Raw genomic sequence first — 115,343 nt, forward strand, 5'->3', positions numbered from 1 at the left:
GACGGGCAGGCGCCGGGTGACCCCGCCGTAACTCCCCCGCCCCCACCCGCTCCCCCGCTGCCCCCCGCTCCCTCACCACGGCCGAACGGCCCCACTTTCCCCTCTCTCCCCTGTAGAAGGCCACGCATGCCGAACTACCGCGAGTGCCGCGACGACCTGGACAACTACCTCACCGCACGCGTGCCGGTCATCGGCCTGCGCACCATCGAACAGCCGCGCGCGCTGCGCCTCGTGAAGGAGATCGCCGCCCAGCCGCGCCGCTCGGGCCTGCCGTTCTGGATCTATACGCGCGCCACGGGGCTGCGGGATCTGCGGTCCAACGCGACGGTGCAGGACGACCGTTCGCTGACGGGCGCGATGGAGTTCGCGGCGGCCCAGTTCAGCAGCCGGCCGAACGCGACCCTGGTGCTGGTGGACCCGGACGACCTGGACACCGACTCCCCCTTCACCCGGCATGTCGCCGAACTCGCCAGGCTCGCCGACGCCAACGCGGGCAGCCTGGTCCTGATCACCGACAAGCCGATCTGGAGCGGTCTCCAGCGTCTCGGGATGAGCCTTCAGCTCGAACTCCCCGACCCCGAGGAGATGTACACGACGATCCACGGCTTCCTCGCCGACCACCACGGGGTCGTACCGATCGCCTGGACCGAGGAGGACGCGCGCCGGGCCGCGGAGTTCCTCCAGGGCGTCACCGAGGGCGAAGCCGTCAACCTGATGGCCACGCTGGTCGCCAAGGGTTCCGTCGAGAAGGACGACGTCCTCGCCCTCGCCCGCTCCAAGGACCGGATCTTCAGCGATCTGGCCGGGCTCGAACGTATCCACCTCAAGAGCGAGGAGGACTACGGGATCGGCGGACTGACCAATCTCCGTGACTGGCTGCGGCGCAAGCACCAGCTGATGCACTCCGACCTCCGCGGCACCGGTCTCCGGCCGCCCCGCGGCGCCCTCCTGGTCGGCGTGCCCGGCTGCGGGAAGTCGCTGTCCGCCAAGGCCATCGCATCCCAGTGGCGGCTGCCCCTCTACCGGCTGGACATGGCCAGCATCCACGGCAAGTACCTCGGCGAGTCCGAAAGCCGGATGCGCGAGGCGCTGGAGACGGCCGATCGCGTGGCGCCGTGCATCCTGTGGATCGACGAGATCGAGAAGGGCCTCGCCGGCAGCCATGACATGTCGGGCGTGCCGCAGCGGATCATCGGTCAGTTCCTCTTCTGGCTCCAGGAGTCCGACTCGCGCGCCTTCGTCGTCGCCACCGCCAACGACGTCCGCAGCCTGCCGCCCGAGCTGCTGCGCAAGGGCCGCTTCGACGAACTCTTCTTCGTTGACCTGCCGGACGCGCAGGACCGCAGGGAGATCATCCAGCTCTACTACCGCCGTTACGTCAAGGCCGAGCCCGCCCCGGACCGGCTGGACCTGCTGGTCGACCTCTCCGACGGCTTCGCCGGTTCCGACATCGAAGCCGCCCTCCACGATGTGGGCGCCGAACTCCACCTCCAGGGCGACGACCCGCAGGGGCTCGACCCCTCCTTCGTCGAGGACACGTTCGCCAACGCCTCCCCCATGAGCCGCACCAACCCCGAACAGATCGAGGAGATCCGCTCCTGGGGCCGCGACCGCGCCGTCCCGGCGGGCCGCTCGCTCACCACCGCGTCACCGGGCACGGCGGGCCCCTCGCGCCGGGTCGTCTTCATGGGCGACTGACGGATGGGCGAGTGACACACAGCCGGCCGGCGGCGCCGCCCTGACGGAGTCGCTCAGGCGGAGTCGCTCAGGCGGAGTCGCTCAGGCGGTTACCAGGTGGGGGCGAGGACGTCCGCGAGCAGCGTCGCGGTCCTCTCCCACAGCTCCCGCTGGATCACCTCGCCGCGTCCCGGCTCCGGGCAGAGCAGCGGCTCGGCGTCCTTGACGGAGTAGTAGCCGCCGGTGGTCCCGGCGAGGGCCGGATCGGTGGCGAGCCGCACGATGATGCCGGCGCCGCGCCGGGGATCGCCCACGCCCAGCCGGGTCAGGGCCTTTTCGAGTACGCCGGCGAGGGGCAGCTCGCGGCCCAGGCCGCTGGTGTTGAAGCCCGGGTCGCAGCAGTTCGCCGTCACGCCCGTGCCCGCGAGCCGCCGGCCGAGTTCCTGGCTGAACATGATGTCCATCAGTTTCGTCCGGCCGTACAGCCGCGACGACTCCCGCCGGCCGTAGTCGTCGGTGAGGACGAGATCACGGGCCGGGACGATGCCGCCGGAGCGCCGCGACGCCTCGGAGGCGACGGTGACGATCCGCGCGGGGGCGGAGGCCACGAGCCTGTCTCGCAGGGTGGCGGTGAGGACCCAGGGGGCGAGGTAGTTCACGGCGGTCATCTCACTGAACCCTTCCGGCGTGATCCGCTGCGAGAAGGCGTGCAGGCCCGCGTTGTTGATCAGGACGTCGATCCGCGGATAGCGGGCGCTGATCTCCTTCCCGACGCGTCGCACCTCGCGCAGCAGCGACAGATCGGCCACGAACACCTCGACGGGGGTGCCGGGAGCCGCCGCCCCGATCTCCTCGCGCAGTGCGCCGGCCTTCTCCGCGCTGCGGGCGACGACGCCCAGGGCCGCGCCCCCACGGGCCAGGTCCAGGGCCGCCAGCCGGCCCAGGCCGTGCGTGGCGCCGGTGATGACCATGACGGGTCGCCTGTCCATGGGCCCTTCTCCTATGCTCGTCCAGTGGTTATCGCTGAGGTACCTCGGCAATGTAGCACCGATTACTGAGGTACCTCAGCAATCTCGGTTCGGGCCGGCGGGCGACCGGGCGAGTGACAAGAGAGGAACGGCATGGGCGGAGCGGGCGACACACCGGCGGCCGAGCGCGTAGGGCTGGAGTTCCTGTTCCTGGCCCACCGGGTGCGGCGGGTGGTCGACGACCGGATGGCCGCCGGGGGGCTCTCCCTGGCGCGTACGAAACTGCTGCGGCTGCTCGACGAGCAGGGCCCCACCCGGCTGTCCTCCCTGGCCGAACAACTCGGCTTCGCCGCGCGGTCGGTCACCGAGACGGTCGACGGACTCGCCCGCGACGGTCTGGTCGAGCGCGGCCCCGACCCCACCGACCGCCGGGCGAAGCTCGTCGTCATCACACGCGAGGGAAACGCGGTGCTGGCGACGGCGAGTACCGCGGGAGAGCGCGTACTCCAGGACATCTTCGGCGCCCTCGACGACGACCAGAGGACCGCTCTGGGCGGACTGCTCGGCGCGATCGACACCGCGGCACGAGCTGCGGCCGACGGCCCCTGACGCCCCGCAGCACCCGCCCCGGTCCGGCCGGCCCGGGTCCGGCCGCAGTCGGTCCGGGTCCGGTCAGTCCAGGTCCGGTCAGTCCCGGGGCGTGCTCCCCGTCGGCTCGTCCACGGGCGGCGCCGGGACGGGAACCGCACCCGTGCGCAGCAGTTCGAGCCCCCGCTCGATGGCCCGGTCCATGGCGGTGTGCTCCTCGGCGCGCACCCACTCCTGGACCGAGATCTCAATGATGTTCAAGATGTTCGCGGCGGCGAGGGCGGCCACCAGCTCGGCGAAATCGCCGCTCGTACGGCGGAGGATCTCCTCGGCGAGATTCTGCCGCCAGTTCCAGGTCCCGGCGCTCAACTGCGCCTGGATGGACGGGGTCCGGTTCGCGATCCGGTAGACGGCGATCAGCCGTTCCGGGTCGTCCGCGACGGTGCGCCGTACGCTCTCGATGACCTGGTAGAGAGCCTGCGGCAGCGGTGCGTGCTCGGGCAGGCCGCGCAGGTCTTCGAGCGCGACATCGAGGGTGTCCTCGATGAAGCGCACGACCAGCGCCTCTTTGGTCGGGTAGTAGCGGTAGACCGTGCGGGCCCCGACCTCGGCGGCGGCGGCGATCTGCTCGATGGTCGTGGCGGCGAACCCGTGCTCCCTGAAGAGCGAGATGGCCGTGTCCGCGATCAGCTGCCGCGTCCGCTCCATCTTCATCTCACGAAGCCCCACCCCGTACCTCCACCCCTCCGCGGCACCGGAACCTCCGGTCGCGTCGGCGCCCATCGTGCCACGCGGCGGCCACCGCCACGTGGCGCGATGCGGGGACGCGGCTCGGGCCGGAAATGATCGCAGCGACTATCGGCATCAGCTGCCGACTGGCATCGTTGGCCTTGTGGCAGCAACTGCCACAAAGGAGTGGGTGCCCGTCCGGCGCTCGTCCGGTGCGTGCTCGCGCTCGATACACGACGAGAGAGGAGAACACGCCATGACCGACGTGACCGATGCGACCGATGCGACCGATGCGGCCGATGCGGCCGAGAAGGCGAACGTTCCGACCGCGAAGCCCTTTGCCGCCACCCGCACCCCCGGCTGCCCGTTCGACCCGCCGCCGGAATACGGGGCGCTGCGCGCCGAGGAGCCGGTCTCCCGCGCGTCCTGCCCGGTCGGCACCGACGCCTGGGTCGTATCGCGGTACGAGGACGTACGGGCGGCGCTGTCCGACCCGCGGCTCAGTTCCCGCGCCGCCCCGTCCACGCACATCGTCCCGAACGCCGATCTGAACCGGCCGATCGCACCGGGCTCGCTGCTGCACATGGACGGCCCCGACCACGCCCGGCTCCGCCGCATGCTGACCTCCGAGTTCACGGTCAAGAAGATGCGGGCCCTGCGTCCCTTCATCCAGCGCCTGGTGGACGAGCACATCGACGCCATACTGGCCGGACCCCGGCCCGCCGACCTCTACCGGGACTTCGCCCTGCCCATCCCGTCTCTGGTCATCTGCGAACTCCTCGGCGTACCCACCGAGGACCGCGACCGCTTCCAGGAGCAGACCACCGTCCTCATCAGGGTGGGCAGCACCCCCGAGGAGGTGGAGAAGGCGGCGGCCGAGATCGAGGAGTTCATCGGCCGGCTGATCACCGCCAAGCAAGCCGCACCGCGGGACGACCTGCTGAGCCGGCTCATCCAGCGGGGACGGGACTCCGGCAGGCCGTTCAGCCAGGAGGAACTCGTCACCCTCGGGGTCACCCTCCTGATCGCCGGTCACGAGACCACCGCCAACATGATCGCCCTCAGCGCCCTCGCCCTGTTCCGGCACCCCGGGCAACTCGCCGCCCTGCGCGCCGACCCGGCCCTCGCCACCCCCGCCATCGAGGAACTGCTCCGCTACCTGACGATTCTCCAGTTCGGGCTGCTCCGCTACGCCACCGAGGACATCCGGATCGCGGACGCGACCGTACGCGCCGGGGACTGGCTGGTCGCCGCGCTGTCCTCGGGCAACCGCGACGACCGGGCCTTCCCCGGCGCCGACCGGCTCGACCTGACCAGGGAGGCGGGCGGGCATCTGGCGTTCGGCTACGGCGCGCACCAGTGCCTGGGCCAGCAACTCGCCCGCGTGGAACTGGAGGTGGTCTTCACCACGCTCTTCCAGCGCGTCCCCACGCTGCGGCCGGCCGTCCCGCTGGAGGAGATCCGCTTCAAGGACGACGCTCTCGTCTACGGAGTACGGGCCCTGCCGGTCACCTGGGAGCCGTGATGACCCACTCCGGACCGGACCGGCCCCCGAGGGGCTGAGCCCGTCAGATGACGAGGGCGCGGCGGGCATACCCCCGCCGCGCCCTTCGTCGTCAACTCGGCAGGCGTGCGAGAACCGTTGACAAACCGATGACATGATTGCACCCTGTGACTCGCAAAAACATAGATAACTAGCTCAATTTTTTTGCGCTCCTCGTGCAACTTCGCAGCAGGGACCCGCCCCCGTCTGCTGCGACCGCACCACTCTGTTTCAGGACGACAGCTGTTCCGAAACCCCGGCCCGGCGCACCGGCACCCGCGCCTCGCCTCCACGCACCCGCGCGACGCGTGACGCGGGTCCCGCGCGTCGTACGGCCGGCCCGGAACCGCGGGCTGTCCGGTACTCGTTCCGACAGGCTCTCTCGTTCCGACAGAACAGAGGACACCATGAAACGGAAACAGCCCCGCCGGCGGCTGATCATCGGCGCGATCATCGCCGCCCTGATCACCGTCGGACTCCTGCCCGTCTCCGCCTCCGGCTCAGGCACCGCCTACGCGGCGGAACGACCCAACCTGGCCCAGGGCAGAGCGGCCTCGGCCGGCGGTTCCGAGGGGAACCATCCCGCCGCCAACGCCACCGACGGCAACCAGCAGACGTACTGGGAAGGGCCGTCCAACGCGTTCCCGCAGTGGATCCGGGTCGACCTGGGCAGCGAGGTCAGGACAGACCGCGTGGTGGTCAAGCTGCCGACCTCGTGGGAAGCCCGTACGCAGGCTCTCGCCGTGCAGGGCAGCACCGACGGGTCCACCTTCAGCACTCTCTCCGCCGCGCAGGGGCAGGCGTTCGCCCCGGGTTCCGGCAACACCGTCACCATCGACTTCACCGTCGCGACCGTCCGGTACGTACGGCTGAACATCACCGGCAACACGGGCTGGCCCGCCGCGCAGGTCTCCGAGTTCGAGGTCTACGGCCCGGCGAACGACGGCGAAGGAGGTGACGGCGGTGACGGTGACGGAGGTGACGGCGGCGGCGCCGACGACACCGATCTGGCCCGCGGCAAGCCGATCGAGGCGTCGTCGACGGTCTTCACGTACGTCGCGCGCAACGCCACCGACGGCAACATCGGCACCTACTGGGAGTCGGCGGGCCACCCGTCGACGCTGACGGTGAAGCTCGGCGCCAACGCCGACATCTCCTCTGTCGTGATCAAGCTCAACCCCGACGCGGCGTGGGCGACCCGTACCCAGAGCATCCAGATACTCGGCCGCGACCAGGCCGGGACCTCCTTCACCTCACTCGTGGCCCGCGCGAACCACACCTTCAACCCGGCGTCGAACCAGAACACGGTCACGATCCCGGTCAACGGACGCGCCGCCGACCTCCAGCTCCAGATCTTCAGCAACACCGGCGCGACCGGCGGGCAGGTCGCCGAGCTCCAGGTCATCGGAACACCGGCGCCCAATCCGGACCTGACCGTCAGCGCGCTGTCGTGGACCCCCGCCTCTCCCGTGGAGAGCGACACGACGAGGGTGAACGCGACGGTACGGAACGTCGGACCGGCCGCCGCCGCCGCGACCACGGTGAACGTCAGCCTGGGCGGCGTGGTCGCGGGCAGCGCGCCGGTGTCCGCGCTCGCCGCGGGGGCCTCCGCCACCGTCCCGGTCGACATCGGGAAGCGCGCGGCGGGCAGTTACCGTGTCACGGCGTTGGTGGACCCGACGGACACGATCGTCGAGCAGGACAACGCCAACAACAGCTTCACCGCGGCCACGGACCTGGTCGTCGGGCAGAGCCCCGGCCCCGACCTCCAGGTGCTCGGCATCGAATCCAGCCCCGCGAACCCGGCCGTCGGAGCGCCGGTCAGCTTCACCGTGGCGGTGAAGAACCGCGGGACGACCGCATCCGGCGCCACCACGGTCACCCGTGTCGCGGTGGGGGGCACCACGCTCAACACCAACACCCCGTCGATCGCCGCGGGCGCGACGGCCAACGTGAGCGTCAACGGCACCTGGACCGCCACCAACGGCGGAGCCACCATCGTCGCCACCGCCGACGCCACGAACGTCGTCACGGAGACCAACGAGACCAACAACGCGTTCTCGCGCTCGATCGTCGTCGGACGCGGGGCCGCCGTCCCGTACGTCGAGTACGAGGCCGAAGCCGCCCGCTACCAGGGCACCCTGCTGGAGGCCGACCCGCTGCGCACCTTCGGGCACACCAACTTCGCCTCCGAGTCCTCGGGCCGCAAGTCGGTACGGCTCAACTCCACGGGTCAGTTCGTCGAGTTCACCTCGACCAACCCCTCGAACTCGATCGTCGTACGCAACTCGATCCCCGACGCCCCGAACGGCGGCGGCGCCGAGGCCACCATCAGCCTCTACGCCAACGACACCTTCGTCCGGAAGCTGACCCTCTCGTCGAAGCACAGCTGGCTGTACGGCAACACCGACGGCCCCGAGGCACTGACCAACACGCCCCAGGCCGACGCCCGCCGGCTCTTCGACGAGTCCCACGCCCTGCTGCCGACGACCTACCCGGTCGGCACCAAGTTCCGGCTACAGCGGGACGCCGCCGACTCGGCCTCCTTCTACATCATCGACCTGATCGACCTGGAGCAGGTGGCGCCCCCGGCGAGCAAGCCGGCCGAGTGCACCTCGATCACGGAGTACGGCGCGGTGCCCGACGACGGCATCGACGACACGGACGCCATCCAGCGGGCGGTGACCGCCGACCAGGAGGGGGACATCGCGTGCGTATGGATCCCGGCGGGGCAGTGGCGCCAGGAGAAGAAGATCCTCACCGATGACCCGCTGGACCGCGGACAGTACAACCAGGTGGGCATCAGCGATGTCACGATCCGCGGCGCGGGGATGTGGCACTCCCAGCTCTACACGCTGACCGAGCCGCACCAGGCGGTCGGCAGCATCAACCATCCGCACGAGGGCAACTTCGGCTTCGACATCGACGACAACACCCAGATCTCCGACATCGCCATCTTCGGCTCCGGCACCATCCGCGGCGGACCGGGCGGCGCCGAGGGCGGGGTGGGCCTCAACGGCCGCTTCGGCAAGGACACCAAGATCTCCAACGTCTGGATCGAGCACGCCAACGTGGGTGTCTGGGTCGGCCGTGACTACGACAACATCCCGGACCTCTGGGGCCCGGCCGACGGCCTCCAGTTCAGCGGTATGCGGATCCGCAACACGTACGCCGACGGCATCAACTTCACCAACGGCACCAGCAATTCGCGGGTGTACAACTCGTCGTTCCGCACCACGGGCGACGACTCCCTGGCCGTCTGGGCCAACCGCTACGTGAAGAACCCGTCGACGGACATCGCGCACGACAACCAGTTCCTCAACAACACGATCCAACTGCCCTGGCGCGCGACCGGCATCGCGGTCTACGGCGGCTACGGCAACAAGATCGAGAACAACCTGGTCTCGGACACCGCCAACTACCCGGGCATCATGCTGGCCACGGACCATGACCCGCTGCCCTTCTCCGGGCAGACCCTGATCGCCAACAACGCCCTCCACCGCACCGGCGGCGCCTTCTGGAACGAGGACCAGGAGTTCGGCGCCATCACGCTCTTCGCCCAGAGCAGAGACATCCCCGGGGTCACCATCCGTGACACCGACATATACGACTCCACCTACGACGGCATCCAGTTCAAAACGGGCGGCGGCAACGTCCCGGACGTCGCCATCACCAACGTCAAGATCGACAAATCCAACAACGGCGCCGGCGTCCTCGCCATGAGCGGCGCCCGCGGCTCCGCCAAGCTGACCAACGTGACCATCACGAACTCGGCCGACGGCAACATCGTCACCCAGCCGGGCTCACAATTCGTGATCACGGGCGGCTGAGCACTCGTCATCCCCACACAAAAGGTGCTGGACCGCGTTCGCGGTCCAGCACCTTTCTGGTTCCGTCAGATAGTCCCCGACTGCGACATGAACTCCACGACCCTGACGACGTATGGCATACAGACCATCGTTAGCAAGAGCAACCCAGACGTACGGCGAGCTACGGAGCGGATACGGGTACCGGAACCAGTCGTTCCGTTACGTGACACTAAAGCAACCCCTTAATTTTTCTTGAGCCTTGAAGCACATGGGGAGATGAGGCGAATTTCCGCAGAGTCGCGATGCCGTCGCCATCGACTGACGTAGATCATATACCGTTCCGGCAGCCGCTCACGTACGCCGGGGCTCCCTCAACGCACCTGCGGGACAGCCGGAAACCCACTACCGGAGTGCATATGCCAAAGGCATAAATTATCCCCCGGGCGCCGGCCCGCTAGTTCCCGTAGCCCCTCAGCCGCCGCAGCCCGGCCAGCGCCCGCGCGGCCCGCTCCTCGTCGCTCCGGGCGCCGAGCCTGCGACTGATGGCGAGGCTCTCCTCCAGATGCGCCGCGGCCTGGTCCAGCCGCCCCGTGTCCTGCTCGGCCTGCGCCAGGTCGTACAACACCCCGGCTTCCTCACCTGCGGCTTGGATGCGCCGCATGACCGCGAGGGCGGCGATGTGCTTCGCCAGGGCCTGTTCGCCGCGACCGGCCGCACGATGGGCCCTGCCGGTCCCGTTGAGCGCGATCCCCTCGCCCCGCGCGTCCTCGACGGCACGCAGGGCGACCAGCGCGCCCCCATAGAGAGTGAGGGCTTCGTCGATCTTCCCGAGCGCCGTCAGCACGCTCGCGAGATTCATCTGAAGGGTGGCTCGATCACCCTTTCCGCCCATATCGCTGGAGACATCGATCGCTTCTCGATAAGCGCGCTCAGCGGATTCCAGGTTACCGATCTTCTGGTACAGCTCCGCTATGTTGTTCAGCGTGCGATATCTTCCTCTGTCATCGCCGGCATCGGCGAATCCGGAAAGGGCGAGCAGGAAGCAATCAATCGCTTCCTGATGCCGCCCCAGCTGAAGATGGGTGATTCCGAGCAAGTTGTGGCTACGCGCTATCTGGAACCCGTCATTGAATTGCATACGCAAAGCGAGAGATCGCTCTTGAAGGGTCTGGGCCAGCACGTACTGGCCGGTGTGCCACAACGGAAGCGACAGCTGGTGAATCGACTCGCTCTCCAGCTCCGAATCATTCAGGGACCGTGCGATCCCCAGGGCTTCGTTCGCGGTCGAGTGCGCCTCCTCGTACTGACCGCTCTGCGAGCACAGCGCACTCAGGTCGAGCAGGGCTCGCCCCCGCGCCGCGTCATCACCGACGGCACGCCAGTGGGCGACCGCTCGGCGCAACAGCGGTTCGGCCGTGACCAGATGCCCCTCCACGTTCCAATAGCCCGCCAACACATGAACGAACAGCGCCAGTTGACTTTCCGACCCATGTCGGCGCGCCCAGTCGAGCGCGGCCATCAGATTGGCGCCTTCGGCGATCAGCCACCGCTCCGCCGCCCGCGCGTCGGCGATCTCGGGCCATGCGGTGGGGGGACGATCTCCGACGGGGATGCGTGAGCGGACGCGGTAGGCCAGCCGGTCGGCCCGGTCCGCGACACTCATGTAATGATCCACCAGACGGCGAAGTGCCTGATCGGAGTCGCTTTCGGTGTCCCGGTCGGCTTCTGTGCCCCGGTCGGCTTCTGTGCCCCGGTCGAATTCCGCCCCGCCCGAATCGGAACCTTCATCGATCAGCGTACGGGCGTACACGCGCAGAAGATCATGCATGGTGAATCGGTGCGGTGACGGCTCGAAAATGAGGTGGTGAGCCAGGAGCTCTTCCAAAGCGTTCTCGGTCGCCTCGAAGGACAGTCCTGCCAGTGCCGCCACCGCGTGGGGACCGAACTCCAATCCGAAATGGAGTCCGATACGGCGGAAGACGAGCCGCTGCAAAGGCGTCAGCCATCGATAGGAAGCCGCGAAGACATGTGAAACATTCCGCTCACCGTCGCGCAATTGGGAAAGCTTTCCGCCACCATCGGTCAGTTGCTTGAGCAGGTCGGACGGGGTCCACGAAGGCCGGGCCAGCAGACGGCTTGCCAGGACATCCACAGCGAGCGGGAGATATCCGCAGATGCGGACTATTTCCGCGGTGTCGGCTTCCCGGGCCGCGCGCCGCGCGCCGAGCCGCTGGTTGAAGAGCGCGATGGCGTCCTCGCGCGGCAGCACGTCGAGGGAGACGGGCCGCACACCGGGCAGACCGGGCAGCCGCTGCCGGCTCGTCACGATGACCGCGGTCGGGGACGCGCCCGGAAGCAAGGGGCGGACCTGCGCGGGGCCGGCGGCATCGTCCAGGATGACGAGCATGCGGCGGTCTCTCACCGTGGTGCGCCAGAGAGAGACCAACTCGGCCAGGCCCTGCGGGAGTTCCTTCGGAGGCGTACCGAGCAGGCGCAGCAGTTCGCCGAGCGCGTGGGCCGCGCTCAGCGGCGGGCGGTCGTCGGCGTGCCCGTGCAGATGCAGATAGATCCGGCCTGCCGGGAACAGGTCGCGCAGCTGATGCGCGAGGTGCACGGCCATCGACGTCTTGCCGACACCGCCCATGCCGTCGATCGCCTCGATGGTGACGACCGGCGCGGAGCCGCCGGAGGAGGGTCCACTCGTCTCGGAGAGCGCCGCTGTCAGCCGTCGCAGCTCGTCATCCCTACCGACCCACGGAATATCCCGGGGTACGTTGTCCGGAATCGTCCCTGCCGGCCGCGAAACGGTGCGCCTGACGATGCCTGCCTGCTCAAGCAGCGATGCCGCAGGGGCCTCCGAGAGAATCCCCTGATGGACCTGACGCAGCCGTCGGCCCGCGTCAAGGCCGACGTCACGGACCACGCGCTGGCGCGTCCTCTGCAACAGCTTGGTCGCCTCGGCCGCGCGCCTGCTGCCGTACAGGGCGAGAGCGAGTTGTTCGACGAGTGCTTCATCGACGGGGTGCTCCTCGGCCAGGGGCAGCAGCACGGGTACGGCGTCGGCGAACTTCCCCGCCGCCATGAGGATTTCGGCGCGCACCATGGCGGCGATGAGGCTTCTCTCGCCGATGGTGAGGCGGAGTTGACCGGCCCAGTAGGCCGTGATCCCGGCCAGCGGTTCCCCGCGCCAGAGGCTCTCCGCGTGGTCGAGCAGACGGAGGGCCTCTCCCTCGTCGTCGCTGTCCTTCAAGGAGCGGGCCTGGTCGACGCAGCTCGTATAGCGGCGCAGGTCCACTCGGTCCGGATCGACGTTCATCACATAGGAGTTCGTACGGCTGTCCACAGCCGGTGCGTCGCTCCCGGCGACGCTCTTCAAGGCCCCACGGATACGCGATATGTGCACGTACAGCGCGTCCCTGGCCTTACCCGGCGGATCGTCGTCCCAGATCCGGTGAATCAGCGTATCCACGCTCACGGTGCGACTGGCGTCCCAGGCGAGCGCGGCGAACGCCAGACGCGTTTTGACGGGACCGAGGTCTTTGCGTCGGCCGGCGGCCCGTACTTCGACCGATCCTGAAAGTCGAATCTCGAACTCCACCAGCGTCCTCCCGCCGGTCCGGCCCGCTACAGGCCGGGTATCCGAGCGTGCCACGGAGGCCCCCCACCTGGCTATATGGGCCTCTTTGAAGTCCGAAACTGACTTACGACTGAACGAATCTGTTCATCCCCGGCGTCAGATGGGGAAGGACTCCCTAGCTGGCTGATGACGAGGCATTCCCGCTGCATATGCTGCTGGCATGATCGTTACGGTGCCGAAGGGGGGCTATAGAGGTGCCATTACCGGAATCCGACCGAGCCGGAGCGCTGTTGTCGGCCATGGTCGCGTGCGCCACTGACCGGGAATCCGCCGCATGGCGGGAATTGGCCGCCGTCGCGGAAGCGGCGGCCGGGACAGATCTGACGGTGGCCCGTTTATGGCCCCGTGCCATACATGAATCAGATTTCCCCACGGTCCGCACAGAACCGGAAGAAGAGACAGGAAGTGCCGGAGCCGCTTCGCTGTTGAGACAACTCGCCCTGGCACTGCACGCGTTGGCCGCACGCGACCCCGGCACCGACGCCGCCGTGCGTGACTGGTTACGACGTCACTCCCCGCCCGCGGGCCGGCGGACGACGCACACGAACACGATCGCGGGCGCTGCCGTTCTCCATGGTCCGGTCGTACAGGCCCGCGACATCCAGGGCGGAATCCACTTTCACCAGCCGGCCCGCGAGGACGCGCCCCGGCCCCCCGTTCCCCGCCAACTTCCCCCGATGCGGCGGGCGTTGGTGGACCGCGAAGAGGATGTGCAAGCCCTCGACGCCCTGCGCGCCCAGCGTCCGGCGCAGGCATCCCAGCTCCTGGTCGTCAGCGGGTTCCCCGGCATCGGAAAGACCACACTCGCCTCACGCTGGCTGCACGAGAACGCGAGCAGCTTTCCCGACGGCCAGCTGTACGCCGACCTGGGCGGTCATGCCACCGAAGGGACCACTGGCGGTCCTGTCCCCGCCGCCACCGTGCTGGAAGGCTTCCTGTACGCGCTCGGAGCGCCCTCCGTACCCGCGGACACCGCGCAACGGATAGCGCTGTGGCGCTCGTTGACCTCGGGACTGCGACTGGCCGTTCTGCTGGACAACGCGTTCACCGCGGCGCAGGTGCGGCCCCTGCTGCTCGGCACGCCCACCGGGCTCACCGTGGTGACCAGCAGAAACCACCTCACCGGCCTGCTCGCCGACGGCGCGGCCATACACCGGCTCGGCGCCCTCACTCCGGAATCGGCCGTCGAGCTCCTGACCGTCGGCGGTGGCGGCGGGCGCGTCGCACAGGATCCGGCGGCGGCACGCGAAGTGGTCACCCTCTGCGCCTGTCTGCCCCTCGCGGTCTGTCTGGCCGCCGCCCAACTCGTGCTCCGCCCCCACCGTTCCGTATCCGCCCTCGCCGAGAGCCTGTCCCAGGATCAGGGACCGCTCGACGCCCTGCGTGTCGATGGAGAAGCCGTGGTGCGCTCCGCACTGGACATGTCGTACGGTCTGCTGCCCCGCGAGAGCGCGACGCTCTACCGGCGGATGGGGCTTCTGCCCACGGAGCGCTACGACCTCTTCATGCTCACCGCGATCGGCGGTGACGGAGCGATCGGCGGTGATGGAGCGGCCGACGGCACCACCCGTACGGCCGGGACGGACGCCGTGGACATGGCCGTCGGCGCCCTGCTGGAGGCCAACCTCCTGGAGGAGACAAGCCCGGGGATCTACCGCTTCCACGATCTCGTACGCCCCCACGCCCGCCGGCGCGGCGACGCGGAGGAGAGCGACTCCCGGCGTGAGCACGTACTGCGCCGCTTCGTCGACTGGTGTCTGATCACCGCGACGAAGGCGGAGGAGATCCTCACCCCCAGCCACCGCATGCCGACGCGCGAACTCCCCCCTTCGCCCGTCCTGCCCACTCCGCTCGCGACCCCGGCCGAGGCGCTGACCTGGCTGGATACGCACCGCAACGGGCTCATGGCCGCTGTACGGCACTGTGCCGACGCGGGATGGCACAGTGCCTGCTGGTGGCTGGTGGATGCCATGTGGCCACTTTTCCTGCGGTTGCGCCCCTCCGAGATGTGGGTTGAAGCGCACCACACGGGCCTCTTGGCGGCACGCGCGAGCGGCTCCAGGGACGGCGAGGGCCGCATGCTGGCCTCGGGCGCGATCGGCCTGCGCAACGCCGGGCGGTACGAGGAGGCCGCCGACTGGTACGTCCAGGCGCTGGAGCACGCCACCTCCGACGGTGACCTCCGGCAACAGGCGCAGGCCGTGAACGGACTGGGGCACATCGAACTGCTCACCTCGCGCTTCGACGAGGCTCGTGCGCACTTCGAACAGGCCCTGCGCCTCCGCGAGTCGATCGGCTACCGGCGCGGTGCCGCGCTCTCCAGAAGACGTCTCGGCGAGACCGCCTCGGCGACCGGTGATCACCGTACGGCGGCCCGGCATCTGACCCGGGCCCATGCCGAACTGGAGTCCCAGGGGGAAGCCTACGAAGCGGCGCGCGCCCTGGCTCTCCTCGGCCATGTCCTGGACTGCGACGGGGACCACGAAGCGGGTACCCAACGGCTGCGCGAGGCGCTGGAGATGTTCCGGGGACCCGACGCCCAGTCCGGGCACTGGCAGGGGCGTTCCCTGGAATGGCTCGGACAGGCCGCCGAGCGGCAGGGCGACGTGGCGGAGGCGCGCCGGTGCTACGAGGCCGCCCAGGACCTCTTCCAGCGGCTGGACCCGGCCGAAGCGCAGCGCCTCGACGACCGGCTGCGGCAGCTGTGAGCGCTGCCGCAGCCGGCTTCTCCGTCCCCCGCTGTCGTCGGTCAGAGACGACCGTCCCGCTCACGCAGACGGACGGACCGGAGCGATTCCAGCGGCTCTCCGGCCACCAGCCAGGCGTGCACCACCGAGGCCACGGCATACGGCGGAGCCGGACACCGCGCCCCGTCCGCTTCCGGCCACGCCGGGATGACGACTCCCCCGCCGCGCCGTGTTCCGAGGACGCATCCGTTCTCGGAGTCGGGCACGGCGGCGACGAGGCAGCCCGGATGACGCGCGATCAGTTCGTTCGCGCGATGGAGTGCCGCCCGCGGTGGCAACGGCGTCCGGGACACGAGCACATCGGCGTACTCCACCCGGTCCGCTTCCCCCGGAGCGTCCGGATTCACCCACAGATGCAGGTCGCATGGACCATGACCCGACGGGTACGGACGGCTCCCCGCCGCTTCGGGCACCGCGTCGAGCCGGACAGCGACCAGACCGTGCGCGGTCTCCGACCTCCAGCTGATGGAGGCGGAGACAGCGACCAGGCCGGCGCGGCGACGATCCGAACAGGCATCGGCGGACGTACGCCGGACACCGACGTCGGCGGACGTACGCCGGACACCGAACCGCACCGCGCACCACGCGGCGTCCGGTACCGTACGCCGGCTCATCGCCGCGCCGCCCACGGGTCGACGGCCTCCCACTGTTCCAGCGGCGGTGGCAGGGGCAAGGGCGGAACGAGCGGCGCCCAGGCCGGTTCACCCAGCTTCAGCAGACGGTAGATGACCGTGCGCATCCGCTGGTGGAACTGGCCGGGCGCCGACGACAGCAGGGCGGCCACCTGCTCGTACTGCCCCGGACGATGCCGCTCCGCGGCGTAGCGCACCTGCTCGTCCAGTGGATACGCGGGAGAGATCACCGGTGCCAGAGTGGCCAGGAGCGCCGCCGGCGAGGAGGCCGAGATCTCGCGCCTCGGTCCGGGTGTGAGCAGCATGGTGGCGTCCGTGAGGGTTCCGTACGCCGTGAGCGACCCGTGGTCGCCGATGATGCAGTCGGCGGCGATCAGCGGCGCCAGCCAGTCCGCTTCCGGGGGCACGACCGCGATCCCCCGGCCGCGGCAGCCGGCCAGCCAGCTCTGCACCTGCCAACCCCCGTGGCCTGCGAAGACATTCGGATGGAGCAGCAGGGCGACCCGGTAGTCACGCCCGGGAAGCTGGCTCAGCAGCTGCGGCAGCAGGGTGTCGAGCCGTCCGAAGGTGGAGGTGGGCCCCCACGTCGAGGGGACGATCACGAGCCGCTGCCCCGCTTCGAGCCCCAGCGCCCTGCGGTACTGCTCGCGCCGGGGCATCCCGGCCACGATGCGGTCGACACAGGGATCCCCCACCACATGGGCCACCGGAAGCGCCTCGGGGCAGGATCGCCCCAGTTCCTCCAGATCGCGCTCGTGCGCGTAGACGATCGCTGCCGGACCCACCCGTCCCTCGTGCAGAAGATGCTGACGGCTCAGCATCCCGGGCGACCGCGTCTCCCCCGGTTTCAGGGAGGAGGTGTCGGTGAGCAGTTTGATGTGGCCGGCTCCGTGCGAGATGCGTACGACCGGAGCCCGCAACTCGTGCACCCCCCGGGACCCGGCGGCCAGCGCCAGGTCGAACTCGGCCTGCCGGGCCTCCTCCCAGGGCACGGTGGCGATGCCCAGGCTCTCCAGATACCGCGAGACACCCTCCCCGAAGGCGTGCGGCGGGGCGGTGAAAACCACCTGGATACGGAAGTCGGCCTCCAGCAGGCAGAAGACCTCGCGCAGACGCTGTGCGAAGGTCACGGTGTGAGCGACGACCAGCAACCGCTTGCAGTCCTGTACGGTCAGCCACCGACCCTGTTCGATCAGCGCCGGTTTCGTGGTTTTGACAGACACAACACTCCCCCATGCTTGTCGCTGCGTTCAGCAGTCGACAGAGGGGGTGCCCGGGGCACACGGCGCTTTCCTTGCAGACCCCTTGCAGGCACCTTGTCCGGCCACGTCCCACCGCGATCGAGGACCTTTTCACCCGATTCATCCAGCGCCGGCGGCCGAGGGCAGGGGCATCGCGCCCGGGGCCGGGGGGGGCGGGGCATCGCGCCTGGGGGGGCGGGGGCGGGGGCCGTTCGGCCGATCCGGGGCCGAGTGGACCCCCGTAGTCTCCCCGCGTGGCAACCACCCCGCTTCCCCGGCCCGTACCACGACTCCTCGTCACCGCACTGTGCGTGGCACTCGTCGCCGTGTGGCTGCTCGACATGCAGTCCTGGCAGGGGCTGGGCCGGCGGTACGAGTGGCTGCCCCCTCTGGTGTCCGGGCCGGTGGCCGCCATGCTGTTGGTGCTGCCCGGCCGATGGCTGTCACTGGAGCGGCGCGCCTGGGCCGCGGCGTCCGGTTCGCTGGTGCTGACGGGTCTGATGTCGCTGGCCGGCTGGGCGGGCGTCGGCCGGGGCCTGCTGGAGACGGCGGCGCTGCTGGTCATGCTGGCGCGTGCCGGTGGGTCGGACGGCCGTACGTCGCCGTGCCGCTCGGGGCCGCGGTGGTCGTCGCCCCGGTGCGGATGGCGAACCCGGATTCGCTGCTGTTCGCCTTCCTGCTCACCTACGCCGTCGGCGCGGCGGTCGCCCTGGGCTGCTACCTGCGGGTGCAGGACACCCGCAGGGCCCGTCTGGTGCGGGCCATACGCCAGGGAGAGCGGATCGAGCTGGCGTGGGACCTGCACGACTTCGTCGCCCACCACGTCACCGGCATCGTCGTACAGGCCAACGCCGCACGGGCCGTCCACGAGACGGCGCCGGAGCAGATCGACCCGATCCTGGAGAACATCCAGAAGGCCGGCATGGAGACCCTGGACTCCATGCGACGCCTCGTACGGGTGCTGCGCGAGGTGGACGGCGGGCGGCGGCGTCCGGGGGAACTGTTCACCGAACTGGCCGCGCTGGTCTCCGACTTCTGCGGTGACGACGGCCAGGCGCCACCCTGTCCGCGGCCGGCCCCGCCAGCGCGGCGCGGCTCGCGCCCGAGGCGCAGACCTCCGTGCACCGCGTGGTGCAGGAGTCGCTGACCAACGCGCGCCGCCACGCCCCCGGCGCCCTCGTGGCCGTCCGCGTGGCCATGGAGGGCGGACGGCTCCAGGTCGACGTGCGCAACTCACGGCCCGCCACGCCACCGCCCGCCACGCCGGTCGGTGGCCGCGGCGGCTTCGGCATGGTCGGGCTGAAGGAGCGCGTGACGGCGGTGGACGGCACGATGGAGGCGGGCGGGACGCCGGCCGGCACGTGACCGCCGCCTACCCGCTGGGGCACCGCCATGATCTTGGCGGCGGTCATCCTCACCGCGCAAGACGCTCTTCAGCCGCTGGTGGCTGTCCCGGTTCCGGTACGGCCCTCTGGAATGGTGCTTGCGCTGAGTGACATGGTGGAGCGTGGTCCCCCTGCGCCGGTGAGGCGCCGCCGGACACCCGCGTCATTCCTGAGCGGCAGATGTCCCGAAACTGAGCGACCCCACATTGCCGGCCTGAACCACCGGACCGTGCTGCGTACCCCCGCTGACCACGTTATGGACCTCCGCGACCTGCTGACCGCCCCCGTCGGGCGCCAATTCATCGAGAATGGCCCGCAACTCGGAAGCGGCACCCGGATTGGCCACCAAAGCGCGCCACAATCGCGCCCGCCACTCCGCCTCGACATCCAAGGCGACCTGCTCGCCGACGGCCCCCGCCGCCACCGTCAATTCCCCGCGCGAGGTCTCCAGTTCCCCCTCGATCACGTCTTCCTCACCGCCGCGGCGCGAGAAGAACGAAACGATGCGATCCCGAGCCTGCGCCCACGAATCCGTCGCCATCTGCTGAACGACCGCCGTCGCGCCCGCGGCAGCGAGCGCCATCAACTCCGCTTCCACCGAACCCCCTTCGCCCCGGCCGGGCCAGTAACCCTACCCCCTGACACCGGACAACCACAGCGCGCCAACACCCCCGGCACACCGATCCGAAGCCCAACGGATCAGAAGGAGCAGCCGACCGCGCCGCTGGCCCGAACCTCGAACCGCCATTCCCATTCGCCCACGCAGAAGGCCCCCGCGATCTTCGCGGGGGCCTTCCTTCACACCATTTTCCCTGGTCAGGGACTGAGCCGCCTTCGGGATTCGAACCCGAGACCTACGCATTACGAGGGCCTGCAAGATCGTGGCGAGTGGTGCTAGCCGATGCCATCGAATCCCGTTTCCGCTGCTCAGAGATGCGGCCGCGATCGACGTGACACCCGGTCCATCGCGTGCCGCCCTGTCCGCTCACGCAGCGCTCACGCATGTCGTCAACCTGGCTTCGCCCAGCCCCATGTCGAGCAGAAGGTTTCGAGGTCAGCGGCGAGCCGCGACCAGGTCACTCGCTCAGGTCTGACGGATCGCTTTCCATATCTCCAGCCGGCTCGGCCTCCGGCACGGCGCCGATCGGCTGGCCCTTGCGGTAGTACTGCCATGCGCTCTTGTACTCAATCGGGCTGTCGTCGTACATGATCACGTAGCCCATGAGTGCGGCGACCTGCCACTTGGTCGGTATTTCAGCGGAGACCAGTTGGAAGACCTCGTCGGCGGTCATCCCAACCGCTGGCACGTGAACGCTTCGAGTCTTGAACTCCGCCGACTTTCCGTACCTGAAGTTGTACGGGAGGCCCACCTTGATCGTTTCCAGAAGTTCCTGCAGCGTCACCTTGCCGGCCTGCAGGCCCTCGATCGGTCGGTCCAGGTCGATCGGGAACAAGACGTCGAAGTGGTTCCGCTTCAGGACCGTGCTGTCCCGCTGGCGGCCGGGGTCCTTGTTGCCAAAGCCGTTGTTGTTCCAGGGGATTTCGCCGTTGTCCTTGTAGTAGGTGATCAGCAACTGTTCCGGGGCGAGGGCGGAGAAGTCCTCCGCTACATACAGGCACGAGAAGGCCATCTCGTCCAGGGAGATATTGCGGCGCCCCGAGATCTTGCGCAGGTGGTTGCGGAGGCGGGTCGGCAGCGACTTGTCGGCCTTGCCGACGTAGACGAACTCGCCGTTCAGGTGGAGCTGGTAGACCCCAGGCTTCTCCTTGAGCCGCGCGATGTTCTCCTCGGCGAGGGGAGCCCTGTCGAGTCCCCTGAGTGCGGCGGCCAGTTGGTCGCCGAGCGCCTTGGTGATGCTCAGAGTGAAGTCCTTGTGGTACTGCGTCCCGTCGTCGGAGCCCACCACCGGCGTCATCCGTCCCACTCCCTTGGTCGACATGATCCCGGAACCCTATCGGCGACCTGTGCCCGTGGCCGAACCTTCAGCTCGAATGGGCTTGAAGATCCGCAACTCCGCGGTATGCTTTTGAAATGGCTGAACTGCAAGAAGGATCACAGAAGGATCGCACGGGCGTCGAACTCTTCGCTGGCGCCGGCGGTCTGGCCATGGCCGTCCACTGCGCTGGATTCCGCCCCCTACTCTTCAACGAGTTCGCCAAGCGGGCATGCGAGACCCTGGAGGCCAACGGGGCTCAGCGACTGCCTGACGGCCAGAAGCCGACCCGAGCCCCCAGGCCCGACGAGAAGGTGCCCCTCGTCGCGGGCGATGTCCAGAAGCTCGACATGGGCTACCTGGCGGGCAAGGTGGACGTCCTCGCCGGCGGTCCTCCCTGTCAGCCGTTCAGCCTCGGCGGCGTCGCCAAGGGCGACGAGGACAAGCGGAACATGTTCCCGCAGATGTTCAAGGCCGTCCGGCAGATCCAGCCGAAGGCCGTGATCTGCGAGAACGTGCGCGGCCTGCTCAGGCCCTCGTTCCGCCGCTACTTCGACTACATCCAGCGCGAGCTAGAGCTCCCCTTCGAGGAGCGAGCCAAAGGCGCTGACTGGGAGCGGCATTACAAGTACCTGTTGGAGCAGCGCGAGAAGGAGCCGGACGACCCCAGGAAGCGGTACGACATCGTCATGATGCCGGTGAACGCTGCGGACTACGGGGTGCCCCAGATCCGCAACCGCGTGATTATCGTCGCCTTCCGTCGCGACCTGAACGTCGACATCGAGCTGTTCAAGGAGTTCGTGAAGCCGACGCACTCCGAGACCGCTCTCTTTCGGTCCATGGAAGACGGGAGCTACTGGGAGCGGCACTCGAACGTGCCCGACCACGTGCGCGAGTGGGTCATGGCCCGCCTCCCGAAGACCATGCCGATGGATGACGGCCTGCTCCCCTGGCACACCCTGCGCGACGCGATCGCCGGCATCGGTGACAACAAGCCATTGCCGGACGTACCGGACGAGTGGCTGGACCGCACCGAACACCTCCTCGGCGGGTTCACAGAACACATCGGCTGGCCCGGTGCCCGCATCTACGACGGGCACACCCCCAACGAACTCGACCGCCCGGCGAAGACCGTCAAGGCCGGCGTGCATGGTGTGCCCGGCGGTGAGTCGGTCATGCTCCTGGACGAGTTGGTGGCCGACAAGGCCGCTCAGGGCGGCGTCCGGTACAAGTACAGGTACATGACGGTCCGCGAAACCGCCCGCGTCATGACCTTTCCCGACACATGGGAGCTCAAGGGGCCGCGAGGGGAGAAGATGCGTCAGCTCGGCAACGCTGTACCCGTTGCCCTGGGCGAGGTCTTCGCCAAGGCCGTCGCCACCGTCCTGGACGAGGCGGAGGAGCGACAGAAGTGACCGGGCCCACCAGCAGGACGCAGAGCGGCTGGAAGCACGACTCACCGCCGGACCGGGCATGGAAAGGGCGGCCCGGTAGAACCCGGGCCACCATCGCGGCCGAACAGGACCGGGCCGCTGGCGGTCGTCACAGGCGCTCTGTAGATCTCGGTGAGGGACGGTTCGCCCGGGCGTCGGTGGAGCTGAAGGTACTTCCCGACACGCGACGCATCCGCGCGTACCTGCGCTGGTCCGACGGCGGCAAATCTCCCGCTCGCTACCTCGGGCAGGTTGAGCACGGGACCCGTGCCGCGAATCTTGCCGAGGGCTGGAAGATGGCCTGGGATAAGGGCCTTCTCACCGAGGAACCGCCGGCAGAGGGATCCTGGGCTTCCTCGCCGTCGGTACGCACGGTGATGCGGGCCAACCGGAGCAAGGACACCCGACCCGAGCTGAGACTCCGATCCTTGCTGCATAAGCAGGGACTCCGATATCGCGTGGCGGCACGACCCCTTCCCGAACTGCGACGTACCGCCGACCTGATCTTTTCTAAGCCCAAGGTCGCGGTGTTCGTCGACGGTTGCTTCTGGCACGGCTGTCCGGAACACCTTCGGGAGTCACACAAGAATGCCGAGTTCTGGCGGAGCAAGATCGAGGGCAACCAGGCCAGGGACGCGGAGACGGATCGCCTCCTGCAAGAGGCCGGCTGGAAAGTCGTTCGCGTCTGGGAGCACGAGGCCCCCGACGCGGCCGCCGCGCGGGTGATATCGGCCCTGCGAGCCTCGTCAGCAGACCGGCATGAATACGAACAATAGGTGTCGAACATGAAGAGGTAGTCCAGATCGCCGACCCTCGGCGCGCGCACCCGAATCTGACAGTACGTCGGGGCTGAGGGTCGACGTCTGTGGCGGTAGGTAGGATTCCCTCCATGGCTCCCAGTCCTGCTGACGCGACATCTCCACAGTTCGACCCGTTGGGCCTTGAGTTGCTCGGCCGCAATCTCCGAGAGGAGATGGACGGGCGTCCACGTGTGCCCCTGGACGAGGTAAAGCCGTTTCCGGGCGCAGGGCTATATGCACTCTACTACAAAGGCGACCTTGAGGTCTATAAGGACCTGAAAGGTCTCGATGTCCCCATTTACGTGGGTAAGGCGTCGGCCAGCGATAGCAGCTACGGAGACCCGCCGGACATGACCGAACGAAAGCTGTTCGGCCGAATAAGAGACCACCGCAATAGCATTAAGCAAGCCGATAATCTCGACCCTTCGCATTTCGATGTCAGGTTCCTGACCCTCGACGACATCTGGATCGTCCTGGGCGAACGAGCCCTTCTGCGTGCCTATAGCCCAGTTCTCTGGAATACGGTGATGCCTGGTTTCGGGGGAAACTCGCCAGGTAGAGGGCGAAGGAACGCACGCTCGGTCTGGGATTCAATCCACCCGGGACGAAAGCGGGCTGCGAGGCTGCTCTGCAATCGCAATTATAGTGATGCAGAAATGAACCAGCTCATCTCGGATGGCATCGACATCTCACTGATGGAGGCGGGGGAGCAGCGCGACAAGGAATTGAAGGCATTTCGCAATCGCCCTGCGCAAACCATTTGGGAGGAGGCGCAGGGCTCCGGGCAAGGGCCTAAACCTGTCCTCGTCTTCCGGGAGAGTGTGTTCATGGAGGAGAACAGTCGATTCGGATTCGACCTGAGCACTCTTGAATGGGAGTTGGCTGACGCTCCAAAGCAGACAACGGCAGAAGCCGCCGCGCTCGACGCTCTCGAAGGATGAGCGGCGCATGACAGACAGCCCCGCACTCGCACCGTCCGTCTTGCGTGCTTCGACACACGCGGTTACCCACGTGGGCTTGGTGCAAGGGAACCGCCAGCATCGGGCTCGTTGGAAGGAGACGTACGAGTAGCAGCGGAGGACGGCCGGAAAGCTGTCGGCGCTGGGGTGGGTGGAGTGGCCGGGGCGGGCGTCCGGCGTCGGTACCCTGGAGCGCATGTCTACTGCCCCGGTTCGCGTTCGTTTCGCCCCGTCCCCGACCGGCATGTTCCATGTCGGTGGTGCACGGTCCGCTCTCTACAACTGGGCCGTGGCGCGACAGTCCGGCGGCACGTTCGTCCTGCGGATCGAAGACACCGACGCGGCCCGGAACAAGCCGGAGTGGATCGACGGGATCATCAACGCGCTCGCGGCGATCGGCATCCACGGCGAGGACCCGGCCTTCGAGGGGCCGTACTTCCAGTCGCACAACGCCGACCGGCACCGGGAAGCGGCCCAGCAGCTCTTCGCTGCCGGTCGGGCGTACTACTGCGACTGCACCCGGGAGCAGTTGAAGGAGCGCACGGGGTCGGAGCACCTCGGGTACGACGGGTTCTGTCGGGACCGAGGGCTGGCCTTCGAGGAGGGCCGGGCGCTGCGGTTCCGGACGCCGGACGAGGGCGAGACCGTTGTGGTCGACCTGGTCCGCGGCGAGCCAGCGTTCCCCAACAGCGCGATCGAGGACTTCGTCATCGCCCGCGGTAACGGATCCCCTGTCTTTCTGATCGCGAACGTGGTCGACGACCTGGACGAGGGAATCACGCAGGTCATTCGCGGTGAGGAGCACCTGTCGAACACGCCGAAGCAGCAGTTGCTGTGGGAGGCGCTCGGTGCCAAGCCGCCGGTGTGGGCACACCTGCCGGTGATTGTGAACGAGAAGCGGCAGAAGCTGTCCAAGCGGCGCGACAAGGTCGCGCTGGAGGACTATCTCGCCGAGGGCTTTCTGCCCGAGGCGATGGTGAATTACCTGATGCTTCTTGGGTGGGGGCCTGGCGGCGACCGGGAGATCATGCCGTACGAGGAGCTGGAGCAGCTCTTCCGGATCGAGGACGTCAACACCGCGCCGGCGTTCTTCGACGTGAAGAAGCTGACGGCGTTCAACGGCGACTACATCCGCGCGCTGTCGCCGGAGCAGTTCGCCAACGCCTGCGTGCCGTGGCTCGTCGCCCCGTACGCGCCGTGGGCCCCCGAGGCGTTCGACAAGCACGTCTTCGAGGTGGCGGCCTCGCTGGCCCAGACCCGGCTGGCGCTGCTGTCGGAGATCACCAGCTACGTGGACTTCCTGTTCCTCGACGAGCCGGTCGAGGACGAGGCGTCGTGGAACAAGGCGATGAAGGCAGGCGCCGGCGACATTCTGTCCGACACCCGTGCCGAGTTGGCCACCGCCGCGGAGTGGAAGGCGGACGGCCTGAAAGCCGTCCTGCTCGCCGTCGGCGAGAAGCACGGGCTCAAGCTGGGCAAGGCGCAGGCACCCATCCGGGTCGCGGTCACCGGCCGGACGATCGGACTCCCACTGTTCGAGTCCATGGAACTGCTCGGCCGGGACCGCGTGCTAGCCCGCCTGGACGCCGCGGCCAAGAAGCTGGCTGCCGCGCAGGCGTAGCCGTACGTCAGGCGACCTTCGCGAGGAGGTCGCCCCAGGCGTTGCCGAAGTAGTTCAGATCGAACCGGGCCAAGGCCTCGTACGCGGCCTTGGTCTCGGTCTGGCGTGCCGCCGCGCGTTCCCGGACCTGCGCCGACAGGCGACCGAGCTCCGGGGCCGGCTGGCCGGTCAGCGTGGAGAGGTTGCCCAGGCCGGCCACCGGGCGTATCAGGCAGGGCAGGCCAAGGAGCAGGGCCTCGGCCGCGCAGCGGCTCCAGCCTTCCCGCATCCGAGGGAGGAAGACGCCGACATCGCATGCGCGCAGCAGCCGCAGGTACCGCTCGCGCTCCACGTCGTAGTGGGCGCCGTCGAAGCCGATGGTGTTGCTGCCGCTGGTGATCACCCACAGCCCTGGATCGTCGGTCAGGGCCGCGGAGACTTCCTCGGTGCCCTTCCAGTGCACGGCCTTGCCCGCGTACACGCCGATCACGTCCGGGGGCAGGCCGAACTCGGCGCGGCATTCGGTTCGGTCGAAGCCCCGTGCCCGCTCGACCTCGGTCATGTCGAAGGCGTTGTAGATGACCCGTACGTTGAGGATGCCTCGGGCCCGGAGAAAGTCCGCCCAGTACGGGGCGACGCAGACCACGGCGGCGCATTGCGGCAGCACTCGGAACAGGCGTTCCCAGAGCATGGCCTCGATGGGGGCGGAGTCATGCTGCAAGGGCTCGTAGTGGTGCAGGAGGAACACCGTGCGGGCCCGCATCTCGGGTGTGAAGAGCAGCAGGCTGAGGTCGTCCCAGACGAATGTGCCGGTGGCGTCGTTCAGCGCTCTGACGGTCGGGGCCACGCGGGCGAGGTGGCGGAGCTTGCGCCAACGGCGGACGCTGTAGGTGCGCTTGTGGTCCGGGACCGTGCGCCACTCCACGTCGTCGGCCGTCGCCTCGTGGAGCATTCGCAGGTAGACCCGGCCACCGGTCCGGCCGACCGGCTCCATCGAGTAGACGACCCTTTTCACGGACGTATCTCCTGTCGGTGTCGGACGTACTCGGTGTGGAGCAGTGAGTGCATGGCCTCCAGTTGGGGGCTGAGGCCACGGGCGGCGTCGGCGAGCGGGAGGTGGAAGTCGCCCAGGCTCCGGAGGAACCGCCGACGCCGGTCGTGGTTCGGCGAGACGGCGAGATCGCGCAGGTTGTGGAGGCGATCGGCGAGCCGGACGAGGAGGTCCTCGGCAGCCAGTGCGGCCTGCTTGAAACGCCAGCGGGTCTCGTCGCCGACGGCCTTGGGGCGCTGTTCGAGGCGGTGGTCCGCCGTCATCGCACACAGACGCGCGGTGAAGGCGCCACCGAGGTGCTGCACGAGCAGCGCCTCCGATTCGGGGGCCACCTCCAGGGCGTCGTGGAGGAGGGCGAGGAGGAGGGACTCGGGTTTGCTGACGCCGATCTCCGTCCTCAGGATCATGACGACGGCCAGCGGGTGCTTCAGGTACGGGGTGCCCTGGTCGCGGGTGCGGCCGTCGTAGACGGCAAGGGCGAGGCCACCGGCCACGCGGGCACGGGATTGCTCCTCCGTGCTCCACGCGGCGGCGCCGAGCACGGTCAGGACGTGGTCCAGGTCGATGGGATTCATCCGCCTCACCTCGTACAGACGGTCGTGGCACGGGGGTCGGGCACGTGGTCGGCGAGGAGCAGGGTGTCCGTGACCGCGAGGGCGTCGAGGCCCAGTTCTGCCGCCGCTACGACGGCCTGCTCGGAGGTCCGCAGGATCGGGGTGCCCTTGCGGTTGAAGGAGGTGTTCAGCAGGAGTGGCAGTCCGGTGCGGTCGTGGAATCGCTCCAGGAGTTCGCGCAGGCCCTGATGGTCGGCGGCGACGGACTGCACGCGAGCCGTGCCGTCGTGGTGGGTGACTGCGGCGATGCGGTCCGCTCGGCATCGGCGGACGCGGGCGACACGGTTCATGAAGGGGTCGCCCGCCGACATGAACCACTCCGCCGCGTGCTCGGCGAGAACGGCCGGGGCGAAGGGCCGGTACGTGGCTCGCTTCTTGATCGCGTTGAGCCGGTCTCGCGTGGCGGCGTGGCCGGGGTGGGCGAGGATCGAGCGATGCCCGAGGGCTCGCGGCCCGAATTCGAGCTGTCCCTGCACCCAGCCGACGACGCGGTGTTCCGCGAGCAGAGCGGCCACCGTGGGCGCCAGTGCCGGCCGGAGGCCGGTCAGGGCGCGGTAGCCGGTCGGCACCGTCGTCGCCGGCAGCGCGCCCGGATGCGGGCCCCAGGCCGCGTCGGTCGGCACCGGAAGGCGCTCCTGTCCGAGCTGGTAGTGCCAGCCGTACAGCGCGGCACCCACGGCTGTGCCCGCGTCGTGCGGCGCCGGTGCCACGAACAGGGTGTCGAAGCCACTGTCGGCGGCCAGTTGGCCGTTCAGGTGGGAGTTCAGGGCGCAGCCGCCCGAGAACACCAACGTCGAGGCTCTGGTGAGCCGTTGCAGGTGGCGGGCGATGTGGACGACGGACTCGGCGAAGACCTCCTGGACGGCGGCGGCCAGGTCGGCTCGCTTGTGTTCAGGCTGCTCCGCGACGTTGTCGGCGGTCCAGGCCCGGCCACTGAGCAGCAGCGGTGTGCTGCTGTCAGTCGAACCCCAGGGGTGATCGATGCGTATCTCGCCGTCGTCGCCGAGCCGGACCAGCTCGCGGACCTGGGCTCCGTAGCGCTGGGGATCGCCGAAGGCCGCGAGCGCCATCATGCTGCCCTCGGGCTCGTCGCCGGGCGGGATCACCCGACGGGCGAGGTTCCGGTAAAAGTGCCCGAGAGAGGAGTGGACGCGCCTGGGCCGGGCCGGGCTAGGGATGACCGTCGGCATCCCCTGGTGGAGGCGGTCGATGCGATCGGGCCGCAGGTCGTACCCCGTGATGCGCTCACGGCCTGGGCCGAAGTCGGAGCCGAGGGAGGATCCGCCGGCGTCGATGACGAGGCCCGCCGCGTGCTCGTGGCCGGAGAGCAGATAGCCGGAGAGCACGTGGGCCGTGTGGTGGGAGAGGAGACGGAGGTGTTCGCCGAGCGGGGTCGGCAGGAGGGTGGCGAGTTCGTCGCGCTCCTCGGCCAGCCACCAGCCGGCGGCGGGGTTGGGGCGCATGGAGGCGGCCCAGACGGCATCGATGTCCTGTGGTTCGAGGCTGGCAGCCTCCAGGCACCACTGGAGCGCGCGAGTCGGGAAGGTGAGCGTGCCCTTGCGGGTGGGGTGGTTGTGTTTGACGCCGCTCCAACGTTCTTCCTCGGCCGCGTAGAGGCGGCCATCGACGACTAACGCGGCGCTGGTGTCGTGGTGGAAGTTCAATCCGAGGACTGCCGGCATGGTCGTGTACCTCCGGTCCGGGTCAGACGGTGAGCGCGGGGACGGGGACGAGAGCGGCGCCGGAGTCGGTGTACTCGTGGCAGCGCAGGCAGAACCGGAAGTGGTGGGCCCGGGGCGCGAACACCTTGGCGGCGAAGTCCTCGTCCCAGATGCTGAATTCGCTGTCGTCCTTCGCCATGGCGTTGAAGCAGCGGTAGCAGGACCCGTCCATCTCGATCATCAGGTGCTGGTCGAGGTAGCGGTCGCAGATGCCGCGCAGCTCGTTCGCCGGCTGGCCGACGTCGACGTGGTGGACGTGGTTGGTGACGTGGATGGCGCCGTACGTGTCGCACAGTCTCGCGAGCTGCACGAGGCGGGTGGAACTGATGCCTTCCAGGACGCTGTTGATGACCACGGTCTTGCCGGCCTCGCGAAGGCGGGGCACGACGTCGTGGACCTCGTCGTAGTTCTCGTGCTCGTCGTCGCAGCCGATGAGGACTTGGTCGTACGAGCGGAGGGTGGCCTCCATGATCCGCTTGTTGCGGGCCAGGGTGATGCCGTTCGTGCCCAGGACCATGACCTTGTCCGGCAGGCGAGTGCGGGCCGCGTCGCTGAGTGCGGGGAAGTCCCGGTGCACGGTGGGTTCGCCGCCGTTGATGTGCAGTTGCTGGAACGGGATGGTCTCCAGCCTGGCCAGGATGGTGGAGAACAGCTCCAGGGAGATGTTCTCGCCCTGCGCGCCGTCGGCGAAGATACAGAAATCGCAGGACCGGTTGCACTTTGTCGTGATCTTGATCTTCGCCGTCTTCAGGACGCGGGGCACGGGCGCACGCGCGGGCATGTCGAGACTCCTTGTGTCAGGGGTGGACATCACCGGGGGTGTGGCTGAGGAAGTCCTGCACGGTGGACTTCTGCCGGTGCCAGCGCGCGAGGGTCGCGCGCAGGGTGCCGACGGTGGTCGGTCCGGTGGGAACCAGCGCCGCCATCTGGGCGGCCAGCCGCTGGGCGGAAGTGCCTTCGTCCGCCGCGAGCGCGGTCAGCGTTCGCGTGGCGGCCCGGAGTTCCTTCGCCTCCCGCCGGATCAGGTAGTCGGTCGCCACGCCGGGCGGCGGATCGAGGTAGTACAGCCAGCGGGCGACGCGTACGCGGAGCATCCCGGCGGTCATCGACCAGTCGGTACGAGCGTGATCCTCGCCCCGGCCGGCAGGGTCGTCCGAGTCGGGGACGCGGCGCATGGCCGCCTCCAGGGCGACGTGGGCCGCGCGGAGCAGCTGTTGCGGACTTTGAGGACGGGCTTCGAGCCGGTCTTCGGCGTGCCGGAGGAACAGCTCGGCGTACCCGTCCAGGCCGTCCGGCCGCCATTGGGTTAGGGCGGCCGTCTTGCCGGGGCAGCGGGTCCGTGTCGCGAGCGCGGCGGCGGCGAACCAGCACGGGGCGAGGTAGTGCCAGGCCACGCAGTGGCGCTGGTACGCGGCGATGTCCTCCACCACGTTGTCCGTACTGTCCGCCGCCAGCCGGTACCGGCCGCCCAGCCGGGCCTGGAGGATTCCTCGGTAGAACCGCTCGTCGACCTCGCACCACGGCGCCATCTGAGCCCGGGACTTCCAGCGCTGGAAGTCCCGGGCGCTGCCGCTGATCAGCGACCAGGTTGCGAGCTCGGGCGCGGTGACGAGCCGTCCGTCCGCCTCGGCCACGGTGAACGCGAAGCCGGGCGGATGCTCCAGGAGACGCCGATGGGCGAGCTCCCGTCCGACTGCGGCGGTGTGCGCGGCGGCCAGGCGGTGGTTCCACTCCTCCCAGTCCGCTGGGGCCTGGGGGATGAGGACCCGTACGTCGATGTCGGAGTGGGGAGCCAGCAGGTCAGTCGGCTGCCACTTGTGGGTGAGCATCACCGCCCCGACGCCGTGGGCGTCCAGCTCGTGCTCGTACAGCGCTCCGAGCCCCAAGTAGAGGGGCGTCGCTTCAACCACCGCCATCACCGCTCCGCCGTGGAGGCGCGGGCGCAAGCGGGCCGGTTCGCGTCCGTGGTGAGGAGGGGGAGCAGGGGCAGGACCCGAGCGCCTTCGGGGCGCTCCATCCGGTCCCAGCGCAGGTCGTAGTCGACGTAGTGGAAGCCCTGCCAGGCGTCGTTGGTGTTGCGGTCGAGCATGGCCTGGAAGAGGTACGCGAAGGCGTCGCCGACGGTGTCGTCGGCGAGGTGGGGCTTCAGCGGGATGTCGCGGTTGTGGAGGATGCAGGGTCGGGCCACGCCTGTGGGCGTGATCTTGATGCGGTTGGCGTCGGAGCAGGTGGCGCAGCTTGAGTTGGAGATGAATCCGATCGAGCCTGCCCAGCCATCGGGACGGAGGTACTGCCCGGGGCTGCGGACACCGAGCTCGTCCCTGCGTACCTCACCGGCGTTCGCGAACCACTCGTGGAGCCGGTCTCGAACCTCCGCCTCGCTGATGAACTCGGTTTCGAAGAGCGCCTGAGCGGGGCCGATGTTCTGAAGTTCGATCAACCGGACGGCGATGGGCAGGTCGCGGGCGAGCTCGGCCACGGCGAAGGCGTCGTCCAGGTAGGTGCGCTGGAGAACGCAGTTGATCTTCACACGCAGGCCGAGGGAGAGGGCGGTATCGAGGGTGCGCCGGGTGATGCGTGGGTCGCCGCCGCCCATGATCTCGGCGGACCGGGCCGGGTCGAGGCTGTGCAGGCTGAGGTTGAGGTACGTCAGACCGGCGCGGTGGAGCTTCTCGACGCTCAGTCCGCGGCGCAGGTTGCCGTGGCTGGTCATGCCGATCGCGGCGTCGGGCCCGAGGCCGTCGGCGAGGCCGGCGATCACGTCGAGGATGTCCGCCCGGAGGGTCGGCTCCCCTCCGGAGCAGTGCGCCTTCCTGATTTCCCAGGCTCCGGCCTCGGCGGCGATGACCGCGTAGTCGGAGGCGGTCAGGGGACGGTCCTTGTGCCCGTAGTCCGGCATGCAGCGCGGCTTGCAGAACACGCAGTCCAGGTTGCAGAGCGAGTTCAGAGTGAAGGCCAGGTAGGGGTGGTTGCGGCCGGTCGCGGCGAAAGCGGCGGCCAGGTCGCGATGGGGTGCGGTGGGCATCGGTCAGCCTCCTACGTAGGGAGAGCGGGCAGCGGGCGTCTCGGCCAGGCCGTTGAGCGGCTGGCCGGTGAGGTATCGGCGCAGGTTGTCGGCGAAGAACGCGACCGCCTCGTCCATGTACGTGCGGCACAGCGTGGAGCTCTTCGGGGTGAGGACGACCCGGGGGTGGAGCCGTAGCGGATGGGTGGCCGGCAACGGTTTCGGGTCGAAGACGTCAAGAGCGGTGCCGCGAAGGTGGCCGGCGTTGAGTGCGGCCAGGAGCGCCGACTGGTCGACGGTCACGGCGCGGCCGAGGTTGAGGAAGAGGGACCGGGGCTTGAACGCCGAGAAGAGGTCGTGGTCGAAGAACCGGTCTGTGGCCCGGGTGGCGGGCAGCAGATCGACCACCACGTCGGCGACGGACACCGCCTGGTGCACCGCTGACGTGTGCATCCACGTGATCCCGCCCTCGGCGGATACCGGCGGTGTCCGCCGTACGCCGATGACGTCCATGCCGAAGGAGCGGGCCACACGTGCGAGGTGTTCTCCGATGCTGCCGCAGCCGACGATGGTCATCGTCGCCCCAGCCAGGTCGAAGAACTCCTCGGCCAAGTCGTCCTTCCACCAGATCTTGTTCCGCTGGGCGAGCTGGCTCATGAACAGTCCGCGGGAGAAACCCAGCACCAGCCCCATGGCGTGCTCGGCCATGGGCTTGCCGTGGAACCCATACGAGCGGGTCAGAGCCACCCCGACGGATTGGGCCTCGGCGACGGGCAGATGGTCGGTGCCCGCTGCTGGGGAGGTGATCCACCTCAGATGAGGCGCCCCGAACAGCCACGACGGCTCGAACCTCCAGCCGAAGTAGACGTTCGCCTCGGCCAGTTGGTGCGGCATGGCCTCCTCGGTCGCCGCGCGGAACTCGACACCGGGGAAGGCGGCGGACAGCGCACGTTCGTGCTGGGCGGACAGCCGCCAGAAGGAGTGGGGGGACTCCAGACTTATCAACACCACCGGCCTGTTCATCGCGCTCGGCCCTCCGCGGTGGGCGCCGGCACCAGAGCCCAAGGGGCGATGCGCTCGATGACGGAGCGGATGCTGGCCTCGTAGTCGTGGCGCGAGCGCACCAGGGCCGCCCCGGCGCTTCGGAGCCGGTCACGTTCTCGGGGCAGGACAGTGAGGGCGCGGTGGAGCGCGGACGCCAGGGACTTGGCGTCCCGTGGCGTGGCGGTGAAGCCGGTTTCGCCCTCGACAACGGTCTGGGCCAGCCCTCCGGCAGTGGTCGCCACAACAGGGCCCGCGCCCGCCGCGAACGCCTCCAGGGGGATGCGCCCGAAGGGCTCCTCTCGGGAGGGGACGACGACCGCGCGCAGGGCAGGGTTGTGCAGCCAGGCCCGGATCGCGGGAGTGAAACGCGTGATCAAGGTCGCGTCCAGGTCGTACGCATGGATGCGCGCCGCCAGGTCCTCCTGGTACGAGGTCGGGAGTTCGGGCTCGTCCGAGGTCACGGCCGCCAGGAGCAGGTGAGGAGCGCGGACCCCGCGCTCCTTCAGGATGTGCAGCGCCTCCAGGAGGTCGTCGAAGCCCTTCGTCGGCACGGCGCGCCCCATGGCGAGAAGGAATCCGGCGCGGGCCTTGAAGGGCAGGGGCGGGGTCTTGGCCGGCCTGGCCATCTCCTCCTGGATCAGCCCGTTCGGGATGCTCACGATGCTCGTCCGAGGGACGGCGTAGCTGACGACGAGGTGGCCTCGCATATGGGAGGAGATGGCACCGATACGCCCGCCCCGGTCGGTCGCCGCCCGCAGGGCATCGCGCTCCCAGCGGACTCGGGACATGTCCTCTGGGCGCGTCAGCACGGTCGTGGAGCGGGGTACGAGCAGCAGGTCCATGGTCGGCACCGTGTAGGGAGCGAGCCCGAGGAACGGGATGTCGAGGCCGATGAGGAGGCACCGCCTCGCTCGATCAGCGATGCGTACGGCCGCCTCGCCGGCCAGGTCGCACAGTTGCACGGAGCCGTGGTTTGAGGTCGGCGGTGCCTGCACCTCCGGGACCGTGACGACCTCGGCCCTGGCCTGCCGCAGCATCTGTTGGACCTCGCTGGTCCACCGCCGGTCGTGCGCTCCCGCGCTCTCCGGAACGTGCGGGGTGATCACGGCAAGACGGCCCGGCGGCAGCAGGCGGACGAGGGCCGTGAGGAAGGCTCGGTTGCTGAAACCGGTGCCCGACTCCGCGCCGTAGAAGCCCTCGTGAAGGGCGACGATGACGCGGGGCCGGCGCACCGCTTCAGGTATGGCCGTGGGCGTGGTTGGTGGAGTCGCATGGTCGATGCGCACCGTGTGGTGCCTCCTTCGAAGACGGGTTATCGCGGGCGTGGGCATCAGGTGCTCGCGGTCGAAGGGCGGTCCCCGCGGGTGAGCCGGCACCAGGCGCGGGTGCCGTGGGCTCCGGTCGTCAGCGACCAGGCGTCGGCCAAGGCCTCGACGATGACCAGCCCTCGTCCCGACTCGGACTCCTCCTCAGGTGCCGGAGGAAATGTTGGAGTCCGGTGAGAGCAGCCGCCGTCGGTGACGGTGATCTCGACCTCCAGACCGCCGACGGTCGGACTCCTGCGGTCGACGCCCAGGACCAGCGGCGGGCTGCCCGAGGCGAAAGCGTTCGTCGCGAGCTCCGACCCGATCAGGCGGGCGTCATCGAGAAGGTCGGCCTCGGTGCCGTGGAGCGCGACTGCCATGGCTCCCCGAGCGACCTCGGCTGCTTTGGGCCCGTACGGCAGATCCGTGATCAGCGTGGTCGTGGCGCCGAGGTCGCCGTTCCTGCGTCCAGCGACGGAGGCCGGAAGCCCGGTGTCCAGCACACTGCCCGGACCGCCTCGGGAGGTGCTCGTATGGTGTCTCAAGGCCCCACCTCTCTCCTCTTTCTCCGTCGGCGTCGAAGCGACGCCTTCCGCCGGGATCCCAGAACACCGGAGGAGGGCGGTCACGCAGGACCCGATCAACGGGTCAACTCGGTCAACTTCCTTGAGAAGGGGGTGAATCAGCCGCCCGAGGGCGTCACCATGGGGAAGCGCGAGAAGTGATGGACGAACCACTGGGGCAAGAGGTGGTCGCACGTGGCACCGCAGGCAGGGGAACCCAACGCCGTACTGGCGGGGTGCCTTGATGAACTCGGGTGGAGCCCGAAGGCACTCGCTCGCAAGCTCAACAGGGTGTTCGGAGCGGGGACGGTGGCCGAGTCGGCGCCGTACCACTGGAGGGACGCCGGCTCCCTGCCGCGCTCGCCGTTACCGATGATGGCGGCTTACGTGCTCTCCCAGGAACTGGGTAGATCCGTCTCGGTGGCCGAACTCTGGCAGGGCCGCGTGGGCGACTCCTCGGTGCTCGTGCCGGCGGACACGGATCTCGCACGGCCCTGGACCGTGCAGGGCATGGAGGCGATCGTGGAGGACTGGGTGATGGGAGGACTCGTCGACCGCCGTCGATTCCTCGCGATCTCGGGCGCGGGGCTCCTCGCGATCGTCGCCCAGTACCTGGACGGCACCGCAGGGCGCGGCCAGTACGCGCCCCGGATTGCGTCGCCCCCGGGTACCGATCCGCTCGTGGACCAGGTGGAACAGCACTTGCCCATGCTTTCCGCACTCGACGACGAGCACGGAGGGGCACGTCATCTCCCCTACGTGGGAGCCCAATTCCGAGCCGTCGGGCTGCTGATTCGCGAAGGCGGCCACACTCCCGCCGTCGCAAGCCGCCTGATCCGTGCTCTCGCGGAGATCGGTCAACTGGCCGGCTGGATGGCCTTCGACGCAGCCGACCATGGTCTGGCGCAGCGCTACTTCACCACGGCACTGCGGGCAGCGCACCAGGTCAACGACCTGCCTCTGTGCGCCCACATCCTCGGCGACCTCTCGTTCCAGGCGGCGAGCCGGGGCCACCCCGCAGACGCCATCGCCTTGGGCGAGGCCGCCCGTCGCGCCGGCGACGCCGCCCCGCCAGCCGTCCGGGCATCCGCCCTGTCCCGCCTCGCATACGCGTACGCCGCCGCCGGCCGCGACAACGACTTCGCCCATACCCGCGGGGCTGCCCGCGAACTGATCGCCAGCCGGGACGGCGGACAGGAGGAGCCCCGCTGGATGTACTTCCTCACTGACAACCACCTGGACTGCCAGGCCGGTTACGGCCTCATCCAGATGGGCCGTGCCCGGCAGAAGGCGAACGGCGGCACGAAGGAGCGGCGCTTCCTCGCCCAGGGGGCGGACATGCTCCGTGCCGGGGCGTACGACGTCCCGCGCGGCGACCCCAGCCAGCGCAGAGCCCTGTTCGAAGGGGCCTGGCTGGCCCTGGGCCATAGCGCCCACGGTGACCTGGAGGCCGCCTGCGAGATCGGCCAGATCGCTGCCGACCGCCTCGATGTCGTGCGCTCGCCCCGCAGCGCGGCCCTGCTCCACCAGCTCGCCGCAGACCTGCGCCGCCGACAGCGCAACTCCCACGTGCGCAGCTTCCTACCGGTCTTGGAGCACGCCCTTGCCGAGCACGCCCCGTCGACGCCGCCTGGCCGTTAGGGTCAGGATCATGACCGCAGGGGAGCGCGTTGTCGTTGTCGGGGCTGGGGTGGCCGGGCTCACCACCGCCGTCGTTCTCGCAGAGGCGGGAGCCTCGGTCCGTGTGATCGCCGAGCAGGTGCCGGGCGTCACGTCGCTGGCGGCCGGGGCGATGTGGGGGCCCTACCTGGTCGAGCCGAAGGACAAGGTCGACGAGTGGGGGCAGCGGTCCCTGGAGATCTTCCGCAAGCTTGTCGAGAACCCGGCCACGGGCGTCCGGCTTACGAGCGGCATCGAGGCGTCCCGCACAGCCGAGGGCCCGCCAGAGTGGGCCACCTCCCTGCCGGGCTTCCGGCCGTGCGAGCCGACCGAACTGCCGACCGGGTTCACGGCGGGGTACCGGTTCACCGTGCCGCTGATCGACATGCCCACCTATCTCGACTACCTCCTGCGCCGGCTAGATGCCGCTGGGGGAACAGTGGAGCAGCGGCACCTGGCCTCGCTCGCGGACACCGGCCCTGCTCCCGTGATCGTCAACTGCGCTGGCCTAGGCGCCCAGACTCTGGTCCCGGACCCTGACCTTCGACCTATCCGCGGCCAGCACGTCGTCGTCACCAACCCAGGGCTGACCGAGTTCTTCTCCGAGGACACCGGCCTCTCGCCGGACCTGCTGTGCTTCTATCCCCACGGCGACACCGTCGTCCTGGGTGGCACTGCCATCGATGGCGAGGGCGACCTCGCCCGCGACGACAAAGCGGCGGCCGGCATCCTCGCCCGCTGCGCCGAGGTCGAACCCCGCCTCGCCCAGGCCCGCATCCTGGAGCACCGGATCGGTGCCCGGCCGACCCGTGCCACGGTCCGTGTTGAAGCGGAGCGGCAGGAGGACGGCACCGTGGTCCTGCACAACTATGGGCATGGAGGCGCCGGTGTCACGCTCTCGTGGGGATGCGCGGAGGAGACTCTGAAGTTGCTTTCCCTCAAATGAATCGCGATGCCTCGCCGCTGTCCTGAGACATGGCGGGGGGGATCGGCTTGGGTGGGCACCGGGCACGTCTTCACTCAGGAGGACGGCTCCTGGCTGCACCCCGGCAAGGTGAACGACCTCTTCGAGCGGCTCGTCACCGCCTCCGGCCTGCCGCCGATCCGGCTGCACGACCTGCGCCACGGTGCGGCAACACTCATGCTGGCCGCCGACATCGACATCAAGATCGTGTCGGACACTCTCGGGCACAGCGACACCCGCATCACGCGGGACATTTACCAGAGTGTCCTGCCCCAGGTCGGCAAGAACGCCGCCGAGGCCACCGCCAAGTTGGTACCCCTCCAGCGCAAGGCCGAGGCAGAGAAGGCGGCCCGCAAGGCCGCGAAGGCCGCCAAGAAGGCCAAGGCCAAGAAGAACCGCAAGGGTGAAGGCAAGCCGCAGGACAAGGCGAACGCCCAGGCCAGGGCCAAGAGGAAGACCAAGCGCCGGAAGCCGGAGAAATAGGTCCCGGCGGCGCTCCGCTCACGCATCGCTCACGCAAGCCATTCCACGGCGTTCCCGCCGTGTGACGCGCCATGCCTCAAGCAACAGAAAACCCCAGGTCACGGGCAGTGTGACCTGGGGTTTCTCTGAGCCGCCTTCGGGATTCGAACCCGAGACCTACGCATTACGAGTGCGTTGCTCTGGCCAACTGAGCTAAGGCGGCGTGCCTTCCGCACCATGGTGCGATCAGCAGCGCGGCCAAGTCTACACAGTTTTGGAGGGTGCTCCGCACACCCCTCCCGTGAGGGTCTTCCCGCAGGTCAGGAGCACTTCTTGCCGTCCGCCGGGGGCGTGCCCTCCAGGAGGTAGGTGTTGATCGCCGTGTCGATGCAGTCGCTGCCGCGGCCGTACGCCGTGTGGCCGTCGCCGTTGTAGGTGAGGAGAGTGCCGGAGGAGAGCTGGGCGGCCAGGGACCGGGCCCACTTGTACGGGGTCGCCGGGTCGCGGGTGGTGCCGACCACGACGATCGGGGCCGCGCCCTGCGCCTCGATGCGGTGGGGGGAGCCGGTGGCCTTGGTGGGCCAGTAGGTGCAGTTCAGGGAGGCCCAGGCCAGGCCCTTGCCGAAGACCGGGGAGGCCTGTTCGAACGAGGGGAGCGCTTGCGTGACCGCTTCGGGGCCGTCGAAGGCCGGCGGGAGGTCCAGGCAGTTCACGGCGGAGTTGGCGTACATCAGGTTGGCGTACGAGCCCCCGCTGTCGCGCTCGTAGTACGAGTCGGCGAGGGAGAGCAGGGCCGCGCCGTCGCCCTTCATCGCGTCGGCGAGGGCCTGGCGGAGCTGGGGCCAGGCGGACTCGTCGTACATCGCGGCGATCACGCCGGTCGTGGCGAGGGACTCGCCCAGCGGGCGGCTCTCGCCGGTCGGGACGGGCTTGGCGTCCAGTGTGGTGAAGAAGGTCTTCATACGGTTCGAGACGTCGGCCGCGGACTTCATGCCGAGGGGACAGTCGGGCTGTTTGACACAGTCCTCGGCGAAGGACCGGAATGCCGTCTCGAAGCCCGCGGTCTGGTCGCGGTTCAGCTCACGGGCCGGGAGGGACGGGTCCATCGCGCCGTCGAGGACGAGGCGGCCGGTGCGCTTCGGGAACAGTTCGGCGTACGTCGCGCCCAGGAAGGTGCCGTACGACGCCCCGACGTACGAGAGCTTCTGGTCGCCCAGCGCGGTACGGAAGATGTCCATGTCACGGGCCGCCTCGACCGTGGACACATGCGGGAGGATCGCGCCGGAGCGCTTCTCGCAGCCCTGGGCGAACTTCTTGAAGGACGCGGCCAGCTTCGCGGTCTCGGCCTGGTCGTCGGGCGTCGTGTCGACCTGGGTGTACGCGTCCATCTCCTTGCCCGTGAGGCACTCGACGGGCTCGCTGCGCGCGACCCCGCGCGGGTCGATGGCCACCATGTCGTACCGGGCGCGGACCGGGGCCGGGTAGCCGATGCCCGCGTACGCCTGGAGATAGCCGATGGCCGAGCCGCCGGGACCGCCCGGGTTGACCATGAGGGAGCCGAGGCGCTTGCCCGGTCCCGTGGCCTTCTTGCGCGAGACGGCCAGATCGATCTGGGTGCCGTCCGGTTTCGTGTAGTCGAGCGGCGCCTTCATCGTGGCGCACTCGAAACCGGGGACTCCGCACGCACGCCACTTGATCTTCTGGTCGTAGTACTTCTTCAGCGCGGCGGGGTCGATGGACACCGCGCCCGAGCCCGAATTCGTATCCGTATCCGAAGTCGATGCCTCCGACGAGGAACTGCCGGAACTGCAGCCGGAGATCAGCAGACCGGCCGCCACGAACGCGGTGGCGGTAATACGGAACAGGCGCCTGGTGTCCATTCAGGGAGCCTAGCCGCCGAATCGCGTACGCGGCCTGTCGGTGCTCGTACGGGTGATTTCCCGGATCCTCTGGAACTCCCGCATTCCCCGGATCCCACAGATTCCCCGGTTTCCCCGGTTTCCCCGGTTTCCCCGGTTTCCCCGGATCCTTGGGTTTCCTGTGCGACCGGCCGCCCGTACGACATCGACCGCCCGTACGACCGGGCTGTCCGCGGTCGCGTACCGTCAGCCCGCCCGCAGCGAGACCGCCATCGCCTCCACCGCCAGCAGCGGCGCCACATTGCGGTCCAGCGCCTGGCGGCAGGCGACGATCGCCTCTATCCGGCGAAGCGTCCGCTCGGGCGTCGAGGCACGGGCGACCCGGTCCAGCGCGTCCCGTACGTCCCCATTGGCGAGCGCCACGCGCGAGCCCAGCTGGATGGCCAGCACATCGCGGTAGAAGCCGGTCAGATCGGTAAGGGCCAGATCCAGGCTGTCCCGCTGCGTACGGGTGGAACGGCGCTTCTGGCGGTCGGCCAGCTCCTTCATCACGCCCGCCGTGCCCCTCGGCATCCGGCCGCCCGCCGAGGCACCGAGCGCGGCCTTCATGTCCTCGGTCTCCTTGACGTCGACATCCTCGGCGACCTGCTTGGCGTCCTCCGTGGCGGCGTCGATCAGCTCCTGCGCCGCCCTGAGGCAGCCTCCGATGTCGTCCACACGCAGCGGCATCCTGAGAACGGTGGCGCGACGGGCCCGTGCCCGTTCGTCGGTGGCGAGACGGCGCGCCCGGCCGATATGCCCCTGGGTCGCGTGGGCGGCGGCATGCGCGGCCTCGGGCTCGATGCCGTCGCGCCGGATCAGGACATCGGCGACAGCCTCGACCGGCGGAGTACGCAGCACGAGGTGGCGGCAGCGCGAACGGATCGTGGGCAGAACGTCCTCCAGGGAGGGCGCGCAGAGCAGCCAGACCGTACGGGGCGCCGGCTCCTCCACCCCTTTGAGGAGGACGTTCCCCGCGCCCTCGGTCAGGCGGTCCGCGTCCTCCAGCACATTGACCTGCCAGCGCCCGCCGGCCGGCGAGAGCTGGGCGCGGCGGACCAGCTCGCGGGTCTCCTTCACGCCGATGGACAGCAGATCGGTGCGGGTAATGTCCACATCGGCGTGCGTACCGATCAGGCTCGTGTGGCAGCCGTCGCAGAACCCGCAGCCCGGCTCACCACCGAGCGCCCGGTCCGGGCTCGTGCACTGGAGGGCGGCGGCGAAGGCACGCGCCGCGGTGGACAGGCCCGAACCGGGCGGACCGGTGAACAGCCAGGCGTGCGTCATCTTCGACGCCTCCGGCGGCTCGGTACCCGCCGCCTCGGCGGTCACGCGCGCGTCCGCGTCCCGAGCGGCGGCGGCGAGCGTCTCCCGAACGCGGTCCTGTCCGACCAGGTCGTCCCATACGGTCATGCGCCGTCACCACCTCCATGCCATGTGCGGTCCCACCCACGTGAGCCCCGGATCCCATTGTGGGGCCGGGGTCTGACAGCCCGGCCCGACTCCAACGCCCCGCCGGAGTCCGACGCCCCGGCCGAGGCCCGGCGGCCCGCCCGAGCCCGACGCCCCGCCCGAGTCCGACAGCCAGCCCAAGCCCGGCGTCCCGACCCAAGCCCGGCCCGGCGGCCCGCCCGGGGCCCAGCGGCCCGCCCGGGGCCCAACAGCCCGACCCAGGTCCGAACAGCCTCCCGCTCACCCCCGACAGCCCGGACTGCCTGGGCCCCGACCTTCCGGCGCCGGAAGGTCCGGCCTCCGGCAGTCCGGGCCAGTCCCTCTAGCGGCGGCGCCTGCCGTCCCCGTCGTCGCCGTCATCGTCATGCGGACCGAGCAGCTCGTCCGCCAGGGTCGGAAGGTCGTCCAGCGGAGTCTCCTCCGCCCAGTCGGAGCGGCGGCGCTGGCGCTCGGGCGTACGTTCCTGACCACCCTCCCGGTGCGCCTCCGGGTTGACCTGCGGCAGCTCCCGCGTGCGCTCGTTGCCGCCCTCGGCGGGCGACGGCCGCGCGTCCTCCCGGAAGAAGCCCCGCGGCACCCGGTCGGCCGGATCGGCGTTCCGTACGGGCGGGAGCACGGCGGTCTCGTCGGCCGCGCGAGCGTCCCGGCTGCCCCCTGCCCCGTCCGCGCCCCGCTCGTCGCCGTGCCCGTCGTCCCGTACCGGCGGGAGCACCGTCGTCTCGTCAGCCGCCCGGTCCGTACGCTCGGCCCGGTCACCCCGGTCCCTACGCTCGCCCCGGTCACCCGGCGCACCCCGGTCACCACGCCCGCCCCGGTCACCCGGCGTACCCCGGTCAGCAGACCGATCCGGGTCCGGCACCTGCGGAATGACGGTCGTCTCGTCCGGATCCGCCGGACGTACCGCCGGTACCTCCTGTGTCACCTCGTCCGGCGTGATCTCCGGCTTCTTCGTGATCTCCGGCTTCTTGAGGAACGGCGTGGGGACCGTGATCTCGTTCGGGGAGACCCCCGGGGCCCCGGCCGAAGCCGCCGCGGCTGCCGCGGCCGCCTCCTCCGCGAGCCGCCGCGCCTCCTCGGCCCGGAGGAGCGCCTCCTCCGCCTTGCGCTGCTTCTCACGGCGGCGCTCCTCGGCCTCCGCCCTGAGCCTGGCCTCTTCCTGGGCCTGCCGCCTGAGGCGCGCCTGCTCCGCCTCGTACGCCCGCTCCTCGGCCTCGCGCCGCTGCCGCTCCTCCTCGGCCTTCTTGCGCGCCTCCTCGGCGCGCTGCCTGGCCTCCTCCGCCTGCCGCTCGGCCTCGCGCTGCCGCGCCTCCTCCAGCTCGCGGCGCTTGCGCTCCTCCTCCTCGGCACGGAGCTTGGCGAGCTGCGCCTGCCGCTCGCGCTCCAGACGCTCCTCCTCCGCCTTGCGCGCGGCCTCTTCCTCCGCCCTGCGGCGGGCTTCCTCGATGGCCGCCTTCCGCGCCTCCTCCTGGGCCTTCACCTCGGCCTCGGAGAGCGGCAGCATCTGGTCGAGCCGGTGCCGTACGACCGTGGTGACCGACTCCGGCTCCTGGCCGGCGTCCACCACCAGATAGCGGGTGGGATCGGCGGCGGCGAGAGTGAGAAAGCCGGACCGTACCCGCTGGTGGAACTCCGCGGGCTCGGACTCCAGCCGGTCCGGCGCCTCCGTGAACCGCTCGCGCGCGGTCTCCGGGGAGACGTCGAGCAGCACCGTCAGATGCGGTACGAGACCGTCCGTCGCCCAGCGCGAGATACGGGCGATCTCGGTCGGCGAAAGATCGCGGCCCGCGCCCTGGTAGGCCACGGACGAGTCGATGTAGCGGTCGGAGATGACGATCGCGCCGCGCTCCAGCGCCGGACGGACGACCGAATCGACATGCTCGGCCCGGTCGGCCGCGTACAGCAGGGCCTCGGCGCGGTTCGACAGACCGGCACTCGACACATCCAGCAGGATCGAGCGCAGTCGCTTGCCCACCGGGGTGGCGCCCGGCTCGCGCGTGACCACCACTTCATGGCCCTTGGCCCTGATCCAGTCGGCGAGCGCCTCGACCTGGGTCGACTTTCCGGCGCCGTCGCCGCCTTCTATCGCGAGGAAGAAGCCGGTCGCCGCCGGGGCCTGCGCCGGGTCGGCGCCGCCGCGCAGCGCGTCACGCAGATCGCGGCGCAACGGCACACCGGACCGGTCGTCCGTCTTGGCGAGGACGACGGCCGCCACGGGCAGCAGCAGCGCGCCGACCAGTATCAGCGTGAAGGCCGCTCCGTCGTGCGCGAAGACGAAGTCGCCGCCGGAGAGGCGGTGCGGGCCGATGGCCGCCGCGACGAGGGGAGCGACGACCACACCGAGCCCGACAAAGACCCTGGCCACAGCCTGTAGGTGTTCGGTGACCCGGCTACGACGGTACTCCTCCGTCTCCAGGTCGATAAGGGTGTGTCCGGTATTCGCCGCGACACCGGCCGTGAAGCCCGCGAACAGCGCCAGGAACAGCACGGTCGCCATGTCCGGCACGAGGCCCATGACGAGCAGCGCTATACCGGTGACCGCGATCGCCAGTGCGAACAGCCGACGGCGGGACAGCGCGGGCAGCACCTTCGCGGCGCCGCGGATGCCCAGCCCCGTACCGCCGGCCAGGGCGAGGACGAGGAGGGCGAAGGCGACGGGACCGCCGCCGAGGTCCTTGGCCTGGAGTACGGCGACGCCCACAGCGGCGGCGACGGCGCCGGCGATCGCGCCGCACGCGAGGACGAACAGCGGCACCGCGCCCGTGCGTCCCTTGTCCCGGCCACCGGCGCCACTGCTCCCGGCGCCGTCCTGGTCGCCGCTGCCGCCGGATGCCTTGCCGCCGGACGTCTTGCCTCCGGATGTCTTGCCGCTCGCACCGCCCACGGACCGGCGCAGCCCTTCGAGCGGGGAACGCGGGCGGGGCGTATGGCCGTCGGGCAGTTCGAGGAAGTAGAGGGTCGACACCGACGCGGCGAACAGCCCGGCCGCGACATACGACCCGAGGGCCGCCTGATGCAGCGAGAACCACTCGATGCCCGTGCCCAGCAGATTGCCGATCAGCGTGGCGACGAGCAGGGCCGCCGCGGCGGCGGGGACGGCGGCGAAGGACGTACGGAGGGAGAGCCGGCGCAGCGCGTCGAGGTGGTCGGGCAGCGGGCGTACCGCGGCGCCCTCCAGCGGCGGAGCGGGCAGCAGGGCGGGAGCCGCGCTCTCCTTGGCGACCGTCCAGAAGCGCTCGGCGACGCCGGCGACGAAGACCGTGCTGAGGAGGATCGGCAGGGCGCGGTCGGGGGTCCAGTCCAGCCACAGCGGCGCGACGATCAGAAGCGCGAGACGCAGTACGTCCGCGACGATCATCGTCCAGCGACGGTCCAGTGGGCCACCGTCCCGCGCGGGCTTGGCCGCTTTGCCCTTGACCGCCGTGGCCCCGGACGCCTCAGGCGTCTCGCAGCGCCCAGCCGCGTCAACCGCGCCGGCCGCGCCGGCGGTCCCAGTCGTCTTCTTCGCCTTGGTCCTGGCCCCGGACCCGCCACTGGGCGCGATCAGCGCCGTCAGCGGCCCCAGGAGCACCGCCCCGAACAGCAGCGTCGCCAGAACCCGGGCCCCGAACACGGCGGCGACGGCGAACGCCACCCCCCGGTATCCAGCACCGAACGAGCCCTCGGCGATCGCCGCCTGCAACGACAGCAGCAGAAGCACGAGTACGGCGAGTACGTCGCCGATCCCGCCGACGAACTGGGCACCCCAAAGCCGCCGCAGCGGTGGAAGGCGCAACAGAGATCGTACGGCGCGCTCTCGTGAGTCTGCGGCAAGTGCGTCGGAGTCGGAGGTGGGGCTCACGACCGTTGGCTGCTCGGCTCGCGTCATCCGCCCAGCCTATCCGCAGCCGGTGACAACCCTGGAGCCCCGTCCGAACAGAGAGCGGCGACAGGGAGAAGTCCCCGCCCCGCTCCCCCGCCCCCGGGGCTCAGCCGACCCGGCCGGCTGAACCCAGTTCCCGAACCGGGCCGCCTATTCGCCCGACTTGGCCGAAGCCGAGGCCGAGGCCGAAGACGCCGCCGACTTCGCGGCCGTCTTCTTCGCCGTCGTCTTCTTCGCCGCCGTCTTGGCGGTCGTCGTCTTCGCCGCGGCCTTCTTCGCCGTCGTCGCCTTCTTGGCGGGGGCCTTCTTCGCCGGAGCCTTCTTCGCCGCCTTCTTCGCGGTCTTCTTGGCCGGCCCCTTCGCGCGCTTCTCCGCGAGCAGCTCGTAACCCCGCTCCGGGGTGATCGCCTCGACGCTGTCGTCGGTCCGCAGCGTCGCGTTCGTCTCGCCGTCCGTGACGTACGGGCCGAACCGCCCGTCCTTCACCACGACCGGGCGCTCGCTCACCGGGTCCGTACCCAGCTCCTTCAGCGGCGGCTTGGCCGCCGCCCGGCCCCGCTGCTTGGGCTGGGCGTAGATCGCCAGCGCCTCGTCCAGCGTGATGTTGAAGAGCTGGTCCTCGGTCTCCAGCGACCGCGAGTCCGTGCCCTTCTTCAGATACGGGCCGTACCGGCCGTTCTGCGCGGTGATCTCGACGCCCTCGGCGTCCGTGCCGACCACGCGCGGCAGCGACATCAGCTTGAGGGCGTCGGCGAGCGTGACCGTGTCCAGGGACATGGACTTGAAGAGCGAGGCGGTACGCGGCTTGACCGCGTTCTTGCCGGTCTTCGGGGTGCCGTCCGGCAGGATCTCGGTGACGTACGGTCCGTAACGGCCGTCCTTCGCCACGATCTGGTGGCCGCTCTCCGGGTCCGCGCCCAGCTCGAAGTCACCGCTCGGCTTGGCCAGCAGTTCCTCGGCGTACTCGACCGTCAGCTCGTCGGGCGCCAGGTCCTCCGGCACATCGGCGCGCTGGTGGCCCTCCTCGTCCTTCTCGCCGCGCTCGACATACGGGCCGTACCGCCCGACGCGCAGCATGATCCCGTCGCCGACGGGGAACGAGGAGATCTCCCGGGCGTCGATCGCGCCGAGGTCCGTGACCAGTTCCTTGAGGCCGCCGAGGTGGTCGCCGTCGCCGTTCCCGGCACCCGAGGCGACTCCCGCGTTGTCGTCGCCCTCGCCGAAGTAGAAGCGCCGCAGCCACGGCACGGCCTGGGCCTCACCCTGCGCGATGCGGTCGAGATCGTCCTCCATCTTGGCCGTGAAGTCGTAGTCGACCAGCCGGCCGAAGTGCGTCTCCAGCAGGTTGACCACGGCGAAGGAGAGGAAGGACGGGACGAGCGCCGTGCCCTTCTTGAACACATATCCGCGGTCGAGGATGGTGCCGATGATCGAGGCGTAGGTCGACGGGCGGCCGATCTCGCGCTCTTCCAACTCCTTGACCAGCGAGGCTTCGGTGTACCTGGCCGGCGGCTTCGTCGCGTGGCCGTCCACCGAGAGTTCCTCGGCGGAGAGGGCGTCGCCCTCCGCGACCTGCGGCAGCCGTCGCTCGCGGTCGTCCAGCTCCGCGTTCGGGTCGTCCGCGCCCTCGACGTACGCCTTCATGAAGCCGTGGAACGTGATCGTCTTGCCGGAGGCGGAGAATTCCGCGTCCCGGCCGTCGCTCGACCTGCCACCGATCTTGACGGTGACGCTGTTGCCGACCGCGTCCTTCATCTGCGAGGCGACGGTCCGCTTCCAGATCAGCTCGTAGAGCTTGAACTGATCGCCGGTCAGTCCGGTCTCGGCGGGGGTACGGAACCGGTCGCCCGAGGGACGGATCGCCTCGTGCGCCTCCTGCGCGTTCTTGACCTTGCCCGCGTACGTCCGCGGCCTGTCCGGCAGGTAGCTCGCCCCGTACAACTGCGTGACCTGCGCACGGGCCGCCGAGACAGCGGTGTCCGAGAGGGTCGTCGAGTCCGTACGCATATAGGTGATGAAGCCGTTCTCGTACAGCTTCTGCGCGACCTGCATCGTGGACTTCGCCCCGAAGCCCAGCTTGCGCGAGGCCTCCTGCTGGAGCGTCGTCGTACGGAAGGGGGCGTACGGCGAGCGGCGGTACGGCTTGGACTCGACCGAGCGTACGGAGAAGGAGGCGTTCTCCAGGGCGGCGGCGAGCGCCCGTGCGTTGGCCTCGTCCAGATGCAGCACCTGGTCGGACTTGAGCCGGCCGTCCGGACCGAAGTCACGGCCCTGGGCGACGCGCCGGCCGTCGACCGCGTTCAGCCGGGCGACCAGCGAGGACGGGTCGGAGGCGTCTCCGGCGCGGCCGGTGGAGAACGTGCCGGTCAGGTCCCAGTACTCGGCGGAGCGGAAGGCGATGCGCTCGCGTTCGCGCTCGACGACGAGGCGGGTGGCGACGGACTGGACACGGCCCGCCGAGAGGCCGCGCATGACCTTCTTCCACAGGACCGGCGAGACCTCGTAGCCGTAGAGCCGGTCGAGGATACGGCGGGTCTCCTGGGCGTCGACCATGCGCTTGTTCAGCTCGCGCGGATTGGCGACGGCGGCCCGGATCGCGTCCTTGGTGATCTCGTGGAAGACCATCCGGTGGACCGGGACCTTGGGCCTCAGGACTTCCTGGAGGTGCCACGCGATGGCCTCGCCCTCGCGGTCCTCATCGGTGGCGAGGTAGAGCTCGTCGGATTCGGCCAGCAGCTCCTTGAGCTTTCTGACCTGGGCCTTCTTATCGGCGTTGACGACGTAGATCGGCTGGAAGTCGTGCTCGACGTCCACGCCGAGGCGGCGCACCTCGCCGGTGTACTTCTCGGGCACCTCGGCGGCGCCGTTCGGGAGGTCGCGGATGTGCCCGACGCTCGCCTCGACGACATAGCCAGGGCCGAGGTAGCCCTTGATCGTCTTCGCCTTGGCAGGCGACTCGACGATGACGAGTCGGCGGCCGCCGTGTGCGGTCTCGCTGGTCGGGGACAACTTCGCTCTTCTCTCCGGTCGACGCTCGGTGGGCTCGTACGGCAGTACGGCAGTATGTCGTGGCGGGGCCCGGTACGGCCCCGCGGTGACGCTGCTTCGCTGCGGAGTGTGACGGTACAACCCGCCCCCGTGTCAAACGGCGAAAGCCCGCAACGGCCACTCGAACGGTAACCCGACTCCAGTCATTCCTGCCGCCCGGACCCCCGGGCTCGTCGCGTCGGAACGCGGAGGCGGTGACTCCGCCGGGGTACGCGGCGATGGTGCCGGATCAAGGGCCCTCGGCGTGTCCGGTGCAGGTCCGGCGGCCTGCCGGAGCCGCGTACGGGCCGTGCCGATCATGCCGGAGGTTCCCGCTCCGGCGTCCGGAAACCGGGTCCGGATACGTCGGAAATCCTCAGATACGACCGAAGCACCACACGCCGAGAGCGAGAAAGACCACGCCCGAGAGTGTCGCCAGCGTGATGGACGCCGCAGGCCGTACGCCGTGGGCCACCGGCGCGCGGTGCAGAACGCGCGCCCCCGTCCACAGCAGCAGCGCGGCGCCGAACAGCGTGAACGCCGTCCCCGCGAAGATCGCCGGCCCACTCTCCATGCCCGTACCCCGCTCGTTCCGTGGCACCCGCTGCGGGGCGCCGAGGTGTCAGTGGGCCGAGGCTGGCACCCCGGGGCGTCACCAGCGCGAATTCCGGGTGAACGCCGCGCGCGCTTTCACCCGCACGCCGAGGCCGCGCCCTCACCGCGGCGCCCTCACCACGGCACCGTCAGCGGGGCGCGGGCGCCGGTTCCAGGAATCCCTCCTCCACCAGCAGCCGGATCGCCTGCGGGGTACGGTCCCTGAGCAGCACCGGGTCCTCCCCCATCAGCCGGCCGATCGCGTCCAGGATCCGTCCCGCGCTCAGGGTCCCGTCACAGACCCCCGCGAAACCGGCCCCGACCGCGTCGACCTTCGTGGCCCGGCGCATACCGCGGTGCTGACGGAGCACCACATGCTCCGGGTCCTCCGCGCCCGGCAGCCCCACCTGCTCCTGGACCACCTCCGGCGCCAGTACGAAATGGCCGGCGAGGAGCGCCGCGTCGTCATGCGTCCGCAGATAGTCCTGGCGCTCGAAGTGGGCCCGTACGGTCTCGCCGAGCGGCTGCTCCACCGGATGCGGCCACTCCTCCACGACGACCGATTGCTCTCCGGCCCCCGTCTTCCTGAGCGTGATCCAGCCGAAGCCGACGGCCTTGGTCTTACGCGCCTCGAACTCGTCCAGCCACGCTTCGTACCGCGCGGTGTACTCCTCCGGGTCGGTCCTGTGGTCACCGCTGTCGCGCAGCCACAGCTCGGCGTACTGCGTCACGTCCTGGACCTCGCGCTGCACGATCCAGGCGTCGCAGCCGCGCGGCACCCACGAGCGCAGCCGCTGCTGCCACTCCTCCCCCTCCACGTGCTGCCAGTTGGCGAGAAAGTGCGCGAATCCGCCGTCGTTCAGCCGCTCCCCCGCCTGCTGGACGAGCGTGCGGCACAGATCGTCCCCGCCCATCCCGCCGTCGCGGTAGGTGAGCCGGGCTCCGGGCGAGATGACGAACGGCGGGTTCGAGACGATCAGGTCGTACGTCTCGTCCGCGACCGGCTCGAAGAGCGAGCCCTCGCGCAGCTCGGCGGCGGGGGCGCCGGAAAGGGCCAGCGTCAGCCGTGTGAAGCCGAGCGCCCGGGGGTTGAGGTCGGTGGCCGTGACGCGGGTGGCGTGCTGGGCGGCGTGCAGCGCCTGGATACCGGAGCCGGTGCCGAGATCGAGCGCGCTCCCGACCGGTGTACGCACGGTGATCCCGGCCAGGGTCGTCGAGGCGCCGCCGACGCCGAGCACCACCCCCTCGTCGTGGCCGCCCGCGCCCGAGGCGCCGCCGACCGCGCAGCCCAGGTCGGAGACGATGAACCAGTCCTGCCCCTCGGGCCCGCTGTACGGCCGTACGTCCACCGTCGCGTGGACGTCGTCCCCGTCCTGGGCGACCCAGCCGTCGGCGAGCGCCTCGTCCAGCGGCAGCGCGGCCGCCGCGCGCTCCCCCGAGACCGGCCGTTGGAGCAGGAAGAGCCGTACGAGCGTTTCGAGCGGGGTGTCGCCGGGGGTGGCGCGGAGCGCGGGCACGGTCTCGCTGCGGGCCAGCGCGGCATAGGCGGGTGCGCCGAGCAGATCGAGCAGGCCATCGGCGGTGAAGTCGGCGGCGAGCAGGGCCGCACGGAGTCGGGGCGAGTGGTCGGGCGCGGGAAGGCTGGTCGTACTCACCCCCACATTGTGGCGGCTGCCACTGACAACGGCCCGCGGCCCGGTCCCTCCGTTCGGGGGACCGGGCCGCGGGCCGCGTGCGACCGCGTTCCGGAGCGGCCTGAAGCGCCTGCGGGCGCCCGGGAGCGGACCGCACGCCTGCGGTGCGGTGCCGTGCGTGCCGCGGGGCTATGCCGCCGGGGAAGCGGCACCCCCGGCCGTCGACGGGGGCTTCTGGCAGCCGGCCTGCTTCGCCATCGCCTGGCCGACGTCGCCGGACTGGAGCTTCTGGAGCGCCTGGTCACCGCTCTTGCCGAGCTTGTCCAGCTCGTCCGCGACGCCCTTGAGGCCGTCGGCGAAGTCCGCCTGGTCCTTGGTGTCGAGCGCGTCGACCTTCGTCTTGAGGCCCGCGTACGCCGTCGCGGTGGCGTTGAGCTCCTTGACGGCCTCCTTCTGGGTCTTCTCGCCGTCCGCGGCGGGCGGGGCGCCCGCGCCGTCCACGGCGGAGCCCAGCGCCTTGTAGGCGTCGGAGATGGCCTGGAAGGCAGCCGAGTCGGCCTTCTGGACATCAGCGGGCTTGCTGCTGTCGGAGGTCGCCTGCTGGATGGAGGTGTTGGCGTCCGCGATCTTCGTCAGTTGAGGCTGGACCTGGTCACAGACCTTCTTGGCCCAGTCGTTCACTTTTTGTTCGCTGTCATCGCCACTGCAGCCGGACAGCGCCATGAGCAGCACCGCACCGCCGGACAGCGCGGCCACAAGCTTCTTGTTCACCGGATGGGTCCCTTCCAAGGCTCTCGGCCCCGGAACATACACGCCAAGTGGGCGACAACCGCGCGCCAAACGTCCGTTCAATACCCTATTGAAGCCATTTGCACCAAGAGAGAGACACCTCACGCCGGGCGTACGCCGCCCCTTGCGCGGCGCGAGCGGACGGGCGGCGCGTCACTCCGCGCCACCCGCCCGCTGCTGTGCGTTCCGCAGCCGTCAGGGGCCGTCAGCCGTCAGGGAGCCGTCACCGGGGCGGGCGACTTCTCGCTCCCGCGGCCGGAACCGCCTCCGCCGCCCTCACCCCCGCCGTCCACCGTGACCGAGCGCCGTTTGGAGACGTAGACCGCGCCGATGATGACGACGAGGGCGAGCCCCGCCACCAGCGTGCGGACGCCGGCGCTGGCGTCGGCTCCGTAACTGAACTGCACCACCGCCGGGGCGATGAGCAGCGCCACCAGGTTCATCACCTTCAGCAGCGGGTTGATGGCGGGACCCGCCGTGTCCTTGAACGGGTCTCCCACGGTGTCCCCGATGACCGTCGCGGCGTGGGCCTCACTGCCCTTGCCGCCGTGATGGCCGTCCTCGACGAGCTTCTTGGCGTTGTCCCAGGCACCGCCCGAGTTGGCGAGGAAGACGGCCATCAGCGTGCCCGTACCGATCGCGCCGGCCAGGAACGAGCCGAGCGCGCCCACGCCGAGCGAGAAGCCGACGGCGATGGGGGTCAGGACGGCGAGCAGTCCCGGGGTGGCCAGCTCGCGCAGCGCGTCCTTGGTGCAGATGTCGACCACCCGGCCGTACTCCGGTTTCTCGGTGTAATCCATGATCCCGGGGTGCTCGCGGAACTGCCTGCGCACCTCGTACACCACCGAACCGGCCGACCGCGAGACCGCGTTGATCGCCAGCCCCGAGAAGAGGAAGACGACCGCGGCGCCCAGGATCAGCCCGACCAGGTTGTTGGGCTGCGAGATGTCCAGACTGAGCGTCAGCTCGCCCGCCTTGGCCCCCACCTCCGCGACGGCCGTGGCGATGGCGTCCCGGTACGAGCCGAAGAGCGCCGACGCGGCCAGTACGGCCGTGGCGATGGCGATACCCTTCGTGATGGCCTTGGTGGTGTTCCCCACGGCGTCGAGGTCGGTGAGCACCTGCGCGCCCGCGCCCTCGACGTCGCCGGACATCTCGGCGATGCCCTGGGCGTTGTCGGAGACGGGCCCGAAGGTGTCCATGGCCACGATGACGCCGACGGTGGTGAGCAGCCCGGTGCCCGCCAGGGCCACCGCGAACAGGGCGAGCATGATCGACGTACCGCCGAGCAGGAACGCCCCGTAGACCGCGAGACCGATCAGCAGCGCCGTGTAGACCGCGGACTCCAGACCGATGGCCACACCCGCGAGCACGACGGTGGCGGGGCCGGTCAGGGCGGACTTGCCGATGTCCCTGACCGGGCGCCGGCCGGTCTCGGTGAAGTAGCCGGTGAGCTGCTGGATAAGGGCCGCCAGCACGATCCCGATGGCCACCGCGAGCAGGGCGAGCACCCTCGGGTCACCGCTGTGCGTCAGGATCGCCTGGTCCGTGACCCCCTCCAGCTCGGCGTACGTGGAGGGCAGGTAGACGAAGGACGCCACGGCCACCAGCGCGAGCGAGATCACCGCGGAGATGAAGAAGCCGCGGTTGATGGCGCTCATCCCGCTGCGATCGGAGCGGCGCGGGGCGACCGCGAAGATGCCGATCATCGCGGTGATCACCCCGATCGCGGGGACGATCAGCGGGAAGGCCAGCCCGAAGTCCCCGAACGCCGCCTTGCCGAGGATCAGCGCGGCGACGAGCGTCACCGCGTACGACTCGAACAGGTCCGCGGCCATGCCCGCGCAGTCGCCGACGTTGTCGCCCACGTTGTCGGCGATCGTCGCCGCGTTGCGCGGATCGTCCTCGGGGATCCCCTGCTCAACCTTGCCGACCAGGTCGGCGCCGACGTCGGCCGCCTTGGTGAAGATGCCGCCGCCGACTCGCATGAACATGGCGATCAGCGCGGCGCCGAGGCCGAAGCCCTCCAGCACCTTGGGGGCGTCTGCGGCGTAGACGAGGACCACGCAGGAGGCACCGAGCAGACCGAGGCCCACCGTGAACATGCCGACCACGCCACCCGTACGGAATGCGATCTTCATGGCTTTGTGCGAAACGGCCGTGAGATCTTTCTCCGGCTCGCCCTCCGCCGGTGTCGCCTCACGCGCGGCCGCCGCCACCCGCACATTACTGCGTACGGCGAGACGCATGCCGATGTAACCGGTGGCCGCCGAGAAAAGCGCACCCACCAGGAAGAACAACGAACGTCCCGCGCGTTGTGACCAGTTGTCGGCCGGCAACAACATCAACAGGAAGAACACCACGACGGCGAATACGCCGAGAGTGCGCAACTGCCGTGCCAGATAGGCATTCGCGCCTTCCTGAACCGCGGCCGCGATCTCCTTCATCGAGTCGGTGCCCTCGCCGGCCGCCAGCACTTGGCGCACCAGCAGCTGGGCAACGAACAGCGCCGCCAGCGCGACGACCGCGATGACGATCACGATGACGCGGTTGTCATCCGTGAGTATCGCCGCGGCGAGAGAAGTGGGGTGCTCGGACAGTTGTGGTTGGAAGTGCCCCGCCATTCGTCCTCCTTGACGCTCAGCGTTCAAGATGGACGGATTGTAGGGAGCGGAACACGATCAAAACAGAGCACGCCACATGCAATTGACCTTGACTTATCGAATGACCTTGGAAGGGGTAATGGGATAAGCGCGTTAATTGGTGATCGATAATCCGATGGAAAAGAGAAAGGCCCTGCTCAGCAGGGCCTTCCTGGAATGGATCACCGGCTCCCCGTTCGGCTGCCCGAAAGGGCCGGTGGCGGCGCCGTCAGGGCAGCGCGACGGCCGAGGCCGTCGGCCAGCTCATCCGGATGACGCCACCGTCGTCGCCCGAGGTGACTTCCACATCGTCGACGAGCCCGCTGATGACCGCGAGACCCATCTCGTCCTCGCCCTCGGCATCGCTCTCGTGGGAATCGGCCGACGCCGCGCCGTCGCGGGCTTCCCCGGCGGTACCGCCCGCCGTGACGCCGTCGCCGACCTCGATGGAGAAGGTTTTCTCCTCCTCGTTCAGCACGACTCTCACCGGAGCGGTGATGCCATGGCTGCGGTGCAGCCCGACCGCCCGGCTGCACGCTTCACCGACCGCGAGTCTGACCTCGTCCAACACAGCTTCATCGACGCCTGCCCGACGAGCCACGGCGGCCGCCACCAGACGGGCCGTTCTGACGTGTTCGGGCTGGGCGCTGAAGCGGAGTTCAACGGTGGCCATGCGATCCCCCTCGAACGTACGAGCGTGGAAACTCACGGGCGCGGGCGCCGGGCATCACGCCCGGTGCCTCTGCCCTCTCCTCCGGAAGACGCGGCCGACCTCAGTCGGTGGCCGCTACGGCCTCGTCGACCGTGGTGTGGATCGGGAACACCTTGGTCAGGCCGGTGATCCGGAAGATCTTGAGAATGCGCTCCTGGTTGCAGACCAGGCGCAGCGAGCCCTCATGGGCGCGCACACGCTTCAGGCCACCCACGAGCACGCCGAGACCGGTCGAGTCCAGGAAGTCCACGCCCTCCATGTCGACAACCAGGTGGTAGCTGCCGTCGTTCACCAACTCGACCAACTGCTCGCGCAGCTTGGGCGCGGTATACACATCAATCTCGCCACCGACCTCGACGACCGTACGGTCGCCACCAGGGCCGGACACATTGCGAGTCGACAGGGACAGGTCCACGGATCCTCCAGCACCTTGCTATCGAGCGGTCGCCCCTCGGGTCTCCCCGACGGAGCCAGGGGACGTATCGCCAGCCGCGATGGCATTCAATCACTTACCAGCAGTCATGCACGACGCCTTGAGACCATTGTCCGTCACGCCAGTGACACACTCGATGCCGATGGCCAGGAATCACCGCCCCAGTGGACCCCCCGAGAGCGGGGGCAACCGCCCCTCCCCCCGTACGGTCCTGGACCGGCTCGCCACGGGGGCGGGCCGTGCTGCGCGCATCACCCATACGGAGCACCTGCCCCCGCGTGCGGGGCGTCATGCAGTCTGGCCCGACCGCATCCGCCCGGAAGTGATCAACGCCATTCAGCGGGCCGGTATCGACCATCCGTGGGCCCACCAGGCGGCCGCCGCCGAGCACGCCCTGGACGGCGAGTCCGTCGTGATCGCCACCGGCACCGCCTCCGGCAAGTCCCTCGCGTATCTCGCCCCCGTACTGACCACCCTCCTCGACGGTTCCGAGGCGCCCAACGGCCGGGGGACGACCGCGCTCTATCTCGCCCCGACGAAGGCGCTCGCCGCCGACCAGCGGCGCGCCGTCAAGGCGCTCGCCGCCCCGCTCGGCAATCACGTGCGCCCCGCCGTCTACGACGGTGACACCCCCGTCGAGGAGCGGGAGTGGGTCCGGCAGTACGCCAACTACGTGCTGACCAATCCGGACATGCTGCACCGGGGGATACTCCCGTCCCACCCCCGCTGGGCCTCCTTCCTGCGCGCCCTGCGCTATGTCGTCATCGACGAGTGCCACACCTACCGCGGCGTCTTCGGCTCCCATGTGGCGCAGGTACTGCGCCGACTCCGCCGCGTATGCGCCCGTTACGGAGCGAATCCGGTCTTCCTTCTCGCCTCGGCGACGGCCGCGGAGCCGGCCCAGGCCGCCGGCCGGCTCACCGGTCTGCCCGTCCACGAGGTCGCCGACGACGCCTCACCGCGCGGCGAGCTGGTCTTCGCTCTCTGGGAGCCGCCGCTCACCGAGCTGCACGGCGAGAAGGGCGCCCCCGTCCGCCGTACGGCCACCGCCGAGACCGCCGACCTCCTCACCGACCTGACCGTCCAGGGCGTCCGTACGGTCGCCTTCGTACGCTCCCGGCGCGGCGCCGAACTCATCTCCGTGATCGCCCAGGAACGGCTGGCCGAGGTGGACCGCTCGCTGGCCCGCCGGGTCGCCGCCTACCGGGGCGGCTACCTCCCCGAGGAACGCCGCGCCCTGGAGAACGCCCTGCACTCCGGCGAACTGCTCGGCCTCGCCGCCACCACCGCCCTGGAGCTGGGCATCGACGTCTCGGGCCTGGACGCCGTCGTCATCGCCGGATATCCGGGCACCCGCGCCTCCCTGTGGCAGCAGGCGGGCCGGGCGGGCCGCTCCGGGCAGGGAGCGCTGGCCATCCTGGTCGCGCGGGACGATCCGCTGGACACCTTCCTCGTCCACCACCCCGAGGCGCTGTTCCGGCAGCCCGTCGAGTCCACCGTCCTCGACCCCGACAACCCGTATGTCCTCGCCCCCCATCTGTGCGCGGCGGCCGCGGAACTCCCGCTCACCGAAGCCGATCTGACGCTCTTCGGCCCCGCCGTACCCGACCTGCTCCCGCAGCTGGAGACCGCGGGCCTGCTGCGGCGCCGCAGCTCCGGCTGGTACTGGACCCGCCGCGAGCGGGCCGCCGACCTCGCCGACATCCGGGGCGAGGGCGGCAGTCCCGTCCAGATCGTCGAGGCGGGGACAGGACGGCTGCTGGGCACGGTCGACGAAGCCGCCTCCCACACCGCCGTCCACGACGGTGCCGTCCACCTCCACCAGGGCCGTACGTACCTGGTGAAACGGCTCGACCTGGCGGACTCGGTCGCCCTGGTCGAGGAGGCGAACCCGCCGTACTCCACCACCGCCCGCGACACCACCGCCATCTCCGTGCTCGAAACCGACACGGAGATCCCGTGGGGCGAGGGGCGCCTCTGCTACGGCTCCGTCGAAGTCACCAACCAGGTCGTCTCCTTCCTGCGCCGCCGGCTCATCACCGGCGAGGTACTGGGCGAGAGCAAACTCGACCTGCCGCCACGGACGCTCCGCACCCGGGCCGTGTGGTGGACGGTCACCGAGGACCAGCTCGACCGGGCGCGGGTCAATCCGGAGCAGCTGGGCGGCGCGCTGCACGCCGCCGAGCACGCCTCGATCGGGATGCTGCCGCTCTTCGCGACCTGCGACCGCTGGGACATCGGCGGGGTGTCCGTGCCCCTCCATCCGGACACACTGCTGCCCACGGTCTTCGTGTACGACGGCCATCCCGGCGGCGCGGGCTTCGCGGAGCGGGCCTTCCGGACAGCCCGTGAGTGGCTCACGGCCACCCGCGAGGCCATCGCCTCCTGCGAGTGCGACGCCGGCTGTCCGTCCTGCATCCAGTCCCCGAAGTGCGGCAACGGCAACGACCCCCTGCACAAACGAGGTGCCGTACGGCTGCTGACCGAGCTGCTCAGCACCGCGCCCGACGCGCGGGCGGAAACGGATCCCGTCGCGGACGTGGACGTGGTCGCGGACGCGTCCACCGTGGCCTAGTCCGCGAGACCCGGCACGGCGCCCGGCGGAGGTACGGGGAGCGGTGGTCCCGCCCGCGCCCTGACCGTCGGGGTGTACGGCCCGAAGGCCACCCGCGCCGTCACGTCCGCGATCTCAGCGCTCACCACGCACCGCACCACCTCCGATCCCTGTGCCGCCGCCACCTCGACCGCTCTGCGGCAGGCGTCCGCCGACCCGAGGAGCGCGTGGTCCGCCGCGGCGAGGGCCGCCAGATCGGCCGCCGCGCCCGCCCGGTGCCGGGTGACGACCGCCTGCCCCATGGCGAGCACCAGGGCGAAGACCGCGCACAGCGCGGTCGCCGCCACCGCCGCCCACACCGTCGCCGACCCACGGTCCCGGCTCTTTGCCCTGGCCCTGGCGGCCCCGTCCCTGGCGCGGTCCCCGGTCATGGCGCCGCTCCGGCCGTGTGCGGGCCCCCAGCGCCGTCTCTCACGGCCTGTAGAGGGTCCAGGGCGTCCACCGCGTCCTCCGCCGACGCGACGGCCTCGGCGGTGAGCGTAAGGGCCAGGGCGCCCGGTCCAGGCGTCGGCGCCTCCACCCGCACCCGCCACAGATCGCCTGTACGGCCCAGAGTGACCCTGGCGCCCGCCGGGGCGGCCGAACGGGCGGCGGCCACCGCCGCGGCCCGTGGCTCGGCTCTGGCGGCCGCTCTCGCCCCCGCCCTCGCCGCGTCAACACACCGGATCTGCGCGGAGGCCGCCATCAGAGCCCAGACGAGGGCCAGGGCGAACACGGCCAGCGCCGGTACCGCCATCGCCGCCTCCGCCGTCACGAACCCCCGGTCGCCGTGACGGACCGGGCGACGGCCCCTCCCGTGACGGATGTGGCGACGGCCCCGGGCCGGGTGCGTACGGGCCGTCTCAGAACTGCGCATTGAGCGCCCTCCCGATCAACGACTGCAAGGCGCCCACCACGGGCCCGCTCGTGACCACCTTGTAGAGCATCGCCGCGAGCGCGCAGGCGGCGATCGTCCCCACCGCGTACTCGGACGTGGTCATCCCGGCGTCGGCCCGCGCCCCGCGCAGCCATACCCGCCGCATTCGTCGGATCCTCATCCACATGTCATCTCCCCGTAGAAGCCGTAGAAAGTTGGTCAGTTTCCGTTCAGCAGCCCGCTCGCCAGGCCGATGACCACCGGCGCCACCCCCACCGCCAGGAAGGCGGGGAGGAAGCACAGCCCCACCGGGGCCGTGATCAGCACCTGGGCCCGCTGGGCTCTGGCCACCGCAGTCCGGGCTCGTTCCGCCCGGAAGCCCGCGGCCAGCCGGGACACCGGCTCGGCGGCCGGCGCTCCCGTCGATCCCGCCCGTTCGAGACAGCGGGCCAGACCCGCCGCGCCCGGTATCTCCCCGAACCGCCCCCACGCCTCGGCCGGTTCGCCGCCGAGCCGCAACTCCGCGGCCGTCCGTGCCAGCCGGTCGCCGACGGGGCCGCCCAGCGACTCCCCGACCGCCTCCGCCGCCTCGCGCGGCCCCGCCCCGGCCGCGACGCAGGCGGCCAGCAGATCCGCGGCGAGCGGGAGCTGACGGGCCGCCTCATCGGTACCGGCATGGTCGTCCGGCTTTCTCGTACGCGACCACCGGCGGACGCCGTAGGCCCCGGCGAGCCCGACCAGCCAGCCGGCCACCCCGCCGACCATGACCCAGCCGAAGATCACCGCGACGCCCGGCGGACCCCAGCGCCGCGCCCACACCGCAGCCGCCCGGGGCTGTGGCCGCCGCCGTCCGTACGCGACCGCCAGCAGGGCCACGAACCGCGCCCGCGCCCGCCGTTCACGCCGCCCGGCCTCCACGGCAAAGGCGAGAGACATCAAGGCCAGATACACCAGGGCCACAGATCCGGTCGCGGTGAGCGCCGGGACGACCGCCCACAGCCTGTGGGTGAACTCCCCCGTCACGGGGCCTCCCCGGTCCGTACGATCCGGGCGGCCCACCACAGGCCCACGCCCTCCAGCAGACAGCCCACCAGCAGACAGCCGAGCCCGGCCGGGGTATGCAGCAGGACACGCAGCGGATCCGCGCCCAGGGCCCAGCCCAGCGCCAGGCCCACCACGGGAAGCAGCGCCAGCACCACGACTGTCGCCCAGGCGCCCGCCAACTGGGCTCGCAACCCTTCCCGCTGTTCTCTCTCCGCCCGCAGCGCCGCGTCCAGACGATCCAGCCCCCCGGCGAGCCCCGCCCCGCCGTCCACAGCCACCCGCCAGCAGGCCGCGAGCCCGACGAGGCCGTCCGCTCCCGGCTCACGCGCCGCCTTCCGCAGGGCGTCGGGGACGTCACCGCCGAACCGCGCGGCCGCCAGCACGGCGCCCTCCGCGCTTCCCAGGCCACCGGTCGATCCCGCGGCGGCCAGCAGGGCCTGGGTGGGCTGCAGACCGGCTCGCAGTTCGCCCGCGGCCGTGCCGCACAGCGCGACGATCCTGTCGGCCCGCCGCTCACGCGCCTCACTCCGCTCCCTGGCGCGCAGCCACCGTCCCACCAGCGGCACCGCGAGCGCGCCGCCGAGCAGCGGCAGCACCGACTCGCCCACCAGCGCGAGCAGCACCGCGGGTGCCAGGCAGAGCCACTTGCCGCGCAGCCGTCGCGCCCGCTCGTGGGCCCGCGGAAGCCATCGCTCCCACGGCGGCGCCCCCGGCACCGAGGCGACGGACGAGCCCGGGGCCGCGAGCAGCCGTCTGGCCCGGCGCAAGCCCCGCTCCTGGCCGACGGCCAGCCGGACCGCTCCCCCGGCGAACAGCACGGCCGCGAAAGCGGTGACATACATCGTCAGAGCCGTCACGGCGCGCCTCCGATCAGCGCCAGCAGCCGCGGCCAGCCACGGTCGTGCGCGAATCCTCCGGCGCCCCAGCGCAGCGCGGGCACCGGCACCACCAGCCCTGCCGGATCCCGTTCCAGCACATGCACCTCGGCGATCCTCCGGCGCCCGTCACGGTCCCGTACGAGATGGATCACGACCGACAGCGCGGCCGCCAGCTGGCTGTGCAGCGCCGCCCGGTCGAGGCCGGCCGCCGTTCCCAGCGCCTCCAGACGCGCGGGCACGTCCGCCGCCGTATTCGCGTGTACGGTGCCGCAGCCGCCTTCGTGTCCCGTGTTCAGAGCGGCGAGGAGTTCCGTGACCTCGTGCCCCCGGACCTCGCCGACGACCAGCCGGTCCGGCCGCATCCGCAGCGCCTGTCTGACCAGATCCCGCAGCGTCACCAGGCCCGCGCCCTCCTGGTTGGCCGGCCGGCCCTCCAGCCGCACCACATGCGGATGATCGGGCCTCAACTCGGCTGAGTCCTCGGCCAGTACGATCCGCTCGCGCTCGCCGACCAGACCGAGCAGCGTGGACAGGAGCGTGGTCTTTCCCGTGCCCGTACCGCCACTGATCAGAAACGACAGCCGGGACTCGATCAGCGCCCGCAACACCCGCTCCCCGCCCGGCGGTACCGTCCCCGCCGCAGTCAACTCCGGCAGCGAGAAAGCCTTGGGCCGCACCACCCGCAGCGACAGGCAGGTCGAGCCGACCGCCACCGGCGGCAGCACCGCGTGCATCCGTGTCCCGTCGGGGAGTCGCGCGTCCACCCAGGGTCTGGCGTCATCGAGCCGCCGCCCGGCCACGGCCGCGAGCCGTTGCGCCAGTCTCCGTACGGAGGCGGCGTCGGTGAATGTCACGGCCGTCAGCTCAAGACCGCCGCCCCGGTCCACCCACACCCGGTCGGGCGCGGAGACAAGCACGTCCGTCACCGAGGGGTCGTCGAGAAGCGGCTCCAGAGGGCCCGTCCCCACCAGCTCGCACCGCAACTCCGCCGCGGCGCCGAGCACTTCCGTATCGCCCAGCAACCGTCCCTGAGCCCGCAGCGCCGCCGCCACCCGGGCCGGCGTCGGGTCCGCCCCGCTCTCCGCGAGCCGCTGCCTTACGGCGTCCAGCAGCCCGTACGTCATCGCGCCGCCGCTCATTCCGGCCGTCGCGCCGCCGCTCATGTCGTCCCGCTCCCGTCCCCGGCCCCGGCCAGCGCCCGCTCCCAGAAGGCCGTACAGAACGCGGCGAGTGGTCCTCGCGCCCGGGATCCCGGCGGCGCCCCGCCGTCCTGGGACTCCGACAGACCCGGTTCCAGGGGCAGTTCTCCCACCAGGGGCAGCCGGAGCGCGTCGGCGATCCACCGCTCGTCCAGCCCGGCTGCGTACGGACCACGGACCACCACCCGCAGATCCCTGAGGACCATGCCCACCAGCGAGGCCACCCGGCCGGCCGCGGCGACGGCCCGCAGTTCGGCGGGCACCACCAGCAGCCCCAGATCCAGCTGCGCCAAGGCCTCCGCCACGGCTTCGTCGACGCGCCGGGGAAGATCCACGACCACGACTCCGCCGCGCCTGCGGGCCGCTCCGAGCACCGACCGCATGGCCTCCGGCTGGAGCGTCACCGCATCGCCGCGGTCCCAGCTGAGCACCCGCAGTTCATGGAGCCGGGGCAGCGACTCCTCCAGCGCGCCGCCCGCGACACGTCCCTTGGAAGCGGCGAAATCCGGCCACCTTCTGCCCTCCGCCTGCTCGCCGCCGAGCACCACATCCAGGCCACCGCCGAGCGGATCGGCGTCGATGAGCATCGTGCGCCGGCCCGCGCGCGCCGCGGTGACGGCCAGGGCGCACGCGAGCGTCGAAGCCCCCGCGCCGCCCCGCCCGCCGATCACGCCGACGGTGAGCGCGGGCCGGCCCACCCCTTCGGCGGCGTCCGCGATCCGGTCGACGAGCCAGCTTTCGGCGTCGGGCAGCCTCAGCACGCAGTCCGCGCCGATCTCCACCGCTCGCCGCCACACGCCCGGGTCGTCCTGGTCCCGCCCGACGAGCATCACGTCCCGTCTGCGGGAGGCGCCACGGCACCGCGCCGCCGCGTCATCGCCGACGAGAACCATCGGCGCGTCCTCCCAGCACCCCTTCCGCTCCGGCACCGAATGGTGGACTTGAGGCTCGGCTCCGGCCGCGGCGCAGAGCCTCAGCAGATCATCGAGCAACTCCACATCCTCGGTCAGAATCAGCGGTCCCGCCCCGCCTCCCCCGCCGATCCGCGAACGATCGGATGTCATGGATCCAGCCACGATCTCCGCCCCCTATCTCTTCTTCGATCCGGCTATCCGCGAGCGCTTCTCTCCGCGATCTCGCAGTGATCCGGTATCGGTGATTCCGGCTTCCGCGAACTTCGCGGCAGGAATCACCGTGCAACGCAACAAGAAATCGTGTGGATCTTGCTTGAAAACTGTGGACAACTCACCAGTTGTGAATATCCCGGTAGCTCATACCAGTGACTTCCGGAGAGCAGCGCATTGGCTACACACAGTGACGGACATGCTCGTGGAGGCGCTATCGCGCAGAGAGCTTCAGAAAGGGGGACGAGTGGCTTCGACGAGCCAAAAACGCGTCCGGACATGCGACGACCCCCGCCGGGGGGGAGAGCGGGGGTCGTCCCCACGGCCGACTCGGGGGGGGGAGGAGCCGGACCGGGTTAGCACGGTCGCGAACGATCCGTGACTTCCATGGTGTACCCGAGAGCCTTCTCAGGCAAACCCACGCGCCCCAGCTTACGCCGAATGGTGGGCGCATATGCTCGGCCTCGTGGAAAACCACTCCTTGCCGCGTACAGCAGCCTTCTTTGACCTGGACAAGACGGTCATTGCGAAGTCATCGACGTTGACCTTCAGCAAGTCCTTCTACCAAGGCGGCCTGATCAACCGCCGCGCCGTACTGCGCACCGCATACGCGCAGTTCGTCTTCCTCGCCGGAGGAGCAGATCACGATCAGATGGAGCGGATGCGGGAGTATCTCTCCGCGCTCTGCAAGGGCTGGAACGTCCAGCAGGTCAAAGAGATCGTCGCCGAGACGCTGCACGATCTCATCGACCCGATCATCTACGACGAGGCGGCGTCCCTCATCGAGGACCATCACACCGCCGGCCGCGATGTGGTGATCGTGTCCACCTCCGGCGTGGAGGTCGTCGAACCCATCGGCGATCTGCTCGGCGCCGACCGGGTGGTGGCCACCCGGATGGTCGTCGGCGCCGACGGCTGCTTCACGGGCGAGGTGGAGTACTACGCGTACGGGCCGACCAAGGCCGAGGCGATCAAGGCGCTCGCCGCGTCGGAGGGGTACGACCTCTCCCGCTGCTACGCGTACAGCGATTCCTTCACCGACGTACCGATGCTCCAGTCGGTGGGCCACCCGTACGCGGTCAACCCGGACCGCGCGCTGCGCCGGGAGGCGATGGCGCGCGACTGGCCGATTCTCGTCTTCAACCGGCCCGTACGCCTCAAGCAGCGCCTGCCCGCCTTCTCCATGCCACCCCGGCCGGCTCTGGTGGCGGCGGCAGCGGTGGGCGCGGCCGCCGCGACGGCAGGTCTGGTCTGGTACGCCACCAGGCGACGGCAGTCGACTCTCGCCTGACACCAGCCGGCCTCACGGCCACCGGTCGGCCAGGGGCGCGCGACCCATGACCGTTTTGGCATTATTTGAACCCAAAAGTAAAGAAGTCCGACCAGGGGTTTCGTATCCCTGCGGACAGGAGTAGAAAGGAGTCAACGGCCCGCGAGACCAAGGACATCCGAGAGGATCACCTGTTGTACGCACCAGGCCCCACGGACCGAGCATGAAAACTGAGCACCCACGCGACGTCGACCCGTCGATTACGGGCCAGCCGCACCAGGTGACGGGCGAAGTACCCGACCTGATGGGCAACACAACGAGGACGCTTGGTAACTCGGTGGACGTGCCAGCGGCGGTGCCAATGAGGCGCCGCCGCAACCCTGTTCGGGCCACTTGAGCCGAGGCTACCGTCCCCTTCGGCGCCTGGGCTCAGGCGGCGCCCCGCTGAAGCGCTTCACACACAGCGGTGGACTCCCGGACTCCCAGCTCGATCGCCCGCCCGCAGTGGGTGATCCACGCGGCCATCCCCTCCTGGGTGCCCGACAGATAACCGTCGAAGGCGGCGGCGTACGCCGAGCGCCCCAGTTCCGCGTGCCCCACCTCCGCCGGACACACCGACTTGGGGTCGAGGCCGCTGCCGATCAGCACCACGCGCTCGGCCGCCCGAGCCACCAGGCCGTTGTAGGAGCCGAAGGGGCGCAGCGCCAGCAGTTCGCCGTGCACCACCGCCGCCGTCACCAGGGCAGGTGCCCTGCTCGGCGCGATCGCCAGCCGCGACAGCCCTTCCAGCCGCCCGGCCACCTCGTCCGCCGTCGGCAGCGGTGCCTTGTCCAGCGGTTCCGGCACATCACACTCGGGCGCCTCCACGACCGGTTCGCCCGCCAGCCGGGGCCGCCCCACGGTCTCGTCCGTGACACCCGCGCCCCCCGCGGCCACCAGATGCAACCTGGCGAGCACGCGCAGCGGTGACTGCCCCCAGATGGAGAGGAGTTGACCGGCCTCGGCGTTCAGCCGGAGTGCCGCGCCGACCGTACGGGCCTCGGCCTCCGAACCGAAGTCGCCGCGCCGGCGTACTTCTTCGAGCGCCCAGTCGGCACCGGACAGTGCCGCGGAGCCGCGCGCCGCGCGCAGGGCCGCCTCGGAGGTGACCTCGTTGCTGCGGCGCCGCATCACACGGTGGCTGTAGACGCGGTCGACCGCCTTGCGTACGGAATCCACCGCGTCGGGAACCCCGGGCAAAGAGGCCAGCGCGAGCAGGGGATCCTCCGGCCGGGGCGCGAAGGAGGCGTCAGAGGCAGTCGTACTCATAAGTAGCGAGGCTACGCGCCCAGGCCGCGCACCCCACCTTGGAGTGGTCTTCCTCACTCAACGCGCTCACCTTGAGCGAGATTGCCACTACCCTAGGTGAACATGAAGATCGCTTTCGTGGGCAAGGGCGGCAGCGGCAAGACCACGCTGTCCTCGCTCTTCATCCGTCATCTGACCGCCAACGAAGCCACCGTCGTCGCGGTGGACGCCGACATCAATCAGCACCTCGGGGCCGCGCTCGGCCTCGACGAGTCGGAGGCCGCCGCGCTGCCCGCGATGGGTGCGCATCTTCCGCTGATCAAGGACTATCTGCGGGGCAGCAACCCACGGATCCCGTCGGCCGAAGCGATGATCAAGACGACGCCGCCGGGTGAGGGGTCGCGGCTGCTCCGGGTCGGCGAGAACAATCCGGTGTACGACGCGTGTGCCCGGACCGTCCAGTTGGACGACGGCGAGATCCGGCTGATGGCCACCGGCCCCTTCACCGAGTCCGATCTCGGGGTGAGCTGCTACCACTCCAAGGTCGGCGCGGTCGAGTTGTGCCTGAACCATCTGGTCGACGGCCCGGACGAGTATGTGGTGGTCGACATGACGGCGGGCTCGGACTCGTTCGCGTCCGGGATGTTCACCCGGTTCGACATGACGTTCCTGGTGGCGGAGCCGACGCGCAAGGGCGTGTCCGTGTACCGCCAGTACAAGGAGTACGCGCGGGACTTCGGCGTCTCGCTGAAGGTCATCGGCAACAAGGTCCAGGGGCAGGACGATCTGGACTTCCTGCGCGAGGAGGTCGGCGACGACCTGCTCATCACGGTGGGCCACTCCGACTGGGTCCGGGCGATGGAGAAGGGCCGGCCGATCCGCTTCGAACTCCTGGAGGCGGACAACCGCTGCGCGCTCCAGACGCTCCAGGACGCGGCGGAGGATTCGTACGAGCACCGCGACTGGGAGCGCTACACACGGCAGATGGTCCACTTCCACCTCAGGAACGCGGAGAGCTGGGGCAACGCGAAGACGGGCGTCGACCTTGCCGCGCAGGTCGACCCCGCCTTCGTCCTCGGCGAAGCACTGGCCGTACCCCAGCCCTCCTGAACCCACCGCCCCAGCCCCGCCGGCGGACGGAGTCCGACGCAGCGAACCGAAGCCCTCCTGAAGAGGAGCGCCGAAGCGCCCGCCCTCCGTCCCGCCGTCGGTGCCGTCAGTGCTCTTCGGAGTGGCCTGCCGGGCGGGCGCCCGGGGACGGGCTCTTGGACGCGGGGGCTGCCGCGAGTGCCGTCCAGCCTCCCTTGGGTGCCTTGCCGACGCCGAGGCCGCGGAATTTGTCCAGGGTCTGCGGGTCCTGCGCGTCCAGCCAGTCGGCGAGCTGGCGGAACGTCACACACTGCACCTCTTTCTTGACGCAGACCGTCTTGATCGTGTCCTCGACGGCGGTCATGTACGTGCCGCCGTTCCAGGACTCGAAGTGGTTGCCGATGATCAGCGGCGCGCGGTTCCCGTCATAGGCGCGGTCGAAGGCCTCCAGCAGGCCGTCCCGCATCTGGTTGCCCCAGTACGCGTGCTGCGAGGGATCGCCGTTGACCGTTCCTGACTGGTTGAACATGAAGTTGTAGTCCATCGAGAGCGTCTCGAAATCACGCCCCGGCACGGGGACCAGCTGGAGCGGAATGTCCCAGAGACCGTCCGCCTTCTTCGGCCAGACCTGGTTGCCGATGCCGCTGGAGTCGTAGCGGAACCCCATCGTCTTCGCCGCCCGCATCATGTTCTTCTGCCCTTCCAGGCAGGGCGTGCGGGCGCCGATGACTTCCTTGTCGTAGTCGAAGGGGAGCGGGGCCTCTTCCTTCAGGCCCGCGTTGGTCTTCCAGGTCTTCACAAAGGACTTGGCCTGGTTGATCTCGCTCTTCCACTCATCGACGGACCAGGTGCCGACGCCGCCCTCGTTGCCGCAGAAGTGGCCGTTGAAGTGGGTACCGATCTCATTGCCGTCGTGCCAGGCGCCGCGCAGCTCCCGCAGGGTGTCCTTGATGCCCTGCGCGTCATTGAAACCGATGTCCGAGGTGCCGCGACCGTGCTGCGGCGGGTCGTACAGGTCGGCCTTCTCCTCCGGGAGCAGATAGACGCCGCTCAGGAAGTACGTCATCTTCGCGTTGTACTTCTTGGCCACCCCGCGGAAGTGGGAGAAGAGCTTCTGGCTGTCCTCACCCGCGCCGTCCCAGGAGAACACCACGAACTGTGGTGGTTTCTGACCCGGCTTCAGCCGCTCCGGCTTCGGCAGATGCGGCTGGGCGCCGGTGAACGCGGTTGAGCCGTCGCCGATGAGGTGTGGGGCGTTCTGGGCTCCTGGGGCCCCCTTGGCGCCGTGGGCACCCTTCGGGGCCTCCTTGTCGGCTCCCGGCGATCCGGAACACCCCCCGAGTCCGACGGCGAGCGCCATGACGGCGGCGCCGAAGCCGATTCTCTTTGTGGCGGCCAGCATCCGCCCACCCTCTTCCCTCAGGTTCCAGTACCGAAGTGCCGAGCGGCGACTGCCGGCACGGCGCCGAGCGCCGACAACGTCGCACTGAGACCGATGAGAAGAAGAAACGACAAGCCGTACAAGATCACTAATCACTCCTCCGGGTGAAGCATTGCCCCATTTGCCCCGAAAGTAATGCCGGAGTCTTTACTCTCCATTACGATCTATTTACCGAGTGTTGAGGAAACACGTCCCGCCACTGCACGCCGTGACCCACGGCCGCGCCCCCACGTACCGCGACCGCGCCGCCCCGGAGGAGACGGGAAATATGACTGCCGCCATCCCCACCCGCACCGCCCCCACCGAGCCCGCGTCCCCGTTGGCGCGCCTCTCACGCCTGCGCCGACCGCGCAGACCTCCGCACGAAGACCGCGACGACCGCGGCGGCCAAGGAGGGCGCGGAGGACGCCGGTTCCGCATCGCCGGAGCCGACGTATCCGCATCGATCTCCGTCTTCCTGATCGCACTGCCGCTCTCCCTCGGCATCGCGCTCGCCACCGGCGCACCGCTCCAGGCGGGCCTGGTGGCCGCCGCGGTCGGCGGTCTGGTCGTCGGCCGGCTGGGCGGGGCCCCGCTTCAGGTCAGCGGCCCCGCCGCCGGGCTCACCGTCGTCACCGCCGACCTGATCCAGCAGTTCGGCTGGCGCGTCACCTGTGTCATCACCATCTGCGCCGGGCTCGCCCAACTCGGCCTCGCGGCGCTACGGGTGGCCCGCTCGGCGCTCGCCGTCAGCCCGGCGATCGTGCACGGCATGCTCGCCGGCATCGGCGTCACGATCGCGCTCGCCCAGCTCCATATCGTGCTCGGCGGTACGCCGCAGAGCTCCGCCGTCGACAATGTGCGCGGTCTGCCCGCCCAGTTGGCCAATCTGCATCCGGGCGCGCTCTCCGTAAGCCTGCTGACCATCGCCGTACTGCTCGCCTGGCCTCGGATTCCGGGGCGTACGGGCCGGATCGTACGCAAGATCCCGGGCACACTCGCCGCGGTGGCGATCGCCACGACCCTGGCCGCGCTCGCCGGGGTCGGCCTGGAGCGCGTCGATCTCCCTTCCTGGAGCAGTCATGCCTTGCCCGCGCTGCCCGAGGGGCCGGTGCTCGGACTGCTCGCGGCCGTTCTCACCGTCACTCTGGTCGGGAGCGTCGAATCGCTGCTGTCCGCCGTCGCCGTGGACAAGCTGACGGCGGCACGCAAGAAGCCGGGCGTCCATATCCCGCGCGCCCGGCTGGACCGGGAGCTGGCCGGACAGGGGGCGGGGAATGTCGTCTCGGGCGCGCTCGGCGGCCTGCCCATCACGGGTGTCGCCGTACGCAGCGCCGCCAATGTGGCGTCCGGCGCGGTGAGCCGGCACTCCACCATGCTGCACGGGCTGTGGGTCGCGATCGCGGCCCTGCTGCTGGTGCCCGTGCTGGATCTGATCCCGCTGGCGGCCCTGGCCGCGCTGGTGATGGTCGTCGGGGTCCAGATGGTGAACCTCGTCCATCTGCGCAGCGTGCAGCGGAACCGCGAAATGCTGGTGTACGTGGTGACGCTGGCCGCCGTGGTGTTCACCGGCGTACTGGAAGGCGTGGTGATCGGGATCGCTGTGGCGGTCGCGGTGGCGCTGCACCGGCTCACCAGGACCCGGATCACGGTCGAGGTGCAGGACGGGATCCACCACGTACGCGCGCGGGGCCAGTTGACGTTCCTCGCCGTGCCGCGGCTCAGCCGGGTGCTGCACCAGGTGCCCTGGGACACGGACTGCGTGGTCGAGCTGGACGGCTCTTTCATGGACCACGCGGCGTTCGAGGCCCTGCACGACTGGCAGATGGCTCATATCGCCCACGGGCGGATGGCCGAGTTCACCGGACGGGCGGGCGGCCGGATCGCCGAGCCGGCCACGGAGTCGCCCACCTGCTGCCGGCCCTGGACGCCCTGGCGCAACCACCAGTGCGGGGAGCACTCCCCCGCGCAGCTGAACGCCTCACAGCGTGGAGAGCGGACACGCGTCGCCCCATCCGCAGACGCCCCACCCTCAGACGCCCCACCCTCAGGTGTCCCATCCTCAGGTGTCCCATCCTCAGGTGCCGCGCCCACAGCCGACCCGTCCGCACCCGCCAAGCCCGGGACCGACCCGGCCGCATCCGGCCTCTCCACAGCCGACCTCTCCGGAACCGCGTGGCCAGGAGCGAAGAAGACCGCCATGTGCCACACACTGTCCGCGGGCGCGGCGCGTTCGCCCGGTGTCCGGCAACTGGCCAGCGGGATCAGCTCCTTCCAGCGCAATACGGCCCCGCTGGTACGCGGTGAGCTGGCCCGGCTGGCGCGCGAGGGACAGCGGCCCTCGCAGCTCTTCCTCACCTGTGCCGACTCCCGGCTGATCACGAGCATGATCACGTCCAGTGGTCCGGGCGATCTGTTCACCGTGCGGAACGTGGGGAATCTGGTCCCGCTGCCCGGGGCGGTCGGCGCGGACGATTCGGTGGCCGCGGCGATCGAGTACGCGGTGGACGTGCTGCGCGTCGAATCCATCACCGTGTGCGGGCATTCGGGATGCGGGGCGATGCAGGCCCTGCTGAACACCCCCGCCGACACGGACGGGGACGGGCCCGGGGCCGGTACCCCACTTCGGCGCTGGCTGCGCCACGGGCTGCCCAGCCTGGAGCGGATGCAAAGCGGTCAGCACTCCTGGGCCAGGCTCTCCGGGAGGCTGCCCGCCGACGCGGTCGAGCAGCTCTGTCTGACCAATGTCGTCCAGCAGTTGGAGCATCTGCGGGCCCATGAGTCGGTGGCCCGCCGGCTGGCCGAGGGCACGCTGGAGTTGCACGGCATGTACTTCCATGTCGGCGAGGCCCAGGCGTATCTCCTGGCGGACGAGGTCGGGGTCCGCGGTGACTTCAGCGGCGAAGAGGTGTTCAACCGGGTGGCCCCGACCACGCTGGAGGAGTCGCGCGCCTGAACCGACCTCGTACCGCATCCGTGAGAGTGTGTGGCCCCCTTCCCCACCACCCCGGGGAGGAGGGCCACTTCTCAGTCGGACGCGGGACGGCGGATCCGGGACCGTGTCCCGGCGGATCCGATCCCCATCACACAGGTCTAAACCAATTTCCGGAAGCCCCTTGTCACCCGGGCATTCGCCTGATGAGCTAGGCCCGGGACACATAGGACGCCCTGGGAAAGGGAGATGTCGTGAGCAACGAAAGCCTGGCCAACCTGCTGAAGGAGGAGATGGGAGTATGAGCGAGCAGTCTTCCCTCTCCAACCTGCTCAAGGAGGACCGGCGGTTCGCACCCCCGGCCGAGCTGGCCGCGCACGCCAATGTGACGGCGAGGGCGTACGAGCAGGCCGAGGCGGACAGGCTTGGCTTCTGGGCCGAGCAGGCGAGGCGGCTCACCTGGGTCACCGAGCCGACCGAGACGCTGGACTGGTCGAATCCGCCGTTTGCGAAGTGGTTCGCGGACGGCGAGCTGAACGTCGCCTACAACTGCGTCGATCGCCATGTGGCGGCCGGTAACGGCGACCGCGTGGCCATCCACTTCGAGGGCGAGCCGGGCGACAGCCGCGCGATCACCTACGCGGAGCTGAAGGACGAGGTGTCGCGGGCCGCCAACGCGCTCACCGAGCTGGGGGTGCGCGCGGGCGACCGGGTCGCCGTATATCTGCCGATGATCCCCGAGGCCGCGGTCGCCATGCTGGCCTGCGCCCGGATCGGGGCCGCGCACTCCGTGGTCTTCGGCGGCTTCTCGGCCGACGCTGTCGCCTCCCGTATCCAGGATGCCGACGCCAAGCTGGTGATCACCTCCGACGGTGGCTACCGGCGCGGCAAGCCGAGCGCCCTCAAGCCGGCCATCGACGAGGCCGTGGCCAAGTGCCCGCAGGTCGAGCATGTGCTGGTGGTCCGCCGTACCGGCCAGGACACCGCCTTCGACGACTCCCGTGATGTGTGGTGGCACGACATCGTCGGGCGCCAGTCCCCCGAGCACACCCCCGAGGCGTTCGCCGCGGAGCACCCGCTCTTCATCCTCTACACCTCGGGTACGACGGGTAAGCCCAAGGGCATCCTGCACACCTCGGGCGGCTATCTCACCCAGGCGGCCTACACCCACCACGCCGTCTTCGACCTCAAGCCCGAGACGGACGTGTACTGGTGCACGGCCGACATCGGGTGGGTGACCGGCCACTCGTACATCGTGTACGGGCCGCTCGCCAACGGCGCCACGCAGGTGATGTACGAGGGCACCCCCGACACCCCGCACCAGGGGCGGTTCTGGGAGATCGTGCAGAAGTACGGGGTGACGATCCTCTACACCGCGCCGACCGCGATCCGTACGTTCATGAAGTGGGGCGACGACATCCCCGCGAAGTTCGATCTGACCTCTCTCAGGGTGCTGGGCTCGGTCGGCGAGCCGATCAACCCCGAGGCGTGGATCTGGTACCGCGAGCACATCGGCGCGGGCAAGACCCCGATCGTGGACACCTGGTGGCAGACCGAGACCGGCGCCATGATGATCTCCCCGCTTCCCGGCGTGACGGAGACCAAGCCGGGCTCCGCGCAGCGCGCCCTGCCCGGCATCTCGGCGACCGTCGTGGACGACGAGGCCCGCGAGGTGCCGAACGGGGGCGGCGGCTATCTCGTCCTCACCGAGCCCTGGCCGTCGATGCTGCGCACCATCTGGGGCGACGACCAGCGGTTCATCGACACCTACTGGTCCCGCTTCGAGGGCAAGTACTTCGCCGGGGACGGCGCGAAGAAGGATGACGACGGCGATATCTGGCTGCTGGGGCGGGTGGACGACGTCATGCTCGTCTCCGGCCACAACATCTCGACGACTGAGGTGGAGTCGGCGCTCGTCTCCCACCCCAAGGTCGCCGAGGCCGCCGTGGTCGGTGCCGCGGACGAGACGACCGGCCAGGCCATCGTCGCCTTCGTGATCCTGCGGGGCACGGCCGTCGTCGACGACGGGCTCGTGGCCGAGCTGCGCAACCATGTCGGCACCACGCTCGGGCCGATCGCGAAGCCCAAGCGGATCCTGCCCGTCGCGGAACTGCCCAAGACCCGCTCCGGCAAGATCATGCGGCGCCTGCTGCGGGATATCGCGGAGAACCGCCAGCTCGGCGATGTCACCACGCTCACCGACTCGTCGGTCATGGACCTCATCCAGAGCCAGCTGCCCAGCGCGACCAGCGAGGACTGAGCCGGCCGGTACGACGTACAGAACGCAAGCGGGCGGGGCGTCCGGCATCCGATGCCGGACGCCCCGCTTTGCGCTGCCGTCGCCACTCCCCCTCGCCCAGGACCCCTCGCCCTGGTCCCCTCGCCCAGGTCCCCTCGCCCAGGTCCCCTTGCCCGCTCCCCCTCGCCCCGCGTTCCCCCAGCCCGGCTCCGGTGCGCGCCGGTCGTCGCGTCCGGGTAAAGTAGGCAGCGCGTAAATAACACAACAAGATTTTCAAGGTGCGCCGGGAAGTCTGGTCGGCATGTGATGCGTCATGTCCGCAGATAGACCGGAGGCTCCCTCGTGCCTGTGTCCGCGCCCACCCCCACCGGCCGTAAGTTCCTCGGACGCCTCCCGCTGCCCGAACGGAACTATCTCGCCGAGGCGTTGCGCACGGAGACCGTCGGCGGTGTCCTCCTGCTCGTCGCCGCCATCGCCGCCCTCCTCTGGGCGAACACCCCGCTGAGCCACGGCTACGAGGCCGTACGCGACTTCCACATCGGGCCCTCGGCGCTCGGCCTCGACCTCTCCCTCCAGCACTGGGCGGCCGACGGCCTGCTCGCCATCTTCTTCTTCGTCGCCGGAATCGAGCTGAAGCGCGAACTGGTGGCCGGGGAGCTGCGCGATCCCAGGACAGCCGCGCTCCCCGTGATCGCCGCGCTCTGCGGGATGATCGTGCCCGCCCTGGTCTATGTGCTGGTCAACAAGGCCGGCGGCGGGTCTCTGAGCGGCTGGGCCGTGCCCGTCGCCACCGATATCGCCTTCGCGCTCGCCGTCCTCGCGGTCATCGGCACCTCGCTGCCCTCGGCGCTGCGCGCCTTCCTCCTCACCCTCGCGGTCGTCGACGATCTCTTCGCCATCCTGATCATCGCCGTCTTCTTCACCAGCGATCTGAACTTCGCGGCGCTCGGCGGCGCGGTCGCCGGACTCGTCGTCTTCTGGCTGCTGCTGCGCAAGGGCGTACACGGGTGGTACGTGTATGTCCCGCTGGCGCTGGTCATCTGGGGCCTGATGTACAACAGCGGCGTCCACGCCACCATCGCCGGTGTCGCGATGGGGCTGATGCTGCGCTGCACCAGGCGCGAGGGCGAGGAGCGCTCGCCCGGCGAGCGCATCGAGCATCTGATGCGCCCCGTCTCGGCCGGTCTGGCCGTACCGCTGTTCGCGCTCTTCTCCGCAGGCGTCTCCATATCCGGCGGTGCGCTCGGCAAGGTCTTCACACAGCCGGAGACCCTCGGCGTCGTACTGGGTCTGGTCGTCGGCAAGGCGGTCGGCATCTTCGGCGGCACCTGGCTGGCAGCGCGCTTCACCAGGGCCGAGCTGAACGAGGACCTGGCCTGGCCCGATGTCTTCGCGCTCGCGTCGCTCGCCGGCATCGGATTCACCGTCTCCCTGCTCATCGGCGAGCTGGCGTTCTCGACGGACCCCGCGCTCACCGACGAGGTGAAGGCCGCGGTATTGACCGGCTCGGTCATAGCCGCCGTCCTCTCCGGGGTACTGCTGAAGCTGCGGGTCCGCACGTACCGTGCGCTGTACGAGGAAGAGGAGCGGGACGAGGACCGGGACGGCATCCCCGATATCTACGAACAGGACGATCCTGCGTACCACTTGCGCATGGCTGAGCTGTACGAGTCGAAGGCCGCCGAGCACCGTCGGCTGGCGGAACACGCGGGGGCAGCGCGCGGCGACGGCGACAGTCCGGCATGATCGGACAACGGATTCGTAGCCCAGCGGTCCGTAGCCGAGCAGAGCGAGAAGAGGAGTCACCGATGAGCGACCCCGGCAAGCACGTCGCCGACGCCGTCCGGACCGGCACCGTGATCGAAGCCGCCGCGGGCGACCGCAGCATTGGCCAGCTGGTCGCCTCGGCCACCGCCGAGGTCTCCGCGCTGGTGCACGATGAGATCGCCCTGGCCAAGGCCGAGATCCGACAGGACGTCAAGCGCGGTGTGACGGGCGGAGCCGCCATCACGATCGCGGCGGTGTTCGCTCTGTTCTCCCTGCCGGTACTGAGCTTCGCCGCCGCGTACGGGATCCACAATCTGGGGCTCGGGCTCGCCTGGTCGTTCCTGATCGTGGGCGGAGCGTTTCTGATCCTCGCGGGGCTGCTCGCCGGACTCGCCGTACTGAAATTCAAGAAGGTCAAGCCGCCGGAGAAGTCCATCGCCTCGGCCAAGGAGACGGCGGCGGTACTGCAGAACGTGAAGCCGCACCCCCGCCAGGTCCGGGTAGGCACCAAGTCTGTGGCACGCTCGTCTGCATGACCGCCCCTGAATCCGGCCCCGGCAAGACCTCCGGCACCGCGCCTGACACGGCGCCCGGCACGCCCTCCGGCGGGACCTCAGGAGCGACGCCGGCCTCCGCCGTCCGTCTCGATGGTCCCTGGACCCATCGCGATGTGGCTGCCAATGGTGCGCGCTTCCATATCGCGGAGATGGGCGAGGGGCCGTTGGTATTGCTGCTCCATGGCTTCCCGCAGTTCTGGTGGACCTGGCGCCATCAGCTGTCCGCGCTGGCGGACGCCGGGTACCGCGCGGTGGCCATGGATCTGCGGGGAGTGGGCGGCAGCGACCGTACGCCCCGGGGTTACGACCCCGCCAATCTGGCGCTCGACATCACCGGCGTGGTGCGCTCCCTCGGTGAGCCCGACGCGGCGCTCGTCGGCCACGATCTGGGCGGCTACCTCGCCTGGACGGCGGCCGTGATGCGCCCCAAGCTGGTGCGACGGCTCGCGGTGTCCTCGATGCCGCACCCGCGCCGCTGGCGCTCGGCGATGCTCTCCGACTTCTCGCAGAGCCGTGCCGGCTCGTATATCTGGGGTTTCCAGCGACCGTGGCTGCCGGAACGTCAGCTCGTCGCCGAGGACGCGGCGCTGGTGGGTCAGCTGATCCGGGACTGGTCCGGCCCCCGGTCGCCCGACGACGAGTCGATCGAGATCTACCGGCGCGCGATGACCATCCCGTCGACGGCGCACTGCTCGATCGAGCCGTACCGCTGGATGGTGCGGTCGATGGCACGGCCCGACGGCATCCAGTTCAACCGGCGGATGAAGCGCCCGGTGCGTGTGCCCACGCTCCAGTTGCACGGGTCGCTCGACCCGGCGATGCGGACGCGCAGCACCGCGGGGTCGGCGGAGTATGTGGAAGCGCCCTATCGCTGGCGGCTGTTCGATGGTCTGGGACACTTCCCGCACGAGGAGGACCCCGCCGCGTTCTCCGCGGAACTCATCAACTGGCTCAAGGACCCCGAGCCGGACCGCTGAACCGGGCTGCCGGGCTGCGGCCGAACCGCGGGCAGGACCGCAGGCGGACCGCGGGCGGACCGCGGGCGGACCGCGGGGCGGCGGCTCACACGGGACGGTGAAGAGCGCCGCACCGCCCGTCCCGGTTGTCGCCCTTTGAACGCTTGTCCTACGAACAGCCAAATGCCTCGCGCATAGGCCAATTGGCCCACTCCTGCGCGGTTACCGACCATGGGCCAGGGGCACAGGTCGAAGTATGGGCTGGACGCACGACTACGGTGACGCAGCACGCAACCGCCGCTCGGCCTCTGCGCCGATCACCCACAGAAGGGGCGGCCCCGATGAACAGGGCCATGATCCCCGGCTCGGTATTTCCCTGATCCTCCGCCGCAGAGCGCGCTGGGTCTCGGCCCGGCTGCGTCATCAACGTTCCTGAGGGCGCGTCGCAGTCCCGCACGGCAGACCCTGCTCCGCGCCAGGCCCGGCACACATTCGCCCGGCACACATTCGCCCGGCACACATTGGCTCGGCACGCCTTGGTGGTCCGGCACATGTTGGCCCGCCTTACCGGCCGGACAGGACCTTGGCCCTGTCCGGCCGGACATGGCCAAGGGGGCGCATCCCTAGAGGGCGCATCCCTGGGTGTCGACCTGCTGGTTGGCGTTCCGGCCGAGGGCGATGTCGTCGCGGATCTCGTCCGCCGTCAGCGCGTAGCCGGTCTGGGGGTCGTCGAGCGACCTGGCGAAGATCACTCCGTACACCTTGCCCTCGGTGGTGAGGAGCGGGCCTCCGGAGTTGCCCTGGCGTACGTTCGCGAAGAGTGAGTAGACATCGCGCCGGACCTCGCCGCGGCGGTAGATGTCGGGGCCGTTGGCGTCGATACGGCCTCGGACGCGCGCGGAGCGTACGTCGTACGAGCCGTTCTCCGGGAAGCCCGCGACGATCGCTCCGTCGCCGCTGTCCGCGTCCTTGTCGGTGAACTGGAGCGGTTCGGCGGGGAGGTTCGGCACGTCGAGTACGGCGATGTCGCGCTGCCAGTCGTAGAGGACGACCTTGGCGTCGTACAGCCGGCCCTCACCGCCTATCTGGACGGTGGGCTCCTCCACGCCGCCGACCACATGCGCGTTGGTCATCACGCGGCGCTCGGCGAAGACGAAGCCGGAGCCTTCGAGGACCTTGCCGCAGCTGGGCGCCGTACCGACGACCTTGACGATCGACTGCCGGGCGCGCGCCGCCACCGGGCTGCCCGCGAGCGCCGGGTCCGGGGCCTGGACCTCGGTGATGGGCTCATTGGCGAACGGACTGAAGACCTGCGGGAAGCCGTTCTGGGCGAGGACCGACGAGAAGTCCGTGAACCAGCTGGACGCCTGGGGGGGCATCACGCGGGAGACCCCGAGCAGCACCTTCGAGCCGCGGACCTCCTTGCCGAGCGTCGGCAGCGAGGTCCCGGCGAGGGCGGAGCCGATCAGCCAGGCCACCAGCAGCATGGCGACGACATTGACCAGCGCGCCGCCGGTGGCGTCCAGGGCGCGGGCAGGCGACCACGTGATGTAGCGGCGCAGCTTGTTGCCGAGGTGGGTGGTGAAGGCCTGGCCGACAGAGGCACAGACGATCACTATGACGATCGCGACGACGGCGGCCGTGGTGGAGACCTCGGAGTCCGCGGTCATCTTCGCCCAGACCACGGGCAGCAGATAGACCGCCACGAGACCGCCGCCGAGGAAGCCGATCACGGACAGGATGCCCACCACGAAACCCTGGCGGTAGCCGACGACCGCGAACCATACGGCGGCGAGCAGCAGCAGGATGTCCAGCACGTTCACCGTCAATAGCCTCGCTTGCCTCGCGGATACGTCTCCGGTCGCCCCGCCCGGTCGGCGGGTGGCCCCGCCCGGCGGTCGCCACGGGGGCTCCGGCGGCCCTCGCGGCCGGTGGCGGAGCCGCCGCGGTCAGGGACCTCCGAAGGGCGGAGCATGGGGGTCAGCCTGTCATGCACGCCAGTCCAGCGGGACCTGCTTCGAGCGGTCCCACGGCTGCTCCCAGCCCGCGAAATACAGGATCCGGTCGATCACTCCGGCCGTAAAGCCCCAGACCAGGGCAGATGCGACCATAAAGGCGGGGCCGCGGTAACCGCTGGGGTGGCGGGCGGTCGCGCGGTTGGCCGGGTCCGTGAGATCCGCCACGGGGACGGTGAAGACCCGGGCGGTCTCGCCGGGGTCGACGACACCGACGGGAGTGGGGTTGCGCCACCAGCCGAGCACGGGGGTCACGACGAACTCGCTCACCGGGATGTAGAGCTTGGGCAGCACGCCGAAGAGCTGGACCCCGGACGGGTCGAGACCGGTCTCCTCCTCGGCCTCGCGCAGGGCCGCCCGCAGCGGTCCCGTGGTGGCCGGGTCGCCGTCCTCGGGGTCGAGGGAACCTCCGGGGAAGGCGGGCTGTCCGGGATGCGAGCGCAGGCTGCTGGCGCGTTCCATCAGCAGCAGCTCGGGGCCCCGGGGGCCCTCGCCGAAGAGGATCAGGACGGCGGACTGCCGGCCGCCGCTCTCGGGCGGCAGAAAGCGGCTGAGCTCCTCCGGCGCGACGGTCCGCGAGGCACGCATGACGGGCGTCAGCCAGTCGGGCAGCCCTTCGGTGGTCACGGCGACCCCGGTCGTCGCCGGGTCGCCGTAGGTCTCGCCCGCTCGGTACGCCTCTCCGGCTCGGTACGCCTCTTTACCTCGGTAGGTCTCTTCAGACCGGTAGGTCTCTTCAGCTCGCGTCATAGGCACCCCTGTCGGACAACGCCTGCCGTCGGCCGGATCGTTCCGCCCTCATCCGGCTCCACTCGTTCGTGCCTGCTGGTCCGGCACTTCATACGGCGCGGGCCGCTCGGCTATTCAACGCGCGCCGGGGCCGGTTTCCCCGGGTAGTCGGCGGGCGGGCTCAGACGCTGGCCCGGGTAGCCGCCCATCTCGTACTTCAGCAGCTTGCGCGCCTTCTCCGGGTCCGTCTCGCCCTCTCCGTAGGAGGGGCAGAGATGTGCGATCGGACAGGCACCGCAGGCCGGCTTCCGGGAGTGGCAGATACGGCGGCCGTGGAAGATCACCCGGTGCGAGAGCATCGTCCACTCGCTCTTGGGGAAGATCGCGGCGATCTCCGCCTCGACCTTCTCCGGGTCCTCCTGCTCCGTCCACTTCCAGCGGCGGACCAGCCGGCCGAAGTGGGTGTCGACCGTGAGCCCGGGGACGCCGAAGGCATTGCCGAGAACGACGTTCGCCGTCTTGCGGCCCACGCCGGGCAGCGACACCAGATCGTCCAGCCGGCCCGGGACCTCGCCGCCGAACCGGTCACGCAGGGCGGTGGACAGGCCGATGAGCGACTTCGCCTTGGCACGGAAGAAGCCCGTCGGGCGGATGGCCTCTTCCAGCTCCTCCGGCACGGCCGCGGCCATGTCCTCGGGGGTCGGGTACTTCGCGAAGACCGCGGGCGTCGTCTGATTGACCCGCAGATCGGTCGTCTGGGCGGACAGGACCGTCGCCACCAGCAGCTCGAACGGGTTCCGGAAGTCCAGCTCGGGATGGGCGTACGGATAGACCTCGGCCAGCTCGCGGTTTATCCGGCGGGCCCGGCGGACCATCGCCAGATGCGATTCCGGCTTGGCGGCGGGCTTGCCGGCGGACTCGGTCGTCGGCTTGCCGGCGGACTTGGCCGTCGGCTTGGCAGGCTTGGCCGTCGGCTTGGCAGGCTTGGCCGTCGGCTTGGTGACGGACTTGGCCGTCCGCTTGGCGGACTTCGCGGTCGGCTCGGCGGACGTACCGGTCGGCTCGGCGGCCGCCGCATTGTCCGCCGGGGCCTTGACCGGCTTGACCGTTGACCCTTTTGCGGCTTTTTTCCGTTTCGCTGAAGGCTGTTCGCCCACAGCGGAATTCTGCTCCGCGGACACTCTTCCAGCCCCCTTGGCCTGCGCTGTCACCGGCGAGTTGGACACCCGGCCAGCGTAAAGCCCCGCACTGACATCCGCCCCGGCGACGGCCGATCGCCACCCGAATCGGCACCCGGGGCACAGTTGGGCACGCGCGTACGTCAAACTTGTGACTGATCGCACGGTTTCGAACAACCGGAATTCGGTAGCGGGCCAATCAGCCCGGGGATGCCAAGCCACCCGAGAACAAGCGGTACGTACGGCATCATGGGGACCACGGTCCCTGAGCAGGTGGGGACCACAGTTCCCTGAGCAGGTCCGACAAGGAGAGAACACGTGGACGACGTTCTGCGGCGTGCCCCGCTCTTCGCGGCGCTCGATGACGAGCAGGCGGCGGAGCTCCGCGCCTCGATGAGTGAAGCGACGCTCGCGCGCGGTGACGCGCTCTTCCACGAGGGCGACCCGGGCGACCGCCTCTATGTGGTCACCGAGGGCAAGGTCAAACTCCACCGCACCTCCCCCGACGGCCGGGAGAACATGCTGGCCGTACTCGGCCCCGGCGAACTGATCGGCGAGCTGTCCCTCTTCGACCCCGGCCCGCGCACCGCCACCGCGAGCGCGCTCACCGAGGTCAAGCTCCTCGGGCTCGGCCATGGCGACCTCCAGCCCTGGCTGAACGCCCGCCCGGAAGTGGCCACGGCCCTGCTGCGCGCGGTCGCGCGCCGACTGCGCAAGACGAACGACCAGATGTCCGACCTGGTCTTCTCCGATGTCCCGGGCCGCGTGGCCCGCGCGCTCCTCGACCTGTCGCGCCGTTTCGGCGTCCAGTCGGAGGAAGGCATCCATGTCGTCCACGACCTGACGCAGGAAGAGCTGGCCCAGTTGGTCGGCGCCTCCCGCGAGACGGTCAACAAGGCGCTCGCCGACTTCGCGCAGCGCGGCTGGCTGCGCCTTGAGGCGCGCGCGGTGATCCTGCTGGACGTGGAGCGCCTCGCGAAGCGCTCGCGCTGACACCCCACACACGCCGCACTCTCCGAAGGGCTCCGCCTCCTCCTGGCGGGGCCCTTCGCCGCTCCATCCCGCGGATCAGGCCCGCGGATCAGGCCCGCGGATCGGGCCCGCGGATCGGGCCCCTCAAATCCGGCCCTCAGATCAGACCGTGCTCGCGCAGATACTCCAGCTGCGCCCTCACGGACAGTTCGGCCGCCGGCCACAGGGACCTGTCCACCCCCGCGTACACATGCGCCACCACCTCGGCGGGCGTACGGTGCCCGTTCTCCACGGCCGTCTCGACCTGGGCGAGCCGGTTGGCGCGATGGGCGAGATAGAACTCCACCGCGCCCTGGGCGTCGTCCAGGACAGGCCCATGGCCCGGCAGGACCGTATGGACCCCGTCGTCGACCGTGAGCGAGCGCAGCCGACGGAGCGAGTCGAGGTAGTCGCCGAGCCTGCCGTCCGGGTGGGCGACGAGTGTCGTACCCCGGCCGAGGACGGTGTCGCCGGTGAGCACCGCGCGATCGGCGGGCAGATGGAAGGAGAGCGAGTCGGCGGTGTGCCCCGGGGTGGGCACCACGCGCAGCTCAAGACCGCCGGTGGTGATGACGTCCCCGGCCGCGAGTCCCTCGTCCCCCAGCCGCAGCGCCGGGTCCAGGGCGCGGACAGCGGTACGGGTGAGCGCGGCGAACCGCGCCGCGCCGGCCGCGTGGTCCGGGTGGCCATGGGTGAGGAGGGTCAGGGCGATCCGTTTCCCGGCCTTCTCCGCGACATCGATGACCGCTTGGAGATGGAGTTCGTCGAGGGGGCCCGGGTCGATCACGACCGCCGAGTCCGCGTCCGGCTCCGAGACGATCCAGGTGTTGGTGCCGTCGAGGGTCATCGCCGAGGCGTTCGGGGCGAGGACGTTCATGGCGCGGGCCGTGACGGGGCCGGAGAGCACCCCGCCTCGCGGCTGGCCCGGGAGGGCGGCGGCGTCGGTCATCGGGAACCTCCGGACGGAGTGTGCGTCTGCGTCTCGGTCTCCGTCGCCGTCTGACCGGGGCTCTGGCTCGCGCTCTGGCGTGGCCCTTGGCTCGGGCTCGGGCTCGGGCTCGGGCTCAGATGCGGGCTCGGGCTCTGCTTCTGCTCGCTCGGACGCGAGTCCACGCGCTTGGTGAACTCCTCGTGGCCGGGCCAGCTGAGCACCAGCTCCTCGCCCTCCATCCGGGCCGTGGCCAGCACCGGCGTCAGATCGCGGCTGTCGGAACCGGCGAGCGCCTCGTCGGCCGAACCGTACGACTGGAGCTGACGCAGCGTCGCGACGGTCGGCGGCATCATCAGCAGCTCGCCCCGGTCGTACGCCTCCGTCGCCTCGGCCGGTCGGATCCACACCGTACGGTCGGCCTCCGTGGAGGCGTTCCTGGTCCGCTGGCCTGGTGGCAGCGCGGCCACGAAGAACCAGGTGTCGTAGCGGCGCGGTTCGAACTCGGGGGTGATCCAGCGGGCCCACGCGCCGAGCAGGTCGCTGCGCAGCACCAGTCCGCGCCGGTTGAGGAAGTCGGCGAACGACAGTTCGTGCCCGGCGAGGGCGTCGCGGTCGGCCTCCCAGTCGTCGCCCGTGGTGTCGCCGACGACGGTCCCCGCGGTCTCCCCGGCGAGCAGGACACCGGCCTCCTCGTAGGTCTCGCGGACCGCCGCGCACACGATGGCCTGCGCGGACGCGGCGTCGACGCCGAGCCGGCGCGCCCATACGTCACGGCCGGGGCCGGCCCAGCCGACGGTCCCGTCGTCGTCCCGCGGGTCGACTCCGCCGCCGGGGTACGCGTACGCGCCCGCGGCGAACGCCATGGAGGCGCGGCGCCGCAGCATATGGACGGCGGGGCCGGCGGGATCGTCGCGCAGGAGCATCACGGTCGCGGCCCGCCGGGGAGTCATCGCGGTGATCTCACCGGCGGCGAGGGCACGGATCCGCACGGGCCATTCGGGCGGGTACCACTGACCATTGGGCATGGCCGGATGCTATGCGCTGGCGCGGGGATGTTCGAGAGGCACTGGAAGGCATGTGTTGCGGCACCACGTACAGCACGATCCCACCCGGTGCGTCTCACATACACGCACCAGGCAGGATCTCCGGCCATGCACTGGCCGTGCGGCGGGCGCGGGACGCGTGCCGAGAAGCGACCGGCCCGTGTCCACAAGCCACAGGCCCGCGCTCAGCCGCCGCCCGGCCCACGCCCGGCCCCGTCGTACGGCCTGCGCTCAGCCGCCGCCCGGTCCGTCCTAACCAGCCCGTCGCCCGGCCCGCCGCCCGGCCCGTCGCTCAGACCTCGGTCAGCTCCACCTGGATCTCGACCTCGACCGGCGCGTCCAGCGGCAGCACCGCCACGCCGACCGCGCTGCGCGCGTGCACGCCCTTGTCGCCGAGGACCTGGCCGAGCAGCTCGCTCGCACCGTTGACCACACCCGGCTGGCCGGTGAAGTCCGCGGCCGAGGCGACGAAGCCCGTGACCTTCACCACGCGCGCGATGCGGTCCAGATCGCCGGTGACGGACTTCACGGCGGCCAGGGCGTTCAGCGCGCAGGTGGCCGCCAGTTCCTTGGCCTCTTCCGCGGTGACCTCGGCGCCGACCTTGCCGGTCACCGGAAGCTTGCCCTCCACCATCGGGAGCTGGCCCGAGGTGTAGACGTACGCACCGGACCGTACGGCCGGCTGATAGGCCGCCAGCGGCGGTACGACCTCGGGCAGCCTCAGTCCGAGCTCGGCGAGCCTGGCCTCAACGGCCCCGGCTCCGGCCGCCGCCCCAGCCCCGGGTCCGCTCATGCGGCTTTCTCCCGCTTCAGATAGGCCACCAGCTGCTCCGGGTTGTTCGGCCCGGGAACGACCTGGACGAGCTCCCAGCCGTCCTCGCCCCAGGTGTCCAGAATCTGCTTGGTCGCGTGCACGAGAAGAGGCACGGTCGCGTATTCCCACTTGGTCATGGAGGCGACTGTAGTCGTACCGCGTGGCGGCCTCGTGCGTAGCCTGCGGCCCGACTGGTTAGGCTCGAATACGTGAGCAGGCTCCAGGTCGTCAGCGGCAAGGGCGGTACCGGTAAGACGACGGTCGCCGCCGCCCTCGCGCTCGCCCTCGCCACCGAGGGGAAGCGCACGCTCCTCGTCGAGGTCGAGGGCAGGCAGGGCATCGCACAGCTCTTCGAGACAGAGGCCCTTCCGTACGAGGAACGGAAGATCGCCGTCGCCTCGGGCGGCGGCGAGGTGTTCGCGCTGGCCATCGACGCCGAGCGCGCGCTCCTCGACTACCTCCAGATGTTCTACAAGCTCGGCAGCGCGGGCCGGGCGCTCAAGAAGATCGGTGCGATCGACTTCGCGACGACGATCGCGCCGGGGGTCAGGGACGTACTGCTGACCGGCAAGGCGTGCGAGGCGGTGCGCAGGCGCGACAAGAGGGGACGTTTCGTCTACGACTACGTCGTGATGGACGCCCCGCCCACCGGCCGCATCACCCGCTTCCTCAATGTGAACGACGAGGTGGCCGGGCTGGCGAAGATCGGCCCGATACACAATCAGGCGCAGGCCGTGATGCGGGTCCTGAAGTCGCCCGAGACGGCCGTGCATCTGGTGACGCTGCTGGAGGAGATGCCGGTCCAGGAGACCGCGGACGGCATCGCCGAGTTGCGGAGCGCGGAGCTGCGGGTCGGCAAGGTGATCGTGAACATGGTCCGGCCGCATCTCCTGGACGAGGCCGCCGTACGCGCCGCGGCCGGTGATCGCCGCAAGGAGGTCGCGAAGGCGCTCGCGGCCGCCGGTGTGCCCGCGCCCACGAAGCTCGTCGGGCCACTGCTCGACCAGGCCGCGGAGCACGCGCAGCGCGTGGAGCTGGAGCGCGAGCAGCGGGCCGTCCTCACCAAACTGGGACTGCCCACGTACGAACTCCCCCTGGTCGGCGAGGGAATGGATCTCGCCGGTCTGTACCGGCTGGCGGGGGAGCTACGGCAACTCGGGGAGGTCTTCGCATGACCCTGGACTCTGCGGCTGCCCCACTCGACATCGATCCGCTGCTCGACGACCCGGCCACCCGCATCGTGGTGTGCTGCGGCTCGGGCGGCGTCGGCAAGACGACGACCGCGGCGGCTCTCGGCGTACGGGCGGCCGAGCGCGGCCGGAAGGTGGTCGTCCTGACCATCGATCCGGCGCGCCGGCTGGCCCAGTCGATGGGGATCGACTCGCTCGACAACACGCCCCGGCAGGTGAAGGGCGTCCAGGGCCCCGGCGAACTGCACGCCATGATGCTCGACATGAAGCGGACCTTCGACGAGATCGTCGAGGCGCACGCGGACCCCGACCGGGCCCGCGCCATTCTGGAGAACCCCTTCTACCAGTCCCTGTCGGCCGGCTTCGCGGGCACGCAGGAGTACATGGCGATGGAGAAGCTGGGTCAGCTGCGGTCCCGCGACGAATGGGACCTGATCATCGTCGACACGCCGCCGTCGCGCTCCGCGCTGGACTTCCTGGACGCGCCGAAGCGGCTCGGTTCCTTTCTCGACGGGAAGTTCATCAGGCTGCTGATGACCCCGGCCAAGATGGGCGGCCGGGCGGGGATGAAGTTCCTGAATGTCGGTATGTCGATGATGACGGGCACGCTGGGAAAGCTGCTCGGCGGCCAATTCCTGCGTGACGTACAGACCTTCATCACCGCGATGGACACGATGTTCGGCGGGTTCCGTACGCGCGCGGACGCGACGTACCGGCTGCTTCAGGCGCCGGGTACGGCGTTTCTGGTGGTCGCGGCGCCGGAGCGGGACGCCTTGCGGGAGGCGGCGTACTTCGTGGAGCGGCTGGCGGCCGAGGAGATGCCCCTGGCCGGGCTGGTGCTCAACCGTGTCCACGGCAGCGGCGCCGCGCGGCTGTCGGCGGAGCGGGCGCGGGCCGCGGCGGAAAATCTTGAAGACGGCGGCATTGTGGATCAGGCGGCCGGGAATGCTCAGAGTCGTGGCAGTGCAGCCTCGGAAGGCTCTTCTCCCGAAGCCTCCGAGACGCACGAGCCCCTCGAAGCCGCCGTACCTGTCGTAGCCGCTGAATCCGCCGTACCCGCATCCCCGCACGCGTCTGACGAATCCGATGTATCCGACGTATCCACCACGCCCGCCGCCCCGGCCGCACCCGAATCGGTCGCGTCTGTCACAAGTTCTGTCACAACTGTGGAACAGCTGACGGCGGGTTTGCTGCGCCTGCACGCCGAACGGATGCAGGTGCTCGCGCGTGAGGAGCGCACGCGCGACCGCTTCACCGCGCTGCACCCCGAGGTGGCGGTGGCGGAGGTCCCCGCCCTGCCCGGCGATGTTCACGACCTTGCCGGGCTCAGGGCCATCGCGGAGCGCCTCGCGGCGGGTGGCACGACGCGCTGACATGCCCGGCACGCTGTCGCCGCGAAGCTCGACACGCCAGGGCTCGACACGCCAGGCTCGACAGCTCGACACGCCAGGGTCGGCGCACCGCGCTCGACGCACGCACCGTGCTTGGCGCACTGTGTCCGGCGCATCGCGTACGACGTGACACGCCCGAAGCGCTGCCCGCCTCACCGCCGAGTCATGGCGCCCTCAGCAGGGGCGAGAGCGATCACGCCACCAATTACCCCACCGGTTTCCCACTGGCTTCGCTACCGGCTCCCCCACCGGTTACCCCACGGCCCGGTTACCCCACGGCCCGATTACCCCACGGCCGCGTACGTCTCGTACGTCTCGTCATCCTCCAAGCCCACAGGCAGGAGGCCCGCGCTGCGCTCGTACTCCGTGCGCGCGGTCTCAAGCAGCCGGCGCCACGAGGTGACGGTCGGCCGCCTGCGCAGCAGTGCGCGGCGCTCCCGCTCGGTCATCCCGCCCCACACGCCGAATTCGACGCGATTGTCCAGCGCGTCGGCCAGGCATTCGGTCCGCACCGGGCATCCGGTGCACACCGCCTTGGCCCTGTTCTGCGCCGCACCCTGCACGAACAGTTCATCTGGATCGGTAGTGCGGCAAGCTGCCTGCGCACTCCAGTCGGTTACCCAGCCCATGCTGGCGCCGTCCTCTCCCGAATCGAGGCTCCCCCACGGCGGCAGCGGCATATTCACCGTTGCCAGTTGAGGACGTTACGGAAGGCGGGCACAGCGCAACACCCCCTTCGGGCCCAATCTTGAATGGCCCGAACGGACTATGCGTACGCGGCAGATCACCCAGGGGAGTGACCCAAGGGCATAACCGGCACATCCGACAAAGTCGGATATTTCACTTGGGCCACAACGGGCATCTCATGCCAGGCGCAGAGGATTCGGGCGTCAATTTTGCGTGTTTCGGGTTCACGGAAAGTTCACGCCGGGTGCTTGATACGCAACCGCACTGCTGTGACAGTTGGGGACAGCTTAGGCCAGAGCCTTGACGCGTGTCCGGCGATTGAGAACGTAGGCTGCCCTCATGCCAAAGAAGCGCTCGGGCGGGGGTCTGACCGGGACCCAGCAGGCCGCCAAGTTCCTCGGTGTCAGCGTGCTCGCGGGAGCGGTGCTCGCGGGAATCGCCCTGCCGGCCTTCGGGGCGCTGGGACTCGCCGCCAAGGGGACGGTCGAGGGATTCGACGAGATCCCCGCCAACCTCAAGACGCCGCCGCTGAGTCAGCGGACCACGATCCTGGACTCCCAGGGCGGCCGTATCGCCACGGTCTACTCACGTGACCGCACCGTCGTCCCGCTCAAGGACATCTCCCCGTACATGCAGAAGGCGATCGTCGCGATCGAGGACTCGCGCTTCTACGAGCACGGGGCCATCGACCTGAAGGGCGTGCTGCGCGCGGTCAACCGCAACGCGCAGTCGGGCGGCGTCGCCCAGGGCGCCTCGACGCTGACCCAGCAGTACGTGAAGAACGTCTTCGTCGAGGAGGCCGGCGACGACCCGGACAAGGTTGCGCAGGCCACCCAGCAGACCCTGGGCCGCAAGATCCAGGAGCTGAAGTACGCGATCCAGGTCGAGGAGGAGCTGGGCAAGAAGAAGATCCTCGAGAACTATCTGAACATCACCTTCTTCGGGCAGCAGGCCTACGGCATCGAGGCGGCCGCCCAGCGCTACTTCTCCAAGCCGGCCAAGGACCTGAAGCTCGAAGAGGCCGCCATGCTGGCGGGCATCGTCCAGTCGCCGAGCCGGTACGACCCGGTCAACGACGAGGAGGAGGCCACCAAGCGGCGCAACATCGTGCTGCAGCGGATGGCCGACGTCCGCGACATCTCCCAGGCGGAGGCCGACCGCGCCAAGGCCGCCCCGATCACGCTCAAGGTGAGCCGTCCCGCGAACGGCTGCATCACGGCCGTCGCCGGGGCGGGCTTCTTCTGTGACTACGTGCGCGAGGTCTTCCTGACCGACCCGGTCTTCGGCAAGGACCGCAAGGAGCGGGCCAAGGTCTGGAACCAGGGCGGTCTGACGATCCGTACGACGCTCGACCCGAAGGCCCAGAGCTCGGTACAGGCGTCGATAAAGGATCACGTCAACCAGAGCGACAAGGTCGCCGCGGCGGTGACGCTGGTCGAGCCGGGCACCGGCAAGATCCTCGGCATGGGGCAGTCCAAGCCCTACGGCTTCGGGAAGAACGAGACCCAGATCAACTTCTCGGTCGACAAGGGGATGGGCGGCTCGAACTACGGCTTCCCGACCGGTTCGACCTTCAAGCCGTTCCTCGCGACGGCGGCCATCGAGCGCGGTGTCCCGCCGACACAGTCGTATCCGGCGCCGTACCAGATGCCGTACCCGGCGTCGATCCAGACGTGCAGCGGGAAGCCGTGGGTCAACACGGAGGGCGACACGGCCGAGAACGAGAACGAGTCGGAGGTCGGGCCGTACGGGCTGAAGGAGGCGATGGCCAAATCCGTCAACACGTACTTCGTGCAGATGATAGAGCAAATCGGTCTCTGCCCCGTGACGGAGACGATCGCCAAGCTGGGCGTGGTCCAGGGCGACGGCAAGAAGCTGCCGGAGTCGCCGTCGGCCCTCACCCTGGGCTCGCAGGGCATCTCGCCGCTGCGGATGGCGAACGCGTACGCGGCCTTCGCGAACCGCGGCACGTACTGCACGCCCATCGCCATCGACTCGATCAAGACGGCGACGGGCAAGAGCCTGAAGGTGCCGGAGTCGGGCTGTTCCCAGGCCATGTCGGAGAAGACCGCCGACACGATCAACACCCTGCTGAAGGGCGTGGTCGACTCCGGTACGGGTGAGGCGGCCGGACTGACGAGCCGCGACAACGCCGGTAAGACGGGTACGACGGACGCCCGTAAGAACGCGTGGTTCGTCGGATACACCCCGAACATGTCCGGCGCGGTCTGGGTCGGCAGCCCGTCCCAGCAGGTCGAGATGGAGGACATCACGATCGGGGGCGAGTACCACGACAAGGTCTTCGGTGGTCAGGTCCCGGGTCCGATCTGGAAGGACGCGGTGTCCGGCGCGCTGGACGGCAAGCCCGCCCCCGGCTTCGTGACGGTCGACATCCCGGACGCGCCGAAGGGCCGGGACACCGACAGGCCGGGCGGGAACAACCAGGGCCAGGGCAACGGCGGCCGGGGCGACAACAAGCCGGGCGGTGACGGTGACGGTGGTGATCCGTTCCCGGACCTGCCGGACCTGATCAGCGGCGGCCAGTCCCAGGGCAACGGGAACGGCGGCAATGGGAACGGCGGGAACGGCGACGGCGGCCAGAACGGCGGCGGCGGCGGAGACAACGGCGGCCAGGACGGCGGCAACGGCTTCCCGTAAACCGCGATGGCCGAATGCGGTAGCTGACCGCGGTAACTGAATGACGAAGGGGCGCTCCATCCGACGGCGGTAGGCCGGGACGGAGCGCCCCTTACTCGTGGCCCCTCATTACTCGTGGCCCCTCATTACTCGTGGCCCCTCGTTCGTCACTCGTCACTCGTCACTCGTCAAACTGAGAGCGGGTGCGGGTGCGGGTGCGAGCGTGAGGTTCAGCCGGCGAGGGAGCGCTTCACGAGGGCGGCAACCCGGCCTCCCTCGGCGCGGCCGGCCACCTTCGGGTTCACGATCTTCATCACGGCGCCCATGGCGCGCGGGCCCTCGGCTCCGGCGCCCTTGGCCTCCTCGACGGCCTGCGCGACGATCGCGGCCAGCTCCTCGTCGGTCAGCTGCTTCGGCAGATACGCGTCGAGAAGCACGCCCTCCGCCTTCTCACGCTCGGCCTGCTCCGGACGGCCGCCCTGGGCGAAGGCCTCCGCCGCCTCACGGCGCTTCTTCGCCTCCTTGGCGATCACTTTCTGCACCTCGTCGTCGGAGAGCTCGCGCGCGGACGTGCCCGAGACCTCCTCCTTGGTGATCGCGGAGAGGGTCAGCCGCAGCGTGGCGGAGCGGAGCTCGTCACGCGCCCTGATGGCCTCGGTGAGGTCTTCCTTCAGCTTGGACTTAAGGCTGGTCATGGGGCCAAGTGTGGCAGGTGCCGAGAGGTACCCGCCCGCGGATTTCGTGCCCGTACGGCGTCTGCGACGATGGGCGCATGCGCGCACGCTACGGGGTTCCCCTGAAAATCACCGCAGGCATCGCGGCAGTCGGCGCGGCCGGCCTCGCCTACGCCGCGGGCTTCGAGACACGCTCGTTCCGGTTGCGCCGGATCTCGGTGCCCGTGCTACCGCGCGGCATGCGTGACCTGCGGGTTCTCCAGGTCTCCGACATCCATATGGTGAGTGGACAGCGGAAGAAGCAACGCTGGCTCCAGTCGCTGGCCGGGCTGCGCCCCGATTTCGTGGTCAACACCGGCGACAACCTCTCGGACCCGGAGGGCGTACCGGAGGTACTGGACGCGCTGGGCCCGCTGATGGAGTTCCCGGGTGTCTATGTCTTCGGCTCGAACGACTACTACGGCCCGAAGCTCCGCAATCCGGCCCGCTACCTCTTCGAGAAGGCCCAGGGCCGCCACGGTCTGAACGGGAACGCCCCGGCCGTCCACGCGGTGCACAACCCGTGGGAGCCGATGCGCGACGCCTTCGACGCGGCGGGCTGGGTGGGCCTGACCAACACCAGGGGCCGGCTGAAGATCGACGGCCACGAGATCGCCTTCACGGGCGTCGACGACCCGCACATCAAGCGGGACAGGTACGAGCGGGTCGCGGGCGGCCCCGAGGCCGACGCCGACCTCTCGATCGGTGTGGTGCACGCCCCCTACCTGCGCTCCCTGGACTCCTTCACCGCCGACGGCTACCCCCTGATCCTGGCGGGCCACACGCACGGCGGCCAGCTCTGCATCCCCTTCTACGGAGCGCTGGTCACCAACTGCGACCTCGACACGGACCGCGTGAAGGGCCTCTCCACCCACCGCTCCGGCGGCCACACCGCCTACCTCCACGTCTCGGCGGGCTGCGGCACCAACCGCTACACCCCGGTCCGCTTCGCCTGCCCCCCGGAAGCGACACTCCTGACCCTGACCTCCCGCCCCTGACGTACCGGGCCCCGGCCCACTCCCGGCCCCTGTCGCCCCCCGAAACCGGATTTCGTCTCCGGCCAGCGGTGGGCTAAAGTAATCGATGTCGCCGCGACACGGGCGACATCGGGGTGTAGCGCAGCTTGGCAGCGCGCTTCGTTCGGGACGAAGAGGTCGTGGGTTCAAATCCCGCCACCCCGACAGCTGAAACACCAGGTCAGGGGCCTGATCCGCTTAGCGGGTCGGGCCCCTGAGTGGTTCCTGGGCATCCTCTGGGAGCCGTTTGGGAGCCAAGTACGGAAACGGGCTCCCCAAACGCCGACTCACGGGCGGCTCGCCACCAGGCGATGGAACGGCCGTGGCCCGTCGCCGTCACGCGTCACCGGTAGACGCGTGCTCAGGCTTCCTCCTCCCAGCACCAACACTCTTTACGCTTCAGCAGCGGATCATCCAACGCAGATGGAACGTCGTCGGCATCTCCCCAGCCCCAGGACACGAAGTGGTCTCGAAGGAAGTCCTCAGCATCGATCACGGCCATCCACCTGTGGACAAACACCTTCTCCGACTCGCGAAGTGTTCCGTCGCTGCCGTGACCGATCCAACCCCAAGCACCGTGATCCGGGAGGTAAGTGATCTCGGCGGTCCCGCCATGCCCTTCCACTGTGATCTTCTCTGGCTGCCCTGAGGAGTCACCAGCCGCGCCTGGCCACTTTTTACGCGCCGCCTGCTTTGAGATCCCCCAGGCGGATCCCAAATGTCCATAGGTAGCCCCCATGTCCCCACCCATCAGCGCGGCCTCAGCGGCAAGGACCTCAACAGCTCCGTGCACCTGCCGCAAGGCGTGCAGATATGCAAGCCGCCAGTCTGTGAACAGCTCCGCCGAAGCCGAGGGCACGTGTCCATTGGCCCAGCATTCCCGACCACGCGCTGAGACCTGTCCCGCAAGATCACGGGCGACCTTCCTCAGTTCGTCACGCATTCGTGCGATTTCGGCGGCATCAGGCGAACGCCACGGCTCCCGCATGGCATCCGCATCGAACCAGAACTCGTCACCATTCACTGAACGCATGAGGACAACCGTAGTTGTCGCAACGCGCCCAGTGCAGGACACGTGACACGGACTTCAAAACGTTGAGGTGCTCAGCTGCTCGCCCCAGTCGAGCAGAGCAGAGAAAGAAACTGCAGGTCACGCGCGTATGCCATGGGGCCGGGCAAGCGGCCGCAGCCGACAGCTAGACAGGAGATGGATCGAAACGACTTGCGGGGCTAAGTAGCACCTGTCCGAAGGTGGGCGCGCTCGCATCACCGAGCTATCCGCTTGCTTACGACCAGCTGCGTCGTAGGCCCGAAGAATCGGAAGAATCGTGACCAAGAAGCACCTGAGCTCCCACGTTGATCCTGGCACTCAAGACGCCTACCCGCCGGAACCGCCCTGCTCCACACCGGTCTTCGAACTCCGTTGCGGCCCGCTGCATGTAACCCTTGATCAGGTGCCCTACAAGTTGCTGCTGACCCTCGCTAGCACAGCGGCCATGTTCGTCGCCCTGGGGGATAACTGGGTTTACTGAAAGCAGGTCAGGGGCGTGGCCCAATTGCGGACCACGCCCCTGGCCGGCTTCGCGTCCCCCGGGCAGTCGAGAGCTCCGCTCGAAGAATCATCTCCCCTGGTGACGTGGTCGGAGGAGATCGTTGAGCACGCCGACGGGAGACTCGGGACATATCAACAAGCGCGCGGAAAGTGCCGCCTCCCACTGCTCGGTGAGGCCGAGCATGAGGCGTTTGCGCATGCAGGGGGTGACGTGGGCGTAGCGCGCTGAGAGGGAGCCGTCGATGTGGCCCATGCGGTCGTCCATGAGGACCTTCTCGGTACCGAGGTCCTCCATCACGGTCCGGTGGGTATGGCGCAGACCCTGAGGTGTGAGGCCCTTGGCTATCGGGAGCCAGCAGGCGTCGGCCCGGTCGCTGGCTCCGCGTCCTCGGGCCGGGACGCCGGGCCACGGCTCACCGAGAAGCGGTACGGGGCGGGCCTCCTGCGGTGCCTTCTTCGGGTACCAGCCGGAGACCGCCGGGGTGAACAGCCACGTTGCGAAGCTGTTTCGGCGCCAGTGGGCTACATGCTCCGACACCGCGCCGCCCCGCACGAACCCGAGGTCCGCGATGGCCTGCTCCACCTTCGCTCGCGTGGCTTCAGTGACGCGGTCGGGGCGGTTGAGGACGTTCGACACCGTCCCCGTGGAGACCTCGGCACGGCGCGCGACGTCGATGAGCTTCGCGCCCTGGTGGCCGCCGGTGCGGGCCGCGCCCTGGCCGCGGAAGACGTAGACCTTTCCGTGGCAGGGGCAGGGTGTCGGCTTCGTGCGCGCGATGTGGTTGGCGACCAGGGCCGACAGCCAGTCCGTGGAGTCAAGGGTGCGGTAGCTGTCGTCCTTGGGCGGGCAGCGGACCATCTCGCCCGTGTCGAGCTCGTACAGTTGCCACTCGACTCGGACGGAGCCGGGCGGGCGAAGTCGGTTTCCAGGCCGACGATTTCGCCCCAGCGCATGCCGGTGTAGCCCTTGAGGACCACGGCGACGAACTCCTCGTCACGGCCGGAGAGCAAGGCAGCGCGCTCCGCGGTCAGCAGGATGCCGAGCGGATCAGTGACCACCTTCTCCGGGCCACGGTCGCGGGAGCGGCCAGCGCGCTTGCCGCGTCCGCGCCGTCTGGCGGCCGGGTTGGAGGTGATCAGGCCCTCGTCGATCGCGTCCTCGAAGATCAGGTGGAGCGTCGAGCGCCAGGTCTTGACGCTGGAGGCCGCGTAGACGGCCTTCTCCTTCTTCTCCCACAGGTCGACGTCCGTGCGCAGGATGCCGGCGAGCGCCTTGTCCTCGAAGTCGGGGAGCAGGTGCTCCTCGATGTGGCGCTTGTAGTTCTGCATAGTCGAGGCGGCCAGGTCCTGGGCCTCGTACCAGCGGTTGGCGTACTCGCCGAAGGTCTCCTGGCCGAGTGCCGGGTCGCGCCAGTCGCCGCGCCGGTACTTGTTCTCGGCCTCGCTCGCGGCACGCTGGGCCTCGCCCTTGGTGGCGAAGCGGATCGCCTTGCCGTTCTCGTCCACGACCGTGAGGTGCTTGCCGGGCGCGGTCTTGTATCGGCCGCGCCAGTAGTTTCCGGGCTTCTCCGCCGCGACTCACCTGGACGCGACAGGACTGCGACTGATCTGCCTGTCCAACAACGCCGACATCGCAGCCGACCGCACCGCTGCCGTACTCCTGCGAGAATTGCGGGAACACCCGGACTTGGACCCGAGGGACCTCCTCCCCCGCGTGGCGGCCGTACGACGAGAGCCCAAGGCTGTCGTCCGCAGGCAGGACGCAGTGGGTGTCGAGAGCCCCCACATCGAACTCGGCACCTACACCTGCGACCAGATCCCCGGAAGCCTCCGGCTCACCCGCAGCGCAGGCACCCTCCATCTGTGGCGCCGAGGAACCAGGGACCAACTCACGCAAGCGGGACCGGCGACGTACACCGGCAACGGCTACACCCTCACCTTGAACGGCACTGCAGACCGCGCGGATCAATTCACCCTCGACCTTGACCGGGCCCCCGGTCTCGCATACGTCCGCCGCTAACCATCGACCACGAGGCCGCTCCCCCGCGGCGCACAGTCCCCACCCAGGGCCAGAGCACGATGCATCTGACCACCCTCGACCCGTGGGGAATCGAACTGGAGAGAGTTTCGGTGCTTGACCGAATGGTGATTCCTGGGATCGCTGAATTCGCGCGAGGAGGTCTGCCCACGCCCGCCCAGACCGATGACCAGAACCCATGGGTGGACGGGATCTGCTGGCTGTACTGCGGCTGACGCTGGACACGCGTCCTATGGATCGGGCCAGCAAGCGTCGCGGGCCTCCAGGCCCCGATGTTCGCGTGCAGCTCCTGCATCAGCGAACTACACGAGCGGGTGTGGCAGTCCGTGGTTCTCGGCGACGAACCGGACAGCCCCGATGCCCAAGCGAAGTCAGTCGCAAACGACGAGTACAGTCGACGACGCGGAGGCCGCCACCGAGGCCGCAGCAGATTCCTGCGCTCACGAACAGGTTGACGAAAACCCCACCACGAATTCACCACCGCCGAACGCAGTGCAAGCATCGTCCAGAACTCCGGGCCCACGGACTTCTCCACGTTCATCGCCGCCCGCAGGGTGCGCGTCGGCGTCATGCTCGGCTGGGCAGGGACGCCTCGGCGTACGTCGGCTGGACGGCCACAGGCCGGGCCCGCCCGCCCTGGCACCCTGGGTACCGCCCTCGGCGTCAGGTGTCCAGTACCGCGGCTTCTCCCGGGTAATGCCCAAGTCAGCGGCCACGTCCTTCATCGTCCGCCGCCCTGCTGACGTCCTCCACAAGGCCACCGCATCCGCTCGGAAATCCGGGGGTGCACTTCCGTCCTGCCATGTGAACCACTTTTCCGGGCAATATGGATCCGCCGTCAGAGTGTCCACATCTCAGAGGTCACCTGATGCCGAGAGGCAGCCCTGACCAGCACCGCTCCCGGACAAGGACCAGCGCGTCATCACCGGCACGAGATCAACCGGCCGTCTCCGTGAAAAAACGAGGCTGGGTGCGACTGCTGGCACCGCACGACGCCGCCGCCCTCACCGATGCCGAACCCGACCACGCAGAAGTTCCCCATCACCAACCACCACTACACTTGCCGCATAACAGCACCAACAAGTGTCCATTTTCGTGAGGGAAGACCCTTTCCCTCGATCTTCGTTGCTTTCAGGAAGACGCCCGTGCCAACATTCGGCGAATGACTAACAACGGTGACGGCGTATCAGGGAACCGCCGGACGTCGAAAATTGCAGAGCTCGCCAGCCTGCCGACAAGTGACAGGCTACCTACCTCGCAAGAGAAGCCCACAGCGGTTCTCAGTGCGGTAGCAATGGACGAAGTGGCTTTCGCACGCCGTCGGTTCGACCTGCTGCTCGAAGAGTTCCGGGAGACGGCCGTGCTGGTGCCGTTCGATATGCACGGCAGCCTGTGGACCGCCGATCAGAACGGTGTGCGGTGGATCTGTTCGTTCTCGGACGAGGAGGCGCTGGCCCGGTTCGCCCTGGCGCAGGGGGATGCCGAGCGGGAGTGGACGTACCGGACGGTTCTCGGTGCGCGGCTGCTGGATGTGATGGTGCCGATGCTGCCGGGGCCGGCGGGTGTGGCGCTGGATGCGGGGAGCGGAGAGGGCATGTTGTTCCCGCCGGTCAAGGGCATTGTGCCGGACTCGGTCGCGATTGATCTCGGGGGACGGAATGACCGGTGACAATTCTGATCTGCGGGCGTCGGCGTCGGCGCTGGCGGACATCGCGAAGGGCATCGACCTGGCGCATGCCGAGTTGAAGGAGCTCGGGATGATCGGCGAGGCGTCGGCGGGCCGGGGGTTCTCGGATCTGGCGCTGTCCGGGCTGGAGTTGGGGCACGGCGGGCTGACGTCGGAGTTCGAGACGTTCTGTGATCGCTGGGAGTGGGGGGTCCGGGCTCTGACGCTGCGCGGGAACGATTTCGCCCAGGGCGTGGGGTTGTCGGCCGGTGCGTTCGCCGAGCAGGAGCAGTACGTCAAGGACTCGATCAAGATCGGTGTGAACTCGCTGAACGGGAACCCGCACCTGAGCGAGGACGAGGTCAAAAAGGTCGGCTGGGACGAGATCCGTACGCAGAGCGCGTACGACAACCCCGACTGGAGTGCCGAGTCGTTCTCCGAGGCGCACGCGGAAGTCAAGCAGACGTGGAAGGACACCGCGTACGACGTGGAGGACGCGATGCTCGACTCGTTGGAGCGTTCGGGGGCGATGGACCCGACCATGCGTGACGCCTTGGACGAGCAGCTCAAGGAGACTCTCGATCCCTCCGCGGATGCGGTCGCGCAGGCCGAGGAGCCGCGGTGGGGGGAGAGCCGCTGATGGTGGACTGGGGAGGGCTCGCCGACGATGTCGTCGATGGCATCGGCAAGGGGATCGACAAGGGCAAGGAGGTTGTCGGCGAGGGTGTCGACTGGACCACGGACCGGGTCGGTGACGGTCTGGACAAGGTCGGCGCGCATGACTGGGCGGACGCCGTCGAGGACTGGGGCGACGAGACGGCGTCCTCTCTCGGCGCGCAGGTCGGTGAGCAGCAGCTCGGCCAGAGTGAGGAAGCCGACGAGCTGATCCATGGCAGGCCGGAGAAGATCGCCGCGACGGTGAAGAACCTGCGGGACTTCCAGAAGGCGTTCGATCTCGTCGGCGGCGGGATGAGGAAGCTCGACTCCAGCCGCTGGAAGGGCGAGGGCGCCGACGCCTTCCGGGAGAAGTTCCAGCCTCTGCCCACGGACTGGCTGCGCGCCGCCGACGCCTTCGAGGACGCTGCCAAGGCACTGGAGACGTACTCCAAGACGGTCACCAGCGCACAGGGCAAGGCACGCGAGGCGATCGCCCTGTACAAGGAGGGCAACGAGACCTCCAAGACGGCCACCGACGAGTACAACAACAAGGTCGACGCCTACAACGCGGCGCGCAACAACGACAACCCGCCCCCCAGACCCGCCCCTTTCACCGACCCCGGCAAAGCCAAACGCGAGCGGGCACACGAAATCCTCAAGGACGCCCGACACCACCGCAACGAAGCCGCCGAGTCCGCGAAAGGCGCGATCACCGCGGCGATGGCCCACGCCCCCAAGGAACCCACCGGCCGGGAGAGGGCGAAGCACGAGTTCATGGACTGGGGCGTGGGCCAAGGCGTCGAGCTGGCCCACTTCGGCGGCGGCGTCGTCAAGGGCACCGCGGGCCTCGTCAACTTCGTCCGCTCGGTGAACCCGCTCGACGCGTACAACCTGACCCACCCCGCCGAGTACTACAAGGGCGTCAACATGACGCTTGCCGGCCTCGCCACCACCGTCGCCAACCCGGACCGCGCACTGAAAAACGCCTGGGACGCGGCGAAGGGCGACCCGTCCGAATTCCTCGGCCGCCTCGTTCCCGAGATTCTCGGCACCAAGGGCACGGGAGTGCTCCGGGGGAGCATCAGGGCAGGACTGCGCGAGGGAACGGTTGTTGGCAGGCTTCCAGATGAATGGATGACGGGAGCACGGCGGCGCCCAAGAGACCTTCTGGATGATCCAGCTCAGACAAAGTGGGCCGAGGACGCGTACTCCAGCTTCCTGGAGGATTCTCGCGATGTGAGCAGCATCGCCGAACACTCTCGTCAAGTGCGGCGAGGCGATGGCTCCTCGGGATTCTCAGACGAAGAAATCGCGTCGGTCAAGAAGCACGTTTTCGACACTGAGCATCCGATCGTCGACCCCGAAACAGGTAAGGTCGTGGTGCGAAAGTTCGATGCAGACGCGGAGATCGCAGATGCATGGATCCGCCTCAGATCCGGCAACGCACTCCCCGAAGACCATCTTCTCCTTGAACACGAGATAGCCGAGCTCGGATATCTCCGCGACAATCCTGGTGCCACATATCAGGAGGCCCACCGCTTCGCAAACACAGACTATAATTGGGAAAAAAACATTCCGCTGTTCAAGAGGGAAGATTTGGAAGGAGATTGGTGATGGCTTCGCTGGTATATTTTCGCAAGGTTTCCGAATCGAATGATTCCGTCGAATACATCTTTGGCTTCGACACGAACGAGCCGCCTCGGCGGCTCCTGATGGACACGAAAAGTCGCAGGTCTCAACCCGTCGACGGCGAAATCGACTACGCGTTCCTCAAGGCATCACGCAAAATTAATGCGCTCTATGAGGAGGCATCACAGTGGCCCGACCACGGAATGAGCGTCAGCTGACAACAACGCCAACCCGGACCGCCCCCTGGACGTCGCCCTACGGGCTACCGTGCCCCGTGAAGGTTCGCGCGCGGAAACTTACCGCTCGTCTACGCCATCAAACCTCCTGCTTCAGGGCGCCATCGTTCCTTGATACGCCCGCACGCACCCGCAAAACGCTGATTCTGACAGCGGCCACGCGAGTCGTGGTCTCAGTTATGGTCTCATTCACAAACGTTCAACACCGTCCACTACCGTCCTGATCGCCAGCTCCACCGCAGGTCGGGATACCCCCGGATGCCTCCAAAGCCCTGGCGAACCTTTGGAAAGCATGCTGGGGCAACCCCTCAAGATTTCGAATCTCCTATTTTCCGCCAGTGCCTCACCGGACACAATGTCGATGGCGCCTGGGCGCAGTGCCTCGGCAATGGCCCGGCCAGTCTCACGAGCCGTAAGGTACGGACGCACGTCGTGCGCTTTGCACCGTTATGGACCCGGACATCGCGGACACGATCCCCAACGATGGGGCCAGCTCTTTTGGCAGCGCGACGACGTCACCCGCGTCAGCGATGTTGGTCCAGCGCTTCACTGGAGTCGGCCAGCATGCGTGACCGTGGACCGGTCAGGGCATGAGGCGTTCGAAGACGAGGTTGCGTACGGCCAAGGGGGAGCCCAGCGTCACCAGCGTCAGATCCGGGCAATCAGGGAGGGCGTGCAACGTCTCGTACGCGGCGACCGTCCCAAGTGCATGGGCGACGATCACCTCGGTCTCACGCGTAATGCGCCGAGCGATCCTGTCCTGGATGCCGGAACGTACGTCGGGCTCGGTGAAGTAGCGGCGTACCTGCCGGGCGCTGGAAATCATCGTGCATTCGCTGAGACCGGCAAAGAAGGACGAATGGCTGAGTGCGTCCAGGGCTCGCTGAACAAGGTGGGGGGTACGCATCCGGGCCGGGGCGGCCGGGCTGCGTACCCCCGACTCGCGTCTCCTGTTTTGACGCGGATTCCCACCTGTCCTGAACATCGGAAGCATCCAGCTCGGGGGGCCGAGTCCGCCGTAACCGGCAGTACGGAAGAGGTCGCCGTAGAAGGCCATGGAGACCTCATCGCGCGCCACATGCGTGTCGGTCGCCAGGGCCAGGCCGTCACTCCGGGCTGCCCTGCATGGTCGTTTTGCCGAGCGCGACGGTCAGGGCGGCGTCGCCGACGAAGCCCGCGAATGTACGCCGACCAGGTCCTTGACCGCGCCTACCGGTTCCTTGACCAGGTCACCGTAGAAGGCCCTTGATGGTTCCCGACGTCTCCACCGGCTCCCACACCCGCGGTCTGCTCGCCTACCTCTATGAGCCTGGCCGCCGCGACGAGCACACCGACCCGCACATCGTCGCCGCCTGGGACATGGCCGGCGCCCCCGACCCCGGCCGCGACGATGCGGCCACCCACACCCAGCTCGCCACACGTCTCGACATCCACGTACGACTCCGCACCCGCGAACTCGACGCGACGGCAGGAAGCCGCCCAAACACGTCTGGCACTGCCCGTACGCACCGCGCCCGGCGACCGCTACCTCACCGACGACGACTGGGCGGAAGTCGCCCGCCGTATCGTCCACGCGACCGGGCTCACCCCGGGAGGCGACGACCAAGCATGCCGCTGGATCGCCGTCCAGCACGCGGACGACCACATCCACATCCTCGCGTCCAACCGGGCCAGGTGCTCCGCGATCCGCGCCGACCAGGAGGAGGCTGCCGCCCTGCGCTCGGCGGCCCGAGAACTTCTCAGCGGCAATACCAGCACCGACGGAGCCGTGGTAGTCGACCTGACCGTCGCCGCGATCTACTCGCGCTGGCACGAGAAACGAGGCCACGAGCAGCAAGCCGCAGCCGCCGAGCAGACGCCGGTGCACCTCCGCGTCGCCTACGCCGCCACGGCCCAGCCGGTGCTCACCGACCTCGCCCGGCGGGCCCCGCGCCAGCAGAACACCGACGGGTACGCAGCCGCTGTACGACAGGCCCTCGCCGAACACGCCGAGCGCCTCCTCACCGCCCCGGCCTGGCCCGACCCGCCCTCACGACCGTCCTCGCTCAAGAAGAAACCGCTGGCCACCGCCCCGGCCAGATCCTCGCGACAGCGGCGGCCGAGCGTGAACTGGGTACCGCCGACTCGGCAGCCGAAGTCATCACCTGGCATATCGCCAACCAGCCGGACAAGCGATCAAGCGCCGCTCTAGCCCGGAGCGGAAACGTCAGCCGAACCACCACACCCACAGCAGCCACCGCGCCCCGCGTGGACGGAGTGAACCCTCGCCATCGTCGACAGCACCACAAGCCGGCGGGCCCACACCGAGGAACGCGGGCTCACCGGGGAGTCCGGGCCGAGGCGGCTTCGGCCGGATCACGCGAGTACCGGCCGGAAGTCATCGACAGGGCAGGCGACTTCTCGTCCAAGTGACATTCTGGGAGCTGCACAGAGGCGAAAGGGAGTTGGCTCATGCGGTGGACGGTTCATGGCGAGCGTCAGATTTACAGCAACCCGTGGGTCAATCTCTGGCTCGTGGATGTCCAGCAGCCGGACGGTCGGCGGTGGGAGCATCATGTGGTCCGGATGCGGCATCTCGCCGTGGCCGCCGTGGTGGACGAGCAGAAGCGGGTGCTGATGATGTGGCGCCACCGGTTCATCACGGACACATGGGGCTGGGAACTGCCGATGGGCCTGATCGAGGCCGACGAGACCCCGGAGCCGGCGGCGGCCCGTGAGGTGGGGGAGGAGACCGGCTGGTGGGTGGAGGGTCTGAAGCCTCTCGTCTACGCGCAGTCGGCGAACGGTATCACCGACTCGGAACATCACGTCTTCTGCGCTGAGGCTGCCACCTACGCGGGCCCGCCGACCGAACTGAACGAGTCGGACCGCATCGAGTGGATCCCGATGTCCGAGATCAGGGGCATGATCGACCGTCGCGAGGTGGTCAGCAGCGGAAGCCTGGTCGGGCTGCTGTACCTCCTGCTGGACGATGCCACCAGCGCCACCAGCTAGGACTTGTCCGACCAAGCCTGTGACGTCTGGCTCTGCTTGGTCACGCGCTCGGGGCAGTGGTCGCGCTGGCGGTCAGTCGAAGATGGTTAATGTCTCCAGAGTGCACCACTTCAACCTCGGTAGCAGAGTCGTCTTCGAAGCGCAGAGTGAAGTACGGACTGGCCTCGATGAGCAGTTGTACGTCTTCACGCGCATCGCGGTCGAGGGGCGGTGAGGCGGCGGCGTCCCACGTGCCGCTGCCGACCGTGGGGACGATCCTGACAGAGATGCGCGCCAGGCAGGTTGAACGGTTGGCCCACCACTCCAAACGCGCTGTGCCCTCGTAACGGTCCATTCTGCGAGGGTACGCAGAGTGGCTGTCTCTCCGGCCGAGCGTCTCGTTGGGCAGGGCATCACGAGTGGGCTGACGACAGACGCTGCAGTCCCGTGCGCTTCACCACGTGCGTGGGGCGGCCACTTCAGGCCAGGAGAATCGGTACTCCGCTGGTGACGCAGACAGACGCAGCGGTGGTGCGGCAGGAGCCGGGTCACCTTGCCGCCGGAGTGCCGGGCGTCGCAGCGCTGGCAGCCGGTCTGCGGACCTCAGTGAGATCCCCGCCATCGTCCACGCTCAGCGCCGTCACCTGCGGCTACTGAACCGCCACTTACGACGCGACTGACCGCCTTCAGTTTCTGCGGGCACATCTGGGACACCGTCCGCCCGCCCGAGGACCCCCGGCACGTCCGGCACACCTGGGACGCACGGGCCCGCGTCCTCATACCGGACGTCGACAAGTCCACCGCCTTTCGGGCCTACAGCACCTCGAAGCTGTTCGCCACGGTCTATCCCGAAGCCGTCGACCTGGCCGTTCTCATCGCCTCGCCCCACTGGCGCCGACGCGCGAGCAGAGACCTCCTCGACCAGCTCCGCTTCCTCGACGAGATCAGTCGCCGCGTCAGCTACCCCTACACCGACAAGCCCGAGTTCGGCGACGCCATAGCGCACTGGGCCACCGTCGACTCCTGGCGACCGCCCTCCGCGCCCACCAACACCTACTCTCCGGCCCGGATGCAGGGCGTCCTCTCGCCACTCCACCGGGGCCGGACCAAGCGGCACGAGAACAGCGCGCTCTGGTTCAGCCGGAACCGCAAGGCAGGCTCCGCCCTGCTCCGGCACAACCATATCCGCCCCGTCATCGATCACGCCTGGGCCCAGGACTACGAACGGGATCGAGGAGCCATCTGGCACAGCAAGCGAACCGACCAGCAACTCCTCAACCAGACAGCCCGCGAGCGAGTGGAACGGAAAGCAGCCCGCTGACCACCTGGCCTTGAAGTGCCGAGACAGCAGTCCGCCGGGGCCCATTCGCCGATCCCGAACACGGCGTGACTTTCGCTTACGCGATGAACCGCGTGATCGGAGGCGGCAACGATGTGCGTGCGGCCTCGTTGACAGACGCCCTGCGAAGGTCGCTGGCGTGACTCGCTGTATGGCTATCCGCTCCGCCCGACCGTGGGGTCCGTCCTCATTCCTCGGCCAAGAAAGCCACCGGCGGCATGAGCTCTTCTCGCTGAACCAGGCGGAGATCAGTTGACCGCCGCCCGCCAGCGACGCGGCGGTCAGGAGGTCTTCCTCGGATGCTTCGAGGCTTCGGCCTCCTGCCGCCGGGTGGCCACTGCCTCAATGACAGTGGCGGCACACGCCTCTGGTTCGAGGTGCTCCCAGAAGCGGAGCACCAGCCAACCTGCCTCCGCGAGGCGGTTGTCCGTGTCCCGGTCTCGCTGGATGTTCCGGCCAATCTTGTCCTCCCAGTACGGCCGGTTCGTCTTGGGCCTCACGAAGTGCTCCGGGCAGCCGTGCCAGAAACAGCCATCGATGAAGACGGCCACCTTCACAGGGCGGAAGACCATGTCGGCCGTGCGGCGCATCTTCGGGAGCGGCTTTGCAGCCACCCGGTAGCGCAGTCCGGCAGAGTGGACAAGCGAGCGGAGGAGCAGCTCGGGTGCGGTATCGCGATACCGGTTGCCGAGCATGCTCCGCCGGTTCGCGGCCGACGACGCCCACGCCCCTTCCGGCGGTGTCCACTGCTCCGCCGGTGCTTCTAGTTGTCCTTGCTCGCTCATATCTCCGACAGCTTAGAGACGGCTTCCTCCGGGGCATCCGGCTTGGCGAGGACCCATTCCTGTCCGTCCAGCTCTATTCTCGGTGCTTCCCCTTGGTGGGACGGGCGGCCGCAAGCCTCGCACTCACCGACTCGCCTGAGCTCGGTACGGGCAACCAGCGCGCTTCAGCGATCCGGCAATGAAGTAGTCCATGCTGTTGCCATCGGCGAAGCCTGATTCCCGCTGGGAGCCATCTGGGAGCCGATCTGCTCCCCAAACCCCCTCCACACCACCCGAGACCGACCGGGACCACCTACCTGAACTGTGCAAACACAATGCAGGCAGGAAAGATCATTAACCGACCCTCATTCGGGACGAAGAGGTCGTGGGTTCAAATCCCGCCACCCCGACAGCTGAAACACCAGGTCAGGGGCCTGATCCGCAGAGCGGGTCGGGCCCCTGCATCGTTTGTGAGGTCGTCTTGGGGGCCGCTGGGGAGCCGGCGGCGGGAAGCGGCTCCGTCGACCGAAGCGGCGCCCCCGATAGGCGCATCACATACAGCAGGGTGTTGCGGGACGTCGGCCACATACGCCAGCCGAGTGACGAGTCGCTTCCCGTACTCAAGGGCAGGAAGCGACCTTCAAAGCCCAGCAGATGGCTCTTTCGGATGCCAGTCCGCCTCAGACCACTCGTACTCCACGAACTCGTCGGGAACCTGCCCACAGGGGGCGTAGACGCTGATGAACAGAGTCGTGGTCGAGTCGTTCCACCGCACGTCGACCTGGTCGCCGCCCGCCGGATTTTCGAATCGGAAGCCCAGTTCGCGGAACGTCGCGCCTGCACGGTCGCCTTCGTGAGTGAGCTTCCACCCCTTCCGCACCAGCCGCTGGCGCACGCTCCGCTGCGCGTCTCGGGCGGTGGCTTCGGGGACGCCGGGCAGGCTCCAATCGAGACCGAAGCTGCGGACGTCGCTTCGCGCCTCGTCAATGTGGGCGAGGCCCCTCAGTCCGCGGTAGTAACAGGCGCCGGTAGAGACCCTGCCCGAGCCCGCGGCGTACTTCTCGGGCAGCGCGAAGTCGTCGTACACCTCGTCGGACCGGGACTTGAGCCGTTGCGCGACCGTGTCGGGGTCGGCCGAAGGATACGGCGCGCCGTTCCACACAGCGTTCCCCGCCACCACGGCACCGACCAGCAGCGCCACCATCACGAGCCCTGTGATGGCATACAGGACGGACCGCCCGGAGGTCCGGGCTCTACGCACAGGGCTCTGGAGCATGCATGTGACGGTAGGCGCCGGCATCGCGCGGCGCATGAGTAGCCGTACCCAGGAGAGTTCTGGGGCACCCACGAAGTCGGATGCCGAAGCGACGAACGTGGAGAGCCACTGGCAGAGGGCTTCTACGCATTCGATGTCGCACACCGCGCGGTCACGCAGCGCCGGGTCACACGGCAGGCAGTCCGACAAACCCAAACTGCTGCTGAGCCACACGGCTTGGACAATCAATCCAGTCCACGCTGGTCAGGGAATCGGTCCGATTGTCTTCCGTGTCAAAGGACGCGAGCTCATGCGGTGGCGCTCCGCTGTCGGTCCGGGCGGCAAGCGCGGAGATCTTGCGGACGCCACCGCTGGCGCGGCCGAAGAAACCCCGTGCGTGCTTGCGGCAGTGACTCAACTACCCTCGTGCACAGGCAACTTCGGCGGCGTGCAATTGGGGGGGTGCACTCGTGCACTCCTACCTGAGCTAGAGCTCAGCTCCTCCGTCTCGCTCCCCTGCAGACACACCGAGGTCCACTTCGCGAAGCCGGTCTGCTCAGGGCAGTGCGTGACGTTGACGAACTTTGCTCAAGCATGCGTGGAGTCAGCCCTCAGGGCATAACAGGCCCCAGCACGAAGCACGGAGATGAACTCAGACTCCGCGATCGAATCCCTACGCGGACCATGACTCCTCCAGGATTTCTTCGATGATCCGCGTCCACTCCGATTCCTCGGCTGCAAACGGGATCGGATCGAAGGAGTTGATCTTCTCTTTGAAATGGGTTTCCAGTTGATCAAGGTCTGCACCTGAACGACAGGCGTCTGCGAACTCCTGAAAAGCGAGAAGAGTGTAGGCGAGCGACTCCACATCCCGATGGAGTTGCACATACGCGTCGAGAGGATCCCCTTCCGGGAACGCGTACACCTTCCCGTCCGCCGGGTCCAGCGCGATGACCATGTATGAGAACCAGCCCAGCTCAAGCCAGTTCTCGCACTGCGAGGGAAGTTCCTCATCATGATGCGCATATTTTTCCGAGAGCATGATGGGCGTACCCTCGGCTCGCGTCATGAATTGCTCATCGTGCGGCAATCCGACAGAACTCAGAAAACTCGCCGTGTCCCCATGGAGATGCACATCGGTTTCGTAACGCGGAAAATAAACAACGCCGGTGATTCCATATCGACTGATCAGCTCTTCGGACGTGATTGCGTGATGCATAGCCGGACCTTACTTATTTACCCTCGAATTATCGACCATGGGCGATCTTCAGATCAGCCACATAATCCCTGTGTTCCCTGTTGCGTTGATGCAGGGAGGAAACAGACGCATCATAGTCGGCGACGTGGTGCACCGCCGTGGAGCCGAAATAAAGATCCAGCCACCTGTCACAACTGGGCCTTTTCTGGCATGGCTCTCGCTCGGTAAATACTTCCTTCAACCCTGACTTCTTTTCGTTATGCATTACCGGGTAACCAATTGAGCGTTCCGAGTGGAGCTTGTTTGGTTCACTGTAGCCGACGAGTATGCTTTCCCCTCTGCCGCCGGGGTCGACATAGCGCCCTGCCGCGTAGTTGCTGCCCCCATAGTCGTTCCGTGCAAGGCGGGCCAATTGAGTTGCCTGGCCCAGCCGGTCGGAATACGGATCAACCTTGGTCGAAGTCACCTTACCCTTATGAGTGCCAGGTACCCCGGACTCCTCCTGCTCGCGTCTTGAACCCGGTCGCCAAGCCTTGCCATCATTGGTGATTCCACCCAACCGCTCCTCGTCCACCCTGTCCAGGGGCTTGAGGTCACCATTGGGCAGAAGGCGTTCTATTGTTCCGTCTGTCGCCAGCAAGTAGGTGCGGACGTCATCATCATCCTTTCCGCACTTATCGAAGTCGCGCTCGCGATCCTTGTCGTTACCCTTGTGGTCCCGCTTGCTCTTGTCTATCTTCCCGCCGTGGTCCTCAAGGGTCTTAACCATGTCGTCGGCCTTCTTTTCGACCGCGTCTTCAGCCTTGTCCATGACGGTGGCGAGCTTATGGAAGCGACTGTCCTTCTTGACAGAAGTTTTGCGCTGTGCGCCACCGTCCTTGAATGAACCTTTCTTCTTGTCGAAGTTGTCGGCGGTTTTCTTGTAGCCACCGGACGCTTGGTCGAATTCATCGAACTCAATGACCAGGTCTTGAGCCATGTCCGCACTACCCGACGCCATGACGTCATAGGTGCTGCCGCCGCCGAGCCGGTCGCTGAACAGCGTCTCGATCTCCGCGAGTATCCTGCCCTCGATCTTGTCCGTGACGACCGCCGTGATCTGGCCTATCGCGTAGTCGATGGCCTCCTGGATGATGAGGCGGGCGGCACCGATGGCGGCAGCGGAGGCAAGACCGCTGATCCCGGCGGTAAAGAACATGCCGACAACCCCTGCGGTGGCTGCGGCCGCCGTGGCGGTGAGCTTGGTGATGATCGCGATCTTGCAAGTCAGAATGAGGCCGGCGCATTCATCGAGCGCGCCGGCCAAGTCGTCGCACCCGTCGGCGAACGTAGCGAGGTCCCGGGTGGTGAGCTTGCCCCAGCGACGGTCGATCGCTGTGACGGTTTCTCCCCTGCTCTTACCTGCCACGATGTGCGAGCAGGCGTTATTGCCCTCCTTGACCGCATCACGTATGCCTTCGGCCAGGTCCCGGTAGTCCTTTGCCGAGGCTTTGACCTCGTCCTCGTCGATTTGGGGCCAGTCGATGCCTACAAGGTCCAGCACCTCGACCAGATCGTCGGGCAGCTTCTTCCCCATGCGTAAATCCCCCCGAGACAGAGCAACCATTCCAGGTTCAAGACTGCCTGAATGCTCGTCAACTTGAAGGAGTGAGGATGCTGTGAATCAAACCTGTCGACAAGGTCAACTGTTGTCAGAGTGATGGAGCGATGCGGACCAGTGCCTCGTCCGTGCCGATGACGACGGAGCGGTCCGCAAGCATGACCACAGCGCGGACGGGAGGCCCCGGTCGAAAACCCACCACTTCGCCACCGTCGAAGCGATGCAGTTCGACGAGGCCATCCTCCCAGGCAACCACCAGCGCCGGCCCTTCACGGGTGTCCGACGCGTGCAGCGCCACGACTGGACAGCGGCGCTCGGCAAGCGGCGCGGCCATCGGCTCGTGGCCCGGCGCCCATGCTCGCACTGTTCCGTCCGCGCCCCCGCTGTAGACCAACGGCACGACGCCGCCGGTCTCGCCCTCAACTCTGACGTTCAGCGCCGAAAGGGCTGCGACGCGTCCAGCATGTGAACGCGCCGAGTCAGTTGTGTCGCCGCCGAAGGTGCGTACCCCGCCATCGGCGTCACCGAGAACCACTACCGGCTGCTCACTGGGTGTGGCCGCCAGGGCCGTTCCCGAGTGCTCCCGCAACTCGCCTATGAAGTGGTCGGTCAGATAAGGCTTGTCGTTCAGCAACGCTTCGAGACCAGAGGCGTCCGGGCGCGCGGCCCACGATCGCTCCACGTGCACTCGGCCCAATTCATCCAACAGCAAGACCGTCCCGTCCGGCGGCACGGACATCGCGGTGCACTTTGTGGCCGAGGGTGTGAACCGCCCACGTGGACTGGCATCCGAGGCATTGAGTGCATGCACAGTGCCGCGGTGATCCGCTGACAGCAAGCAATCGTCAAGCGGGCCTGATCCCATCGCCAGCGCGGCCACCGGGCCGGACCAGGGCGGTGATACGTCGCCCCTGACCCGATTCCATGCCACGCGCCAGGGCGCTTCCTCAGCCAGGACCGCGAGAGCTTGACGGAGTCGGGGGTCGGCGCTGTCTCCGAGAGCGGTCAGGAGGACCAGCGCGCGTGAGGCCTCGTCCTGCTCCCGGCACAGGGACTGTCCTGCCTTCAGCCACGCCGTCCGCAAGCCTCCGTGGTCTTCGGAGTCTGCTTCGTAGGCAGCAGTGACGACCCAGGGGTCGGCCGCGCAGACCGACGCCGGATCAGCCAGATCCGCCGACGCGGGCGCCTCGGTGACGGCTGGGTTCAGATCAACGTCGGGGGACAGTCCAGCTCTCCAGGTCTGAAGGCGCTTCGGATCTGTCCACCGCTCCAGATCCAGGTTCAGCTCGGCCGCGTTCGTTTCTCTCAGGAGCACGTGGGCAGCGCTGTCTGTCCGCGTTTCGGCGATCAGCTTGAGGTGCGGCAACTGTGCCAGTGCCAGCACGAGTTCGGCGACCGGCCGGGTGGCGAGGTCCGGCAGGACAATCACGGTGCGGCGCGGATCAGCTGTCAGAACCTCCACCAGCTCACCCGGGGCACGCGCCACCACGCCCAATTGGTCAGCCAGCGCCCATACCGTTCCCAGCAGGCTCTCCCCGGACCGTGGGACCACGGCATGCACACGCCGGCTCACCGGCGTCCCTTCACGGCTCCCATGCGCGACAAGCCAGGCCAGCAGCGTCGACTTCCCGCAGCGCTCGGATCCGGACACCAGGCAGATTCCCGGTGCTCGAGCGTCGGCGAGCCAGCCCAGCAGTGCCGCGGCGGCGGGCTCGCGACCAGCCGCGGGACGACCCCAACGAGTCACTGACGCCTCGCCTGTTCGGCCGCGTAGGTGATGAGCGCCTTCAGCCCTTCCTCCCGGGACTCCGCCGTATCTCCGTAGTCGAAGCTGTGAGTGAACTCAGCGGTGGGAAAGGTCGCGTGGAGCCAGACCGCGCAGTAGTGACCAGGCATGAGGCACGGCTCGAGCTCACAGTAGACCCGGCGTACCCGGCTCGGGGTCACACCGTCAGCCGACAGGCGTCGCCAGATCCTTTCCTCGGGATGGGGTAGCCCTGGTCCGGTCGCCTCCGTCACGACCTTCTCCTTGCCTGCCTCGTCGATGTACTCGAAGGCGGCTGAAAAGGGGAAGTTGAGTGTGTGGCGGACATCGTCCAGGACGCGAGGCCACCAGCTCTCCCTTTCGACGAAAGCCGCAGCGTCGATCCGTCGCAGCTCCGCGTTCAATCCTCGAAAAGCGGCTGCCGCGTCCACCGGCCCGGAGGACGCGGCGATGACGGGCAGGGCTCGATCCAGCGCCAGTAGCGACGCACCGAGCGTCGACAGGTCTGTGTTCACGAACATGTCCTCGGCGACGTCCTCAAGGACAACCGCCTGCACCGCACCGTCCGGTCGTACACAGAGATGCGCGAGGCCATCGCCGGCGATACGTGGCCATGTCTCAAGTTCTCTCGGGGGCTGAGGCAGTCCCAGGCGTACGGCAACAACGCCCAGTGTCGTCCCTTCGGCGGCCTCCGGGGCCCGGAAGTAAGGGGCGACGCTCTGCGGGATGCCGGTCTCCTCCAAGTACGTCCGAGCGGTCTCCGGCACGTCCGCCCCCAGCAGACTGCCCCGTCCCAATCGGCGCATGCCGTCCCGGCCGAAGTGCTGAACCAGTGGCTCCGGGCGATCCGGGCTGTGGGATGACATGGATACCTCACGAACAGACTCGGCTTACCGGCATCGACGACCCTAGCCGGTGACCTCGCGTGCGGGGTTTCATGGGAAGCGACGGCGGACACTGCGTGAACCGCAGGGCGCGTGCAGAGGGAACGACGCGGCGTCGTCCGGAGGTACGGAGTCGGGCCGCGCCTCATCGGTCACAACCCGGTTGAGGCCGCTCGTAGCCGATAGGGGGTGGACTCGTTTTCCGGCAGGACGACTCCGCTCACCGGTGGGGTGGTTGCTACGTCGGTGACGCCTGCGGCACACAGCGGACAGTGGCTCGTCTCCCCGACGCGAGCCCACCCCTCCCAGAGCAGGAGGGCGCGGGCGGGCTCGCATGATGACTGGGGAGCTCTGGGCCGCCTGAAGATCCTCAGCACGGTGAACCTCTCCCATGTTGCCCGAGGCGCCGGCCCCCTGTCCTCCCCCGCTCTCGCCGCTCCCCCTGTGAGCGCCGCGGCGGCTGGATACCATGTGGGCCGGCCCACTGCATTGGCGCTGACGAGTAATCGGGGAAGGAATCCGGGCAACATGCCTATCGAGACATTCGAGTTCCAGGTAGAAGCGCGTCAACTCCTGCAGATGATGATCCATTCGATCTACTCGAACAAGGACGTATTTCTGCGCGAGCTCATCTCCAACGCCTCGGACGCGTTGGACAAGTTGCGGTTGGAATCCCTCCGCGACGACAAGCTGCGGGAAGACGTATCGGATCTCCACATCGGCATCGAGGTCGACAAGGAGCGGCGCACGCTCACCGTACGCGACAATGGCATCGGTATGTCGCACGACGAAGTAGTGGAGCTCATCGGGACGATCGCGAATTCCGGCACCGCGAAGTTCCTGAAGGAGTTGAAGGAACTCAAGGAGGCCAAGGACTCGGCCGCCTCCGAGGAACTCATCGGGCAGTTCGGTGTGGGCTTCTACTCCAGCTTCATGGTGGCCGACGAGGTCACGCTGCTGACCAGGCGGGCGGGAGAGAGCCGGGGGACGCGCTGGGAATCCAGCGGCGAGGGTACGTACACCATCGAGACGGTCGACGACGCGCCGCAGGGTACGTCGGTGACGCTGCGGCTCAAGCCCGAGGACATCGAGGACCAGCTCTTCGACTACACGTCCACCTGGAAGATCAAGGAAATCGTCAAGCGGTACTCGGACTTCATCACGTGGCCCATCAAGATGGCCGCGGAATCCACGGACACTGACGCGGGCGCGGGCGCGGGCGCGGACACGGACGCCGACACGGATGCGGACGGCGGCAGTGACGGCCGGCGCGAGGCCGAGACGATCAACTCCATGAAGGCGCTGTGGGCCCGGTCCAGGGACGAGGTGACCGATGACGAGTACAGCGAGCTGTACAAGCACATCAGTCACGACTGGAACGACCCGCTCGAAACCATCCGTATGCAGGCGGAGGGCACCTTCGAATATCAGGCGCTGCTCTTCATCCCGTCCCACCCGCCCCAGGACCTGTTCATGCAGGGGCACAAACGCGGAGTTCAGCTCTATGTGAAGCGCGTGTTCATCATGGACGACTGCGAAGCGCTCATGCCCGAATACCTCCGCTTCATCAAGGGTGTCGTCGACGCGCAGGACCTGTCGCTCAATGTGTCGCGGGAAATCCTCCAGCAGGACCGCCAGATCCAGTTGATGCACCGTCGCCTCGTCAAGAAGGTGCTGTCGACGCTGAAGGACATGATGTCCGGCAGCCCGGAGCGTTACGCGACGTTCTGGAAGGAATTCGGCCGGGTCCTGAAGGAAGGTCTTCTCAGCGACTTCGAGAACCGCGACGCGATCCTCGGCGTCTCCTCGTTCGCGTCGACCCAGGACAAGGAGGGGCTGACCACTCTCCGGCAGTACGTGGACCGTATGAAGGAAGGCCAGCAGCACATCTTCTACATGACGGGCGAGTCGCGCTCGGCCATCGAGAGTTCGCCTCACATGGAAGCGTTCCAGGCCAAGGGCTTCGAAGTGCTGCTGCTGACCGATCCGGTCGACGAGGTGTGGGTCCAGTCCGTACCGGAGTTCGACGGCAAGCAGCTGCGGTCGATCGCGAAGGGCGAGGTCGATCTCGACACCGAGGAGGAGAAGAAGGAGGTCGAGGCCGAACGCGAGAAGCGGCAGCAGGAGTTCGCCGGTCTGCTGACGTGGATGACGACGGAGCTGAGCGAGAGCGTGAAGGAAGTACGGCTCTCGTCCCGGCTCACCGTCTCGCCCGCCTGCATCGTCGGGGACACCCACGATGTGACGCCCGCCCTGGAGAACATGTACCGCGCCATGGGCCAGGAGGTGCCGCGCATCAAGCGCATCCTCGAACTCAACCCCACGCACCCGCTGGTCACCGGGTTGCGGAAGGCCCACACGGAACGGGACGCCGACGCGGGACTGGCCGAGGCGGCCGAACTCCTCTACGGGATGGCCCTCCTGGCCGACGGCGGCGAGCTGAGTGACCCCTCGCGCTTCATCAAGCTGATGGCGGACCGGCTGGAGCGCACCCTGTAGTCGAGCGCACCGTGTAGTCGAGCGCACCCGTGTAGTCGGGCTCCACCACCGTCCGGCCCACGGCGTACGTCCGTCCCTGTCCGGATCCCACCTATAGTCCTAAACTTGCGCAACCCATAAAGTGTTCGCATGAATGATCAGGGCAGGGATCCGGGCAGGCACCCGGACGTGAATACGTGCGCGACGGAATGGGAAACCGCGGTGCTCGACGGCGGACCCGCGGACGGCATGCGGATGCGGGTCACCGACCGGCCGTCCGTGGTGCAGGTGACGTACCCCTGCGAGCTGGAGGGGCCGGCCGGCGGCGCCCAGGCGGTGGCGGTCTACGTATACCGGCGGGACCCGCGCGTACAGGGCGAGCCACTGCGGTACGGAATCGACAGAGCCAGCCCCTGAGTTGAGCCGCGCGCTCCGCGCTCAGCGTGCCGCGTCACTGTCGGCGGCTCCGGAAGGCGCCCGGCCGGAGGGGGCCGGGTGCGTGGCACCCTCCCCCTTCATCGCCTTCGCCTCGCTCCTGAGAATGCGCAGGGACTTGCCCACCGAACGCGCGGCGTCCGGCAGTCTCTTCGAGCCGAACAGCACGATGATCACGATCGCCACGATCAGCAGATGCCAGGGCTCCAACCCGTTACGCACCATTTCCGCCCCGCCTTCCTCTCACCGGGCCGTGGACCCGCCACCATTGATTGCCGTATTGCGCAACTGTACAACCATGATGGACCTCCGGCCGGGCGCCCCTATAGCCGGGCGCCCCTACAGCTGAGCGCCGCCGATACGCCGCCGCGCGAGGACCAGTCCGGCCGCGTACAGCCCCAGAACCGCGCCGAGCAGTACGTAGGAGAGCCCCGGCAGCGCGGGCATGCCCAGGACAGGGCCGAGCGGCGAGAGCGGCAGCAGCAGCCCGGTGACGGCGAGCCCCGCGGCGGCCCAGCGGACGGGGCTCGGAGCCCGCCGGCCGGACGCGGGGCGTGCGCTCGTACGCAACAGCAGCATCACCAGCGCCTGGGTGAGCAGGTTCTCGGTGAACCATCCGGAGTGGAACTCCGCCTGGCCGTCCCCGTCGACGGCGGCGTGCGAGGCCGACGCGAGCAGCGCGAACGTCGCCAGGTCCGAGAGCGCGTTGATGAGACCGAAGCCCGTGATGAACCGGAAGAACGCCCGGGAGCGCAGCTCCGTCGGCCGGCGCAGCGCCTCGGGCAACGGCCGGTCGTACGCGAAGGCGAGCTGCGCGGCGTCGAAGCACAGGTTCTGGACGAGGACCTGCGCCGGAAGCATCGGCAGGAACGGCAGCAGCAGCCCCGCGACGAGCATCGCGATGACATTGCCGAGGTTGGAGGAGAGCGTGATCCGCAGATACGTGGCGATATTGCCGCTCGAATGGCGCCCGGCGCCGATCGCGTGCTCGATCGCGGTGAGGTCCTTCCGCGCGAGCACGACATCGGTGGACTCGCGGACGACGTCGACGGCGTCGCGCGGGCATATCCCGACATCGGCGGCGTGCAGCGCGGGCAGGTCGTTGACGCCGTCGCCGAGGAAGCCGGTGGTGTGCCCGTCGGCGCGGACGGCGGCGACGATACGGGCCTTGTGCTCGGG

91 protein-coding genes, 2 tRNA genes and 3 pseudogenes (1 of these 96 running past the window's edge) are annotated in these 115,343 nt (G+C 69.1%); 39 read left to right on the forward strand and 57 right to left on the reverse strand.

Going from position 1 to position 115,343, the window contains the following annotated elements; translation table 11 throughout:
* The first annotated feature begins 126 nt into the window (after window positions 1-126).
* Window positions 127-1,698: an AAA family ATPase gene (locus CU044_RS01960; RefSeq protein ID WP_129766685.1), complete on the forward strand. Its 1,572-nt coding sequence runs from the start codon at window positions 127-129 to the stop codon at window positions 1,696-1,698.
* An 89-nt stretch (window positions 1,699-1,787) separates the two neighbouring features.
* Here CU044_RS01960 and CU044_RS01965 read toward each other — a convergent pair whose 3' ends face one another.
* Complete coding sequence (locus CU044_RS01965; RefSeq protein WP_129766686.1) at window positions 1,788-2,666, reverse strand: SDR family NAD(P)-dependent oxidoreductase; 879 nt, start codon at window positions 2,664-2,666, stop codon at window positions 1,788-1,790.
* 132 nt (window positions 2,667-2,798) lie between these two features.
* On the opposite strand from CU044_RS01965, the gene CU044_RS01970 reads away from it, so the two are divergent.
* The gene (locus CU044_RS01970; protein WP_129766687.1) at window positions 2,799-3,254 is read left to right on the forward strand and encodes a MarR family transcriptional regulator; all 456 of its coding nucleotides are present in this window, start codon (window positions 2,799-2,801) and stop codon (window positions 3,252-3,254) included.
* A 78-nt stretch (window positions 3,255-3,332) separates the two neighbouring features.
* On the opposite strand, the gene CU044_RS01975 is transcribed toward CU044_RS01970, so the two are convergent.
* On the reverse strand, window positions 3,333-3,962 hold the full coding sequence (locus CU044_RS01975) for a TetR/AcrR family transcriptional regulator (protein WP_129766688.1): 630 nt from the start codon (window positions 3,960-3,962) through the stop codon (window positions 3,333-3,335).
* A 256-nt stretch (window positions 3,963-4,218) separates the two neighbouring features.
* On the opposite strand from CU044_RS01975, the gene CU044_RS01980 reads away from it, so the two are divergent.
* The gene (locus CU044_RS01980; protein ID WP_129766689.1) at window positions 4,219-5,487 is read left to right on the forward strand and encodes a cytochrome P450; all 1,269 of its coding nucleotides are present in this window, start codon (window positions 4,219-4,221) and stop codon (window positions 5,485-5,487) included.
* Window positions 5,488-5,912: 425 nt separating this feature from the next.
* Window positions 5,913-9,335 carry a CARDB domain-containing protein gene (locus CU044_RS01985; RefSeq protein ID WP_129766690.1) on the forward strand — a complete coding sequence of 1,141 codons (3,423 nt, stop codon included), beginning with the start codon at window positions 5,913-5,915 and terminating at the stop codon, window positions 9,333-9,335.
* Between the two features lie 433 nt (window positions 9,336-9,768).
* Here the strand turns inward: CU044_RS01985 and CU044_RS01990 are convergent, their stop codons facing one another.
* On the reverse strand, window positions 9,769-12,912 hold the full coding sequence (locus tag CU044_RS01990; protein WP_129766691.1) for a tetratricopeptide repeat protein: 3,144 nt from the start codon (window positions 12,910-12,912) through the stop codon (window positions 9,769-9,771).
* A gap of 464 nt (window positions 12,913-13,376) precedes the next feature.
* Here CU044_RS01990 and CU044_RS01995 point away from each other — a divergent pair, with 464 nt between their 5' ends.
* Window positions 13,377-15,659, forward strand: coding sequence for a tetratricopeptide repeat protein (locus CU044_RS01995; RefSeq protein WP_240045279.1), 2,283 nt, complete (start codon window positions 13,377-13,379; stop codon window positions 15,657-15,659).
* Between the two features lie 41 nt (window positions 15,660-15,700).
* Here the strand turns inward: CU044_RS01995 and CU044_RS02000 are convergent, their stop codons facing one another.
* Both CU044_RS02000 and CU044_RS02005 read right to left on the reverse strand, forming a co-directional pair.
* A complete protein-coding gene (locus tag CU044_RS02000) occupies window positions 15,701-16,312 on the reverse strand; it encodes a hypothetical protein (protein WP_129766692.1) in 612 nt (203 codons plus the stop codon).
* A complete protein-coding gene (locus tag CU044_RS02005) occupies window positions 16,309-17,553 on the reverse strand; it encodes a hypothetical protein (protein WP_240045280.1) in 1,245 nt (414 codons plus the stop codon). Before CU044_RS02005 ends, CU044_RS02000 begins: the two co-directional genes overlap by 4 nt.
* A 622-nt stretch (window positions 17,554-18,175) precedes the next feature.
* On the opposite strand from CU044_RS02005, the gene CU044_RS02010 reads away from it, so the two are divergent.
* Together CU044_RS02010 and CU044_RS02015 are read left to right on the forward strand one after the other, a co-directional pair.
* Window positions 18,176-18,718 (forward strand): histidine kinase dimerization/phosphoacceptor domain-containing protein, encoded by a 543-nt coding sequence (locus CU044_RS02010; protein WP_165371757.1) that lies wholly within the window; start codon window positions 18,176-18,178, stop codon window positions 18,716-18,718.
* The gene (locus CU044_RS02015) at window positions 18,700-18,936 is read left to right on the forward strand and encodes a hypothetical protein (protein ID WP_129766694.1); all 237 of its coding nucleotides are present in this window, start codon (window positions 18,700-18,702) and stop codon (window positions 18,934-18,936) included. Before CU044_RS02010 ends, CU044_RS02015 begins: the two co-directional genes overlap by 19 nt.
* 183 nt (window positions 18,937-19,119) lie before the next feature.
* Here the strand turns inward: CU044_RS02015 and CU044_RS02025 are convergent, their stop codons facing one another.
* Both CU044_RS02025 and CU044_RS02030 read right to left on the reverse strand, forming a co-directional pair.
* Window positions 19,120-19,554, reverse strand: a complete 435-nt coding sequence (locus CU044_RS02025; protein WP_129766695.1) for a hypothetical protein — start codon at window positions 19,552-19,554, stop codon at window positions 19,120-19,122.
* A gap of 478 nt (window positions 19,555-20,032) precedes the next feature.
* Complete coding sequence (locus CU044_RS02030) at window positions 20,033-20,896, reverse strand: GIY-YIG nuclease family protein (RefSeq protein WP_240045281.1); 864 nt, start codon at window positions 20,894-20,896, stop codon at window positions 20,033-20,035.
* A 92-nt stretch (window positions 20,897-20,988) separates the two neighbouring features.
* Between CU044_RS02030 and CU044_RS02035 the strand changes: the two genes are divergently transcribed.
* From CU044_RS02035 to gltX, 4 genes are all read left to right on the forward strand, one after another.
* A complete protein-coding gene (locus tag CU044_RS02035; protein WP_129766696.1) occupies window positions 20,989-22,305 on the forward strand; it encodes a DNA cytosine methyltransferase in 1,317 nt (438 codons plus the stop codon).
* Between the two features lie 176 nt (window positions 22,306-22,481).
* On the forward strand, window positions 22,482-23,099 hold the full coding sequence (locus CU044_RS39270; protein WP_240045282.1) for a very short patch repair endonuclease: 618 nt from the start codon (window positions 22,482-22,484) through the stop codon (window positions 23,097-23,099).
* A gap of 113 nt (window positions 23,100-23,212) precedes the next feature.
* Window positions 23,213-24,064: an Eco29kI family restriction endonuclease gene (locus CU044_RS02045; protein ID WP_129766697.1), complete on the forward strand. Its 852-nt coding sequence runs from the start codon at window positions 23,213-23,215 to the stop codon at window positions 24,062-24,064.
* Between the two features lie 262 nt (window positions 24,065-24,326).
* Window positions 24,327-25,703 (forward strand): glutamate--tRNA ligase, encoded by a 1,377-nt coding sequence (gltX, locus tag CU044_RS02050; RefSeq protein ID WP_240045292.1) that lies wholly within the window; start codon window positions 24,327-24,329, stop codon window positions 25,701-25,703.
* Window positions 25,704-25,710: 7 nt separating this feature from the next.
* Here gltX and CU044_RS02055 read toward each other — a convergent pair whose 3' ends face one another.
* From CU044_RS02055 to CU044_RS02095, 9 genes are read right to left on the reverse strand one after another with little or no spacing between them, the layout of a single operon-like run.
* Window positions 25,711-26,697, reverse strand: coding sequence for a glycosyltransferase (locus CU044_RS02055; protein ID WP_129766699.1), 987 nt, complete (start codon window positions 26,695-26,697; stop codon window positions 25,711-25,713).
* Window positions 26,694-27,308: an HD domain-containing protein gene (locus CU044_RS02060; protein ID WP_129766700.1), complete on the reverse strand. Its 615-nt coding sequence runs from the start codon at window positions 27,306-27,308 to the stop codon at window positions 26,694-26,696. The genes CU044_RS02055 and CU044_RS02060 overlap by 4 nt, the downstream gene beginning before the upstream one ends.
* 5 nt (window positions 27,309-27,313) lie before the next feature.
* Complete coding sequence (locus CU044_RS02065) at window positions 27,314-29,029, reverse strand: carbamoyltransferase C-terminal domain-containing protein (protein ID WP_129766701.1); 1,716 nt, start codon at window positions 29,027-29,029, stop codon at window positions 27,314-27,316.
* A 22-nt stretch (window positions 29,030-29,051) separates the two neighbouring features.
* Window positions 29,052-29,849, reverse strand: coding sequence for a radical SAM protein (locus CU044_RS02070; protein WP_129766702.1), 798 nt, complete (start codon window positions 29,847-29,849; stop codon window positions 29,052-29,054).
* 16 nt (window positions 29,850-29,865) lie between these two features.
* Window positions 29,866-30,984 (reverse strand): hypothetical protein, encoded by a 1,119-nt coding sequence (locus CU044_RS02075; RefSeq protein WP_129766703.1) that lies wholly within the window; start codon window positions 30,982-30,984, stop codon window positions 29,866-29,868.
* Window positions 30,984-32,093 carry a GTP 3',8-cyclase MoaA gene (locus CU044_RS02080; protein WP_129766704.1) on the reverse strand — a complete coding sequence of 370 codons (1,110 nt, stop codon included), beginning with the start codon at window positions 32,091-32,093 and terminating at the stop codon, window positions 30,984-30,986. The genes CU044_RS02075 and CU044_RS02080 overlap by 1 nt, the downstream gene beginning before the upstream one ends.
* A gap of 3 nt (window positions 32,094-32,096) precedes the next feature.
* Window positions 32,097-33,095 carry a D-2-hydroxyacid dehydrogenase gene (locus CU044_RS02085; protein WP_129766705.1) on the reverse strand — a complete coding sequence of 333 codons (999 nt, stop codon included), beginning with the start codon at window positions 33,093-33,095 and terminating at the stop codon, window positions 32,097-32,099.
* On the reverse strand, window positions 33,092-34,402 hold the full coding sequence (locus CU044_RS02090) for a glycosyltransferase family 4 protein (RefSeq protein ID WP_129766706.1): 1,311 nt from the start codon (window positions 34,400-34,402) through the stop codon (window positions 33,092-33,094). The genes CU044_RS02085 and CU044_RS02090 overlap by 4 nt, the downstream gene beginning before the upstream one ends.
* A gap of 44 nt (window positions 34,403-34,446) precedes the next feature.
* Complete coding sequence (locus tag CU044_RS02095; RefSeq protein WP_240045283.1) at window positions 34,447-34,965, reverse strand: ATP-binding protein; 519 nt, start codon at window positions 34,963-34,965, stop codon at window positions 34,447-34,449.
* 213 nt (window positions 34,966-35,178) lie between these two features.
* Here CU044_RS02095 and CU044_RS02100 point away from each other — a divergent pair, with 213 nt between their 5' ends.
* From CU044_RS02100 to CU044_RS02110, 3 genes and pseudogenes are all read left to right on the forward strand, one after another.
* Window positions 35,179-36,624, forward strand: coding sequence for a transcriptional regulator (locus CU044_RS02100; protein ID WP_129766707.1), 1,446 nt, complete (start codon window positions 35,179-35,181; stop codon window positions 36,622-36,624).
* A 10-nt stretch (window positions 36,625-36,634) separates the two neighbouring features.
* A complete protein-coding gene (locus CU044_RS02105; RefSeq protein WP_129766708.1) occupies window positions 36,635-37,588 on the forward strand; it encodes an FAD-dependent oxidoreductase in 954 nt (317 codons plus the stop codon).
* 39 nt (window positions 37,589-37,627) lie between these two features.
* Window positions 37,628-38,089 (forward strand): annotated as a pseudogene (locus CU044_RS02110) (tyrosine-type recombinase/integrase); the annotation flags it as partial.
* A gap of 128 nt (window positions 38,090-38,217) precedes the next feature.
* Here CU044_RS02110 and CU044_RS02115 read toward each other — a convergent pair.
* The 11 genes from CU044_RS02115 to CU044_RS02165 all read right to left on the reverse strand — a co-directional run bounded on the left by CU044_RS02115 (window position 38,218) and on the right by CU044_RS02165 (window position 55,090).
* Window positions 38,218-38,291 (reverse strand) — tRNA-Thr (locus CU044_RS02115).
* Window positions 38,292-38,388: 97 nt separating this feature from the next.
* Entirely contained in the window at window positions 38,389-39,948 is a 1,560-nt protein-coding gene (locus CU044_RS02120) for an alpha/beta hydrolase (protein WP_129766710.1), read from the reverse strand.
* Window positions 39,949-40,173: 225 nt separating this feature from the next.
* Window positions 40,174-41,379, reverse strand: coding sequence for a DNA polymerase III subunit delta' (locus tag CU044_RS02125; protein WP_129766711.1), 1,206 nt, complete (start codon window positions 41,377-41,379; stop codon window positions 40,174-40,176).
* Between the two features lie 361 nt (window positions 41,380-41,740).
* Entirely contained in the window at window positions 41,741-45,283 is a 3,543-nt protein-coding gene (gene tmk / locus CU044_RS02130) for a dTMP kinase (protein WP_129766712.1), read from the reverse strand.
* A 144-nt stretch (window positions 45,284-45,427) separates the two neighbouring features.
* Window positions 45,428-48,286 carry a type I DNA topoisomerase gene (topA, locus tag CU044_RS02135; RefSeq protein ID WP_129766713.1) on the reverse strand — a complete coding sequence of 953 codons (2,859 nt, stop codon included), beginning with the start codon at window positions 48,284-48,286 and terminating at the stop codon, window positions 45,428-45,430.
* A gap of 394 nt (window positions 48,287-48,680) precedes the next feature.
* Complete coding sequence (locus tag CU044_RS02140) at window positions 48,681-48,878, reverse strand: hypothetical protein (protein ID WP_129766714.1); 198 nt, start codon at window positions 48,876-48,878, stop codon at window positions 48,681-48,683.
* A 169-nt stretch (window positions 48,879-49,047) separates the two neighbouring features.
* Complete coding sequence (locus tag CU044_RS02145; RefSeq protein WP_129766715.1) at window positions 49,048-50,553, reverse strand: methyltransferase; 1,506 nt, start codon at window positions 50,551-50,553, stop codon at window positions 49,048-49,050.
* Window positions 50,554-50,721: 168 nt separating this feature from the next.
* A complete protein-coding gene (locus CU044_RS02150; protein ID WP_129766716.1) occupies window positions 50,722-51,303 on the reverse strand; it encodes a small secreted protein in 582 nt (193 codons plus the stop codon).
* Window positions 51,304-51,533: 230 nt separating this feature from the next.
* Window positions 51,534-53,945 (reverse strand): sodium-translocating pyrophosphatase, encoded by a 2,412-nt coding sequence (locus tag CU044_RS02155; protein WP_129766717.1) that lies wholly within the window; start codon window positions 53,943-53,945, stop codon window positions 51,534-51,536.
* Window positions 53,946-54,192: 247 nt separating this feature from the next.
* Entirely contained in the window at window positions 54,193-54,636 is a 444-nt protein-coding gene (locus tag CU044_RS02160) for an ATP-binding protein (RefSeq protein ID WP_129766718.1), read from the reverse strand.
* A gap of 100 nt (window positions 54,637-54,736) precedes the next feature.
* Window positions 54,737-55,090 carry an STAS domain-containing protein gene (locus CU044_RS02165; protein ID WP_003967428.1) on the reverse strand — a complete coding sequence of 118 codons (354 nt, stop codon included), beginning with the start codon at window positions 55,088-55,090 and terminating at the stop codon, window positions 54,737-54,739.
* A 79-nt stretch (window positions 55,091-55,169) separates the two neighbouring features.
* Here CU044_RS02165 and CU044_RS02170 point away from each other — a divergent pair, with 79 nt between their 5' ends.
* On the forward strand, window positions 55,170-57,683 hold the full coding sequence (locus tag CU044_RS02170) for a DEAD/DEAH box helicase (protein WP_129766719.1): 2,514 nt from the start codon (window positions 55,170-55,172) through the stop codon (window positions 57,681-57,683).
* Here CU044_RS02170 and CU044_RS02175 read toward each other — a convergent pair.
* From CU044_RS02175 to ssd, 7 genes are all read right to left on the reverse strand, one after another.
* Window positions 57,680-58,093, reverse strand: coding sequence for an Rv3654c family TadE-like protein (locus CU044_RS02175; protein WP_129766720.1), 414 nt, complete (start codon window positions 58,091-58,093; stop codon window positions 57,680-57,682). The two genes, CU044_RS02170 and CU044_RS02175, sit on opposite strands and share 4 nt — an antisense overlap.
* Window positions 58,090-58,458: a TadE family type IV pilus minor pilin gene (locus CU044_RS02180; protein ID WP_240045285.1), complete on the reverse strand. Its 369-nt coding sequence runs from the start codon at window positions 58,456-58,458 to the stop codon at window positions 58,090-58,092. The genes CU044_RS02175 and CU044_RS02180 overlap by 4 nt, the downstream gene beginning before the upstream one ends.
* A 106-nt stretch (window positions 58,459-58,564) precedes the next feature.
* Entirely contained in the window at window positions 58,565-58,765 is a 201-nt protein-coding gene (locus CU044_RS02185) for a DUF4244 domain-containing protein (RefSeq protein WP_129766721.1), read from the reverse strand.
* A 32-nt stretch (window positions 58,766-58,797) separates the two neighbouring features.
* Window positions 58,798-59,514, reverse strand: coding sequence for a type II secretion system F family protein (locus tag CU044_RS02190; protein ID WP_129766787.1), 717 nt, complete (start codon window positions 59,512-59,514; stop codon window positions 58,798-58,800).
* Window positions 59,515-59,597: 83 nt separating this feature from the next.
* Window positions 59,598-60,464: a type II secretion system F family protein gene (locus CU044_RS02195; RefSeq protein WP_129766786.1), complete on the reverse strand. Its 867-nt coding sequence runs from the start codon at window positions 60,462-60,464 to the stop codon at window positions 59,598-59,600.
* 11 nt (window positions 60,465-60,475) lie between these two features.
* Window positions 60,476-61,624, reverse strand: coding sequence for a TadA family conjugal transfer-associated ATPase (locus tag CU044_RS02200; protein WP_129766784.1), 1,149 nt, complete (start codon window positions 61,622-61,624; stop codon window positions 60,476-60,478).
* 35 nt (window positions 61,625-61,659) lie between these two features.
* The gene (gene ssd / locus CU044_RS02205) at window positions 61,660-62,763 is read right to left on the reverse strand and encodes a septum site-determining protein Ssd (protein WP_129766722.1); all 1,104 of its coding nucleotides are present in this window, start codon (window positions 62,761-62,763) and stop codon (window positions 61,660-61,662) included.
* 514 nt (window positions 62,764-63,277) lie between these two features.
* Here ssd and CU044_RS02210 point away from each other — a divergent pair.
* The gene (locus tag CU044_RS02210) at window positions 63,278-64,114 is read left to right on the forward strand and encodes an HAD-IB family hydrolase (protein ID WP_129766723.1); all 837 of its coding nucleotides are present in this window, start codon (window positions 63,278-63,280) and stop codon (window positions 64,112-64,114) included.
* 408 nt (window positions 64,115-64,522) lie between these two features.
* Here CU044_RS02210 and CU044_RS02215 read toward each other — a convergent pair whose 3' ends face one another.
* Window positions 64,523-65,401 (reverse strand): oxidoreductase, encoded by an 879-nt coding sequence (locus CU044_RS02215; RefSeq protein WP_129766724.1) that lies wholly within the window; start codon window positions 65,399-65,401, stop codon window positions 64,523-64,525.
* A 102-nt stretch (window positions 65,402-65,503) separates the two neighbouring features.
* On the opposite strand from CU044_RS02215, the gene CU044_RS02220 reads away from it, so the two are divergent.
* Entirely contained in the window at window positions 65,504-66,490 is a 987-nt protein-coding gene (locus CU044_RS02220) for an ATP-binding protein (RefSeq protein WP_129766725.1), read from the forward strand.
* 106 nt (window positions 66,491-66,596) lie between these two features.
* Here CU044_RS02220 and CU044_RS02225 read toward each other — a convergent pair whose 3' ends face one another.
* A complete protein-coding gene (locus tag CU044_RS02225; protein ID WP_129766726.1) occupies window positions 66,597-67,871 on the reverse strand; it encodes a hypothetical protein in 1,275 nt (424 codons plus the stop codon).
* A 307-nt stretch (window positions 67,872-68,178) separates the two neighbouring features.
* On the opposite strand from CU044_RS02225, the gene CU044_RS02230 reads away from it, so the two are divergent.
* The 6 genes from CU044_RS02230 (at window position 68,179) to CU044_RS39275 (ending at window position 76,776) form a co-directional block, all read left to right on the forward strand.
* A complete protein-coding gene (locus CU044_RS02230) occupies window positions 68,179-70,845 on the forward strand; it encodes a SulP family inorganic anion transporter (RefSeq protein WP_129766727.1) in 2,667 nt (888 codons plus the stop codon).
* Between the two features lie 277 nt (window positions 70,846-71,122).
* Complete coding sequence (acs, locus tag CU044_RS02235) at window positions 71,123-73,081, forward strand: acetate--CoA ligase (protein WP_129766728.1); 1,959 nt, start codon at window positions 71,123-71,125, stop codon at window positions 73,079-73,081.
* Window positions 73,082-73,408: 327 nt separating this feature from the next.
* Window positions 73,409-74,806 carry a Na+/H+ antiporter NhaA gene (nhaA, locus tag CU044_RS02240; protein ID WP_129766788.1) on the forward strand — a complete coding sequence of 466 codons (1,398 nt, stop codon included), beginning with the start codon at window positions 73,409-73,411 and terminating at the stop codon, window positions 74,804-74,806.
* A gap of 62 nt (window positions 74,807-74,868) precedes the next feature.
* Entirely contained in the window at window positions 74,869-75,363 is a 495-nt protein-coding gene (locus tag CU044_RS02245; protein ID WP_129766729.1) for a phage holin family protein, read from the forward strand.
* Window positions 75,360-76,361 carry an alpha/beta hydrolase gene (locus CU044_RS02250; RefSeq protein ID WP_129766730.1) on the forward strand — a complete coding sequence of 334 codons (1,002 nt, stop codon included), beginning with the start codon at window positions 75,360-75,362 and terminating at the stop codon, window positions 76,359-76,361. The genes CU044_RS02245 and CU044_RS02250 overlap by 4 nt, the downstream gene beginning before the upstream one ends.
* A gap of 235 nt (window positions 76,362-76,596) precedes the next feature.
* Window positions 76,597-76,776, forward strand: coding sequence for a hypothetical protein (locus CU044_RS39275; protein WP_129766731.1), 180 nt, complete (start codon window positions 76,597-76,599; stop codon window positions 76,774-76,776).
* 187 nt (window positions 76,777-76,963) lie between these two features.
* Here CU044_RS39275 and CU044_RS02260 read toward each other — a convergent pair whose 3' ends face one another.
* The 3 genes from CU044_RS02260 to nth form a co-directional block, all read right to left on the reverse strand.
* A complete protein-coding gene (locus CU044_RS02260) occupies window positions 76,964-78,163 on the reverse strand; it encodes a MarP family serine protease (protein ID WP_129766732.1) in 1,200 nt (399 codons plus the stop codon).
* Between the two features lie 165 nt (window positions 78,164-78,328).
* Window positions 78,329-79,105 (reverse strand): CoA pyrophosphatase, encoded by a 777-nt coding sequence (locus CU044_RS02265; protein WP_129766733.1) that lies wholly within the window; start codon window positions 79,103-79,105, stop codon window positions 78,329-78,331.
* A gap of 110 nt (window positions 79,106-79,215) precedes the next feature.
* Complete coding sequence (gene nth / locus CU044_RS02270) at window positions 79,216-80,241, reverse strand: endonuclease III (protein ID WP_165371759.1); 1,026 nt, start codon at window positions 80,239-80,241, stop codon at window positions 79,216-79,218.
* Window positions 80,242-80,580: 339 nt separating this feature from the next.
* Between nth and CU044_RS02275 the strand changes: the two genes are divergently transcribed.
* The gene (locus CU044_RS02275) at window positions 80,581-81,255 is read left to right on the forward strand and encodes a Crp/Fnr family transcriptional regulator (protein WP_030353254.1); all 675 of its coding nucleotides are present in this window, start codon (window positions 80,581-80,583) and stop codon (window positions 81,253-81,255) included.
* A 136-nt stretch (window positions 81,256-81,391) separates the two neighbouring features.
* On the opposite strand, the gene CU044_RS02280 is transcribed toward CU044_RS02275, so the two are convergent.
* The 4 genes from CU044_RS02280 to CU044_RS02300 form a co-directional block, all read right to left on the reverse strand.
* Complete coding sequence (locus CU044_RS02280; protein WP_129766735.1) at window positions 81,392-82,222, reverse strand: MBL fold metallo-hydrolase; 831 nt, start codon at window positions 82,220-82,222, stop codon at window positions 81,392-81,394.
* Window positions 82,219-83,229 carry an NUDIX hydrolase gene (locus tag CU044_RS02290; RefSeq protein ID WP_240045286.1) on the reverse strand — a complete coding sequence of 337 codons (1,011 nt, stop codon included), beginning with the start codon at window positions 83,227-83,229 and terminating at the stop codon, window positions 82,219-82,221. Before CU044_RS02290 ends, CU044_RS02280 begins: the two co-directional genes overlap by 4 nt.
* Window positions 83,230-83,539: 310 nt before the next feature.
* Window positions 83,540-84,040: a RidA family protein gene (locus CU044_RS02295; RefSeq protein WP_129766736.1), complete on the reverse strand. Its 501-nt coding sequence runs from the start codon at window positions 84,038-84,040 to the stop codon at window positions 83,540-83,542.
* Complete coding sequence (locus tag CU044_RS02300; protein ID WP_014178397.1) at window positions 84,037-84,198, reverse strand: DUF4177 domain-containing protein; 162 nt, start codon at window positions 84,196-84,198, stop codon at window positions 84,037-84,039. The genes CU044_RS02295 and CU044_RS02300 overlap by 4 nt, the downstream gene beginning before the upstream one ends.
* A 72-nt stretch (window positions 84,199-84,270) precedes the next feature.
* Between CU044_RS02300 and CU044_RS02305 the strand changes: the two genes are divergently transcribed.
* Both CU044_RS02305 and CU044_RS02310 read left to right on the forward strand, forming a co-directional pair.
* Window positions 84,271-85,236: an ArsA-related P-loop ATPase gene (locus CU044_RS02305; RefSeq protein ID WP_129766737.1), complete on the forward strand. Its 966-nt coding sequence runs from the start codon at window positions 84,271-84,273 to the stop codon at window positions 85,234-85,236.
* The gene (locus CU044_RS02310) at window positions 85,233-86,624 is read left to right on the forward strand and encodes an ArsA family ATPase (protein WP_129766738.1); all 1,392 of its coding nucleotides are present in this window, start codon (window positions 85,233-85,235) and stop codon (window positions 86,622-86,624) included. The genes CU044_RS02305 and CU044_RS02310 overlap by 4 nt, the downstream gene beginning before the upstream one ends.
* A 302-nt stretch (window positions 86,625-86,926) precedes the next feature.
* Here CU044_RS02310 and CU044_RS02315 read toward each other — a convergent pair whose 3' ends face one another.
* A complete protein-coding gene (locus CU044_RS02315; protein WP_030353248.1) occupies window positions 86,927-87,271 on the reverse strand; it encodes a WhiB family transcriptional regulator in 345 nt (114 codons plus the stop codon).
* A 397-nt stretch (window positions 87,272-87,668) separates the two neighbouring features.
* Between CU044_RS02315 and CU044_RS02325 the strand changes: the two genes are divergently transcribed.
* Window positions 87,669-89,987: a transglycosylase domain-containing protein gene (locus CU044_RS02325; RefSeq protein WP_129766739.1), complete on the forward strand. Its 2,319-nt coding sequence runs from the start codon at window positions 87,669-87,671 to the stop codon at window positions 89,985-89,987.
* A 209-nt stretch (window positions 89,988-90,196) separates the two neighbouring features.
* On the opposite strand, the gene CU044_RS02330 is transcribed toward CU044_RS02325, so the two are convergent.
* Complete coding sequence (locus tag CU044_RS02330; RefSeq protein ID WP_129766740.1) at window positions 90,197-90,661, reverse strand: GatB/YqeY domain-containing protein; 465 nt, start codon at window positions 90,659-90,661, stop codon at window positions 90,197-90,199.
* Between the two features lie 77 nt (window positions 90,662-90,738).
* On the opposite strand from CU044_RS02330, the gene CU044_RS02335 reads away from it, so the two are divergent.
* Window positions 90,739-91,677: a metallophosphoesterase gene (locus tag CU044_RS02335; protein ID WP_129766741.1), complete on the forward strand. Its 939-nt coding sequence runs from the start codon at window positions 90,739-90,741 to the stop codon at window positions 91,675-91,677.
* A gap of 109 nt (window positions 91,678-91,786) precedes the next feature.
* Window positions 91,787-91,860: transfer RNA gene (locus tag CU044_RS02340), tRNA-Pro, on the forward strand.
* 196 nt (window positions 91,861-92,056) lie between these two features.
* Here CU044_RS02340 and CU044_RS02345 read toward each other — a convergent pair.
* Window positions 92,057-92,728, reverse strand: coding sequence for a hypothetical protein (locus tag CU044_RS02345; RefSeq protein ID WP_129766742.1), 672 nt, complete (start codon window positions 92,726-92,728; stop codon window positions 92,057-92,059).
* 586 nt (window positions 92,729-93,314) lie between these two features.
* A pseudogene (locus tag CU044_RS02350) lies at window positions 93,315-94,819 on the reverse strand (LacI family DNA-binding transcriptional regulator); the annotation flags it as partial.
* Window positions 94,820-94,934: 115 nt separating this feature from the next.
* On the opposite strand from CU044_RS02350, the gene CU044_RS02355 reads away from it, so the two are divergent.
* From CU044_RS02355 to CU044_RS02380, 5 genes are all read left to right on the forward strand, one after another.
* On the forward strand, window positions 94,935-95,267 hold the full coding sequence (locus CU044_RS02355) for a hypothetical protein (protein ID WP_129766743.1): 333 nt from the start codon (window positions 94,935-94,937) through the stop codon (window positions 95,265-95,267).
* A gap of 1,180 nt (window positions 95,268-96,447) precedes the next feature.
* The gene (locus tag CU044_RS02365) at window positions 96,448-96,954 is read left to right on the forward strand and encodes an SseB family protein (RefSeq protein ID WP_193563850.1); all 507 of its coding nucleotides are present in this window, start codon (window positions 96,448-96,450) and stop codon (window positions 96,952-96,954) included.
* Window positions 96,944-97,591, forward strand: coding sequence for a hypothetical protein (locus CU044_RS02370; RefSeq protein ID WP_129766744.1), 648 nt, complete (start codon window positions 96,944-96,946; stop codon window positions 97,589-97,591). The genes CU044_RS02365 and CU044_RS02370 overlap by 11 nt, the downstream gene beginning before the upstream one ends.
* The gene (locus CU044_RS02375; protein WP_345790111.1) at window positions 97,591-99,222 is read left to right on the forward strand and encodes a putative T7SS-secreted protein; all 1,632 of its coding nucleotides are present in this window, start codon (window positions 97,591-97,593) and stop codon (window positions 99,220-99,222) included. Before CU044_RS02370 ends, CU044_RS02375 begins: the two co-directional genes overlap by 1 nt.
* Complete coding sequence (locus CU044_RS02380) at window positions 99,222-99,455, forward strand: hypothetical protein (RefSeq protein WP_129766745.1); 234 nt, start codon at window positions 99,222-99,224, stop codon at window positions 99,453-99,455. The genes CU044_RS02375 and CU044_RS02380 overlap by 1 nt, the downstream gene beginning before the upstream one ends.
* A gap of 601 nt (window positions 99,456-100,056) precedes the next feature.
* On the opposite strand, the gene CU044_RS02385 is transcribed toward CU044_RS02380, so the two are convergent.
* Window positions 100,057-100,299 (reverse strand): hypothetical protein, encoded by a 243-nt coding sequence (locus tag CU044_RS02385; protein WP_129766746.1) that lies wholly within the window; start codon window positions 100,297-100,299, stop codon window positions 100,057-100,059.
* Window positions 100,300-100,721: 422 nt separating this feature from the next.
* Here CU044_RS02385 and CU044_RS02390 point away from each other — a divergent pair.
* A pseudogene (locus CU044_RS02390) lies at window positions 100,722-101,672 on the forward strand (mobilization protein); the annotation flags it as partial.
* 252 nt (window positions 101,673-101,924) lie between these two features.
* Window positions 101,925-102,467 carry an NUDIX hydrolase gene (locus tag CU044_RS02395; RefSeq protein ID WP_129766747.1) on the forward strand — a complete coding sequence of 181 codons (543 nt, stop codon included), beginning with the start codon at window positions 101,925-101,927 and terminating at the stop codon, window positions 102,465-102,467.
* A 40-nt stretch (window positions 102,468-102,507) separates the two neighbouring features.
* Here the strand turns inward: CU044_RS02395 and CU044_RS02400 are convergent, their stop codons facing one another.
* A complete protein-coding gene (locus CU044_RS02400) occupies window positions 102,508-102,801 on the reverse strand; it encodes a hypothetical protein (RefSeq protein WP_129766748.1) in 294 nt (97 codons plus the stop codon).
* Between the two features lie 714 nt (window positions 102,802-103,515).
* On the opposite strand from CU044_RS02400, the gene CU044_RS02405 reads away from it, so the two are divergent.
* Entirely contained in the window at window positions 103,516-103,767 is a 252-nt protein-coding gene (locus CU044_RS02405) for a hypothetical protein (protein ID WP_129766749.1), read from the forward strand.
* Between the two features lie 299 nt (window positions 103,768-104,066).
* Here the strand turns inward: CU044_RS02405 and CU044_RS02415 are convergent, their stop codons facing one another.
* From CU044_RS02415 to CU044_RS02445, 6 genes are all read right to left on the reverse strand, one after another.
* The gene (locus CU044_RS02415; RefSeq protein ID WP_129766750.1) at window positions 104,067-104,570 is read right to left on the reverse strand and encodes a very short patch repair endonuclease; all 504 of its coding nucleotides are present in this window, start codon (window positions 104,568-104,570) and stop codon (window positions 104,067-104,069) included.
* Between the two features lie 619 nt (window positions 104,571-105,189).
* Entirely contained in the window at window positions 105,190-105,756 is a 567-nt protein-coding gene (locus CU044_RS02425) for a hypothetical protein (RefSeq protein WP_165371758.1), read from the reverse strand.
* Between the two features lie 721 nt (window positions 105,757-106,477).
* Window positions 106,478-107,023 (reverse strand): SUKH-4 family immunity protein, encoded by a 546-nt coding sequence (locus CU044_RS02430; protein WP_129766752.1) that lies wholly within the window; start codon window positions 107,021-107,023, stop codon window positions 106,478-106,480.
* Between the two features lie 28 nt (window positions 107,024-107,051).
* The gene (locus CU044_RS02435; RefSeq protein WP_129766753.1) at window positions 107,052-108,578 is read right to left on the reverse strand and encodes a nucleic acid/nucleotide deaminase domain-containing protein; all 1,527 of its coding nucleotides are present in this window, start codon (window positions 108,576-108,578) and stop codon (window positions 107,052-107,054) included.
* A 115-nt stretch (window positions 108,579-108,693) separates the two neighbouring features.
* A complete protein-coding gene (locus tag CU044_RS02440) occupies window positions 108,694-110,253 on the reverse strand; it encodes a hypothetical protein (protein WP_240045287.1) in 1,560 nt (519 codons plus the stop codon).
* 92 nt (window positions 110,254-110,345) lie between these two features.
* Window positions 110,346-111,233, reverse strand: coding sequence for a nucleic acid/nucleotide deaminase domain-containing protein (locus CU044_RS02445; protein WP_129766755.1), 888 nt, complete (start codon window positions 111,231-111,233; stop codon window positions 110,346-110,348).
* Window positions 111,234-111,779: 546 nt separating this feature from the next.
* Here CU044_RS02445 and htpG point away from each other — a divergent pair.
* Together htpG and CU044_RS02455 are read left to right on the forward strand one after the other, a co-directional pair.
* Window positions 111,780-113,750 carry a molecular chaperone HtpG gene (gene htpG / locus CU044_RS02450; RefSeq protein WP_129766756.1) on the forward strand — a complete coding sequence of 657 codons (1,971 nt, stop codon included), beginning with the start codon at window positions 111,780-111,782 and terminating at the stop codon, window positions 113,748-113,750.
* Between the two features lie 129 nt (window positions 113,751-113,879).
* Window positions 113,880-114,146, forward strand: a complete 267-nt coding sequence (locus CU044_RS02455; RefSeq protein ID WP_129766757.1) for a hypothetical protein — start codon at window positions 113,880-113,882, stop codon at window positions 114,144-114,146.
* A gap of 21 nt (window positions 114,147-114,167) precedes the next feature.
* On the opposite strand, the gene tatA is transcribed toward CU044_RS02455, so the two are convergent.
* Together tatA and CU044_RS02465 are read right to left on the reverse strand one after the other, a co-directional pair.
* Window positions 114,168-114,389, reverse strand: coding sequence for a Sec-independent protein translocase subunit TatA (gene tatA / locus CU044_RS02460; protein WP_129766758.1), 222 nt, complete (start codon window positions 114,387-114,389; stop codon window positions 114,168-114,170).
* A gap of 114 nt (window positions 114,390-114,503) precedes the next feature.
* On the reverse strand, window positions 114,504-115,343 hold the end of the coding sequence (locus CU044_RS02465) for an HAD-IC family P-type ATPase (protein ID WP_240045288.1). 1,938 nt of this gene lie beyond the right edge of the window; 840 of the gene's 2,778 nt are visible here — the last part of the coding sequence; the start codon falls outside the window, past its right edge — the gene reads right to left on this strand; its stop codon occupies window positions 114,504-114,506.

The organism is Streptomyces sp. L-9-10 (assembly GCF_004151105.1).
In the GTDB taxonomy this organism is placed as follows: domain Bacteria; phylum Actinomycetota; class Actinomycetes; order Streptomycetales; family Streptomycetaceae; genus Streptomyces.

Excerpts from the sequence above, each read along its gene's own strand:
- CU044_RS01960 (WP_129766685.1), top strand. The coding sequence starts at position 127 with ATGCCGAACTACCGCGAGTGCCGCGACGACCTGGACAACTACCTCACC.
- CU044_RS01965 (WP_129766686.1), bottom strand. The coding sequence starts at position 2,666 with ATGGACAGGCGACCCGTCATGGTCATCACCGGCGCCACGCACGGCCTG.
- CU044_RS01970 (WP_129766687.1), top strand. The coding sequence starts at position 2,799 with ATGGGCGGAGCGGGCGACACACCGGCGGCCGAGCGCGTAGGGCTGGAG.
- CU044_RS01980 (WP_129766689.1), top strand. The coding sequence starts at position 4,219 with ATGACCGACGTGACCGATGCGACCGATGCGACCGATGCGGCCGATGCG.
- CU044_RS01985 (WP_129766690.1), top strand. The coding sequence starts at position 5,913 with ATGAAACGGAAACAGCCCCGCCGGCGGCTGATCATCGGCGCGATCATC.
- CU044_RS02000 (WP_129766692.1), bottom strand. The coding sequence starts at position 16,312 with ATGAGCCGGCGTACGGTACCGGACGCCGCGTGGTGCGCGGTGCGGTTC.
- CU044_RS02030 (WP_240045281.1), bottom strand. The coding sequence starts at position 20,896 with ATGTCGACCAAGGGAGTGGGACGGATGACGCCGGTGGTGGGCTCCGAC.
- CU044_RS02035 (WP_129766696.1), top strand. The coding sequence starts at position 20,989 with ATGGCTGAACTGCAAGAAGGATCACAGAAGGATCGCACGGGCGTCGAA.
- CU044_RS02045 (WP_129766697.1), top strand. The coding sequence starts at position 23,213 with ATGGCTCCCAGTCCTGCTGACGCGACATCTCCACAGTTCGACCCGTTG.
- gltX (WP_240045292.1), top strand. The coding sequence starts at position 24,327 with ATGTTCCATGTCGGTGGTGCACGGTCCGCTCTCTACAACTGGGCCGTG.
- CU044_RS02060 (WP_129766700.1), bottom strand. The coding sequence starts at position 27,308 with ATGAATCCCATCGACCTGGACCACGTCCTGACCGTGCTCGGCGCCGCC.
- CU044_RS02065 (WP_129766701.1), bottom strand. The coding sequence starts at position 29,029 with ATGCCGGCAGTCCTCGGATTGAACTTCCACCACGACACCAGCGCCGCG.
- CU044_RS02070 (WP_129766702.1), bottom strand. The coding sequence starts at position 29,849 with ATGCCCGCGCGTGCGCCCGTGCCCCGCGTCCTGAAGACGGCGAAGATC.
- CU044_RS02075 (WP_129766703.1), bottom strand. The coding sequence starts at position 30,984 with ATGGCGGTGGTTGAAGCGACGCCCCTCTACTTGGGGCTCGGAGCGCTG.
- CU044_RS02080 (WP_129766704.1), bottom strand. The coding sequence starts at position 32,093 with ATGCCCACCGCACCCCATCGCGACCTGGCCGCCGCTTTCGCCGCGACC.
- CU044_RS02085 (WP_129766705.1), bottom strand. The coding sequence starts at position 33,095 with ATGAACAGGCCGGTGGTGTTGATAAGTCTGGAGTCCCCCCACTCCTTC.
- CU044_RS02105 (WP_129766708.1), top strand. The coding sequence starts at position 36,635 with ATGACCGCAGGGGAGCGCGTTGTCGTTGTCGGGGCTGGGGTGGCCGGG.
- CU044_RS02120 (WP_129766710.1), bottom strand. The coding sequence starts at position 39,948 with ATGGACACCAGGCGCCTGTTCCGTATTACCGCCACCGCGTTCGTGGCG.
- CU044_RS02125 (WP_129766711.1), bottom strand. The coding sequence starts at position 41,379 with ATGACCGTATGGGACGACCTGGTCGGACAGGACCGCGTTCGGGAGACG.
- tmk (WP_129766712.1), bottom strand. The coding sequence starts at position 45,283 with ATGACGCGAGCCGAGCAGCCAACGGTCGTGAGCCCCACCTCCGACTCC.
- CU044_RS02140 (WP_129766714.1), bottom strand. The coding sequence starts at position 48,878 with ATGGAGAGTGGGCCGGCGATCTTCGCGGGGACGGCGTTCACGCTGTTC.
- CU044_RS02155 (WP_129766717.1), bottom strand. The coding sequence starts at position 53,945 with ATGGCGGGGCACTTCCAACCACAACTGTCCGAGCACCCCACTTCTCTC.
- CU044_RS02160 (WP_129766718.1), bottom strand. The coding sequence starts at position 54,636 with ATGGCCACCGTTGAACTCCGCTTCAGCGCCCAGCCCGAACACGTCAGA.
- CU044_RS02170 (WP_129766719.1), top strand. The coding sequence starts at position 55,170 with ATGGCATTCAATCACTTACCAGCAGTCATGCACGACGCCTTGAGACCA.
- CU044_RS02175 (WP_129766720.1), bottom strand. The coding sequence starts at position 58,093 with ATGACCGGGGACCGCGCCAGGGACGGGGCCGCCAGGGCCAGGGCAAAG.
- CU044_RS02180 (WP_240045285.1), bottom strand. The coding sequence starts at position 58,458 with ATGGCGGTACCGGCGCTGGCCGTGTTCGCCCTGGCCCTCGTCTGGGCT.
- CU044_RS02185 (WP_129766721.1), bottom strand. The coding sequence starts at position 58,765 with ATGTGGATGAGGATCCGACGAATGCGGCGGGTATGGCTGCGCGGGGCG.
- CU044_RS02190 (WP_129766787.1), bottom strand. The coding sequence starts at position 59,514 with ATGTCTCTCGCCTTTGCCGTGGAGGCCGGGCGGCGTGAACGGCGGGCG.
- CU044_RS02195 (WP_129766786.1), bottom strand. The coding sequence starts at position 60,464 with ATGTATGTCACCGCTTTCGCGGCCGTGCTGTTCGCCGGGGGAGCGGTC.
- CU044_RS02200 (WP_129766784.1), bottom strand. The coding sequence starts at position 61,624 with ATGACGTACGGGCTGCTGGACGCCGTAAGGCAGCGGCTCGCGGAGAGC.
- ssd (WP_129766722.1), bottom strand. The coding sequence starts at position 62,763 with ATGACATCCGATCGTTCGCGGATCGGCGGGGGAGGCGGGGCGGGACCG.
- CU044_RS02210 (WP_129766723.1), top strand. The coding sequence starts at position 63,278 with ATGCTCGGCCTCGTGGAAAACCACTCCTTGCCGCGTACAGCAGCCTTC.
- CU044_RS02215 (WP_129766724.1), bottom strand. The coding sequence starts at position 65,401 with ATGAGTACGACTGCCTCTGACGCCTCCTTCGCGCCCCGGCCGGAGGAT.
- CU044_RS02220 (WP_129766725.1), top strand. The coding sequence starts at position 65,504 with ATGAAGATCGCTTTCGTGGGCAAGGGCGGCAGCGGCAAGACCACGCTG.
- CU044_RS02225 (WP_129766726.1), bottom strand. The coding sequence starts at position 67,871 with ATGCTGGCCGCCACAAAGAGAATCGGCTTCGGCGCCGCCGTCATGGCG.
- CU044_RS02230 (WP_129766727.1), top strand. The coding sequence starts at position 68,179 with ATGACTGCCGCCATCCCCACCCGCACCGCCCCCACCGAGCCCGCGTCC.
- acs (WP_129766728.1), top strand. The coding sequence starts at position 71,123 with ATGAGCGAGCAGTCTTCCCTCTCCAACCTGCTCAAGGAGGACCGGCGG.
- CU044_RS02245 (WP_129766729.1), top strand. The coding sequence starts at position 74,869 with ATGAGCGACCCCGGCAAGCACGTCGCCGACGCCGTCCGGACCGGCACC.
- CU044_RS02250 (WP_129766730.1), top strand. The coding sequence starts at position 75,360 with ATGACCGCCCCTGAATCCGGCCCCGGCAAGACCTCCGGCACCGCGCCT.
- CU044_RS39275 (WP_129766731.1), top strand. The coding sequence starts at position 76,597 with ATGGGCTGGACGCACGACTACGGTGACGCAGCACGCAACCGCCGCTCG.
- CU044_RS02265 (WP_129766733.1), bottom strand. The coding sequence starts at position 79,105 with ATGACGCGAGCTGAAGAGACCTACCGGTCTGAAGAGACCTACCGAGGT.
- CU044_RS02280 (WP_129766735.1), bottom strand. The coding sequence starts at position 82,222 with ATGACCGACGCCGCCGCCCTCCCGGGCCAGCCGCGAGGCGGGGTGCTC.
- CU044_RS02290 (WP_240045286.1), bottom strand. The coding sequence starts at position 83,229 with ATGCCCAATGGTCAGTGGTACCCGCCCGAATGGCCCGTGCGGATCCGT.
- CU044_RS02295 (WP_129766736.1), bottom strand. The coding sequence starts at position 84,040 with ATGAGCGGACCCGGGGCTGGGGCGGCGGCCGGAGCCGGGGCCGTTGAG.
- CU044_RS02300 (WP_014178397.1), bottom strand. The coding sequence starts at position 84,198 with ATGACCAAGTGGGAATACGCGACCGTGCCTCTTCTCGTGCACGCGACC.
- CU044_RS02310 (WP_129766738.1), top strand. The coding sequence starts at position 85,233 with ATGACCCTGGACTCTGCGGCTGCCCCACTCGACATCGATCCGCTGCTC.
- CU044_RS02315 (WP_030353248.1), bottom strand. The coding sequence starts at position 87,271 with ATGGGCTGGGTAACCGACTGGAGTGCGCAGGCAGCTTGCCGCACTACC.
- CU044_RS02325 (WP_129766739.1), top strand. The coding sequence starts at position 87,669 with ATGCCAAAGAAGCGCTCGGGCGGGGGTCTGACCGGGACCCAGCAGGCC.
- CU044_RS02330 (WP_129766740.1), bottom strand. The coding sequence starts at position 90,661 with ATGACCAGCCTTAAGTCCAAGCTGAAGGAAGACCTCACCGAGGCCATC.
- CU044_RS02335 (WP_129766741.1), top strand. The coding sequence starts at position 90,739 with ATGCGCGCACGCTACGGGGTTCCCCTGAAAATCACCGCAGGCATCGCG.
- CU044_RS02345 (WP_129766742.1), bottom strand. The coding sequence starts at position 92,728 with ATGCGTTCAGTGAATGGTGACGAGTTCTGGTTCGATGCGGATGCCATG.
- CU044_RS02365 (WP_193563850.1), top strand. The coding sequence starts at position 96,448 with ATGACTAACAACGGTGACGGCGTATCAGGGAACCGCCGGACGTCGAAA.
- CU044_RS02370 (WP_129766744.1), top strand. The coding sequence starts at position 96,944 with ATGACCGGTGACAATTCTGATCTGCGGGCGTCGGCGTCGGCGCTGGCG.
- CU044_RS02375 (WP_345790111.1), top strand. The coding sequence starts at position 97,591 with ATGGTGGACTGGGGAGGGCTCGCCGACGATGTCGTCGATGGCATCGGC.
- CU044_RS02380 (WP_129766745.1), top strand. The coding sequence starts at position 99,222 with ATGGCTTCGCTGGTATATTTTCGCAAGGTTTCCGAATCGAATGATTCC.
- CU044_RS02385 (WP_129766746.1), bottom strand. The coding sequence starts at position 100,299 with ATGATTTCCAGCGCCCGGCAGGTACGCCGCTACTTCACCGAGCCCGAC.
- CU044_RS02395 (WP_129766747.1), top strand. The coding sequence starts at position 101,925 with ATGCGGTGGACGGTTCATGGCGAGCGTCAGATTTACAGCAACCCGTGG.
- CU044_RS02400 (WP_129766748.1), bottom strand. The coding sequence starts at position 102,801 with ATGGACCGTTACGAGGGCACAGCGCGTTTGGAGTGGTGGGCCAACCGT.
- CU044_RS02405 (WP_129766749.1), top strand. The coding sequence starts at position 103,516 with ATGCAGGGCGTCCTCTCGCCACTCCACCGGGGCCGGACCAAGCGGCAC.
- CU044_RS02415 (WP_129766750.1), bottom strand. The coding sequence starts at position 104,570 with ATGAGCGAGCAAGGACAACTAGAAGCACCGGCGGAGCAGTGGACACCG.
- CU044_RS02430 (WP_129766752.1), bottom strand. The coding sequence starts at position 107,023 with ATGCATCACGCAATCACGTCCGAAGAGCTGATCAGTCGATATGGAATC.
- CU044_RS02435 (WP_129766753.1), bottom strand. The coding sequence starts at position 108,578 with ATGGGGAAGAAGCTGCCCGACGATCTGGTCGAGGTGCTGGACCTTGTA.
- CU044_RS02445 (WP_129766755.1), bottom strand. The coding sequence starts at position 111,233 with ATGTCATCCCACAGCCCGGATCGCCCGGAGCCACTGGTTCAGCACTTC.
- htpG (WP_129766756.1), top strand. The coding sequence starts at position 111,780 with ATGCCTATCGAGACATTCGAGTTCCAGGTAGAAGCGCGTCAACTCCTG.
- CU044_RS02455 (WP_129766757.1), top strand. The coding sequence starts at position 113,880 with ATGAATGATCAGGGCAGGGATCCGGGCAGGCACCCGGACGTGAATACG.
- tatA (WP_129766758.1), bottom strand. The coding sequence starts at position 114,389 with ATGGTGCGTAACGGGTTGGAGCCCTGGCATCTGCTGATCGTGGCGATC.